The 114077-nt window shown below is 69.5% G+C and carries 116 protein-coding genes (2 of these 116 only partly in view); 71 read left to right on the forward strand and 45 right to left on the reverse strand.

What is annotated here, in order from left to right; all coding sequences use genetic code 11:
- The 3 genes in view from nuoL to nuoN are tightly spaced (each overlapping or abutting the next) and all read left to right on the forward strand, a layout consistent with a single transcriptional unit that may run on beyond the window.
- Positions 1-1091: the 3' portion of an NADH-quinone oxidoreductase subunit L gene (gene nuoL / locus Q5696_RS08380; protein WP_305094723.1), read on the forward strand. 805 nt of this gene lie to the left of the window's left edge; 1091 of the gene's 1896 nt are visible here — the last part of the coding sequence; its start codon lies off the left edge, out of view; the stop codon is at positions 1089-1091.
- The gene (locus Q5696_RS08385; protein WP_305094724.1) at positions 1091-2668 is read left to right on the forward strand and encodes an NADH-quinone oxidoreductase subunit M; all 1578 of its coding nucleotides are present in this window, start codon (positions 1091-1093) and stop codon (positions 2666-2668) included. Before nuoL ends, Q5696_RS08385 begins: the two co-directional genes overlap by 1 nt.
- Positions 2665-4215 carry an NADH-quinone oxidoreductase subunit NuoN gene (nuoN, locus tag Q5696_RS08390; protein ID WP_305094725.1) on the forward strand — a complete coding sequence of 517 codons (1551 nt, stop codon included), beginning with the start codon at positions 2665-2667 and terminating at the stop codon, positions 4213-4215. The genes Q5696_RS08385 and nuoN overlap by 4 nt, the downstream gene beginning before the upstream one ends.
- Before the next feature lie 94 nt (positions 4216-4309).
- Here nuoN and Q5696_RS08395 read toward each other — a convergent pair whose 3' ends face one another.
- From Q5696_RS08395 to Q5696_RS08405, 3 genes are all read right to left on the reverse strand, one after another.
- The gene (locus Q5696_RS08395; RefSeq protein ID WP_305094726.1) at positions 4310-4798 is read right to left on the reverse strand and encodes a nuclear transport factor 2 family protein; all 489 of its coding nucleotides are present in this window, start codon (positions 4796-4798) and stop codon (positions 4310-4312) included.
- Between the two features lie 74 nt (positions 4799-4872).
- Positions 4873-5319: a ferritin-like domain-containing protein gene (locus Q5696_RS08400; RefSeq protein ID WP_305094727.1), complete on the reverse strand. Its 447-nt coding sequence runs from the start codon at positions 5317-5319 to the stop codon at positions 4873-4875.
- Positions 5316-5921, reverse strand: coding sequence for a hypothetical protein (locus tag Q5696_RS08405; RefSeq protein WP_305094728.1), 606 nt, complete (start codon positions 5919-5921; stop codon positions 5316-5318). Before Q5696_RS08405 ends, Q5696_RS08400 begins: the two co-directional genes overlap by 4 nt.
- A 142-nt stretch (positions 5922-6063) precedes the next feature.
- Between Q5696_RS08405 and rimP the strand changes: the two genes are divergently transcribed.
- The 11 genes from rimP (at position 6064) to truB (ending at position 16959) form a co-directional block, all read left to right on the forward strand.
- Positions 6064-6639 (forward strand): ribosome maturation factor RimP, encoded by a 576-nt coding sequence (gene rimP / locus Q5696_RS08410; RefSeq protein WP_305095186.1) that lies wholly within the window; start codon positions 6064-6066, stop codon positions 6637-6639.
- The gene (nusA, locus tag Q5696_RS08415; protein WP_305094729.1) at positions 6636-7637 is read left to right on the forward strand and encodes a transcription termination factor NusA; all 1002 of its coding nucleotides are present in this window, start codon (positions 6636-6638) and stop codon (positions 7635-7637) included. Before rimP ends, nusA begins: the two co-directional genes overlap by 4 nt.
- A gap of 94 nt (positions 7638-7731) precedes the next feature.
- Positions 7732-8088, forward strand: a complete 357-nt coding sequence (locus Q5696_RS08420) for a YlxR family protein (RefSeq protein ID WP_305094730.1) — start codon at positions 7732-7734, stop codon at positions 8086-8088.
- Positions 8089-8182: 94 nt separating this feature from the next.
- On the forward strand, positions 8183-11095 hold the full coding sequence (gene infB, locus Q5696_RS08425) for a translation initiation factor IF-2 (protein ID WP_305094731.1): 2913 nt from the start codon (positions 8183-8185) through the stop codon (positions 11093-11095).
- 103 nt (positions 11096-11198) lie between these two features.
- Positions 11199-11489, forward strand: a complete 291-nt coding sequence (locus Q5696_RS08430; protein WP_305095187.1) for a DUF503 domain-containing protein — start codon at positions 11199-11201, stop codon at positions 11487-11489.
- 77 nt (positions 11490-11566) lie between these two features.
- Positions 11567-12025, forward strand: coding sequence for a 30S ribosome-binding factor RbfA (gene rbfA, locus Q5696_RS08435; RefSeq protein ID WP_305094732.1), 459 nt, complete (start codon positions 11567-11569; stop codon positions 12023-12025).
- Positions 12026-12045: 20 nt separating this feature from the next.
- A complete protein-coding gene (locus Q5696_RS08440) occupies positions 12046-13047 on the forward strand; it encodes a DHH family phosphoesterase (protein ID WP_305094733.1) in 1002 nt (333 codons plus the stop codon).
- Between the two features lies 1 nt (position 13048).
- Complete coding sequence (locus tag Q5696_RS08445; RefSeq protein WP_370654881.1) at positions 13049-14416, forward strand: MATE family efflux transporter; 1368 nt, start codon at positions 13049-13051, stop codon at positions 14414-14416.
- A 4-nt stretch (positions 14417-14420) separates the two neighbouring features.
- Positions 14421-15344 carry a metallophosphoesterase family protein gene (locus Q5696_RS08450; RefSeq protein ID WP_305094734.1) on the forward strand — a complete coding sequence of 308 codons (924 nt, stop codon included), beginning with the start codon at positions 14421-14423 and terminating at the stop codon, positions 15342-15344.
- A 12-nt stretch (positions 15345-15356) separates the two neighbouring features.
- On the forward strand, positions 15357-16019 hold the full coding sequence (npt, locus tag Q5696_RS08455) for a 4'-phosphopantetheinyl transferase Npt (RefSeq protein ID WP_305094735.1): 663 nt from the start codon (positions 15357-15359) through the stop codon (positions 16017-16019).
- 25 nt (positions 16020-16044) lie between these two features.
- Positions 16045-16959, forward strand: coding sequence for a tRNA pseudouridine(55) synthase TruB (gene truB, locus Q5696_RS08460; RefSeq protein ID WP_305094736.1), 915 nt, complete (start codon positions 16045-16047; stop codon positions 16957-16959).
- 6 nt (positions 16960-16965) lie between these two features.
- Here the strand turns inward: truB and Q5696_RS08465 are convergent, their stop codons facing one another.
- Both Q5696_RS08465 and Q5696_RS08470 read right to left on the reverse strand, forming a co-directional pair.
- Entirely contained in the window at positions 16966-17319 is a 354-nt protein-coding gene (locus Q5696_RS08465) for a hypothetical protein (protein ID WP_305095189.1), read from the reverse strand.
- 47 nt (positions 17320-17366) lie between these two features.
- Positions 17367-18122, reverse strand: a complete 756-nt coding sequence (locus tag Q5696_RS08470; RefSeq protein WP_305094737.1) for a metal-dependent transcriptional regulator — start codon at positions 18120-18122, stop codon at positions 17367-17369.
- Positions 18123-18217: 95 nt separating this feature from the next.
- Here Q5696_RS08470 and Q5696_RS08475 point away from each other — a divergent pair, with 95 nt between their 5' ends.
- The 8 genes from Q5696_RS08475 (at position 18218) to Q5696_RS08510 (ending at position 26306) form a co-directional block, all read left to right on the forward strand.
- Positions 18218-19207 carry a bifunctional riboflavin kinase/FAD synthetase gene (locus Q5696_RS08475; RefSeq protein WP_305094738.1) on the forward strand — a complete coding sequence of 330 codons (990 nt, stop codon included), beginning with the start codon at positions 18218-18220 and terminating at the stop codon, positions 19205-19207.
- 130 nt (positions 19208-19337) lie between these two features.
- Complete coding sequence (gene rpsO, locus Q5696_RS08480) at positions 19338-19607, forward strand: 30S ribosomal protein S15 (RefSeq protein ID WP_131580313.1); 270 nt, start codon at positions 19338-19340, stop codon at positions 19605-19607.
- A 280-nt stretch (positions 19608-19887) separates the two neighbouring features.
- A complete protein-coding gene (locus tag Q5696_RS08485; RefSeq protein WP_305094739.1) occupies positions 19888-22164 on the forward strand; it encodes a polyribonucleotide nucleotidyltransferase in 2277 nt (758 codons plus the stop codon).
- 113 nt (positions 22165-22277) lie between these two features.
- The gene (locus Q5696_RS08490; protein ID WP_305094740.1) at positions 22278-23618 is read left to right on the forward strand and encodes a M16 family metallopeptidase; all 1341 of its coding nucleotides are present in this window, start codon (positions 22278-22280) and stop codon (positions 23616-23618) included.
- A gap of 55 nt (positions 23619-23673) precedes the next feature.
- Complete coding sequence (locus tag Q5696_RS08495) at positions 23674-24549, forward strand: SAM-dependent methyltransferase (protein WP_305094741.1); 876 nt, start codon at positions 23674-23676, stop codon at positions 24547-24549.
- 64 nt (positions 24550-24613) lie between these two features.
- Positions 24614-25372 carry a 4-hydroxy-tetrahydrodipicolinate reductase gene (dapB, locus tag Q5696_RS08500; RefSeq protein WP_305094742.1) on the forward strand — a complete coding sequence of 253 codons (759 nt, stop codon included), beginning with the start codon at positions 24614-24616 and terminating at the stop codon, positions 25370-25372.
- Positions 25369-25836: a hypothetical protein gene (locus Q5696_RS08505; RefSeq protein WP_305094743.1), complete on the forward strand. Its 468-nt coding sequence runs from the start codon at positions 25369-25371 to the stop codon at positions 25834-25836. The genes dapB and Q5696_RS08505 overlap by 4 nt, the downstream gene beginning before the upstream one ends.
- 65 nt (positions 25837-25901) lie before the next feature.
- Positions 25902-26306 (forward strand): flavodoxin family protein, encoded by a 405-nt coding sequence (locus Q5696_RS08510; RefSeq protein WP_305095190.1) that lies wholly within the window; start codon positions 25902-25904, stop codon positions 26304-26306.
- 75 nt (positions 26307-26381) lie between these two features.
- Here Q5696_RS08510 and Q5696_RS08515 read toward each other — a convergent pair whose 3' ends face one another.
- The 5 genes from Q5696_RS08515 to Q5696_RS08535 all read right to left on the reverse strand — a co-directional run bounded on the left by Q5696_RS08515 (position 26382) and on the right by Q5696_RS08535 (position 30073).
- Positions 26382-26729 carry an EthD domain-containing protein gene (locus Q5696_RS08515; RefSeq protein ID WP_305094744.1) on the reverse strand — a complete coding sequence of 116 codons (348 nt, stop codon included), beginning with the start codon at positions 26727-26729 and terminating at the stop codon, positions 26382-26384.
- A gap of 37 nt (positions 26730-26766) precedes the next feature.
- Positions 26767-28287 carry an MFS transporter gene (locus Q5696_RS08520; protein ID WP_305094745.1) on the reverse strand — a complete coding sequence of 507 codons (1521 nt, stop codon included), beginning with the start codon at positions 28285-28287 and terminating at the stop codon, positions 26767-26769.
- Positions 28288-28415: 128 nt separating this feature from the next.
- The gene (locus Q5696_RS08525; protein ID WP_370654882.1) at positions 28416-29069 is read right to left on the reverse strand and encodes a thioredoxin-like domain-containing protein; all 654 of its coding nucleotides are present in this window, start codon (positions 29067-29069) and stop codon (positions 28416-28418) included.
- A 7-nt stretch (positions 29070-29076) separates the two neighbouring features.
- Complete coding sequence (locus Q5696_RS08530) at positions 29077-29508, reverse strand: SRPBCC family protein (RefSeq protein WP_305094746.1); 432 nt, start codon at positions 29506-29508, stop codon at positions 29077-29079.
- A 76-nt stretch (positions 29509-29584) separates the two neighbouring features.
- Entirely contained in the window at positions 29585-30073 is a 489-nt protein-coding gene (locus Q5696_RS08535; protein WP_305094747.1) for a toxin-antitoxin system HicB family antitoxin, read from the reverse strand.
- Between the two features lie 118 nt (positions 30074-30191).
- Between Q5696_RS08535 and thyX the strand changes: the two genes are divergently transcribed.
- The 6 genes from thyX to Q5696_RS08565 all read left to right on the forward strand — a co-directional run bounded on the left by thyX (position 30192) and on the right by Q5696_RS08565 (position 38625).
- Positions 30192-30944 (forward strand): FAD-dependent thymidylate synthase, encoded by a 753-nt coding sequence (gene thyX / locus Q5696_RS08540; RefSeq protein ID WP_305094748.1) that lies wholly within the window; start codon positions 30192-30194, stop codon positions 30942-30944.
- Between the two features lie 67 nt (positions 30945-31011).
- Positions 31012-31920: a 4-hydroxy-tetrahydrodipicolinate synthase gene (gene dapA, locus Q5696_RS08545; RefSeq protein WP_305094749.1), complete on the forward strand. Its 909-nt coding sequence runs from the start codon at positions 31012-31014 to the stop codon at positions 31918-31920.
- Positions 31917-33854, forward strand: a complete 1938-nt coding sequence (locus tag Q5696_RS08550; RefSeq protein WP_305094750.1) for a ribonuclease J — start codon at positions 31917-31919, stop codon at positions 33852-33854. The genes dapA and Q5696_RS08550 overlap by 4 nt, the downstream gene beginning before the upstream one ends.
- A gap of 102 nt (positions 33855-33956) precedes the next feature.
- Positions 33957-34580 carry a TIGR03085 family metal-binding protein gene (locus tag Q5696_RS08555; RefSeq protein ID WP_305094751.1) on the forward strand — a complete coding sequence of 208 codons (624 nt, stop codon included), beginning with the start codon at positions 33957-33959 and terminating at the stop codon, positions 34578-34580.
- Positions 34581-34676: 96 nt separating this feature from the next.
- Positions 34677-37421 carry an FtsK/SpoIIIE family DNA translocase gene (locus Q5696_RS08560; RefSeq protein ID WP_305094752.1) on the forward strand — a complete coding sequence of 915 codons (2745 nt, stop codon included), beginning with the start codon at positions 34677-34679 and terminating at the stop codon, positions 37419-37421.
- A gap of 211 nt (positions 37422-37632) precedes the next feature.
- Positions 37633-38625: a TerC family protein gene (locus Q5696_RS08565; protein ID WP_305094753.1), complete on the forward strand. Its 993-nt coding sequence runs from the start codon at positions 37633-37635 to the stop codon at positions 38623-38625.
- 62 nt (positions 38626-38687) lie between these two features.
- Here Q5696_RS08565 and Q5696_RS08570 read toward each other — a convergent pair whose 3' ends face one another.
- Both Q5696_RS08570 and Q5696_RS08575 read right to left on the reverse strand, forming a co-directional pair.
- Entirely contained in the window at positions 38688-38972 is a 285-nt protein-coding gene (locus Q5696_RS08570) for a YciI family protein (RefSeq protein WP_305094754.1), read from the reverse strand.
- Positions 38973-39006: 34 nt separating this feature from the next.
- Positions 39007-39495 (reverse strand): amino-acid N-acetyltransferase, encoded by a 489-nt coding sequence (locus tag Q5696_RS08575; protein ID WP_305095192.1) that lies wholly within the window; start codon positions 39493-39495, stop codon positions 39007-39009.
- Between the two features lie 168 nt (positions 39496-39663).
- On the opposite strand from Q5696_RS08575, the gene pgsA reads away from it, so the two are divergent.
- From pgsA to pspM, 5 genes are all read left to right on the forward strand, one after another.
- Positions 39664-40299: a CDP-diacylglycerol--glycerol-3-phosphate 3-phosphatidyltransferase gene (pgsA, locus tag Q5696_RS08580; protein WP_370654883.1), complete on the forward strand. Its 636-nt coding sequence runs from the start codon at positions 39664-39666 to the stop codon at positions 40297-40299.
- Complete coding sequence (locus Q5696_RS08585) at positions 40296-40784, forward strand: CinA family protein (RefSeq protein ID WP_305094755.1); 489 nt, start codon at positions 40296-40298, stop codon at positions 40782-40784. Before pgsA ends, Q5696_RS08585 begins: the two co-directional genes overlap by 4 nt.
- Positions 40785-40857: 73 nt before the next feature.
- Positions 40858-41226: a helix-turn-helix domain-containing protein gene (locus Q5696_RS08590; protein ID WP_305094756.1), complete on the forward strand. Its 369-nt coding sequence runs from the start codon at positions 40858-40860 to the stop codon at positions 41224-41226.
- 171 nt (positions 41227-41397) lie between these two features.
- On the forward strand, positions 41398-42210 hold the full coding sequence (locus Q5696_RS08595) for a PspA/IM30 family protein (protein ID WP_305094757.1): 813 nt from the start codon (positions 41398-41400) through the stop codon (positions 42208-42210).
- Positions 42211-42230: 20 nt separating this feature from the next.
- Positions 42231-43058: a phage shock envelope stress response protein PspM gene (pspM, locus tag Q5696_RS08600; protein ID WP_305094758.1), complete on the forward strand. Its 828-nt coding sequence runs from the start codon at positions 42231-42233 to the stop codon at positions 43056-43058.
- Positions 43059-43081: 23 nt separating this feature from the next.
- Here pspM and Q5696_RS08605 read toward each other — a convergent pair whose 3' ends face one another.
- The 3 genes from Q5696_RS08605 to Q5696_RS08615 are packed head-to-tail and all read right to left on the reverse strand — an operon-like array spanning position 43082 to position 44987.
- Positions 43082-43687: an energy-coupling factor transporter transmembrane component T family protein gene (locus Q5696_RS08605; RefSeq protein WP_305094759.1), complete on the reverse strand. Its 606-nt coding sequence runs from the start codon at positions 43685-43687 to the stop codon at positions 43082-43084.
- Positions 43684-44364 (reverse strand): energy-coupling factor ABC transporter ATP-binding protein, encoded by a 681-nt coding sequence (locus tag Q5696_RS08610; RefSeq protein WP_305094760.1) that lies wholly within the window; start codon positions 44362-44364, stop codon positions 43684-43686. The genes Q5696_RS08605 and Q5696_RS08610 overlap by 4 nt, the downstream gene beginning before the upstream one ends.
- Before the next feature lie 11 nt (positions 44365-44375).
- On the reverse strand, positions 44376-44987 hold the full coding sequence (locus Q5696_RS08615) for a biotin transporter BioY (RefSeq protein WP_305094761.1): 612 nt from the start codon (positions 44985-44987) through the stop codon (positions 44376-44378).
- A 245-nt stretch (positions 44988-45232) separates the two neighbouring features.
- Here Q5696_RS08615 and Q5696_RS08620 point away from each other — a divergent pair, with 245 nt between their 5' ends.
- Complete coding sequence (locus Q5696_RS08620; RefSeq protein WP_305094762.1) at positions 45233-45409, forward strand: hypothetical protein; 177 nt, start codon at positions 45233-45235, stop codon at positions 45407-45409.
- A gap of 51 nt (positions 45410-45460) precedes the next feature.
- The gene (locus tag Q5696_RS08625) at positions 45461-46174 is read left to right on the forward strand and encodes a PIG-L deacetylase family protein (RefSeq protein ID WP_305094763.1); all 714 of its coding nucleotides are present in this window, start codon (positions 45461-45463) and stop codon (positions 46172-46174) included.
- 15 nt (positions 46175-46189) lie between these two features.
- Here Q5696_RS08625 and Q5696_RS08630 read toward each other — a convergent pair whose 3' ends face one another.
- Together Q5696_RS08630 and Q5696_RS08635 are read right to left on the reverse strand one after the other, a co-directional pair.
- Positions 46190-47077, reverse strand: coding sequence for a diacylglycerol kinase (locus tag Q5696_RS08630; RefSeq protein ID WP_305095194.1), 888 nt, complete (start codon positions 47075-47077; stop codon positions 46190-46192).
- Complete coding sequence (locus Q5696_RS08635; RefSeq protein ID WP_305094764.1) at positions 47077-48705, reverse strand: FAD-binding oxidoreductase; 1629 nt, start codon at positions 48703-48705, stop codon at positions 47077-47079. The genes Q5696_RS08630 and Q5696_RS08635 overlap by 1 nt, the downstream gene beginning before the upstream one ends.
- 20 nt (positions 48706-48725) lie before the next feature.
- On the opposite strand from Q5696_RS08635, the gene Q5696_RS08640 reads away from it, so the two are divergent.
- From Q5696_RS08640 to Q5696_RS08680, 9 genes are all read left to right on the forward strand, one after another.
- Positions 48726-49337 (forward strand): TetR/AcrR family transcriptional regulator, encoded by a 612-nt coding sequence (locus Q5696_RS08640; RefSeq protein ID WP_305094765.1) that lies wholly within the window; start codon positions 48726-48728, stop codon positions 49335-49337.
- A 31-nt stretch (positions 49338-49368) separates the two neighbouring features.
- On the forward strand, positions 49369-50877 hold the full coding sequence (locus Q5696_RS08645; protein WP_305094766.1) for a glycerol-3-phosphate dehydrogenase/oxidase: 1509 nt from the start codon (positions 49369-49371) through the stop codon (positions 50875-50877).
- A 92-nt stretch (positions 50878-50969) separates the two neighbouring features.
- Positions 50970-51953, forward strand: coding sequence for an LLM class F420-dependent oxidoreductase (locus Q5696_RS08650; protein ID WP_305094767.1), 984 nt, complete (start codon positions 50970-50972; stop codon positions 51951-51953).
- Positions 51954-52073: 120 nt separating this feature from the next.
- Positions 52074-53222, forward strand: a complete 1149-nt coding sequence (locus Q5696_RS08655) for a glycosyltransferase (protein WP_305094768.1) — start codon at positions 52074-52076, stop codon at positions 53220-53222.
- Positions 53223-53243: 21 nt separating this feature from the next.
- Entirely contained in the window at positions 53244-53438 is a 195-nt protein-coding gene (locus Q5696_RS08660; protein WP_305094769.1) for a DUF3046 domain-containing protein, read from the forward strand.
- A gap of 11 nt (positions 53439-53449) precedes the next feature.
- Positions 53450-54298: an arylamine N-acetyltransferase family protein gene (locus Q5696_RS08665; protein WP_305094770.1), complete on the forward strand. Its 849-nt coding sequence runs from the start codon at positions 53450-53452 to the stop codon at positions 54296-54298.
- Positions 54299-54433: 135 nt separating this feature from the next.
- A complete protein-coding gene (gene recA, locus Q5696_RS08670) occupies positions 54434-55471 on the forward strand; it encodes a recombinase RecA (protein WP_305094771.1) in 1038 nt (345 codons plus the stop codon).
- Between the two features lie 66 nt (positions 55472-55537).
- On the forward strand, positions 55538-56185 hold the full coding sequence (recX, locus tag Q5696_RS08675) for a recombination regulator RecX (RefSeq protein WP_305094772.1): 648 nt from the start codon (positions 55538-55540) through the stop codon (positions 56183-56185).
- A 56-nt stretch (positions 56186-56241) separates the two neighbouring features.
- Positions 56242-57210 (forward strand): SMI1/KNR4 family protein, encoded by a 969-nt coding sequence (locus Q5696_RS08680; RefSeq protein ID WP_305095195.1) that lies wholly within the window; start codon positions 56242-56244, stop codon positions 57208-57210.
- Between the two features lie 14 nt (positions 57211-57224).
- On the opposite strand, the gene Q5696_RS08685 is transcribed toward Q5696_RS08680, so the two are convergent.
- The 5 genes from Q5696_RS08685 to Q5696_RS08705 all read right to left on the reverse strand — a co-directional run bounded on the left by Q5696_RS08685 (position 57225) and on the right by Q5696_RS08705 (position 61125).
- Positions 57225-57824 carry a hypothetical protein gene (locus tag Q5696_RS08685; protein WP_305094773.1) on the reverse strand — a complete coding sequence of 200 codons (600 nt, stop codon included), beginning with the start codon at positions 57822-57824 and terminating at the stop codon, positions 57225-57227.
- Between the two features lie 99 nt (positions 57825-57923).
- Positions 57924-58850 carry an amino acid ABC transporter permease gene (locus Q5696_RS08690; protein ID WP_305094774.1) on the reverse strand — a complete coding sequence of 309 codons (927 nt, stop codon included), beginning with the start codon at positions 58848-58850 and terminating at the stop codon, positions 57924-57926.
- On the reverse strand, positions 58847-59530 hold the full coding sequence (locus Q5696_RS08695; protein ID WP_305094775.1) for an amino acid ABC transporter permease: 684 nt from the start codon (positions 59528-59530) through the stop codon (positions 58847-58849). The genes Q5696_RS08690 and Q5696_RS08695 overlap by 4 nt, the downstream gene beginning before the upstream one ends.
- Positions 59531-59539: 9 nt before the next feature.
- A complete protein-coding gene (locus Q5696_RS08700) occupies positions 59540-60385 on the reverse strand; it encodes a glutamate ABC transporter substrate-binding protein (protein WP_305094776.1) in 846 nt (281 codons plus the stop codon).
- Positions 60386-60396: 11 nt separating this feature from the next.
- Positions 60397-61125 carry an amino acid ABC transporter ATP-binding protein gene (locus Q5696_RS08705; protein ID WP_305094777.1) on the reverse strand — a complete coding sequence of 243 codons (729 nt, stop codon included), beginning with the start codon at positions 61123-61125 and terminating at the stop codon, positions 60397-60399.
- A 187-nt stretch (positions 61126-61312) separates the two neighbouring features.
- On the opposite strand from Q5696_RS08705, the gene miaB reads away from it, so the two are divergent.
- The gene (gene miaB, locus Q5696_RS08710; protein ID WP_305094778.1) at positions 61313-62830 is read left to right on the forward strand and encodes a tRNA (N6-isopentenyl adenosine(37)-C2)-methylthiotransferase MiaB; all 1518 of its coding nucleotides are present in this window, start codon (positions 61313-61315) and stop codon (positions 62828-62830) included.
- Positions 62827-63414, forward strand: a complete 588-nt coding sequence (locus Q5696_RS08715; protein ID WP_370654884.1) for an Rv2732c family membrane protein — start codon at positions 62827-62829, stop codon at positions 63412-63414. Before miaB ends, Q5696_RS08715 begins: the two co-directional genes overlap by 4 nt.
- 94 nt (positions 63415-63508) lie before the next feature.
- Here the strand turns inward: Q5696_RS08715 and Q5696_RS08720 are convergent, their stop codons facing one another.
- Positions 63509-64828: a DUF349 domain-containing protein gene (locus tag Q5696_RS08720; RefSeq protein ID WP_305094780.1), complete on the reverse strand. Its 1320-nt coding sequence runs from the start codon at positions 64826-64828 to the stop codon at positions 63509-63511.
- Positions 64829-64940: 112 nt separating this feature from the next.
- Here Q5696_RS08720 and Q5696_RS08725 point away from each other — a divergent pair, with 112 nt between their 5' ends.
- The 7 genes from Q5696_RS08725 to Q5696_RS08755 all read left to right on the forward strand — a co-directional run bounded on the left by Q5696_RS08725 (position 64941) and on the right by Q5696_RS08755 (position 72832).
- Positions 64941-65675, forward strand: a complete 735-nt coding sequence (locus tag Q5696_RS08725; RefSeq protein ID WP_305094781.1) for a class III extradiol ring-cleavage dioxygenase family protein — start codon at positions 64941-64943, stop codon at positions 65673-65675.
- Positions 65672-66619 carry a tRNA (adenosine(37)-N6)-dimethylallyltransferase MiaA gene (gene miaA / locus Q5696_RS08730; protein ID WP_305095196.1) on the forward strand — a complete coding sequence of 316 codons (948 nt, stop codon included), beginning with the start codon at positions 65672-65674 and terminating at the stop codon, positions 66617-66619. Before Q5696_RS08725 ends, miaA begins: the two co-directional genes overlap by 4 nt.
- A 50-nt stretch (positions 66620-66669) precedes the next feature.
- A complete protein-coding gene (gene dapF, locus Q5696_RS08735; RefSeq protein ID WP_305094782.1) occupies positions 66670-67539 on the forward strand; it encodes a diaminopimelate epimerase in 870 nt (289 codons plus the stop codon).
- Positions 67540-67594: 55 nt separating this feature from the next.
- Entirely contained in the window at positions 67595-69055 is a 1461-nt protein-coding gene (gene hflX, locus Q5696_RS08740; protein ID WP_305094783.1) for a GTPase HflX, read from the forward strand.
- A gap of 37 nt (positions 69056-69092) precedes the next feature.
- Entirely contained in the window at positions 69093-70178 is a 1086-nt protein-coding gene (locus tag Q5696_RS08745; RefSeq protein ID WP_305095197.1) for a YjiK family protein, read from the forward strand.
- A 51-nt stretch (positions 70179-70229) separates the two neighbouring features.
- Entirely contained in the window at positions 70230-71543 is a 1314-nt protein-coding gene (locus tag Q5696_RS08750; protein WP_305094784.1) for a uracil-xanthine permease family protein, read from the forward strand.
- Between the two features lie 143 nt (positions 71544-71686).
- Positions 71687-72832, forward strand: coding sequence for an acyl-CoA dehydrogenase family protein (locus tag Q5696_RS08755; RefSeq protein ID WP_305094785.1), 1146 nt, complete (start codon positions 71687-71689; stop codon positions 72830-72832).
- A 63-nt stretch (positions 72833-72895) separates the two neighbouring features.
- On the opposite strand, the gene lexA is transcribed toward Q5696_RS08755, so the two are convergent.
- Positions 72896-73639: a transcriptional repressor LexA gene (gene lexA / locus Q5696_RS08760; protein ID WP_305094786.1), complete on the reverse strand. Its 744-nt coding sequence runs from the start codon at positions 73637-73639 to the stop codon at positions 72896-72898.
- 483 nt (positions 73640-74122) lie between these two features.
- On the opposite strand from lexA, the gene Q5696_RS08765 reads away from it, so the two are divergent.
- On the forward strand, positions 74123-74272 hold the full coding sequence (locus tag Q5696_RS08765) for a hypothetical protein (RefSeq protein ID WP_305094787.1): 150 nt from the start codon (positions 74123-74125) through the stop codon (positions 74270-74272).
- Positions 74273-74349: 77 nt separating this feature from the next.
- Entirely contained in the window at positions 74350-74838 is a 489-nt protein-coding gene (gene nrdR, locus Q5696_RS08770; protein ID WP_305094788.1) for a transcriptional regulator NrdR, read from the forward strand.
- Between the two features lie 15 nt (positions 74839-74853).
- Here the strand turns inward: nrdR and hrpA are convergent, their stop codons facing one another.
- Entirely contained in the window at positions 74854-78768 is a 3915-nt protein-coding gene (gene hrpA, locus Q5696_RS08775) for an ATP-dependent RNA helicase HrpA (RefSeq protein WP_305094789.1), read from the reverse strand.
- 109 nt (positions 78769-78877) lie between these two features.
- Here hrpA and Q5696_RS08780 point away from each other — a divergent pair, with 109 nt between their 5' ends.
- Complete coding sequence (locus tag Q5696_RS08780) at positions 78878-80110, forward strand: aminotransferase family protein (protein ID WP_305094790.1); 1233 nt, start codon at positions 78878-78880, stop codon at positions 80108-80110.
- Here Q5696_RS08780 and Q5696_RS08785 read toward each other — a convergent pair.
- Complete coding sequence (locus tag Q5696_RS08785; RefSeq protein ID WP_305094791.1) at positions 80052-80309, reverse strand: hypothetical protein; 258 nt, start codon at positions 80307-80309, stop codon at positions 80052-80054. The two genes, Q5696_RS08780 and Q5696_RS08785, sit on opposite strands and share 59 nt — an antisense overlap.
- Before the next feature lie 17 nt (positions 80310-80326).
- Between Q5696_RS08785 and Q5696_RS08790 the strand changes: the two genes are divergently transcribed.
- Complete coding sequence (locus Q5696_RS08790) at positions 80327-81025, forward strand: hypothetical protein (RefSeq protein ID WP_305094792.1); 699 nt, start codon at positions 80327-80329, stop codon at positions 81023-81025.
- Between the two features lie 367 nt (positions 81026-81392).
- On the forward strand, positions 81393-81971 hold the full coding sequence (locus Q5696_RS08795) for a transglycosylase family protein (protein ID WP_305094793.1): 579 nt from the start codon (positions 81393-81395) through the stop codon (positions 81969-81971).
- Between the two features lie 60 nt (positions 81972-82031).
- Here Q5696_RS08795 and Q5696_RS08800 read toward each other — a convergent pair whose 3' ends face one another.
- From Q5696_RS08800 to Q5696_RS08810, 3 genes are all read right to left on the reverse strand, one after another.
- Positions 82032-82709: a PhzF family protein gene (locus Q5696_RS08800; protein ID WP_305094794.1), complete on the reverse strand. Its 678-nt coding sequence runs from the start codon at positions 82707-82709 to the stop codon at positions 82032-82034.
- 83 nt (positions 82710-82792) lie between these two features.
- Positions 82793-83326: an alkylhydroperoxidase, AhpD family gene (gene ahpD, locus Q5696_RS08805; RefSeq protein WP_305094795.1), complete on the reverse strand. Its 534-nt coding sequence runs from the start codon at positions 83324-83326 to the stop codon at positions 82793-82795.
- 2 nt (positions 83327-83328) lie between these two features.
- The gene (locus tag Q5696_RS08810; RefSeq protein ID WP_305094796.1) at positions 83329-83916 is read right to left on the reverse strand and encodes a peroxiredoxin; all 588 of its coding nucleotides are present in this window, start codon (positions 83914-83916) and stop codon (positions 83329-83331) included.
- Between the two features lie 148 nt (positions 83917-84064).
- On the opposite strand from Q5696_RS08810, the gene Q5696_RS08815 reads away from it, so the two are divergent.
- Positions 84065-84997, forward strand: coding sequence for a hydrogen peroxide-inducible genes activator (locus Q5696_RS08815; RefSeq protein ID WP_305094797.1), 933 nt, complete (start codon positions 84065-84067; stop codon positions 84995-84997).
- Positions 84998-85003: 6 nt separating this feature from the next.
- Here Q5696_RS08815 and Q5696_RS08820 read toward each other — a convergent pair whose 3' ends face one another.
- Positions 85004-85765, reverse strand: coding sequence for a LysR substrate-binding domain-containing protein (locus Q5696_RS08820; RefSeq protein ID WP_305094798.1), 762 nt, complete (start codon positions 85763-85765; stop codon positions 85004-85006).
- A gap of 62 nt (positions 85766-85827) precedes the next feature.
- Here Q5696_RS08820 and Q5696_RS08825 point away from each other — a divergent pair, with 62 nt between their 5' ends.
- Positions 85828-86253 (forward strand): DUF5997 family protein, encoded by a 426-nt coding sequence (locus tag Q5696_RS08825; protein ID WP_305094799.1) that lies wholly within the window; start codon positions 85828-85830, stop codon positions 86251-86253.
- An 87-nt stretch (positions 86254-86340) separates the two neighbouring features.
- On the opposite strand, the gene Q5696_RS08830 is transcribed toward Q5696_RS08825, so the two are convergent.
- From Q5696_RS08830 to Q5696_RS08845, 4 genes are all read right to left on the reverse strand, one after another.
- Entirely contained in the window at positions 86341-86979 is a 639-nt protein-coding gene (locus tag Q5696_RS08830) for a TM7S3/TM198-like domain-containing protein (RefSeq protein ID WP_305094800.1), read from the reverse strand.
- Between the two features lie 19 nt (positions 86980-86998).
- Entirely contained in the window at positions 86999-89518 is a 2520-nt protein-coding gene (locus Q5696_RS08835; RefSeq protein ID WP_305094801.1) for a DEAD/DEAH box helicase, read from the reverse strand.
- Between the two features lie 34 nt (positions 89519-89552).
- A complete protein-coding gene (locus tag Q5696_RS08840; RefSeq protein WP_305094802.1) occupies positions 89553-90590 on the reverse strand; it encodes an alpha/beta fold hydrolase in 1038 nt (345 codons plus the stop codon).
- Between the two features lie 99 nt (positions 90591-90689).
- On the reverse strand, positions 90690-91658 hold the full coding sequence (locus Q5696_RS08845; protein ID WP_305094803.1) for a proteasome assembly chaperone family protein: 969 nt from the start codon (positions 91656-91658) through the stop codon (positions 90690-90692).
- Positions 91659-91793: 135 nt separating this feature from the next.
- Between Q5696_RS08845 and Q5696_RS08850 the strand changes: the two genes are divergently transcribed.
- Both Q5696_RS08850 and Q5696_RS08855 read left to right on the forward strand, forming a co-directional pair.
- Complete coding sequence (locus Q5696_RS08850; protein WP_305094804.1) at positions 91794-92519, forward strand: sensor domain-containing protein; 726 nt, start codon at positions 91794-91796, stop codon at positions 92517-92519.
- A 137-nt stretch (positions 92520-92656) separates the two neighbouring features.
- Positions 92657-93808 carry a DUF4192 domain-containing protein gene (locus Q5696_RS08855; RefSeq protein WP_305094806.1) on the forward strand — a complete coding sequence of 384 codons (1152 nt, stop codon included), beginning with the start codon at positions 92657-92659 and terminating at the stop codon, positions 93806-93808.
- On the opposite strand, the gene galE is transcribed toward Q5696_RS08855, so the two are convergent.
- Positions 93788-94783: a UDP-glucose 4-epimerase GalE gene (galE, locus tag Q5696_RS08860; RefSeq protein WP_305094807.1), complete on the reverse strand. Its 996-nt coding sequence runs from the start codon at positions 94781-94783 to the stop codon at positions 93788-93790. The genes Q5696_RS08855 and galE overlap by 21 nt on opposite strands.
- Before the next feature lie 39 nt (positions 94784-94822).
- On the reverse strand, positions 94823-95509 hold the full coding sequence (locus tag Q5696_RS08865) for an iron-dependent transcriptional repressor DtxR (protein WP_305094808.1): 687 nt from the start codon (positions 95507-95509) through the stop codon (positions 94823-94825).
- A 122-nt stretch (positions 95510-95631) separates the two neighbouring features.
- Here Q5696_RS08865 and Q5696_RS08870 point away from each other — a divergent pair, with 122 nt between their 5' ends.
- Both Q5696_RS08870 and Q5696_RS08875 read left to right on the forward strand, forming a co-directional pair.
- Positions 95632-96906, forward strand: coding sequence for an acetoin utilization protein AcuC (locus tag Q5696_RS08870; RefSeq protein ID WP_305094809.1), 1275 nt, complete (start codon positions 95632-95634; stop codon positions 96904-96906).
- A complete protein-coding gene (locus Q5696_RS08875) occupies positions 96899-99613 on the forward strand; it encodes a bifunctional acetate--CoA ligase family protein/GNAT family N-acetyltransferase (protein ID WP_305094810.1) in 2715 nt (904 codons plus the stop codon). The genes Q5696_RS08870 and Q5696_RS08875 overlap by 8 nt, the downstream gene beginning before the upstream one ends.
- Positions 99614-99713: 100 nt before the next feature.
- On the opposite strand, the gene Q5696_RS08880 is transcribed toward Q5696_RS08875, so the two are convergent.
- The 3 genes from Q5696_RS08880 to Q5696_RS08890 form a co-directional block, all read right to left on the reverse strand.
- The gene (locus Q5696_RS08880; protein ID WP_305094811.1) at positions 99714-100682 is read right to left on the reverse strand and encodes a sigma-70 family RNA polymerase sigma factor; all 969 of its coding nucleotides are present in this window, start codon (positions 100680-100682) and stop codon (positions 99714-99716) included.
- A 175-nt stretch (positions 100683-100857) separates the two neighbouring features.
- A complete protein-coding gene (locus Q5696_RS08885) occupies positions 100858-102339 on the reverse strand; it encodes a DUF7782 domain-containing protein (RefSeq protein ID WP_305094812.1) in 1482 nt (493 codons plus the stop codon).
- Positions 102340-102365: 26 nt separating this feature from the next.
- Complete coding sequence (locus Q5696_RS08890) at positions 102366-102722, reverse strand: DUF3099 domain-containing protein (RefSeq protein WP_305094813.1); 357 nt, start codon at positions 102720-102722, stop codon at positions 102366-102368.
- A 77-nt stretch (positions 102723-102799) separates the two neighbouring features.
- Between Q5696_RS08890 and Q5696_RS08895 the strand changes: the two genes are divergently transcribed.
- Positions 102800-103036 carry a DUF3039 domain-containing protein gene (locus Q5696_RS08895; protein ID WP_005513641.1) on the forward strand — a complete coding sequence of 79 codons (237 nt, stop codon included), beginning with the start codon at positions 102800-102802 and terminating at the stop codon, positions 103034-103036.
- Here the strand turns inward: Q5696_RS08895 and Q5696_RS08900 are convergent.
- The gene (locus tag Q5696_RS08900) at positions 103009-104124 is read right to left on the reverse strand and encodes a YihY/virulence factor BrkB family protein (RefSeq protein ID WP_305094814.1); all 1116 of its coding nucleotides are present in this window, start codon (positions 104122-104124) and stop codon (positions 103009-103011) included. The genes Q5696_RS08895 and Q5696_RS08900 overlap by 28 nt on opposite strands.
- Before the next feature lie 203 nt (positions 104125-104327).
- Here Q5696_RS08900 and Q5696_RS08905 point away from each other — a divergent pair, with 203 nt between their 5' ends.
- The gene (locus Q5696_RS08905) at positions 104328-106067 is read left to right on the forward strand and encodes a DEAD/DEAH box helicase (protein ID WP_305094815.1); all 1740 of its coding nucleotides are present in this window, start codon (positions 104328-104330) and stop codon (positions 106065-106067) included.
- Positions 106068-106175: 108 nt separating this feature from the next.
- On the opposite strand, the gene Q5696_RS08910 is transcribed toward Q5696_RS08905, so the two are convergent.
- A complete protein-coding gene (locus tag Q5696_RS08910; RefSeq protein ID WP_305094816.1) occupies positions 106176-106370 on the reverse strand; it encodes a DUF7455 domain-containing protein in 195 nt (64 codons plus the stop codon).
- Between the two features lie 232 nt (positions 106371-106602).
- Between Q5696_RS08910 and Q5696_RS08915 the strand changes: the two genes are divergently transcribed.
- Both Q5696_RS08915 and Q5696_RS08920 read left to right on the forward strand, forming a co-directional pair.
- Complete coding sequence (locus Q5696_RS08915) at positions 106603-107085, forward strand: cation:proton antiporter regulatory subunit (RefSeq protein WP_305094817.1); 483 nt, start codon at positions 106603-106605, stop codon at positions 107083-107085.
- 25 nt (positions 107086-107110) lie between these two features.
- On the forward strand, positions 107111-108316 hold the full coding sequence (locus tag Q5696_RS08920; RefSeq protein WP_305094818.1) for a cation:proton antiporter: 1206 nt from the start codon (positions 107111-107113) through the stop codon (positions 108314-108316).
- Positions 108317-108331: 15 nt separating this feature from the next.
- On the opposite strand, the gene Q5696_RS08925 is transcribed toward Q5696_RS08920, so the two are convergent.
- A complete protein-coding gene (locus tag Q5696_RS08925) occupies positions 108332-109714 on the reverse strand; it encodes an RNA polymerase sigma factor (RefSeq protein WP_305094819.1) in 1383 nt (460 codons plus the stop codon).
- Positions 109715-109837: 123 nt separating this feature from the next.
- The gene (ppgK, locus tag Q5696_RS08930) at positions 109838-110626 is read right to left on the reverse strand and encodes a polyphosphate--glucose phosphotransferase (RefSeq protein ID WP_370654885.1); all 789 of its coding nucleotides are present in this window, start codon (positions 110624-110626) and stop codon (positions 109838-109840) included.
- An 85-nt stretch (positions 110627-110711) separates the two neighbouring features.
- On the opposite strand from ppgK, the gene Q5696_RS08935 reads away from it, so the two are divergent.
- Positions 110712-111620, forward strand: a complete 909-nt coding sequence (locus tag Q5696_RS08935; protein WP_305094820.1) for an inositol monophosphatase family protein — start codon at positions 110712-110714, stop codon at positions 111618-111620.
- Between the two features lie 30 nt (positions 111621-111650).
- On the opposite strand, the gene cei is transcribed toward Q5696_RS08935, so the two are convergent.
- Positions 111651-112340 (reverse strand): envelope integrity protein Cei, encoded by a 690-nt coding sequence (gene cei, locus Q5696_RS08940; RefSeq protein WP_305094821.1) that lies wholly within the window; start codon positions 112338-112340, stop codon positions 111651-111653.
- A 503-nt stretch (positions 112341-112843) separates the two neighbouring features.
- Between cei and Q5696_RS08945 the strand changes: the two genes are divergently transcribed.
- Entirely contained in the window at positions 112844-113146 is a 303-nt protein-coding gene (locus Q5696_RS08945; protein ID WP_005513624.1) for a DUF4193 domain-containing protein, read from the forward strand.
- Between the two features lie 48 nt (positions 113147-113194).
- Here Q5696_RS08945 and Q5696_RS08950 read toward each other — a convergent pair whose 3' ends face one another.
- Positions 113195-113707 (reverse strand): DUF3093 domain-containing protein, encoded by a 513-nt coding sequence (locus Q5696_RS08950; protein WP_305094822.1) that lies wholly within the window; start codon positions 113705-113707, stop codon positions 113195-113197.
- Between the two features lie 18 nt (positions 113708-113725).
- Here Q5696_RS08950 and dut point away from each other — a divergent pair, with 18 nt between their 5' ends.
- Positions 113726-114077, forward strand: the 5' portion of a protein-coding gene (dut, locus tag Q5696_RS08955) for a dUTP diphosphatase (RefSeq protein WP_370654886.1). The gene runs 143 nt beyond the window's last position; 352 of the gene's 495 nt are visible here — the first part of the coding sequence; it begins with the start codon at positions 113726-113728; its stop codon lies beyond the right edge, outside the window.

The raw sequence follows: 114077 nt of genomic DNA on the forward strand, positions 1-114077 counted from the left end.
GCCCGATCTTCGAGGCCGCGCCGGGCGCGCAGGCCGCGGTCGTGACGGTCGGCGCGGTGACCCTGCTGTTCGGCGCGATCATCGGCTGCGCGAAGGACGACATCAAGAAGGCGCTCGCAGCATCGACGATGAGCCAGATCGGCTACATGGTGCTCGCCGCCGGACTCGGCCCCGCCGGATACACGTTCGCGATCATGCTGCTGCTCGCGCACGGCTTCTTCAAGGCCGGCCTGTTCCTCGGCGCCGGCGCGGTGATGCACGCGACCGGCGAGGAAACCGACATGCGACGCTACGGCGGACTGCGCACCCTCATGCCGATCACGTTCGCCACGTTCGGATTCGGCTATCTCGCGATCATCGGGATCCCCCCGTTCTCGGGGTTCTTCGCGAAGGACAAGGTGATCGAGGCCGCATTCGGCTCCGGTGGTGTCGGCGCCGTGGTGCTCGGCAGCGTCGCACTGCTCGGCGCGGGAATCACCGCGTTCTACATGACACGGGTGATGGTGCTGACGTTCCTCGGCGAGCCCCGCTTCGATCCGGCCACCGAACCGCACGAGGCGCCCCCGGTGATGACGATTCCCATGATCCTGCTCGCCCTCGGTTCGGTCGCCGCCGGTGGCCTGCTCGCCCTCGGCGGCGCACTCGACCGCTGGCTCGCCCCGGTGTGGACCGAATTCGGTTCCGGCACCGAGCATCACGACCTGCCGGTCCCGGCGTGGACGGTCAGCGTCGCCACCCTCGCCGTCGTGATCGTCGGCATCGGTGTCGCGTGGCGGACCTACGGCACCCGGCCCGTCCCGGCCTCGGCGCCGCAGGACGTCTCGGGACTCACCGTCGCCGCCCGCCACGACCTGTACGGTGACGCATTCGACGAGGCCGTGCTCATGCGGCCCGGACAGCAGCTGGTCGCGGGCCTGACGGTGGTCGACGACCGCGGCATCGACGGCGTGGTCCGGGCCGTCCCCGCTCTGATCGGGGCAGCGTCGACGGCACTGCGACGCCTGCAGACCGGATTCGTGCGCTCGTACGCGCTGTACATGTTCGCCGGCGCCGCCTGCGTCGTCGCGGCCCTGCTGGTGGGGAGGATGTGATGACCGGTTTCCCCTGGTTGACGACGCTGTGGCTGCTCCCGGCGGTCGGCGCGGTCCTCGTCATGCTGCTCCCCGCCCACGAACGGCAGGCCGCCCGGATCGTCGCCCTCGTCGCCGCAGCCGGCACGTTCGCGGTGTCCGTGGGGCTCGCGATCGGCTTCGACCCCGGCGGCGAGCACTACCAGTTCGTCGAATCCCGTTCCTGGATAACGGCGTTCGGCACCCGCTACGAACTCGGGCTCGACGGGATCGGTCTCGCCCTGGTTCTGCTCACCACCGTCCTGGTACCGCTGCTGCTGCTGGCCGGTTGGCGGGACGTGGCGTCCGACGATCCTCGCCCCCGCGCCGTCCACATGTACGCCGCCCTGATCCTCGTCGTCGAGTCGCTGGTGCTGATGTCGTTCCTGTCGCTCGACATCCTGCTGTTCTACATCGTCTTCGAAGCCATGCTGATCCCGATGTACTTCCTGCTCGGCGGCTTCGGGGAACCCGGCCCGCAGCGGGCACGGGCCGCCGTGAAGTTCCTGCTGTACAACCTGTTCGGTGGACTGATCATGCTCGCGGCCGTGATCGGCCTGTACGCCGTGACCGCGGGCGCCGACAGCCCCTTCTCGGCGGGAACGTTCGACCTGCGGGCGATCGTGACGGCCGTGTCCTCCGGCGATCTGGTGATGTCCGCGCCGGTCACGAACGCGCTGTTCCTCGGATTCATGTTCGCGTTCGCGGTCAAGGCGCCGCTGTGGCCGCTGCACAGCTGGCTGCCCGACGCCGCCGCCCGCACCACCCCCGTGAGCGCGGTCCTCATGATGGCCGTCGTCGACAAGGTCGGCACGTTCGCGATGCTCCGCTACACCCTGACCCTGTTCCCCGACGCCGCCCGCACATTCGCGCCCCTGCTCGTCACACTCGCGGTGATCAGCGTCGTATACGGCGCACTGCTCGCGATCGGACAGACCGACGTCATGCGGCTCATCGCGTACACGTCGATCTCGCACTTCGGGTTCATCGTGCTGGGCCTGTTCGCGATGACCAGCCAGGGACAGAGCGGTGGGGTGCTCTACATGGTCGCCCACGGAATCTCCACTGCCGCACTGATGCTCGTCGCCGGATTCCTCGTCACCCGGCGCGGCAGCCGGGTCATCGCCGACTACGGCGGTGTCCAGACGGTCGCCCCGCTGCTGGCCGGGACGTTCCTCGTCGCGGGCATGGCCACCCTGTCGCTGCCGGGCCTGGCACCGTTCGTCAGCGAATTCCTCGTCCTCGTCGGCACGTTCACCCGCTACCCGGCCGCCGCGGTGATCGCGACCGTCGCGATCGTCCTCGCCGCCCTCTACATCCTGTGGCTCTACCAGCGGATGATGGGCGGACCCGTCACCGCCGGCACCGAACGCGTCCACGACCTGCGCCGGCGCGAACTACTCGTCGTCGCACCGCTGCTCGCACTGCTGATCGGCATCGGCGTCTACCCCAAACCGCTTCTCGACATCGTCACCCCCGCCGTCACGACGACCCTCACCACGATCGGTGCGGTCGACCCGGCACCCACGACCACCGACGCGGACGGAGGCGCGCGATGACCCCCAGTATCGAATACGGCCGGCTCGCACCGATGCTCATCGTGTTCGCGGTCGCCGTCGCCGGTGTCCTCGTCGAGGCGTTCGCCCCCGCTCGGTCCCGGTACCGGATCCAGGTGGCCCTCGCGTACGGCGGACTCGCCGCCGCCCTCGTCGCCGTCGGCGCCCTGTGGGGTGTTCGGCAGGTCGTCGCCGTCGGATCCGTCGCAATCGACGGCCCCACCCTGTTCCTGCAGGCCACGATCCTGCTGGTCTCCGTCCTGTCGATCGCGCTGTGCGCGGACCGCGGCCTGGACCGGGCGGACGCCGGCGCCGTCACCGTCCCGGCAGACGCATTCGCGGCCCGCGCGTCCACGACCCCCGGTGGCGTCGCCGAAAGAGAGGCCACCGCCACCGGCGTGACCCAGACCGAGGTGTACCCGCTCGTGCTGTTCGCGGTCGGCGGCATGCTGCTGTTCCCGGCCGCGAACGACATGCTCACCATGTTCGTCGCGCTCGAAGTGCTGTCGCTGCCGCTGTACCTGCTGTGCGGGCTGGCCCGCCGACGCCGGCTGCTGTCCCAGGAGGCGGCACTCAAATACTTTCTGCTGGGCGCCTTCTCGTCGGCGTTCTTCCTGTTCGGCATCGCCATGCTGTACGGCTACGCGGGCACCGTCTCGATCCCCGGCATCCGGGCAGCGATCGAGGACGGCAGCGGAGACATCCTGCTCGCCCAACTCGGCCTGGCACTGGTTGCCGTGGGCCTGCTCTTCAAAGTCGGTGCGGTGCCTTTCCATTCGTGGATCCCCGACGTCTACCAGGGCGCCCCCACGCCGATCACCGCGTTCATGGCGTCCGCCACCAAGATCGCCGCATTCGGTGCGGCACTGCGGATCTTCACCGTCGCCGTCCCCGGACTGCGCGACGACTGGCGACCCGTGCTGTGGACGGTCGCGATCCTCACGATGGTTCTCGCATCGGTCCTCGCGATCACCCAGTCCGACGTCAAACGCATGCTCGCCTACTCGTCGGTGGCGCACGCCGGCTTCATCCTCACCGGGGTGATCGCCGGCACCGACGCCGGCGTCGCAGCCACCCTGTTCTATCTGCTCGCCTACGGCATCAGCAGCGTCGGCGCCTTCGCCGTCCTCACCCTCGTCCGCGACGCCGACGGCACCGAAGTCGGCGCCCTCGACCGATGGGCCGGACTCGGCCGCACCTCCCCGTTCGTCGCCACCGTGTTCGGCCTGCTGCTGCTGTCGTTCGCCGGTATCCCGCTCACCAGCGGATTCGTCGGCAAGTTCGCGGTCTTCCAGGCCGCCGCCTCCGGTGGGGCAGTGCCACTCGTGATCGTCGGCGTCGTCGCCAGCGCCATCGCCGCGATCTTCTACATCCGCGTCATCGTGCTCATGTTCTTCGCCGTCCCCCCGACGACGTCCCCGCCCGTCGTCGTCCTCAGCGCCCCCACCGTCGCCGTCGTCGGCATCAGCGCCGTCGTCACCGTCGCCCTCGGTGTCGCCCCGCAACCCGTCCTCGACCTCGCGAACCGGGCCGCCGACTTCCTGCTGTGAACGCCGAACGGGCGGTCGTCCGACGGCGCTCCCGGCCGTTCCTCGGACAACCGCCCGTTCGTGAGGGCTCAGCCCTCGGTGACGATGTGAGGGCTCAGCCCTCGGTGACGACGGTGCCCTCGCCCAGCGGACGCGTCATCGACCACAACGTGTGCGATGCACACGCCGACATCTTCCACTCACCGTTCTCCACCACGTACTCGTCGGCGTACTCGATGGAACGAACGGTCTCGGTGCCCTCGACCAGATTGACCTGACGGAACGCGAGCGTCCACTTACCCGATGCGGACTCGTCACCGTGCAGCGTGATCTCCGGATGGAACGCGTGATGCATGTCCAGGATCACGTGCCGGCCGTCCACCTTCTGCAGCGCGATGCTGCGGAAGATCTCCGCGATCGGGTCGGCGTCGTCGAACTGCCCGAGCGGGCCGTAGTCGATCCGGGCACCCCGATCGACGAAGCACGCCCGGAACGTCTCCGGATCCTTCGCATCACACGCCCGCAGATAGCGGTGCTTCAGATTCTTGATCGCCTCGATCCGCTCGAGATCGGCGATGCGCTGTTCGATGGTGCGTTCCGTCACGAAAGCTCCTCTCCGGGTGCTGTGCACCTTTTTGGTAGTAACCACTACCAGAGAGGTGCACCGGAACGCAGCGTCTACGGCTGACCCGGGAACGCGGTCGTGGCCGGCTGGTCGCCGAGTACTACGTGCCAGTTCGCGGCGCGCACAGCGGATTCGGTGAGTGCCACGATGCCGGTGTCACGGACGGCGTCGGACTGGGCACGTTCGATCACCGACCGCCACGCGGTCGCGGTGTCGGTTTCCACCTGCGCGGCCAGGCGGGCCGCCGAGATCGGATCGGTGACCGGGAACGGTAGTGCGTAACCGGGTTCCGGTTGCGGCACGTCGACGCCGGCGGCGGTCAGGGTGTCGATCGTGGCGTCCCGGCGCGCCCGGTGTGCGGCGGTGTCCGCGGCGACCTGGCCGGTGCGCGCCGGATTGGAGAACGCCGCGACGACGCCGTACGCGAACACGGCGGCGTACTCGGCGGTCAGGGCGTCGACGAGCGCCCGCTGTTCGGGTCCGAGGCTCTGATTGCTCACGGCAGCAACACCGCCTGCTGTACGGCGCACGCCGCACTGATCGATCCGAGCAGACCGGCGCGGTAACCGGACTGGGTGCGGGCGAGGGACGCCGACTCCTTCTGAGACTCGGCCAGATCGGTTCGCAACAGGTCGACGGACGGCGGTACCGGTACCACTGCCGAGGTCGCCGCGGTATCCGAGGTCACCGACGACATCGACCCACCCGCCCGGGCGATCTCGGCGTCGAGCGCGTCCGCATGCGCGGTCCGCTCGGCGGCGATCACGGTGAGTGCGGCAGCCCGGTCCGGGGCGGCGGCGATCGCGGCAGACGCATTCGCCGCGTCCCGGCGTGCCCGCTCGGCCTGGGCCGTCAGCGCTTCCACCTCCGCGGAAGTATCCGAGGATCCGGAATCCGAGCAGCCGGTGGCCGCGACGAGAACCGACGCGCCGAGGACGACGCCACCCGCGGCGCGCAGTGCCGCGCGGCGGGACAGCTGAGGGGAACGGGGGAGCGTGCGCACCCGATCATGGTGCCAGGACCATGATCGTTCTCCGGCACCGAGCAGGTCACCACGGGGTGCCGCCCGGTCGGTGGGCACGGTCACGGGCGCGATGGTCACCCGCACTCCGAAACCGCGATACCCTGATACCTCCACAGTCCACCCCGTGGTGCGTCGAGTGCTGCGCGGATCAGCGTGCTGCGCCGGCGACGTGTCGCCGTTCGGCGGCCGCGACCACACCTTCACGCGAGGAGCGTCCCAGATGCCGGTGCCGTCGAAGGAACGGGTGATCGAGCTTCTCGCCGATCCCGTCGAGCGCGAGGGCTACGACCTCGAGGACGTGGTCGTCACGGCCGCGGGCAAGCACAGCCTCGTCCGCGTCATGCTCGACAGCGACGCCGGGCTCGAACTCGACGAGGTCGCGCGGCTCAGCCACGTGATCGCCGAAATCTTCGATGCGACGAACGACTTCGGTGAGACGCCGTACACGCTCGAGGTGACCTCACCCGGCATCGACCGTCCGCTCACCGCCGAACGGCACTGGCGTCGCGCGCAGGGTCGCAAGGCCCTCGTCGACCTCGACGGCGAATCGGTGACCGCGCGGATCGGTCGGCTCGACGACGGCGTCGTCGACCTGGTGGTCAAGGACGGGCGCGAGTTCGCCGTCCGCCGGGTGGAACTGCAGGATGTCAAGAAAGCTGTTGTACAGGTGGAGTTCTCGCGTCCCGACGCGAGAGAGCTCGATCTCGCCGGGGGCGTCCCGGAGGGTCGGGTCGCGCCTGCCGACGCGGACGCGTCGGACGACGTGAACGAAGAAGTAGAGGGGTTCGACAAGTGAATATCGACATCGCAGCGCTGCGCGCGATCGAGGCGGACAAGGGCATTTCCGCCGGCACGATCATCGAGGCCATCGAAACGGCCCTGCTCACCGCCTACCGACACACCGACGGTCACAGCTCGCACGCCCGGATCGACGTCGACACCAAGACCGGTGTCGTGCGGGTGATGGCGCACGACGTCGACGCCGACGGCAACCGGGTCGGCGAGGAATGGGACGACACCCCCGAGGGATTCGGGCGTATCGCGGCGACCACCGCCCGTCAGGTCATCCTGCAACGACTGCGGGACGCCGAGAACGAGCGCAGCTTCGGTGAATTCGCCACCCACGAGGGTGAGATCGTCGGCGGCGTCATCCAGCGCGACACCCGCGCGAACGCGCGCGGCATGGTCGTCGTGCGGATCGGTAGCGAGGCGCACGGTGCCGAGGGTCTGATCCCGCCGGCCGAGCAGGTGCCCGGCGAAACCTACGAACACGGCGACCGCATCAAGTGCTACGTCGTCGGCGTCTCCCGCGGACCCCGGGGCCCGCAGATCACGCTGTCACGTACGCATCCGAACCTCGTCCGCAAACTGTTCGCACTCGAGGTGCCGGAGATCGCCGACGGCTCCGTCGACATCGTGGCCGTGGCCCGTGAGGCCGGTCACCGTTCGAAGATCGCCGTCGATTCGCGTGTGCAGGGACTCAACGCGAAGGGTGCGTGCATCGGGCCGATGGGGCAGCGGGTCCGCAACGTGATGAGTGAACTCGCCGGAGAGAAGATCGACATCATCGACTTTGACGAGGATCCGGCGAAATTCGTCGGCAATGCACTGTCTCCGTCGAAAGTGGTGTCCGTCACTGTCGTCGATCCCGATGCGCGTGCCGCCCGGGTCGTCGTACCCGATTACCAGCTGTCGCTGGCGATCGGCAAGGAAGGTCAAAACGCGCGTCTGGCTGCACGGTTGACCGGCTGGCGGATCGACATCCGCAGTGACGCTGCCGTCGACGCGGAGTAGTAGCGGGGTGGCTCGGAGTAACGGGTCGGCCGCGAAACGAGGGTGGTTGGGAGCAGAATGCGGAGATCACAGCAATACAGCGGTAGAGTGTTCGATGGTTCAGCGTGAACTGTCGGTAGCGACGCGTGCCCGAGCTGGTGAACCGGTTCGAACATGCGTCGGATGCAGGCAGCGAGGGCTGGCCGCCGACCTCCTCAGGGTGGTGGCACGACAGACCGGATCCGACGGATTCGTGCTCGTGCCCGATCCCGCGCGACGCCTCCCCGGCCGCGGTGCCTGGTTGCACCACGACCTGAAGTGTCTGAACGAGGCAGGCCGGCGCCGAGCATTCGGTAGAGCCCTGCGGGTGTCCGGAAGTCTGGATTCCTCGGAACTCGACCGGTTCATCGAAGCGGCCGAGTCATCGGGAACGACGAGCAATACCTCAGAGAACAGGCACAAGCACTCATGAGCACACCGTGAAGCACCAGCGATGAACGTCCATCGGAGATAACCGAGGTCGTGCGGGCCCAGTCGCTCGCTCGACCTCTCAGTAGAGGAGAGCAGTGGCAGGCAAAGCCCGCGTGCACGAGTTGGCGAAAGAACTCGGTGTCACAAGTAAGGAACTTCTCGCACGGCTCAAGGAGCAGGGCGAGTTCGTCAAGTCGGCGTCGTCGACTGTGGAGGCGCCCGTCGCGCGCCGTGTGAGGGAATCGTTCGGTGCTGCGAAGCCGCAGGCCGCCGGCAAGCCCGAAGGTGCGGCAGGTGCCTCTTCGGACGCGCCGCGTACGACCGCCAAGCCCGGCCCCGCGCCCAAGCCGGGTGCTCCGCGCCCCGGTCCCAAGCCCGCACCGGCAGCTCCCGTGACCCCGGCTGCGGAAGCTCCGGCTGCGGAAGCCCCCGCGACCCCGGCGGCTCAGTCGGCTCCGGCCGCCCCGAGTCGTCCGGCCACTCCCGGCCCGCGTCCGGGCCCGGCCCCCAAGCCGGCCCCGCAGGCCCCGGCGGCGCAGGCTCCGGCCGCACCCGCCGCACCGGCCCCGAAGCCGGGCGGTCCGCGTCCCGGCCCGAAGCCGCCGCGTGTCGGCAACAACCCGTATTCGTCGGCCCCGGCCGAGCATCCCGCGCCGCGTCCGGCGCCGGGTGCACCCCGTCCGGGCGCACCCCGTCCGGGCGCACCCCGTCCGGGTGCCCCGCGTCCGGGTGCCCCGCGTCCGGGCCCGCAGGGTGGCGCTCCGCGTCCGGGTGCTCCCGGCGCACCGCGTCCCGCAGCCGGTCCCGGCGGTCCCCGCCCGGCCCCCGGCCAGGGTGGACCGCGTCCGAGTCCCGGCTCGATGCCCCCGCGCCCGAACCCGGGTGCGATGCCGCAGCGTGCGGCACGTCCGGCACCCGGCGGAGCCCGTCCGGGCCGCCCCGGCGCACCGGGCGGTCGTCCCGGTGGTGGTGGCGGCGGTTACCGCGGTGGCGGTGCCCCCGGCGCCGGCGCTCCCGGAACCGGCGGCGCTCCCGGCGGCTTCCGTGGTCGTCCCGGTGGCGGCGGTGGCGGTGGACGTGGCCGCGGTGGCACCGCGGGCGCGTTCGGTCGTCCCGGTGGTGCACCGCGTCGCGGTCGCAAGTCGAAGCGGCAGAAGCGTCAAGAATACGATTCGATGCAGGCGCCCGCCGTCGGTGGCGTGCGGTTGCCGCGCGGCAACGGTGAGACCATCCGTCTCGCCCGCGGCGCGTCCCTGTCCGACTTCGCGGAGAAGATCGACGCGAACCCGGCAGCACTGGTCCAGGCGCTGTTCAACCTCGGCGAAATGGTCACGGCCACGCAGTCGGTGAACGACGAGACCCTCGAGCTGCTCGGCGGCGAGATGAACTACGTCATCCAGGTCGTCAGCCCGGAGGACGAGGACCGCGAGCTGCTCGAGTCGTTCGACCTCACCTACGGCGAGGACCTCGGCGGCGAAGAGGACCTCGCGTCGCGTCCGCCGGTGGTCACCGTCATGGGTCACGTCGACCACGGCAAGACCCGCCTGCTCGACACGATCCGCAAGGAGAACGTCCGCGAGGCGGAGGCCGGTGGCATCACCCAGCACATCGGCGCCTACCAGGTGCTGACCGAGCTGGACGGTGTCGAGCGTCTCGTCACCTTCATCGACACCCCGGGTCACGAGGCGTTCACCGCCATGCGTGCCCGCGGTGCCAAGGCGACGGACATCGCGATCCTCGTGGTCGCGGCCGACGACGGTGTCATGCCGCAGACGGTCGAGGCGATCAACCACGCCCAGGCGGCCGACGTGCCGATCGTGGTCGCGGTCAACAAGATCGACAAGGAAGCCGCGGACCCGGCGAAGATCCGAGGCCAGCTGACCGAGTACGGACTGGTGGCCGAGGAGTACGGCGGCGACACCATGTTCGTCGACATCTCCGCCAAGCAGGGCACCAACATCGACCAGCTGCTCGAGGCTGTGCTGCTGACGGCGGATGCGTCGCTGGACCTGCGGGCCAACCCGGACATGGACGCCCAGGGTGTCGCGATCGAGGCGCACCTCGACCGCGGCCGCGGCCCCGTGGCGACCGTGCTCATCCAGCGCGGCACGCTGCGGGTCGGCGACTCCATCGTCGCCGGCGACGCCTACGGTCGTGTCCGTCGCATGGTCGACGAGCACGGCGACGACGTCCTCGAGGCGCTGCCGTCGCGTCCGGTCCAGGTGGTCGGCTTCACGTCGGTGCCCGGTGCAGGCGACAACCTGCTCGTCGTCGACGAGGACCGGATCGCCCGGCAGATCGCGGACCGGCGCAACGCCCGCAAGCGCAACGCGCTCGCAGCACGCAGCCGCAAGCGCATCAGCCTGGAAGATCTGGATGCCGCGCTCAAGGAACACAACGAGCTCAACCTCATCCTCAAGGGCGACAACTCCGGCACCGTCGAGGCGCTGGAAGAGGCCCTCATGGGGATCGAGGTCGACGACGAGGTGCAGCTGCGTGTGATCGACCGCGGTGTCGGTGGCATCACCGAGACCAACGTCAACCTGGCGTCCGCGTCCAACGCGATCATCATCGGCTTCAACGTCCGTGCCGAAGGCAAGGCGACGGAGCTGGCGAACCGCGAAGGTGTCGACATTCGCTACTACTCGATCATCTACCAGGCGATCGACGAGGTGGAGAAGGCACTCAAGGGCATGCTCAAGCCTGTCTACGAGGAAGTCACCCTCGGCCAGGCGGAGATCCGTGCGATGTTCCGTTCCTCGAAGGTCGGAAACATCGCAGGTTGCATGGTCACGTCGGGCATCGTCCGCCGCAACGCGAAGGCTCGCCTCATCCGCGACAATGCGGTGATCGCGGAGACCATGACGATCTCCTCGCTCAAGCGCGAGAAGGACGACGCGACCGAGGTCCGCGAGGGCTTCGAGTGTGGTCTGACGGTTACGTACAACGACATCAAGGTCGGTGACGTGATCGAGGCGTACGAGCTTCGCGAGAAGCCGCGCGACTAGTCCGGACACGGCTCGGGTGATCCCTCCCCGGCGACTTCGGTCGCCGGGGAGGGATCACCCGGCTGTACCGGTTTCGGCAGGGTTCGTGTCGGAGGGAGATTCGGTGTACGTCGGCGCACTGGAGATGGACATCTTGTTCGGGGACGTCCGGTCCCTGAAAGAGAAGAGATCACTGGTGCGCCCCGTGTTGGCCGAACTGCGACGATACGGCGTCTCGGCGGCCGAGACCGGCGAACACGACCGCTACCGGCGGACCCTGCTCGGCGTCGCCGTCGCCAGCTCCACGGCCGGCCACGTCCACGAGGTGCTCGATCAGTGCGAGCGGCACGTCGCGGGGCGGCCGGAACTGCAACTACTCGCGGTGCGACGGCGAACCTTCGGTCCCGAGGACTGACCCGGGCCGACATCGGACATATTCATCGGACATATTCTTTTGCTGCACATATTCTTCGGGAGAGGAGACTGATTGCCATGGCAGATCCTGCACGCGCACGCAGACTCGCCAAGCGCATCAGCACGATCGTCGCGACGGCGATCGACCACGAGATCAAGGATCCGCGTCTGGCGCACGTGACGATCACCGACGCCAAGGTGACCGCCGACCTGCACGACGCCACCGTCTACTACACGGTCATGGGCACCGACCTCGATTCGGAGCCGGACCTCGCCGGCGCCGCCGCAGGCCTCGAGAAGGCCAAGGGTGTGCTCCGCACCAAGGTGGGGGCCGGTACCGGTGTCCGCTTCACTCCGACGCTGACGTTCGTCGCGGACACGGTGCCCGACACCGCCCGGCACATGGAGGAACTCCTCGCCCGGGCACGGGCCGCGGACGACGCGGTGGCACGGGCGCGGGAGAACGCCGAGCCGGCCGGTGACGCGGATCCGTACAAGGAACCGCGGTCGGCAGCCGACGACGGCGACGACGCCTGACCGGGACGACCGAGCCGATCATGACCCACTGTCCCGACGTCGCCCCGCCGACGCCTACCTCCCGTGACCTGACCTTGCAGGCCGCGGTGGACGTGCTCGGCAGCGCGACGTCGGTGACGGTGCTGTGCCACGTCCAACCCGACGCCGACACCGTCGGCAGCGGCCTCGCGCTCGGAACTGCACTGCGCCGCAAGGGGATTCCCGTCCAGGTGGCGTTCGCGGCGCCCGCCGAACTGCCGGTGTCGATGCGGGACCTGCCGGGCACCGACCTGCTGGTCGCGGCCACCGAGGTGGCCACCGAGGTGGACCTGCTGGTCGCGGTCGACTGCGGCAGCGCCGGCCGGCTCGGCTCGCTCGCCTCGCGACTCGGCGGCGCCCGCCGGTCCCTGGTCATCGACCATCATCGATCGAACACCCGGTTCGGGACGTTCAATCTCGTCGACGACACCGCCGAATCGACCACCGCGGTTCTGACACAACTGTTCGACGTGTGGGGGGTGCCGATCGACGCCGATCTGGCGCACTGTCTGTACGCGGGGCTCGTCACCGACACCGGATCGTTCCGGTGGGGGCAGGCCGGTACCCACACGCTCGCCGAGCGACTGCTCGCCACCGGCATCGACGGCGGCGCGATCAGCCGCCGGCTCCTCGACACCCACCCGTTCGGCTGGCTGCCGATGCTCGGCTCGGTCCTGAGCACCGCCGTCCTCGTACCGGACGCCGCCGCCGGCCGTGGCCTCGTGCACGCGGTGATCCGTTGCACGGACTCCGCCGGGCTCGGGGCCGAGGAGATCGAGAGCGTCATCGATATCGTGCGGACCACCGCCGAAGCGGAGGTGGCCGCGGTGTTCAAGGAGACGGCACCGCAGTCGTGGTCGGTGTCGTTGCGGTCCAAGAACTCCGTCGACGTCGCCGCCGTCGCCACCACCCTCGGCGGGGGCGGACACCGGTTCGCGGCCGGCTACACCACAGCCGGCCCGGTCGAGGCCGTCGTCGCGCAACTGCGTGAGGCACTCGATTGAGGTGACGGACACCGCCACCCGGGAACCGGTCGGCTCCGACGACACCGCCGGTCCCCGCCGCATCCTCGGTCTCGCGCTGCCCGCGCTCGGCGTCCTCGCCGCCGAACCCCTCTATCTGCTCCTCGACATCGCGATCGTGGGGCATCTCGGTGCCCTCGCGCTCGCCGGTCTCGCGGTCGGCGGCCTGATCCTCGCTCAGGTCAGCACCCAGCTGACGTTCCTGTCGTACGGCACCACGGCGCGGGCGTCCCGCATGTTCGGTGCGGGCCGTGAGCGCGACGCCGTCGGGGAGGGCGTGCAGGCGACGTGGCTGGCGTTCGGGATCGGCGTCGTCCTCGTCGCGGCGGTGCAACTGCTCGCCGGCCCGATCACCACCGTCATCGCCGGCGGCGGGGACATCGCCACCGAGGCCGAGCGGTGGCTGCGGATCGCCGTGTTCGGGGCGCCCCTGATCCTCGTCGCGATGGCCGGCAACGGGTGGATGCGCGGCGTCCAGAACACGATGCGACCGCTGTGGTTCGTGCTCGTCGGCCAGGTCGTGTCCGCGGTGCTGTGCATCCTGCTCGTGCACGGAGTGGCCGGTGCACCGCGCTGGGAACTCGTCGGGTCGGCGGTCGCGAACGTCGCCGGGCAGGCGACGTCGGCGCTGCTGTTCGTCGCGGCCCTGGTGCGCACGGGGGTGCCGTTGCGTCCCCGCCCGGCCGTCGTACGCGCACAACTGGTCCTCGGCCGCGACCTGATCCTGCGCAGCCTCGCGTTCCAGGCGTGTTTCCTGTCGGCGGCCGCTGTCGCATCCCGCTTCGGGGCGGCGTCCGTCGCGGCCCACCAGGTGGTGCTGCAGTTGTGGAACTTCGTGGCGCTCACCCTCGACTCGCTCGCGATCGCCGCTCAGACCCTGGTCGGTGCCGCCCTCGGGCGGGGGCAGGTCCGCGGCGCGAACCGGTTGGCGTGGCGTCTGACGCGCTGGTCGGCGGTGTTCGCGACGGTGCTCGCGCTCGCGTTCGCGGCCGGGCACGCACTGGTGCCGGCCCTGTTCACCGGCGACGCCGTGGTGCTCGACCAGACGTCGATCGCGTGGTGGTTCTTCGTCGGGATCATGCCCGTCGCCGGGATCGTGTTCGCCCTCGACGGTGTCCTGCTCGGAGCGGGTGACGCGGCGTTCCTGCGGACCGCGACCCTGGGCTGTGCGCTGGTCGGATTCCTGCCGCTCGTGTGGTGCTCGCTGGCGTGGGACTGGGGGCTCGCCGGAATCTGGACGGGGCTTACCGTGTTCATGGTGCTGAGGATGGTCGCAGTGCTGTGGCGCACGGCGTCCGGCCGGTGGGCGATCGCCGGCGCGGATCTGCAGACCGGCAACGAGAAGGGGTGAGAGTGTGGCAGCCACGTTGTGGGCGGTCAGTGACACGCACGTCGGGCACCGGGGGAACCGGCCGATCGTCGAGGAGATCTTCCCGGAGTCACCCGACGACTGGCTGATCGTCGCGGGCGACGTCTCGGAGAAGACCGACGACATCCGGTGGGCGCTCACCCTGTTGAAGAGCCGGTTCGCGCAGGTGATCTGGGTACCCGGCAACCACGAACTGTGGACCACCGCGAAGGATCCCGTGCAGATGCACGGCCGGGCCCGCTACGACTATCTCGTCGCGATGTGCCGCGAGATCGGAGTCCTCACCCCGGAGGACCCGTATCCGGTGTGGGACGGTGACGGCGGGCCGGCCACGATCGTGCCGATGTTCCTGCTGTACGACTACTCGTTCCTGCCGGCCGGGGCGACCGGCAAGGAGGACGGCCTGCGGATCGCGCGGGAGCGCAACGTCGTCGCGACCGACGAGTTCCTGCTGTCACCGGAGCCGTACGCGACCCGCGATGCATGGTGCCGGGCCCGGCTCGACTACACCCGTGCCAGGCTCGACGCACTGGACCTGTCGACCCCGACGATCCTGGTCAACCACTTCCCGCTCGTCCGGCAGCCCACCGAGGTGCTGTACTACCCGGAGTTCGCGCTGTGGTGCGGCACCACCGAGACCGCGGACTGGCACACCCGCTACAACGCGGCGTGCTGCGTGTACGGGCACCTGCACATTCCACGCACCACGTGGTACGACGAGGTCCGCTTCGAGGAGGTGTCGCTCGGCTACCCGCGGGAATGGCAGCGTCGCGGGCTGCCGGAGCGGCTGCTGCGGCAGATCCTGCCGACCCCGACGTACCCGCCGGGCACGCTCAACAGGTTCGGCGGGCACTTCACGGTCACCGCCGAGCAGGAAGCCGAATACGAGAAGATGCGCGCCGAGCGCTGACGAGGAAGACGGATGATCGAACGAATCCTTCCGGCCGGGGTCGTGTCCGCGGAACTGTTCGAGGACCCGCCGGGCCTCGAACCGCACCCGCAGGAGGCCGCGCTGATCGCCCGCGCCGTCGAGAAGCGGCGCCGCGAGTTCACCAGCGCCCGGCACTGCGCCCGGCAGGCGATGACACAGCTCGGAGTGGAACCCGGACCGATCCTGCGCGGCGAGAGCGGGTCTCCCGTCTGGCCGAAGGGGATCGTCGGCAGCCTCACCCACTGCGACGGCTACCGCGGCGCAGTTCTCGGCTACGCGATGGCGGTGCGGTCGGTGGGGATCGACGCCGAACCCAACGGCCCGCTGCCCGACGGTGTCCTCGACGCGGTCAGCCTGCCGCAGGAGCGGGAATGGTTGGCGACGGCCGCGTCCGCGCCCGTGCACTGGGACCGGCTGCTGTTCTGCGCCAAGGAGGCCACCTACAAGGCGTGGTTCCCGCTCACCGGGCGGTGGCTCGGGTTCGAGGACGCGCACATCACGTTCACGGCCGATTCCGGGGGCACGACCGGGTCCTTCCGGTCGGACCTGCTCGTACCCGGCGGCACCTCCGACGGTGGCGCCCCGCTCACGGGTTTCGACGGCCGCTGGCTCGTCTCGGACGGGCTGATCGCGACGGCGATCTCGGTGCGCTGACACGGGGCTGGCAGAATCGGACCACGTGTCCAAGTCTCAAAAACCGTCCTCCGGCCTCGTCGGCGCCGGCCTGCTGATCGTCGACAAGGATGCGGGGATGACCAGCCACGACGTCGTCTCCCGGTGTCGGAAGCTGTTGAACACCCGCAAGGTGGGGCATGCCGGCACCCTCGATCCGATGGCGACGGGGGTGCTGATCCTCGGAGTGGAGCGAGCCACCAAACTGTTGGGCCTGCTGGCGCTGACCACCAAGTCGTACAGCGCCACGATCCGGCTCGGGCAGGCCACCACCACCGACGACGCCGAGGGGGAGACCGTGTCCACGGCGGACGCGTCGGGCATCGACGACGCGGCGATCGCCGTCGAGATCGCGCGGCTCACCGGCGACATCGACCAGGTGCCGACGCGGGTCAGTGCCATCAAGGTGGACGGGCAGCGCGCCCACAAGCTGGTCCGCGAGGGTGCCGACTTCGAGTTGGCCGCCCGCCCGGTCACGGTGTCCCGCTTCGACGTGCTGGCCCGCCGCAACGTCGGGACGTTCGTGGACCTCGACGTGGAGGTGGACTGCTCGTCCGGCACCTACATCCGGGCCCTGGCCCGTGACCTCGGCGGCGCGCTCGGCGTCGGCGGGCATCTGACGGTGCTGCGCCGCACCGCCGTCGGCCCGTTCACACTCGAGCACGCCCGCACTCTCGCCCAGCTCGCCGACGAGCCCGCCGTGAGCCTCGACATCGATGCGGCCGCACAGACGGCGTTCCCGCACCGGCAGATCAGTGCCGCAGAGGCCGAATCACTGAGCCAGGGCCGGTGGCTCGACCCGATCGGGGTGCCCGGCGTGTACGCGACGATCGACCCGGACGGCCGCACCATCGCCCTCGTCCAGGAACGAGGCAAGCGGGCGAGTTCGGTGATGGTGGTGCGGCCCGCGACGCTGCAATAGCCGGCGCTACCCGATACCGGGCACGAACCCCGGGTACACGAAGTGGCCGGGACCGCCGCCGGGCAGCCCCGCCCCGAGCGAGCCCGGGAAGTTCAGGGGCAGCTGGACGAGCTTGTGTGGATTGCCGTCCAGGTCGGCCTGCCAGCAGTCCAGCAGCACCCCGTGGAACGCGAAGCACGAGATGCGGGTGCTCGTCCCGTACGGCGACGTCAACCGGTCGCGGCTCACGAACGGATTCCAGTAGTCCGGATCGGCCGGGGTGAGGAAATTGCTGTAGTCGTACGGCCCGGTCGCGCTCGGCTCGGACGGCGGCGTCGGCCACTCGTCGGCGGACGCGACACCGGCTGCGGTGACCGTCATCGTCGCGGCGGCGCAGGCCGCGGCGAGTCCGGCAGCGATGCGTCGGATCACGGCTCCCTCGTTTCGTCGGTGGGGGACTGCGTACCACGAGCCTGCACGAGCCAGATGGCGCGCGCCGCGGGATCGCCGAGATCGACGGCGGTGGAACCGGTTCCGAGACGGACCGACACGGTGCCGGCGTAGTCCCGTCGTTCGACGACCGCGATGTCGGTGTCGAGGGCGATACCGACCGAGTCGAAGTAGCGCAGCATCGCCGGATCGGCGTCGGAGATGCGGGCGACCCGGCCGGCCTCGCCGTCCTCGAAGTCGCTGAGCTGCCGGGCCGGCGGGGTGGGTACCGACCCGTCCGCGGCCGGGATCGGGTCGCCGTGCGGATCCCGTTCGGGATGGCCCAGTTTCGCGGCGATCCGGTCGATCATCAGATCCGAGACGGCATGCTCGAGGATCTCCGCCTCGTCGTGCACCTCGTCCCAGCCGTATCCGAGCTCCTCGACGAGGAACGTCTCGATCAGCCGGTGCCGGCGCACCATCGACACGGCCGCGGCCCGGCCCGCATCGGTGAGGGCGATCGCGCCGTACCGGACATGATCGACCAGCCCCTGATCGGCCAGCTTGCGGATCGCCTCGGAGACGGTGGACGCCGACACCCCGATCCGTTCGGAGAGCAGTTTGGTCGACACCCGCTCCCCGGACCATTCCTGCACCGTCCAGATCACCTTGAGGTAGTCCTGCGCCACCGCGGACAGGGCCTCCGGGTGCGGTGCGGCGCCGGGAGGATTCACGTCTGACTTCTGTGCGGCCACGATGACGAGCTTAGGCAACCGTCACCGGCGACACACATCAACTCCGCCGTCCCCGGAGGTGACCGGTCTCCGGATCGGCCGTTAGGCTGCCACGTGTGCAGAGATGGCGAGGTCTGGACGATGTGCCGGCGGACTGGGGGCGTTGCGTCCTGACGATCGGGGTTTTCGACGGTGTACACCGAGGTCACGCGCAATTGATCACGCGTGCCGTCGATGCGGCACGCGAGCGTGGCATTCCCTGTGTCGTCATGACATTCGATCCGCATCCGGCGGAAGTGGTGCGTCCGGGCACGCATCCGGCCCAGTTGACGACATTGCCGCGCCGGGCCGAGTTGGTCGAGGCGCTCGGCGTCGACGTCTTCTGCGTCATGCCGTTCACGCCCGAGTTCATGAAGCTGTCGCCCGAGCGGTACGTCCACGAGATCCTCGTCGAACGGTTGCACGTCGCCGAGGTGGTGGTGGGGGAGAACTTCACGTTCGGCCGCAAGGCCGCCGGCAACGTCGACCTGCTCCGGGAGACGGGTGCCCGGTTCGGGTTCGCCGTCGACGGCGTCAACCTGCTCGCCGAGCACGCGGTGACGTTCTCGTCCACCTACATCCGATCGTGTGTCGACGCCGGTGACGTCGCCGCGGCCGCAGAGGCGCTGGGCCGTCCGCACCGCGTCGAAGGCGTCGTCGTCCACGGGGACGGCCGTGGCCGCGGTCTCGGGTTCCCGACCGCGAACCTGTCGTCGCCGATGTACTCGGCGATCCCGGCGGACGGCGTGTACGCGGCGTGGTTCACCGTCCTCGGCCCCGACCCGGTCGAGGGCTCGCTCGAGCCGGGACACCGCTACAAGGCTGCGGTCTCGGTCGGCACCAATCCGACGTTCTCCGGTCGCACCCGCACCGTCGAGGCGTTCGTGCTCGACCACGACGCCGACCTGTACGGACAGCACGTCGCCGTCGACTTCGTCGACCGGGTGCGAGGCATGGAGAAGTTCGACTCGGTCGAGGCGCTCATCGAGGAGATGGGCCGCGACGCAGACAAGGCCCGCAAGATCCTGGACGAGGCGTCCGGGGAGTCCGGGACGCCCGCGAACTGACCGGGCCGTCACCTCTGGTAAGGTCGACCGTTGGCGTGTGCTGCGGTCCGCGGTGGCCGCGTCCGTCGGAGGCCGGTGTGAGTCGGCCCCCGATTCCTTTCGCGCGGACATCAGTTACAGGAGTGCACCAGTGGCATTGACCACCGAGCAGAAGAAGCAGATCCTCGGCGAGTACGGACTGCACGAGACCGACACCGGTTCGCCGGAGGCGCAGGTGGCCATGCTCACCAAGCGCATCGTCGATCTCACCGAGCACCTGAAGATGCACAAGCACGACCACCACTCCCGCCGCGGCCTGCTGCTGCTGGTCGGACGTCGTCGTCGTCTGCTCAAGTACATCCAGAAGGTCGACATCGCCCGTTACCGCTCGCTCATCGAGCGTCTCGGCCTGCGCCGATAAGACGGGTACCCGGCGAGTTCGTCGCCGACCTCACCGATAGCCAGCGAGGCCTGCTGAGTTACTGCTTAGACTGAGCCTCGTTGGCTATCGGTGCTTGTGTACCACCCCGCCGACCGCGCCTGTAGGCGTGGCGTCGGTCTTCGGTAGTGGCCCGCCGGACGTGATCCGGCAGGCTTCGATCGACGGCCGCCTCCGCCCTGCGAGGAGCGCAGCCGCGACCAGGAGGGTCGCGGCGCCGATGCGGATTCGGCAAAAGACGAGAGGGAAGAGAAGAGAAGAAATGACGAACAATTCCGCAGTAGAGGTCGAAGAGGGCGTGTTCGAAGCCACCGCCACGATCGACAACGGGTCCTACGGCACCCGCACCATCCGTTTCGAGACCGGTCGCCTCGCGCAGCAGGCCGCCGGCGCCGTCGTCGCCTACCTCGACGACGAGACCATGCTGCTGTCGGCCACCTCGGCCAGCAAGCAGCCCAAGGAGCACTTCGACTTCTTCCCCCTGACGGTGGACGTCGAGGAGCGCATGTACGCGGCGGGCCGCATCCCCGGCTCGTTCTTCCGTCGTGAGGGTCGCCCCTCCACCGACGCGATCCTGACCTGCCGTCTGATCGACCGGCCGCTGCGCCCGTCGTTCGTCGACGGCCTCCGCAACGAGATCCAGGTCGTCGTCACCGTCCTGAGCCTCGATCCCAAGGATCTGTACGACGTCGTCGCGATCAACGCGGCGTCCGCGTCCACCCAGATCGCCGGCCTGCCGTTCTCCGGCCCCGTCGGTGGCGTGCGCGTCGCGCTCATCACCTCCGACGACAACAAGGCCGGCCAGTGGGTCGCGTTCCCGACCGTCGAGCAGCTCGAGGGTGCCGTCTTCGACATGGTCGTCGCCGGCCGCATCGTCGCCGGCTCGGGTGACTCCGCCGACGTCGCGATCATGATGGTCGAGGCCGAGGCCACCGAGAACGTCATCAGCCTGATCGACGGCGGCGCGCAGGCGCCGACCGAGGCGATCGTCGCGCAGGGCCTCGAGGCGGCCAAGCCGTTCATCGCCCGCCTGTGCGAGGCACAGCAGGCCCTGGCCGAGAAGGCTGCCAAGCCGACCGGCGAGTACCCGCTGTTCCCGGCCTACCAGGACGACGTGTACGCCGCCGTGGAGAAGGCAGCGGCTGCTCCGCTCACCGCCGCGCTGTCCATCGCCGGCAAGCAGGAGCGCGACGACAAGACCGACGAGGTCAAGGTCGAGGTTCTCGAGCAGGTCGCCCCGCAGTTCGAGGGCCGCGAGAAGGAGATCGGCGCGGCGTTCCGCTCGCTGACCAAGAAGCTGGTCCGCCAGCGCATCCTGCGCGACCAGTTCCGCATCGACGGCCGCGGCATCACCGACATCCGGTCGCTGTCCGCCGAGGTCGCGGTCATCCCGCGCGCCCACGGCTCGGCGCTGTTCGAGCGTGGCGAGACCCAGATCATGGGCGTCACCACCCTCGACATGGTCAAGATGGCGCAGCAGATCGACTCGCTGGGCCCCGAGACCAGCAAGCGCTACATGCACCACTACAACTTCCCGCCGTACTCGACCGGTGAGACCGGCCGTGTCGGCTCGCCGAAGCGTCGCGAGATCGGCCACGGTGCGCTCGCCGAGCGTGCGCTCGTGCCGGTGCTGCCGAGCCAGGAAGAGTTCCCGTACGCGATCCGTCAGGTCTCGGAGGCGCTCAGCTCCAACGGCTCCACCTCGATGGGTTCGGTCTGCGCCTCGACGCTGTCGCTGCTGAACGCCGGTGTCCCGCTGAAGGCCCCCGTCGCCGGTATCGCGATGGGCCTCGTCTCCGACGAGGTCGACGGCGAGACCCGCTACGTCGCGCTCACCGACATCCTCGGTGCCGAGGACGCCTTCGGCGACATGGACTTCAAGGTCGCCGGCACCAAGGACTTCGTCACGGCCCTGCAGCTCGACACCAAGCTCGACGGCATCCCGTCGCAGGTGCTGGCCGGCGCGCTGAGCCAGGCGCACGACGCCCGCTCGACCATCCTCGAGGTCATGGCCGAGGCCATCGACACCCCGGACGAGATGAGCCCGTACGCCCCGCGGATCACCACCATCAAGGTGCCCGTGGACAAGATCGGTGAGGTCATCGGCCCCAAGGGCAAGATGATCAACTCGATCACCGAAGAGACCGGCGCCAACATCTCCATCGAGGACGACGGCACGGTCTACGTCGGTGCCGCGGACGGCCCGTCCGCGCAGGCTGCGATCGACAAGATCAACGCCATCGCCAACCCGCAGCTGCCCAAGGTGGGCGAGCGTTTCCTGGGCACGGTCGTCAAGACCACCGCCTTCGGTGCGTTCGTCTCGCTGCTCCCGGGCCGCGACGGGCTGGTGCACATCTCGAAGCTGGGCAACGGCAAGCGGATCGCGAAGGTCGAGGACGTCGTGAACGTCGGCTCGAAGATCCGGGTCGAGATCGCCGACATCGACAACCGCGGCAAGATCTCCCTGATCCCCGTGGAAGATTCGGCAGAGAACGACACCGCCTCGGAGTCCGCAGCCTCGGAGTCGGCCGCCGAGTAACACCGGCACAGCAGTACCGCTCCGGCCCCGCACGGCTCGTCCGTGCGGGGCCGGACGTGTGTCGCCGGTGTATCGTGGATCGACGCTCAACGCAAGGAAAAACGAACCGCCACATGGCTTCTTCTCTCCGCGGACGACCCGATCGGGGTTCCGCACTCGACAATCGTCCTCGGACCGGCGTCCGGCGCACCACGCTTCCCGGTGGCCTGCGGGTGGTGACCGAACACGTGCCGGGCGTCCGGTCGGCCTCGGTCGGTATCTGGGTGGGTGTCGGCTCGCGTGACGAGCAGCCCACGGTCGCCGGTGCCGCGCACTTCCTCGAGCACCTGCTGTTCAAATCCACCCCCACCCGGACCGCGCTCGACATCGCACAGGTGATGGACGGGGTCGGCGGCGAGCTCAACGCGTTCACGTCGAAGGAGCACACGTGCTTCTACGCGCACGTCCTCGACGAGGATCTGCCGCTCGCGGTGGATCTGGTGTCGGACGTGGTGCTGCGCGGCCGCTGCCGGTCGTCCGACGTCGACGTCGAACGGCAGGTGGTGCTCGAGGAGATCGCGATGCGCGACGACGACCCCGAGGACCTGCTCGGTGACGCGTTCCTGACCGCACTGTTCGGTGATCATCCGGTGGGTCGGCCGGTGATCGGCAGCATCGACTCCATCGAGACGATGAGCCGCACCCAGCTGCACTCGTTCCACGTGCGGCGGTACACCCCGGACCGGATGGTCGTCGCGGTGGCCGGCAACGTCGAGCACGAGCCCACCGTGGAACTGGTGCGCCGCGCGTTCGACGGGCATCTGGGCCGCGACCTCGATCCGGCACCGCGCCGCGAGGGGGCGATCCGGTTGCGGACCGCGCCGACACTGAGCCTGACGAACCGGGACAGCGAGCAGGCCCACCTGGCGCTGGGGGTGCGGGCGTTCGGCCGGCACGAGGGTCACCGGTGGCCGCTGTCGGTGCTCAACGCCGCCGTCGGCGGGGGACTGAGTTCGCGTCTGTTCCAAGAGATCCGAGAGGAACGCGGGCTCGCCTACTCCGTCTACTCGGGCGTCGACACGTTCGCCGACACCGGCGCGTTCTCGGTGTACGCGGGCTGCCAGCCCGAGAACCTCGGCGAGGTCACGACGCTGATCCGCGAGGTCCTCGCGAACGTCGCGTCCGACGGCATCACCGACGCCGAGTGCGCCCGATCGAAGGGGGCGCTGCGCGGTTCGCTCGTCCTCGGTCTCGAGGACACCGGTTCACGCATGACCCGGATCGGCCGCAGCGAACTGAACTACGGCAACCACCAGTCGGTCACCGAGACCCTCGCCCGGATCGACGAGGTCACCACCGACCAGGTCCGGGACGTCGCCCGACTCCTCCTGCAACGTCCGTTCGCGGCCGCCGTCGTCGGCCCGTACCGGCGGAAACGAGATCTTCCGGCATCGGTCCGGGGCATCGTGAAGTAGTACCGTCGAGGGTGCCGTACGAGTCGCGGGCAAACGCAACCGAGCGGGGTGCGGAATGAACGAACTGGCGGAATGGGACATCGTGACCGGCGTCGGGATCACGGCGCTCGGGGTCGCGGCGGGCCGCGCGATGGAAACCCATCGGGACGGGGCACTGGTCGCCGACCCGTATGCGGAGGCCTTCGTGGAGGCGGCCGCGCCACCGGTACCGTTCCCGACCCGACTCGAGGCGGTCGCCGGCGAAACCGGGATTCCGTGGCGGTCGATGGCCGACTACATGGGGGTGCGGTCGAGATTCTTCGACGACTGGTTCGCGTCCGCGTCGTGCGCGGGCATCGGACAGTCGGTGCTGCTGGCCGCCGGCCTGGACGTGCGCGCCTACCGGCTGGACTGGCCCGACGGATCCGTCGTCTACGAACTCGATGCACCGAAAGTGCTGGCGTTCAAGGACGGTGTGCTCACCGCGCAGGGCGCCCGGGCGCGTGCCGACCGCCGTACCGTCGCGGTCGATCTGCGCGAGGACTGGGCGGCAGCCTTGCGGGACACCGGTTTCGATGCCGGACGCCCGTCCGCGTGGCTGGCCGAGGGGCTGATGCCGTTCCTGCCGAACACCGCCAAGGAGCGGATGCTGGGGACCGTCACCGACCTGTCCGCGCCCGGCAGCATGCTCGCGATCGAACACATCGACGACGTGCGAGCGATGTTGTCCGAGGACAGTTTCCGGGAAACCGGCGAGCGCTTCGGGATCGACATGGCGGCGCTGTGGCCCGACGAGGACGACTTCGCGCCCGCCGCCTGGCTCACGGAACGCGGCTGGGCCGTCGACACGGTCCGCTCGTCGGAGGTTGCGGACCGGCTCGGCCGGACCCTCGACGATCCCGGACACGACCCGATGCGATCCAGCATCTTCGTGACCGCGACCCGGCGCTGACGGCGACGCACCGTAGGCTTACGGCGAGTACGGTCAGGACGAGCATTTCGGGCGGAGCGTGTACGTGAATTCAGCAGCACCCATCAGGGTCGGTGTTCTCGGGGCCAAGGGCAAGGTCGGCCGGGCCATGTGCGAGGCCGTCGAGCAGGCCGCCGACCTGGAACTGGTCGCCGGCGTCGACCAGGGCGACCGGATCGAGCACCTCGTCGACCAGCGCGCGCAGGTCGTCATCGACTTCACCCACCCCGACGTCGTGATGGGCAACCTCGAGTTCCTGATCGCCAACGGGATCCACGCGGTCGTCGGCACCACCGGCTTCGACGACACCCGCCTCGCCCAGGTGCAGTCGTGGCTCGACGACGCCCCCGGTGTCGGCGTGCTCATCGCCCCCAACTTCGCGATCGGTGCGGTGCTGTCGATGCGGTTCGCCGCGGCCGCGGCACGGTTCTTCGACTCCGTCGAGGTCGTCGAACTGCACCACCCGAACAAGGCCGACGCGCCGTCGGGCACCGCGTACCGGACCGCCGCGCTCATCGCCGAGGCCCGGGAGAAGGCCGGTCGCGGCCCCAGCCCCGACGCCACCACCACCGAACTCGAGGGTGCTCGCGGCGCCGACGTGAACGGGGTACGGGTGCACTCGGTGCGCCTGGCCGGGCTCGTCGCACACCAGGAGGTGCTGCTCGGCACCCAGGGCGAAACCCTCACCATCCGCCACGACTCGATCGACCGGAACTCCTTCGCCCCCGGCGTGCTGCTGGGTGTTCGGGAGATCGGGCAGCGCCCCGGCCTCACCATCGGCATCGACCCCCTGCTGGACCTGTGAACAACAAGTCCACGCGCGTCGTCGTCGCGATCTCCGCGATCGTCGTCGCGCTCGCGTTCTACTTCGTGCTCCTCGGTCAGCGCGGGATCGCTCTGATCCAGGACGGTCGCGCCGTTCCGGTCGGTCTCGGTATCGCAGTGCTCGTGCTGCCGTTTCTCGGCGTGTGGATGGTCGTCGCGACCATCCGGTCCGGGCTGGCGCACCAGCATCTCGCGCGCCGCATCCACGAGGAGGGCCTCGAACTCGACGTCGACGACCTGCCGCGACGCCCGTCCGGCCGCATCGAACGCGACGCCGCCGACGCCCTGTTCGCGCAGGTCAAGCAGGAATGGGAGGCTGATCCCGACAACTGGCGCAACTCCTACCGGCTCGCCCGCGCCTACGACTACGCCGGCGACCGCAGCCGCGCCCGCGACACCATGCGCCGCGCCGTTGCGCTCGAGAAACACGACCGGGAGAACTGACGGGGGAGTCGCCTGTGCCGCGCCTACTGATCGTCCACCACACGCCGTCACCGCACTGCCAGGCCATGTTCGAGGCCGTCGTCAGCGGTGCCACCGATCCCGAGATCGAGGGTGTCGAGGTGGTGCGCCGGGCCGCGCTGTCGGTGTCGGCGAGCGACTTCCTGGAGGCCGACGGCTACCTGCTCGGCTCGCCGGTGAACCTCGGCTACATCTCGGGCGGCCTCAAGCACGCCTTCGACTGCAGCTACTACCAGATCCTCGACTCGACGCGGGGCCGCCCGTTCGGTCTCTACCTCCACGGGAACGAGGGCACCGAGGGCGCCGAGAACGCGGTGGATCGGATCACCGCCGGACTCGGATGGGAGAAGGTCGCCGAGTACGTCGTCGCGTCGAACAAGCCGGACAAGGCTGCGCTGGAGGCGTGCTGGGAACTGGGGGCGACCGTCGCCGCGCAACTCATGGACGGCTGAACACCGAACGACCGTGACACCCCGCCAGGAACGGGGCGTCACGGTCGCCGGACGGAATCTCGGAAGACCCCGGGATCAGCTCTCGCGCGTGTCGACGAGATACATCCGGGTCCGGGTGCGGTCGAGGAAGTTCTCCTCGTCGGCCTCGATCGCGGCCTTCACGTCGGGCCGGGCGTGCGTGGCCAGCATGTCGTCGTAGGCGGCGCGATCGTCGAACACGAATTCACTGATCACGTCGAAACCGGGAGCGCCGATACCGTCCGCACCGATCCGGGAGCCGTGGTCGAGATAGTTGCGGCGGTATCCGCGGATCTGCGGCAGCAGGCTCCGGATCAGTTTCGCGTGGTTGTTCTCGTAGTAGTCGACGAACTGTTCGTACGACAGATCCGGTCGGCGGGCGAGCAGTGCAACAGCCGTGATCATGTTTTCCTCCTGATGAATCCGTCCGGGGAATCCGCTGTCAGCCGGCCGCCGGGGCGATGCGGGCGGGCATCGTCGCGGCCGTGGCCGGGGTGTCGTCGAGTTCGAGTTGCTCGATACGCCGCGGCAGGGCCAGTGCGGCCACCACACCCAGCAGAGCGGTGACGGCGGTGATGAGGAACGCGGCGACGAACCCACCGTCGGTGTACATCACGGCGCCGCCGGTCGCCTCCGGGGGAAGCTGCGCGACGAACGAGTTGTTCATCACCGCGAAGGCGATGACCGGCATGACGCCCGAGACGAGGCTCTGGACGACTCCCGCGATGCTCGCCGTCGACGCCTGCAGTTCCGGCGGGGCGGCGACGATGAGGATGTTGGGGATCGCCGCGTAGCCGAGACCCATGCCGAGTCCGACGATGCCGGCGAATACCAGCAGCCACGGCTTGCTGTTGTGTTCGATCGCCGTCGCCACGGCGCCGCTGCCCGAGACGACCATGCTGGCGGCGAGCAGGGTGCGGGTCGGCACGCCGCGTCCGCACAGCATTCCCACGGCGATGCCGCCCACCATCGTCATGACGCCGATGGGCACCTGGAACACCGCGTAGCCCTCCGCGCTGAGACCGTAGCCGTAACCGAGACCGAGAGCCGTCGGTGTCATCGCCATGATCGGCAACATGATCGAGTACAGCGCGCCGACCCCGTAGACGCTGCCCGCCGCGGTCACGGTCAGGAAGATCGGACGCCGCCGGAGCACGTCGAGCCGGATGAGCGGTTCGGCCACCCGCTTCGCGGTCGCGTGCCACGCGGCGACGAGCGCGAGTCCGCCGACGAGGTACAGCAGTGTCGAGGGCTCCGTCCAGCCCCAGGTGGGCCCGAAGCTGATGGAGACCAGCACGCCGGCGAGCCCGGCACCCAGCAGGGCCGCGCCGAGGAAGTCCACCCGGGACCGCAGGCGCACCGTGTTCTCGGGGGTGCTGACGACGAGCATGACGGCGAGGACGACGAGGACCACACCGAAGAACCAGAAGATGCTGCGCCACCCGAACCCGTCGATGAGCCACCCGGCGAGGAACGGGGCGGCCACCGTGATCAGGCCCATGCCGGCGGTGGCGATACTGACCGCGAGCGGGACCGTTTTCGCGGGGAAGACGTCACGGATGAGCGAATAGCTCAGGAACAGGCACGGGACGAGCATCCCGGCCAGGGCCCGGCCCGCGATCATCACGAAGTAGCTGGTCGCCACCGCGGACAGCAGTGAACCGACGATCGACACCGCGATGCAGACCAGCAGCAGTCGGCGCTTGCCGTACATGTCCGCCAGCTTCCCGACGAGCGGTGCCGCGACCGCCCCCAGCAGGAGGAAGGCGGTGAGCAGCCAGGCCCCCTGGCCGGTGCCGAAATCGGCGGTGATGGCGGGTAGTGCCATCGAGACCATCATGTAACTGACACTGAGCAGTTCGAGGACGAGGACGATCGACGCCAGCGAGAAGATCAGGCGCGGTGACCACCCGCCCTCGTCCGGGACGACGGTCCCCTCGGTTGTGCTGCCGAATGTTGCCATCACGGTCTCCCATCGACATCGGCGGCGCCGGGTCCCGGCGCCGATATGAAGTGACAGGAGTCACATTCCACTCGGAATGTGATGTACGACAGGGCGTTCCCGCTCAGAGGGAAACCATTTGTCGTCGATCAGTTCATCGGCACCGTGTCCGGGGACGCCGGATCCGGGGGATCCGTGCGCAGCGGCGGCGGATTCGACGGATCGAACATGCCGGGAATCGTCGAACACGTCGCACCCGGCTCGGGGTACGTGTTCGGGTTCAGCCGCAGCGCGTCGACGAAATCGTCGATGCGCCCGTCGGCGGGGTCGTCGAGTTGCAACCGGTGACCCCACGACTGCACCGACACCGCACTCGGCAGGGTCGGGTACGGCGACAGCAGCATGTACGGTCGCCCCTCGACGCGGGCCACGAGCAGATCGAGATCGGCCCCGGACACCCGGGCCGGGTCGTACGTGATCCACACGGCGCCGTGCTCGAGCGAATGCACCGCGTTCTCGTTGCGGATCGGTGTGCCGTAGACCGTGCCCGTGCACGTCGCCCACACCGCATCGTGCGGGCCACCGAACGGGGGAGTGTGGTCGTAGGCGACCCGCTGATCCGTCCGCACGTGATCGCCCGGTGGATAGTCGACGACGGTGACGCCCTCGATCGAGCGGGACGGATCGGGATTCGACGCCGCCGGGGTGAACCCGTCGGACGTCGCCGAACCGTCGACGGTGGTGGCGCAACCGACGGCGGCGGTCGCGATCGCGACCGCCGCCGTCAGCCGAACGATCCTCACGCCGGCATTACTTCGCGACGAACGCGGACAGGCCCTTGCTGGCCGTGTCCAGTGCCATGTTCCGGGCCTTCTTCAGCAGGAAACCGGGCAGCGGGATCTTCGGGTCGACCGTGAGCTCGAACGTCACGAGCGTGCCGTCACCCTTCGCGGCGAGCTTGTAGGCGCCGTCCTGGCTGTTCTGCTGTGTGCTCTCGACGAGCGTCCACGACATGCTGTCGTCGCCGTTCCACGAGTAGTCGACGACCTGCTCGTCGTTGATGCCGAGAATCGACACCGTCATCCGCACCCGCTGCGGGCGGCCGTCCGGATGCGTGCTCTCGACGATCACCTTCTTGTGTGCCGACGACCACTCCGGCAGGCGCTCGACGGCCACCAGTGCCGCCATCACCTCTGCCGGGGCAGCCCCGACCTCGAATTCCTTTGCGCCGGAAACGGCCATTCCCCACTCCTCGAGACCCGTGAACGATGAGACGTCATTAGACCATTCCGGCAGCGTCGCGGAGGGGAGGTGACCGTCAGTTCTCGTCGGTCTTCTCGTCGGTCTTCTCGCTGGGCCTCTCGCCGGGGCAGGGGCGGCGGAGGTTGTCGCGCAACGCGTCCTGAACCGCTTGGGACACCCACGAATTGAGCGACATGCCGTCCTGGAGGGCGGCCTCCTCGGCGCGGGACTTGATCTGGTCGACCAGACGCAACGTCACCCGGCTGATGTCTCCGGTGACGTCCTCGAACGTGCGATACGGCTCGCGGGAGCCGGTGTCGGGTCGTCGGCGCACGGCCTCGACGGTGACGGCGGTGCCGTCGAACCGCAGGTGCAGGGCGCGGTCGCCGAGTTCGTCGGACGCCTCGCGGGCGAACTCCGACAGCGCCGACACCAGCATGAGCTGTGCCGACCGCTCGACCGCGCCCGCGAGAGCCTGGGCGATGCGCTTCGTCTCGTCGTCGCCGAGGGTGGCGGCGGCGGTGACGTCGTCCCGCAGCCGGGATGTGTATTCGGTGAGATCCATGACATCAGTGTGACGCCACAGTGATGTCATTTCAAGACGTCGTGACGTCATCGTCACCTGTGTGTCCGACTCCGGCGCTATGGTGCGCACACCGGTGCGAACTCGGAAAGGACGTGCGATGCAGAACGCGGTGCCCCTGAAGGTGCAGCTCGTCGCCAGGACCGAGTTCGTGCCGCCCGCGGACGTCCCGTGGGAGACCGACGCGGACGGCGGCGAAGCCCTCGCTGAGTTCGCCGGACGTGCGTGCTACCAGAGTTGGACCAAACCGAACCCGCGCACCGCCACCAACGCCGGCTACCTCCGGCACCTGCTCGAGGTGGGGCACCTGTCGGTGTTCGAACACGGCAGCGTCAGCTTCTACATCAGCGGCATCTCCCGGTCCTGCACCCACGAACTGATCCGGCACCGGCACTTCTCGTATTCGCAACTGTCACAGCGGTTCGTCCGGGAGAACGACGCCAACGTCGTGATCCCGCCCGCGATCGCCGGTGACGCCCACCTCGAGGCACTGTTCGCGAAGGCCACCGACGCGAGCCTCGTCGCGTACGCCGAACTGCTCGCCGCGCTCGAGGACAAGCTCGCCGACGTCCCGAACGGCCCCGTCCGCAACAAGCAGGCCCGTCAGGCCGCCCGGGCGGTGCTGCCCAACGCCACCGAGACCCGGGTCGTCGTCACCGGCAACTATCGGGCGTGGCGGCACTTCGTCGACATGCGGGCCACCGAGCACGCCGACGTCGAGATCCGCCGGGTGGCCGTCGAATGCCTCCGGCAACTCCGATCCGCCGCGCCGAATGTGTTCGGGGACTTCGAGATTTCGACACTGCCGGACGGCTCCGAAGTGGCCCGCAGCATGTTCGACACGGGCGGATGAAGAGGGCGACACGGATGCGGTGCCGTCGTGTGCAGATCTGCAACCGTGACCGGGTAGCCTTCTGACCATGACCTACGGTGATTCAGCTGCTTCCGTCGAGCGTCCGTTCGGCACCGTCCTCACGGCGATGGTGACCCCGTTCACCAAGGACGGAAAGCTGGACGTGGACGCCGGCGTGCGGTTGGCCACCCACCTCGTCGACAACGGTTGCGACGGACTGGTGCTCGCCGGAACCACCGGCGAATCGCCCACCACCACCGAGAACGAGAAGCTCGAACTCCTGCGCGCCGTCGTCGACGCCGTCGGTGACCGGGCCCGGATCGTCGCCGGCGCCGGCAGCAACGACACCGCGCACAGCGTCGAACTCGCTCGCGACGCCGCCCGCGCCGGAGCGCACGGACTGCTCGTCGTCACCCCGTACTACTCGCGGCCCCCGCAGGCCGGCCTGTACGCGCACTTCACCGCCGTCGCCGACGCCACGGACCTGCCGGTGATGCTCTACGACATTCCACCCCGCTCCGTGGTACCCATCGAGACCGAGACGATCCGCCGCCTCGCCGAACACCCCCGGATCCTCGCGGTCAAGGACGCCAAGGGCGACCTCAACGCGGGCGCCGAACTCATCGGCACCACCGACCTCGACTTCTACTCGGGTGACGACCCGCTGAACCTGCCGTGGCTGTCCGTCGGCGCAGTCGGCTTCGTCAGCGTCATCGGGCACATCGTTCCGCAGCGGCTGCGCGCCCTGCACACCGCGTTCGTGGAGGGCGACCTCGCGAAGGCCCGCGAGATCAACCTCAGCCTGGTCCCGGTCAACCGGTCCGTCGCCCGCCTCGGTGGCGTCAGCGCCTCCAAGGCTGCGCTGCGCCTGCAGGGCATCGACGTCGGAGACCCACGACTGCCACAGGTGGCACCCACCACCGAACAACTCGACGTCCTGGCCGCAGAACTTCACGCCGCGGGGGTGCTCGCATGAGCCGCCCGCCCCGTCGCCGCAGCGCCTCCCGTCAGGCCGGCCCGCCGATGACCGACACCGAACGGGCCCAGCGCGCCCCGGAACCCGCCGCAGCACCCGCCCCGGAACCTGCCGTGGCCCCCGCCGCCGCCGAAACCCCGGCCGCACCCAAGAGCGAAGCCGCCAAGGGCGCCGCCTCGAAGTCGAACGGGCGCCGTTCCCGTCGTGGTGGTGGACGCGCGAAGGCCCCGGTCGCCCCCGTCGCCGCCGACCCCACCGACCGGCTCGGCCTGCCGCCGAAGGCCCCGAAGAACGGCCTGCGAGTCGTCGCGCTCGGCGGCATCGGCGAGATCGGCCGCAACATGACGGTTTTCGAGCACCAGGGCAAGCTGCTCATCGTCGACTGCGGCGTCCTGTTCCCCGAGGACCAGCAACCCGGCGTCGACCTCATCCTCCCGGACTTCCGGTACATCGAGGACCGGATGGACGACGTCGAGGCGATCGTCCTCACCCACGGACACGAGGACCACATCGGTGCCGTGCCGTTCCTGCTGCGCCTGCGTCCCGACATCCCTGTCGTCGGCGCCAAGTTCACGCTCGCGCTCGTCGCCGCCAAGTGCCGTGAGCACCGGCAGCGCCCCAACCTCGTCGAGGTCGTCGAGGGCGACAAGACCAGCCACGGACCGTTCGACTGCGAGTACTTCGCCGTCAACCACTCGATCCCCGACGCGATCGCCGTCGCGATCCGCACGTCCGCCGGCATCGTCCTGCACACCGGCGACATCAAGCTCGACCAGCTGCCCCTCGACGGCCGGCTCACCGACCTCGCCGGATTCTCCCGGCTCGGTGACGAGGGTGTCGACCTGTTCCTCGTCGACTCCACCAACGCCGAGGTCCCCGGCTTCGTCACCCCCGAACGCGAGATCGGCGGCGTCCTCGACAACGTCATCGGCAAGGCCACCCAGCGGGTCATCGTCGCGTCGTTCGCGAGCCACGTGCACCGCATCCAGCAGGTCGTCGACGTCGCCGTGCGCTACAACCGCCGGATCGCGTTCGTGGGCCGCTCGATGGTCCGCAACATGCAGATCGCGCAGGACCTCGGCTACCTGTCGGTGCCGGACGGCGTCGTCGTCGATCTCGACACCGCCGCCAACCTGCCCGACGACCGGCTCGTGCTGATCTCCACCGGATCCCAGGGCGAACCGCTGTCGGCGCTGTCCCGGATGGCGCGCGGCGAGCACCGGCAGATCAACGTCCAGGCCAACGACCTCGTCGTGCTCGCGTCGTCGCTGATCCCCGGCAACGAGAACTCGGTGTTCGCGGTCGTCAACGGTCTCGCCAAGCGCGGCGCCACCGTTGTCACACAGCAGAACGCGAAGGTCCACGTGTCGGGTCACGCGTCCGCCGGCGAACTGCTGTACCTGTACAACGCGGTGCGTCCCACCAATGCGATGCCCGTGCACGGCGAATGGCGGCACCTGCGTGCCAACGCGGCGCTGGCCGCGGCGACGGGTGTGCCGGAGGAGCGGATCGTGCTCGCCGAGGACGGCGTCGTCGTCGACATGGTCGACGGGCTCGCCGAGATCGTCGGCCGCGTCCCGGTCGGCATGGTCTACGTCGACGGCAACAGCGTGGGCGATGTCGGCGACTCCACACTGTCCGACCGCCTCATCCTGGGAGAGGGCGGCTTCATCTCGATCTCCGTGGCCATCGACAACGAGACCGGCCGGGCCGTCAGCGAACCCGAGGTCAGTGGCCGCGGCTTCTCCGACGACCCGCAGGCGCTGGCCGAGGCGGCGCGTCTCGTCGACAAGGTTCTCGGCGACCTCGCCTCGGAGGGCATCAACGACACCCACCGCATCGCGCAGGCCGTGCGCCGCATCGTGGGCCGCTGGGTAGCGGAGAAGTACCGCCGCCGCCCGATGATCGTGCCCACCGTCATCGGGGTGCCGTAACCGGCCCCGATCCGAGCTGCCGACGAGGGCGGTTGCTGCGACATCGGCCGAGAGGCCCGCGCAGCAACCGCCCTCGTCGCTGTTTCCGGGTTACCGTGGGGCGTGCCCTACGCCCGTGACGAACGCCACGCCCTGGTCGAGACGATGCGCACCGTCGGACCCGACGCACCGACCCTGTGCGGCGACTGGACGGTCCGCGACCTCGCCGCCCACCTCGTCCTGCGGGAGCGTCGACTCGACGCCACCCCCGGCATCATGATCCCGGCACTGGCCGGGCACACCGCCCGCGTACAACAGTCCCTCGCCGCGCGGGCGTGGGACGACCTGCTCGGCGACGTCGACTCCGGCCCGCCGATCTGGTCGCCGTTCCGACTGCTCGACGAGCAGGCCAACCTCACCGAGATGTTCGTCCACCACGAGGACGTGCGACGCGCCGGCGACGACTGGTCGGTGCGGGACCTCCCACCCGGCATGCAGGACAAACTGTGGCGGCTCGCGTCCGGAATCGGGCGGCGCAGCTACCGCAAGGCGCCGGTGACCGTGATTCTCGAACGGCCGGACGGGAAGAAGGCGACCGTCCACTCGGCGGGCGCACGTGCAGTGATCCTGCGCGGGGAAGCGGCCGAACTGCTGCTGCACGCGTTCGGCCGGGACCGGGTCCGTGTCGAGTTCGACGGCGCCGCCGACGATGTGACGTCGGTCAGGGCACTCGATCGGGGTATCTGACGCGTCCCGGTCCGCGCCCGGCGTCGACGCAGGTGGAACGGTGTTGCGAGTGTTGCAGATGGTCCCGATGGGGTGCCAGGGACTAACCTGACCGGTATGGCAGGAAAGGCGAGCGCCCGCGGATCGGGTTCCACAGCATCCACATCGCGGTCCCGTGCCCGCTCGACCTCCTCGACCCGCGCCTCGGCGTCGGGCACCCGTGCGGGCAGTCGCTCCGGTGGCGCGTCGGCGCCCCGGAAGTCGGCCCCGCGCAAGGCCGCTTCACGCACGACGGGCACGTCACGCAAACCTGCGGCCGGAAAGGGGGGCCGGCGACCGGCCGGTAAGTCCTCCCGCAACGCGGGCACGTTCGCGGCGTCCGTCGGCCGCGGTATCGGCGCCGGCTGGTCGATGGTCGCCAAGGGCGTCGGCGCCACCACCCGCACGGTCGGCAAGGCCGCCGACATCGAACACGGACACCGACGGGACGGCATCGCACTCGGACTCATCGCGGTCGCCGTCGTCATCGCCGGTGGCATGTGGTTCTCGGCGGGCGGCCCGGTCGGCGAGTTCATCGAAACCTGTGTGCGTGCCGTCGTCGGTGCAGTGGCCGCGGTCCTGCCGATCCTCGGTGTCGTGGTCGCCGTCGTCCTCATGCGCACCGAACCGAAACCCGACATCCGGTCCCGGCTCATCCTCGGCTCACTGCTCGTGGGCCTGCCCGCGGTCGGGTTGTGGCACATCGCCGCCGGGGCCCCGTCGACGTCCGCGGGCTGGCCCGACGCCGCCGGCATCGTCGGCTATGTCGTCGCCGGCCCGCTCACCGACGGCCTCACCCCGTGGCTGTCGGTGCCGTTGCTGCTGCTCGCGATGTTCTTCGGTGTCCTGCTGCTCACCGGCACCACCGTCCGGGAGGTGCCGGACCGGCTGCGGTCGTGGTTCGGCACGTCTTACCACGACGACTACGCGTACGACCACGCCGACGATCCCGACTTCGACGAGGACCACGACTACGGCGACACCGCCGACCCGGCCCTGTTCGACGCCGACGGCTACCCCGTCGACGGCGGCCGCGAGCCCGCGCGCCCGGCGCGCCGCAGCCCCCGCCGCCGCACCCCGGCCCAGAACTATCCGACCGACGAGGTTCACGAGGACACCGCCACCGAGGTGCTCGGGCTGTGGGATCCGGGCGACCCGGACGGCCTGCCGACACCACCGGAGCCCGAACCGGAGCCGGTGCCCGAACCCGAACCGGCCCCGCGGCCGAAGCCGCGGGCCCGCGTCACCCCACCGCCGACCCCGGCCCCGACGCCCCCGCCGCCGGCACCGGAGAAGAACGACGATGCGTTCGTCCCGGACCGGGTGGTGGAGGGCGATTACGCGCTGCCGCCGATGTCGCTGCTCGTCGAAGGGGACCCGCCCAAGCTGGGCAGTGCCGCGAACGACGCGATGATCGAGGCGATCACCGAGGTCTTGCAGCAGTTCAAGATCGACGCGGCCGTCACCGGCTACACCCGGGGCCCCACGGTCACCCGCTACGAGGTGGAGCTCGGCCCCGGTGTGAAGGTCGAGAAGATCACCGCGCTGCACCGCAACATCGCGTACGCGGTGGCCACCGACAACGTGCGCCTGCTCGCGCCGATCCCCGGTAAGTCGGCGGTCGGTATCGAGGTGCCCAACTCGGATCGGGAGATGGTGCGCCTGGCGGACGTGCTCGCGGCACCGTCGACCCGCAAGGACCATCACCCACTGGTCATCGGCCTGGGCAAGGACATCGAGGGTGACTTCGTGAGCGCCAACCTCGCGAAGATGCCGCACCTGCTGGTCGCCGGTTCCACCGGGTCCGGTAAGTCGAGCTTCGTCAACTCGATGCTGGTGTCACTGCTGCAGCGGGCCACCCCGGACGAGGTCCGGATGATCCTGATCGACCCGAAGATGGTGGAACTGACCCCGTACGAGGGCATCCCGCACCTGATCACGCCGATCATCACACAGCCGAAGAAGGCGGCGGCGGCGCTGGCGTGGCTCGTCGAGGAGATGGAGCAGCGCTACCAGGACATGCAGGCCAGCCGTGTCCGGCACATCGACGACTTCAACAAGAAGGTCAAGTCCGGGGAGATAACGGCCCCGCTGGGAAGTGAACGCGTCTACAAGCCGTACCCGTACATCCTCGCGATCGTCGACGAGCTCGCCGACCTGATGATGACCGCGCCGCGCGACGTCGAGGAGGCGATCGTCCGGATCACGCAGAAGGCGCGTGCCGCCGGTATCCACCTGGTGCTCGCGACGCAGCGGCCGTCGGTCGACGTCGTCACCGGTCTGATCAAGACGAATGTGCCGTCCCGGTTGGCGTTCGCGACCTCGTCGTTGACCGATTCGCGGGTCATTCTGGACCAGCCTGGCGCCGAGAAGCTCATCGGTATGGGTGACGGCCTGTTCCTGCCGATGGGGGCGGGCAAGCCGGTTCGCATGCAGGGCGCGTTCATCACCGACGAGGAAATCGCCGCGGTCGTCGACTTCACCAAGAATCAGGCCGAACCCGAGTACACCGAGGGTGTGACGGCGGCGAAGGCGGGGGAGAAGAAGGATGTCGACCCCGACATCGGCGACGACATGGACGTGTTGCTGCAGGCGGTGGAGTTGGTCGTGTCCAGCCAGTTCGGTTCCACGTCGATGCTGCAGCGCAAGCTGCGGGTGGGTTTCGCGAAGGCCGGTCGCCTGATGGACCTGATGGAGACCCGTGGTGTCGTCGGCCCGAGTGAGGGATCGAAGGCGCGTGAAGTGTTGATCAAGCCGGACGAACTCGAGGGCCTGCTGTGGTCGATCCGTGGCGGAGACCCTGAAACAGCCGACGACAGCTGACTGTTTTGCCCGATTTAAACGGCTGTCGTGTGCGTGTGGTTCAATAGGAATCACTTAGGAGGGGAGTATCCCCAATCCTGCGACAGACTCGTCAACACGATCGACACCGTTGTCGGTCCGGTTCTGTCGGTAGATGCGCTCGGCCTCTCGGTCGAGCATCTGCGGGAGAGACCTCCGGGGGTTCAACATACCTACCGGAGGTCAATAGCTGATGCACGTCTCCCCCCTCGTCTGGATCGTCACCTGTGTGGTGATCCTCGGACTCTTCGTCTTCGACTTCTTCGCGCACGTGCGCACCCCGCACGCTCCGAGCTTCCGCGAATCAGCGTTCTGGTCCGCCGTCTACATCGGCATCGCGATCATCTTCGGACTCGTCGTGATGTCGATCTGGGGCACGACGTTCGGCGGTGAGTACTTCGCCGGTTACGTCACCGAGAAGGCGTTGTCCGTGGACAACCTGTTCGTCTTCGTGATCATCATGGCGACGTTCTCGGTGCCCCGGCAGTACCAGCAGAAGGTCCTGCTCATCGGCATCGTCATGGCGCTCGTGCTGCGCGGTGTCTTCATCGCCGTCGGAGCGGCCGCGATCAACACCTACAGCTGGGTGTTCTACCTGTTCGGCGCGTTCCTGATCTACACCGCGGTCAAGCTCATCAAGGATGCAGGTCACGAGGCCGAGTCCGAGGAGCAGCGGGAGAGCCGGATCATCACCCTCGCGAAGCGGTTCCTGCCGACCACCGAGGAGTACGACGGTGACAAGCTCGTCACGAAGATCGACGGCAAGCGTGTCGCCACCCCGCTACTGCTCGCGCTGATCGTCATCGGCTTCACCGACGTCCTGTTCGCGCTCGATTCGATCCCGGCGATCTACGGCCTCACCCAGGAGCCCTACCTGGTGTTCACCGCCAACGCGTTCGCGCTCATGGGGCTGCGGCAGCTGTTCTTCCTCATCGGGGGCCTGCTCGAACGCCTGGTGTACCTGTCCTACGGTCTGTCGATCATCCTGGCGTTCATCGGCGTCAAGTTGGTCCTGCACGCGCTGCACGAGAACACGCTGCCGTTCGTCAACGGCGGCGAGCACATCGCGGTCCCCGAGATCTCCACCGTCATGTCGCTGAGCATCATTCTCGGCGTACTGGTGGTGACCGCGGTGGCGAGCCTGATCAAGACGCGCAACAAGTCCGACGACTCGACCGTCCACTAGTCGGAACGCCGGCCGGGGTGACCCGGCCGGCGTGTTCCGGTGGGGCGGACCGCGCGGCGGGCCTACTGCACGAAGACACCGAAGACCGGGATCCATTCCCGGATCGTCCGGTCCTCGACGAGGCCGAGGTGCGCGAACGGATCCTGGTCGAACAGGTCGCGCACCTCGTCCGCCGTCGCGGCCTCGACGGTCATCGAGGCGCCGCTGCCGTCGGCGAACGGACCCGACGACCGGACGACACCGCGACGTACCAGGTCGGCGAGCCACGCTCGGTGGTCGGTGCGGTGGTCGTCGCGCTGCGCGGACTTCTCCGGCGCGTACGTGTACTGGACGATGAACAGCGGCATGATTCCTCGATCCCGGTCGTGGTGGTGAAGGGCGTCAGAGCGTGAGCAGCATCCGCGTGTTGCCCAGCGTGTTCGGTTTGACGTAGCTCAGGTCCAGGAACTCGGCGACACCCGTGTCGTAGGACCGGCACATCTCCGCGTACACCTCGGCGGTGACGGGGGTGCCCTCGATCTCCGCGAAGCCGTGCTTGGCGAAGAAGTTCACCTCGAACGTGAGCACGAACAGTCGCTCGAGTTCGAGTTCACGGGCGACGTCGATGAGCTTGTCGACCACGAGGTGACCTGCGCCGCGCCCCTTGACCTGTGGATCCACGGCGACCGTCCGGACCTCGCCGAGGTCGGACCACAGCACGTGCATGGCCCCGCAGCCGACGACGGTGCCCGCCTGCTCGACCACCCAGAATTCCTGCACCGACTCGTACAGCGTCACGAGGTTCTTCTCGAGCAGGATCTTGCCCGCGTAGATGTCGATGAGACGCTTGATCTCCGGCACATCCGAGGTGCGCGCGCGCCGCACCCGCATCCCTTCAGCGTCGTTCGTGCCTGCCGCCGGAGTTCCAGATGTCATGTGGTGCACAGTAGTCATCACCTCAACCGATATTGTGGGCAGTGTGCCGCCCCGATCCATCACCCCACTCCACGTCCTGTTCGTTCCGGGTGTGCCGGGGCGTTCCGTTCGATCGGTGCGGCCGTGACCGCGCCACGCCGTGACGTGGCGGCTGCTGCCGGCGCGCAACCTGTCGACGGCGTAGCCGGCCACACACCGGTTCCCCTGCTGAACATCGCGAACGTCCTCACCGTGCTGCGGATCGCGTTGGTCCCGGTGTTCCTGGTCGCGTTGTTCGTCGACGACGGACAGTCGACGGGCTGGCGGATCGCGGCGACCGCGATCTTCGCGATCGCCGCCGTCACCGACCGGATCGACGGCCAGCTGGCCCGCAGCCGGGGACTCGTCACCGACTTCGGGAAGATGGCCGACCCGATCGCCGACAAGGCGCTCATCGGTGCGGCCCTCGTCGGACTGTCGCTGCTCGGGGACCTGTCGTGGTGGGTGACCGGCATCATCGCGGCCCGGGAACTGGGCATCACGCTCATGCGGTTCGCAGTCCTGCGGCACGGTGTGATTCCCGCCGGCCGGGGCGGCAAGCTCAAGACCCTCGTGCAGTCGGTGGCGATCGGGTTCTACCTGGCGCCGCTGCCCGACGGGTTCGCCCCGTTCACGGCCGGACTGATGGGGCTCGCGGTCGTCCTCACGGTGGCGACCGGACTGGACTATGTGGTGCAGGCGGTGCGCCTGCGGGCCGGCGTCGGGCGTCCGAGCGCGTGAGCGACCCGCTCACCGCGTCGATTCCGGCGGCCGACGTCGTCGCGGTACTGTGCCGGCGTGGGGAGACGGTCGCGACGGCCGAATCGCTCACCGCGGGACTGCTCGCCGCGACACTCGCCGGGGTGCCCGGAGCAAGTACGGTGCTGCGTGGCGGTCTGATCGTCTACGCCACCGACCTCAAGGGGGCACTCGCGGGTGTCGACGGCGACGTGCTGGCCCACGACGGGCCCGTGTCCCGGCGCACTGCGGCCCAGCTCGCGGAGGGGGCTGCGCGTCGGTGCGGGGCCGACTGGGGCGTCGGACTGACCGGAGTGGCCGGACCGGACCCGCAGGACGGGCACCGTCCGGGCACCGTGTTCGTGGGGATCGCCGGACCCGGCGGAACCGCGGTCACCGAGCTCGATCTGTCGGGGGACCGGTGGACGATCAGAATCGGAAGCGTTCGTGCGGCGGTGTCTGGATTACTCGAACGCGCGGCGCGATAGGGTTTCGGGAACCAATCGCTTGCGCTCGTGCGTTTGAATTCACGAGTGGGGTATCGGATGAAGGAGGAGCGAGATGGCGCTGCTATTGCGTGAGGCAATCGGTGACAGTCTTCGACGCACCCGCGTTTCGCAGAGCCGAACCCTGCGCGAGGTGTCGAACAGCGCGCGCGTGAGCCTCGGCTATCTGTCCGAGATCGAACGCGGCCGCAAGGAGGCGTCGAGCGAATTGCTCGCCGCGATCTGCGATGCACTCGAGGTTCCCTTGTCCGAGGTGCTGGTCGACGTGAGTGAATCCCTCGCGGTCGGCGATTCCCGGATGGTCGGGGCCCGCGGCGCCGCCGAGCGTGGCAGTGTGACCGATGCAGCGGTGAGCGGGCGTATCGCGCAGGACACTCGGGTCGTCATTCCCGCGCCCACCGCGCGGGCGTTGGCTGCCGCCTAGTCGTTTCGCGGACGGCGGGAAACAGATAGATTCGACAGTGATGATCACGGCCGTCCCGACAGTGGTTCGTGATCGGACGAGCAGGGCAGGGCCAATACCGAGTTCGATGCGTGACGGTCGCGCATCGGGTCGCGCGAGTCGCGGCGCAGCAGATGGAGGCAGGATCAAACCATGGCTAATCCTTTCGTCAAGGGATGGAAGTACCTCATGGCGCTCTTCAATTCCAAGATTGATGAGAAGGCCGACCCCAAGGTTCAGATTCAGCAGGCGATCGAGGACGCTCAGCGTCAGCATCAGGCCCTGTCCCAGCAGGCTGCGTCGGTCATCGGCAATCAGCGTCAGCTCGAGATGAAGCTGAGCCGTCAGCTCGACGAGGTCGAGAAGCTCAACGCCAACGCGCGTCAGGCTGTCACCCTCGCCGATCAGGCCGCTACCGCCGGCGACAACGAGAAGGCGATCCAGTACACGAACGCCGCCGAGGCGTTCGCTGCGCAGTTGGTGACGGCCGAGCAGTCGGTCGAGGACCTCAAGGTTCTGCACGACCAGGCGCTGCAGGCCGCCGCCCAGGCCAAGAAGGCCGTCGAGCAGAACGCGATGACTCTGCAGGCGAAGGTCGCCGAGCGCACCAAGCTGCTCAGCCAGCTCGAGCAGGCCAAGATGCAGGAGCGGGTGTCCGATTCGCTGCGGTCGATGGACCAGACGCTGCAGGCGCCGGGCAACACCCCGAGCCTGGACGCGGTCCGCGAGAAGATCGAGCAGCGGTACGCCAACGCTCTCGGTGCCGCGGAACTGGCCCAGAACTCGGTGCAGGGCCGCATGATGGAAGTGCAGCAGGCGAGCGTGCAGATGGCCGGCCACAGCCGTCTCGAGCAGATCCGGGCCTCGATGAAGGGCGATGCGCTGCCGTCCGGTGGCACCACCGCGAGCACGCCGACCCCGGCCGCCGCACCGCAGCAGCCGAACGGCGAAACCACCGCGCAGTAGCCGGTGGGCACACTGGTTCGATGAGCGCCACGAGAGACGGCCGGCCCGGGAAACGTTCCCGGTCGGCCGTTTTCGCGTCGGTGGACGCACAGAGCGTGCTGCGTGACGTCCGCGGCACCGTCGCCGAGACGGTGCGGCGCTGGTCGGATCCCCGGGAGCGGGCGCTCCGCAAGCGTCGCCGGGCCCGCCGACGAGCCACTCGGTTCGGGGTGGCGTCCGGGGCGGGAGCCGTGGGTACCGTCACGCTCGCGGTGGCGTCGGCTCCCGACTGGGCGGTGGTCGCGACGGGCGGCACGGCGGCCTTGTTCGCGGTTCCGGCGGTACTGGCCGTCGGAACCTACCGTCGGTTGACCGCGGCCCCGCTGCCCGCGTCGGCCGCGGCACGTCCCCCGTTGCCGCCGGCCGGTTCGGTGGCTCGCGCGCCGATGGAACGGCTCGCGCAGGCCGAGCACAGTCTGGACCGGTTGTCCGCGGTGCTGGGCAGGTCCGCTCTGGTCGACGTGGCCGAACTGGATCACACGGGGGAGACGGCCCGTACTGCGGCGGCCGCGTTACGGGCGGTGGCGACGGACGTCGTGGCGTTGGAGGACGCGGCCCGCAGCACCCATGCCGCGGCTCCGCATCTGGACCGGTCGATTCGGGCGGCGGTCGCGCGTCTCGACGACGGGGTGGCTCAGTTCGAGGGGCTGGTGACGGTGGCCGCGAAAATGACCGCGCCGGCGCAGTCGCCGTCGTACACGCTGCTGGATCGGCAGCGGGAGGAGTTGCTGTCGGCGTCCGAGCGGCTCGAGGGCTGGGCGGACGCGCTCGGTGAGGTCGGCGAGATCGACCGACGGTTCGGCCGGTAGGGCAGTTCGCACTGTCCTGCAGGTCAGTCGTCGACGCCGCGGGCAGCGAGGGCGTCGCCCATGGCTTCCGCGGTCATCAGTGCCGACACCACGACGGGGACGGCGAACGCGCGCAGCGAGAAGCCCAGGCCGCGGGCCTTGCGGGCGTCGGACACCTGCGCGACGATCCCGGTCAGCAGGGGAATGCAGCGCAGGGTCATCGCCAGGACCAGCCCGGCACGGTCCGGGTTCACCCCGATCCGGCGCAGGGGTTGCAGGGCCCGGCTGATGGTGTCGAGCATGTCGGAAACGCGGGTGGTGAGGGTGACGAGGGCGGCGAGCGCGACCGCGACCACGATCGTGCCGCACACGACGGCGGCCCGTGCCCATCCGGTGAACACCACCTGGAAGGCGCCGATGAACAGCAGCAGCCACAGCAGGGGGCGCAGTTGCGCGAACGCCACCCGGGCCGGGATGCGGGAGAGTGCGTAGAGGCCGGTGACCACTGCGAGGACGGGCAGCAGCTGCCACGGGTGGCGCACCAGGATCGTCACCGCCGCGATCGCCACGATCATCGTGACCAGTTTCGGTCCGGGGGGCAGCCGGTGCAGCAGCGATCGTCCCGGTGTGTACAGGCCGAGTGTCGTCACCCGATCAGGTCCCGGTAGAACGCGATGGACTCGCGGGGCGGCCCGTCGGCGGCGACGGTTCCGGAGTCGATCACGACGACCCGGTCGAAGTCGTCGAGCAGATCCAGGTGGTGGGTGACGACGACGAGTTGCTGGCGCAGCCCGGCGAGGGTGCGGCGCATCAGTCGGGCGTTGCGCAGGTCGAGCAGTGTGGTGGGTTCGTCGGCGACGATGACGTCCGGTTCGGTGACCATGACCGCGGCGAGGGCCAGCAGTTGCTTCTGGCCTCCCGACAGCAGGTGGGTGGGGTGGTCGGCGTGCCCGGACAGGCCGAAGTCGGCGAGCACCCCGGCGACCCGGTCGGCGCGTTCGGCCTTGCTCAGGCCGCTGCGGCGCAGCGAGAACGCGATGTCCTCCGACACGGTCGGCATGACGATCTGGTGGTCGGGGTCGGTGAACACGAAGCCGACGGTGCGGCGCACCTGGCGGCCCTTGCGGGCGGTGTCGAGACCGTCGACGGTGACGGTGCCGGACGTGGGGGTGACCAGACCGTTGATCATCCGGGACAGGGTGGATTTCCCGCTGCCGTTCGCGCCGATGATGCCGATGCGCTGTTCGGTGAGGGTGAGGTCGATTCCGGTGAGCACGCTGCGCTCACCGTAGGCGTGGCGGACGGCGTCGAATCGGATCTCGCTCATGAGGGGAGCGGTCAGGCGGCGTCGGCGGCCGCGGCGGCCGGGATCCGCCGGGACGCGGCGAGCGCGGGGTAGGCGCGATGCACCTGGGCGGCGACGACGGCGGCGACGACGGCCTTGGCGGCGTCGCCGGGCAGGAACGTGACGTTGGCGGCGAACGCGGCGGTGAGGGTCATGTCGGTGCGCAGCAGCATGCCGGCGATCCCGAATGCGTAGAGGACGGCGACGCCGCCGAGCAGGTTGATCGCGACACCGGCGAACACGTTGTACTTCGGCAGCATCCGGTAGCTGAGCCAGCCGATGACCGCGACGGCGGGCAGCCAGCCGACGAGGAATCCGGCGGTGGGGCTGGACAGGGACACGAGCGTGGTGCGGCCGCCGGCGAGGACGGGCAGGGCGAGGCCGAGGACGATGACGGTGAGGACCGACAGGGTGCCCTTGCGGGGGCCGAGGAGGGCTCCGGCGAGCATGACGCCGAGGCTCTGCAGTGTGATGGGGACGGCGGAGCCGCCGATGGCGATCGTGCCGGGCAGGCCCAGGGCGACGATGAGGGCGGCGAAGACGGCGATCTGCGCGAGATCACGGGCGGTGTTGCGGGGGGTGCCCGGCTGGGATGTCGGCGACACGGCTATCGACTGCTCCTCGGGTGTTCACGAACGGGACCGATCCGGTCCAACCTCGCGAGCTTATGCCAGGGAGTGGCCCGCAGCGGAAGGCCAGCCCCACCGGATGGCCGGTCGAGGTCCTCAGGGTGAACCCCCATCTTTCCCTGATCTTGCCGCTGAGCTGGTGCTTTCCTGGTTCTCGCGTGCCACGATCGAGGGGTCGCCGCCGGTAGGATCGGCGACGAGAACTAATCAGGAGGATTGTCGTGTTCTGGAAGATTGTCGGTGTCGTGGCGCTGGTGTGGATCGCGTTCGCGCTGATCGGGGCACTCGTGAAGGGCCTGTTCTGGATTCTCGCGGTCAGTGCGGTCGTCTTCGGTCTCTACATGCTGTTCAAGGCGATGTCGGGGAGCAACAGCAGCGCCGACCGTTCCAGGTTCTGACGGGGTCGGTAAGCACTGCGCCCGGCGGCCGGCCGGGGCATGATGACGATCATGGAGCCGATTCCCGAGGACTGGCAGCGCGGGCTGGTGATCGTCGCGCATCCCGACGACATCGAGTACGGGGCCGCAGCGGCCGTGGCGCACTGGACCGAGCAGGGCAAGGACGTGCGGTATGCGCTGGTGACCAGCGGCGAGGCGGGGATCGCCGGACTGCATCCGCGCGAGTGCGCAGCACTGCGGGAGGCGGAGCAGCGCCGCTCGGCCGTGGTGGTCGGGGTGACGCAGGTCGAGTTTCTCGGCTACCCGGACGGCCGGATCGAATACGGTCCGCAGCTACGGATGGATCTGGCCCGCGTCATCCGCCGGCACCGCCCGGAGATGGTGGTGACGATGAACCACCGCGAGACGTGGGGGCCGGGCTTCCTCAACAGCGCCGACCATCGAGCGGTCGGGTCGGCGGCCCTCGACGCCGTCGCCGACGCCGCGAACGAGTGGATCTTCCCGGAGCTCACCGAACCGCCGTGGACGGGGGTGCGGTGGGCTGCGGTCAACGCGATGGTCGGGATCACGCACGCCGTCGACGTCACCGCGACCGTGGAACGGGCCGTGCAGTCGCTGTGCGAACACCGCGCCTACCTCGAGGCGCTGAGCCCCGATTCGGTCCGGGAACAGGCGGTCCGTCAGGTCGAGATGGCGACCGGGCCGAAGCCGGGATTCGACGCCGAACGGGCCGTCGGCTTCGAGCTGTACGTGTTCGGCGGTTGAGTCCGGTCGCGCCGGTCAGGTCACCGGCGCCCCGACGACGACCCGTCCGGCTCCCGGTACGGCCTCGACGTCGATCGGCAACTGTCCGACGAACTCGCCGTCGGCGTACGAGGTGACGGGACTGCCGGTCTCGAGCCGCAGGGTGCGGGTCCGGAAGGTCTGCACCTCGTCGAGGTGGATGTGGGTGCCCTTGTAGACGGTGGGGAACAGGCGCACCAGTTTCAGCCGGTTGCCTGCGGCGACGATGGTGACGTCGAGGAGCCCGTCGTCGAGTTTCGCGTTCGGGGTGATGAGCATGCCGCCGCCGTACGAGGTGCCGTTGCCGACCGACACCATGGTGGCGTCGAGGTCGATCGTGCGGTCGTCGAGAACGAGCCGGTAGGGGATCGGTTTCAGCTGGGCCAGTTCGACGAGCATCGCGAGGTTGTAGCGCATCGGCCCGCGCGGCCACCGCATCCGGTTGGCGCGGTCGGTGACGAGGGCGTCGAATCCGCTGGACAGGACGGTGCCGAACCACTGGTCTCCGGCGCGGGCCAGGTCGACGGTCGCGATCTGCCCGTCGGCGACGATGTCGGCGGCGGCGACCGGATCGTCGACGGGAATGCCGAACAGGCGGGCGTGGTCGTTGCCGGTGCCGCCGGGCACGATCCCGAGCGGGGTACCGGTCTGGGTCAACGCCTGCCACGCGATGTGGACGAGTCCGTCACCGCCGGCGGCGACGAGGACGTCGGTACCGGCGGTGACGGCCCGCCGGGCGAGAGCGAGGGCGTCGTCGGCGTCGACGCCGGCGATCTCGGTGACCGTGACGCCGCGCTCCCGTAACCGTGCCACCGCCGCGGCGGCCGCGGCCGGTGCGTGTCCGCTGCCGGCGGCCGGGTTGGTGAGGACGGTGACCGAGCGGATCATGGGATCAGCTTGCCGGGGTTGAGGATTCCGGCGGGGTCGAGTTCGTTCTTCACGGCGCGCAGCACCCGGCTGCCGAGGTCGCCGATCTCGGCGCCCATCCACGGCCGGTGGTCGCGTCCGACGGCGTGATGGTGGGTGATGGTGCCGCCCGCCGCCACGATCGCGTCACCCGCAGCCTTCTTCGCCGTCGCCCACTGGGTGAGCGGGTCGGCGGCCTGCGCGCACACGACGGTGAAGTACAGCGACGCCCCCGTCCGGTAGGTGTGCGAGATGTGGCACATCACCAGCGCCGGGGTGCCCTGCTCGCCCAAGGACTCCGTGAGCGCTGCCGTGACCGCGGCGCGCAGGTTCGCCAGGTTGGACCAGCGGGTCGCGGTTTCGAGGGTCTCGGCGATCGCGCCCGCGTTCAGCAGTGCGTCCCGCAGGTAGGGGGCGTCGAAGCGGCCGTGCTCCCACTGGCGGGCCGGTTCCTCACCGAGGGACGTGCCACCGGCCGCGGCGAGGATCGCGTTCACCTCCGCGGAACGGGCCTCGACGTGGGCGTCGGTGCCCTCGAACGTCGTGATCGCGAGACAACCGGCGGTGGGGCTGTCGCCGCCGATGTCACCGGCCAGCGCCAGGTTGATGCCGGTCTCGGCCTCGTCGGACAGCCGCATCACGGTGGGCGCCGACCCGGACTGGACGACGGCGCGCAGGGCGTCGGCGCCGGTCGCGAAGTCGGGGAACGACCACGCCCGGTAGCCGGTGCGCTCCGGAACCGGATGCACCCGCACCGTCACCTCGGTGACGATGCCGAGCGTGCCCTCCGAACCCACGAACAGCTCCCGCAGGTCCGGGCCCGCCGCCGACGCCGGACCACGGCCCAGGTCGAGGCTGCCGGACGGGGTCGCGACCCGCAGCGACTCGACCATGTCGTCGAAGCGCCCGTAGCCGGCCGAGGCCTGACCCGACGAGCGGGTCGCCGCGAATCCGCCGATCGTGGCGAACTGGAAACTCTGCGGGAAGTGTCCGAGGGAGAACCCGTGGGCGCCGAGGAGCTGCTCGGCCTGCGGGCCGGTCACCCCGGCCTGCAGCGTCGCGACACCCGACACCGCGTCGACGTCGACGAGCGCGTTCAGGCGACGCAGATCGAGGGACACGACGGCACCGAATCGGCCGCGTTCCGGGTCCACCCCGCCGACGACGGACGTGCCGCCACCGAACGGGACGACCGCGATCTGCTCTGCGGCGCAGAACCGCAGCAGCGCCAGCACCTCGTCGTGGCTGCCGGGCAGCAGCACCGCGTCGGGGGCGTCCTGCGCGTCGGGGGCCTTGCGGCGCAGCAGGTCCGGGGTGCTCTTGCCGCCGGCGTGGCGCAACCGGATCGCGTCGTCGGTGCGGACGTGGTCGCTGCCGAGCAGTCCGGTGAGGGCGTCGGCGAGAGCAGGTGCGAGAGCGCTCGGACGCAGTACGGTGTCGGTCTCGGACGGCGGCGGCGACTGCTCGGCCGACACCCCGAGTGCTTGCTGCAGCAGCGTGGTGACCTGCTCGGACAGGGTGCGCCGGGACTCGGCGACACCCCAGGCGTCCCACTCCATTGTGGGGGCGGCGGTGGTGGGGAACTCGGGGACGAAGGCATCCGACATGCATTACAGTGTTACATGAAATGTCTAGTTGTAACGAAGTTTCCGACTCACCGGTGTCGTCCGGGCCCGTCACGTCGTCGGTCGACGACCTGATCCTCGACGCGGCCCGGACGTGCATCCTCGACTTCGGTCTGCGGCGCACGACACTCGCCGAGATCGCCCGCCGCGCCGGGGTCAGCCGGCCGACCGTCTACCGGCGCTGGCCCGACACCCGTGCCGTCGTCGCCGATCTGCTCACCCGGGAGATCGCAACGGTCGTGCCGCAGATGGGTGGCGACGATCCGGTCCGCACCCGCCTGGTCCGCGGTGTCGTCGAAGTGGCCGCCGGAGTGCGGGAGCATCCGCTGTTCGCGAAGATCCTGCGGTCCGATCCGGATCTGCTCATGACGTACATCGTCGAACGCATCGGCACCAGCCAGCGCGCGATCGTCGCCCTGCTGTCCCAGACCGTCGCCGCCGGACAGCAGGACGGGTCGATCCGCGCCGGGGAACCCGCCCACCTGGCGGCGATGGTGCTGCTCATCGCGCAGTCGGCCGTCCAGTCCGCCGGAATGATCGCCGACGTGCTGCCCGCCGACCCCCTCACCACCGAACTCGCTCTCGCCGTCGACGCGTATCTCGCGCCGCGCTGAGCTGCGCCGGATCGAACCAGGAGGACCTCTCGTGCCGGACCATTCGCTCTCCGCGCTGAACGCCGACCGACGCAGCCGTGAACTGGCGGACCTCGGGGACCGCGGCGACGTCGACGTCCTCGTGATCGGCGGCGGCATCACCGGCGTCGGTACCGCCCTCGACGCCGCGTCGCGAGGCCTGCGGACCGTCCTCGTCGACAAGCACGACCTGGCGTTCGGCACCAGCCGGTGGAGTTCCAAACTCGCACACGGCGGCCTGCGCTACCTGGCGTCCGGCAACGTCGGGATCGCGCGGGAGAGCGCCGTCGAACGCGGCATCCTCATGACCCGCACCGCACCGCACCTGGTGCGGGCGCTGCCGCAGCTGGTGCCGCTGCTGCCGTCGGTGGGAACGTTCGAGAAGGCACTGGTCCGAACCGGTTTCCTGGCCGGCGACGCGCTGCGGGCCACGGCGCGGACCCCGTCGTCGGTGCTGCCGCGGTCCCGCCGGATCGATGCCGCGCACGCGATCCGGCTCGCCCCGACCGTCCGCCGCGACGGTCTGCGCGGCGGCCTGCTCGCGTACGACGGTCAGCTCGTCGACGACGCCCGCCTGGTGGTGGCCCTCGCGCGCACCGCCGCGTCGTACGGCGCGTCGATCCTCACCCGCGTCGGCGCGTACGACGTGACCGGTGACGCGGTGCGGTTGCGCGACGAACTCACCGGCGAGGAGACGACGATCCGGCCCCGCGCCGTGGTGAACGCGGCCGGAGTGTGGGCCGGCCACGTCGACCCGGACATCCGTCTCAAGCCGAGCCGCGGCACCCATCTGGTGCTGCCGGCTGCGCTGCTCGGGAATCCGACGGCCGCACTGACGGTGCCGATCCCGGGGGAGACGAACCGGTTCGTGTTCGCGCTGCCCGCGCAGCTCGGACGCGTCTACCTGGGGCTCACCGACGAGGCCGTCGACGGGCCGCTCCCGGACGTGCCGACCCCGTCGGAGTCGGAGATCGCGTTCCTCCTCGACACCGTGAACACCGCGTTGGCCACGCCGATCGGACGCACCGACATTCTCGGTGCGTTCGCCGGGCTGCGCCCACTGCTCGATTCGGGGGACGGCGCGACCGCCGACCTGTCCCGCAACCATGCGGTGCTGCGCTCGTCGACCGGGGTGATCAGTGTCGTCGGCGGCAAGCTCACCACCTACCGGAAGATGGCGCAGGACGCCGTGGACGCCGCAGTCGCCGCGTCCGGGTTGCCTGCCGGCCCGTGTGTGACTCGTGCGCTGCCTGCGGTCGGCGCCGATGCGGTGGTACCGCGGAACCTGCCGGCGTCCCTCGTCGCCCGCTACGGCAGCGAGGCGGAACTCGTTGCGGCAGCAGGGGACCCGACGCCGATCGCCGACGGTATCGACGTCACCCACGCCGAACTCGCGTTCGCCGTCAGCCACGAGGGCGCCCTCGACGTCGACGACCTCCTCGACCGCCGCACCCGCATCGGCCTCGTCGCCGACGACCGGGACCGCGCCGTGGCGGCAGCGGAGCGAGCGCTGGGCGGCTGACCGGCGCCGCGGGCGGTTACTGCACGGAACGTCGAGAAGGATTCGCAGCAACCGCCCGCGTCCGGCGGTCGGCGCGAGTACCGTTGACGGACATGAGTATTCGCCTGGGATACCAGATGCCGAACTTCAGCTATCAGACACCGGTCCGTGACCTGTTCCCCACCGTGGTCCGCCAGGCCCGGGAGGCCGAGGCCGCCGGATTCGACGCCGTGTTCGTGATGGACCACTTCTATCAACTGCCCGGGATCGGGGAGCCGGACGAGCCGATGCTCGAGGCGTACACGGCGCTCGCCGGGATCGCGGCGGCCACCGAGTCCGTCCAGTTGTCGGCGCTCGTCACCGGCAACACGTACCGCAATCCGACGCTCCTCGCCAAGACGGTGTCGACGCTCGATGTGGTCAGCGGCGGGCGGGCGGTCCTGGGCATCGGGGCCGGCTGGTTCGAACTCGAACACCGGCAGCTCGGTTTCGAGTTCGGGACGTTCACCGACCGGTTCGAGCGACTCGACGAGGCCCTGCAGATCATCGCCCCCATGCTCCGCGGGGAGCGCCCCACGTTCGACGGCACGTGGTACCGCACGGAGACCGCGATCAACGAACCCCGTATCCGGGACGATCTGCCGATCCTGCTCGGCGGTGGCGGCGAGAAGAAGACGTTCGGCCTCGCCGCCCGGTACGCGAACCACCTCAACATCATCGCGAACGCCGCCGAGCTGCCCCGCAAGCTCGACGCCCTGGCACGGCGGTGCGAGGAGGCCGGCCGCGACCGGTCGACACTCGAGACGAGTTTCCTCGCGTTCGTGATGATCGACGAGGACGGCGACAAGGCCCGCGAGATGCAGCGCACCTTCCTGCTTTCGCGCGGCGTCGACCTGGAAGCACTGTCCGAGGAGGAGCGGGCCGCCGCCACCGACCGGCAGTTCGTCGGCAATCCCGACGAGGTGGCCGAACAGGTGCAGGCCCGGGTACTCGACGTCGGCGTCGACGGAATCATCGTCAACCTCGTCACCAACGGGCACCAGCCGGGAATCGTCGAACTCGCCGGCCGCACCCTGGGGCCGCTCGTGCGCGGGTGATCCGCCGTGGGCGGTTGCTGCACCGACCGTCGAGAAGGAATCGCAGCAACAGCCCGCGTTGCAGGTGTCCCGCACGACCACTCGCGCGGGTGACACTGTGACGTGTGGCACGCTGGGCGGATGCGCGTAGCCGTTGTCGCCGGGCCCGAGGCCGGGCATGCCGTTCCCGCTCTGGCGTTGTGCCGGAAACTTGTTGCGGCGGGTGACGATCCGGTGTTCTTCTCGGCGGGACGCTGGCTGGACGTCGCCCGGGATCAGGGGATCGAGGCTCGCAAGCTCGGGGGGCTCGCGCCGCGGGAGTTCGACGACGACGCCGATTCGGGCGCGAAACTGCACGCCCGGGCGGCGCACGTGTCGACGGCCCTGCTGCCGGACATGCGTGCGGTGGCGCCGGATCTGGTGGTGTCCGACGTCATCACGGTCGGCGGCGGCATGGCGGCGGAGCGGCTCGGGATCCCGTGGGTGGAGTTGTCCCCGCACCCGCTGTACCTGCCGTCGAAGGGGCTGCCGCCCATCGGGTCCGGGCTCGCTGCCGGGACCGGTGTGCGGGGTCGGGTCCGGGACGCGATCCTGCGGGCGATGACGGCGCCGGCGTTGCGGAAGGGGACGACCCAGCGCGGTGAGGCCCGCGCGAGCGTCGGCCTGCCGTTCGACGATCCGGGTCCGGCGGCACGGATGATCGCGACGCTGCCGGCGCTCGAGGTGCCGCGCCCGGACTGGCCGTCCGACGCGCACCTCGTCGGCCCGCTCGTATGGGAACCCGCCGACAACGTTCTCGAACCGCCGCCCGGTGACGGACCGCTGCTCGTGCTCGCGCCGTCCACTGCGTCCACCGGCGCCGACGGCATGCTCGACACCGCGATCCGCGCCCTCGACGGGCTGGGGGTGCGACTGCTGGTGACGCTGTTCGAGACGCCCGACATCGACCTGCCCGACTGGGTGCGGGCCGGGTTCGGCCGCCAGGACGCGATGCTGTCCGGGGCGTCCGCACTGATCTGCGGTGCCGGGCACGGCGTCCTCGCCAAGGGGCTGCTCGCCGGGGTGCCGCTCGTGACCGTCCCTGGTGGCGGCGACCAGTGGGAGGTCGCCAACCGGGTGGCCAGGCAGGGCAGCGGTGTCCTGCTCCGGCCGCTCACCGTCGACGCCCTCAGGGACGGGGTGCGACGGGTGTTGGACGATCCGGCGTTCACGGCCGCCGCCCGCCGTGCCGCCGCGGGGGCCGCCGACGTCGCGGACCCGGTCACGATCTGCCACGCCGCCGCGACCTGACCGCTCCGCTACCGTGGCAGTGTGCGATTGACCGAATTCCACGAGCTCGTCCGCGACGAGTTCGGACACCTCCGCGGTGACGCCCTCCTCGTCGATCATGTCGTCGGCAGCCTCGACGGCCGGACCGCGGCCGGTGCCATCGAGGACGGCGTCGACCCGCGTGTGGTGTGGCGGGCGTTGTGCGAGGAGTTCGACGTCCCGGCCCAACGGCGCTAGGAGCGCGGCCGATGCCCGACGAACCCCTGATCGGCGCGTCCTGGCGGACCGACCTGTTCGACGTTCCCGCCTACCTCGATGCGGTCGGTGTCGCATCCGGCGAACCCACCCTCGACCTGCTCGGGGATCTGCACGTCGCGCACGTACGCACGTTCCCGTTCGCGAACGTCGACGTCCTGCTCGGCACCCATCCCGGGGTGACGCCGGACGCGGTCCAGGATCAGCTCGTGCGGCGCCGCCGCGGCGGCTACTGCTTCGAACACGCCCAGATCTTCGCCGCAGCCCTCGAACATCTCGGGTTCACGATCCGCCGCAATCTCGGCCGCGTCCACGAACTCACCAATACCCGCACCCACATGACCGTCACAGTGGAGATCGACGGCCGGCGGTGGCTGTGCGATCCGGGTTTCGGGTTCAGCATCACCGGACCGATCGCGCTCGAGCACGGCGCCGTGCACGTCGACGGCGACCGCGAGTTCGTCCTGGAGGAGACGACGGACGACGCCACCACGGTGTGGGCATTGACCCGTGGCGGGAAGGCCGAACACTACGTCGATACGGCGCCTGTGCATCCGTCGGACGTGCGGACCGGGCACTTCGTCACGTCCCGGGAACCGCACTCGCCGTTTCGGCAGCACCTCATGGTGATGCGGCACCTGCCGCACGCGCACGTCACGGTCACCGAGGGCGCCCGGACGGTGCGGGCACCGGGATGCGAGACCGAGCACGTGACGTTGTCCGTCGCCGAGGCGGTCGACGCCGTGCAGGAACTGGGCGTCGAACTCGGGCCGGGGGAGGACGCGGTTCTCGCGAAGGTGCTGGCCGGGTTGCGGGACCGCGCGAGCCGCCGAAACGATTGACTCGAAAATCTGTTCGATTAAGCTGGTGGGTGCCGGCCGGCGTCCGGGTCGGCGAACTTGTCGGTACCGGGCTCTACCCTGAACCACAGATCGCTGGACGAGACTTCGACCGAGACTTCAACTAAGGGGACCACGATGGCACCACAGGCACACGACCGCGACAAGGCGCTCGAGCTCGCTCTTGCCCAGATCGACAAGAGCTTCGGCAAGGGTTCGGTGATGCGTCTCGGTGAGGAGGCCCGCCAGCCCATCGCCGTGATTCCCACCGGCTCCATCGCCCTGGACGTCGCCCTGGGCATCGGCGGCCTGCCCCGGGGCCGCGTCGTCGAGATCTACGGCCCGGAATCCTCGGGTAAGACGACCGTTGCACTGCATGCGGTCGCCAACGCGCAGGCCAACGGGGGTGTCGCGGCGTTCATCGACGCCGAGCACGCCCTCGATCCGGAATATGCCCGCAAGCTCGGTGTCGACACCGACGCCCTGCTGGTGTCGCAGCCGGACACCGGTGAGCAGGCGCTCGAGATCGCGGACATGCTGATCCGTTCCGGCGCGCTCGACATCATCGTCGTCGACTCGGTGGCCGCACTCGTGCCGCGCGCCGAGATCGAGGGCGAGATGGGCGACAGCCACGTCGGCCTGCAGGCCCGGCTGATGAGCCAGGCCCTGCGCAAGATGACCGGTGCGCTCAACAACTCGGGCACCACCGCGATCTTCATCAACCAGCTGCGCGAGAAGATCGGCGTCATGTTCGGCTCGCCGGAGACCACGACCGGTGGTAAGGCGCTCAAGTTCTACTCGTCGGTGCGCCTCGACGTGCGCCGTATCGAGACCCTCAAGGACGGCTCCGACGCGGTCGGCAACCGCACCCGCGTCAAGGTCGTCAAGAACAAGGTGTCGCCGCCGTTCAAGCAGGCCGAGTTCGACATCCTGTACGGCCAGGGCATCTCCAAGGAGGGCTCGCTGATCGACATGGGTGTCGAGCACGGGTTCATCCGCAAGTCCGGCTCCTGGTACACGTACGAGGGCGACCAGCTGGGCCAGGGCAAGGAGAACGCCCGCAAGTTCCTTCTCGAGAACACCGACATCCGTGACGAGATCGAGAAGAAGATCAAGGAGAAGCTCGGTATCGGCGCGGTCCTCACCGACGAGGCCCCCGAGCAGGCCGACTTCTAGGTCCGACCACGCACGCGGCCGGCCCGGCACCCGTCCCGGGGCCGGGCCGGACGCGCAGGCACAGTCATGAACCACGACGACAACGATCGCGACGACAACGATCATTACGACCGGTACGGCAGCGACGACGTCACCACCGGCCGGCGTCGCTCCACTCCCCGGCGCCGGGACAGCTCGGGCCGTCCACTCGGGGAGGACGGGCAGCCGTTCGAGCTGAAGGGCTCCCCGGAAACCCTCGCCGCCCGGGCGAAGGACGTGTGCCTGCGCCTGCTCACCGACCGGGCCCGCAGCCGCGCCGAACTCGAGCAGAAACTCGTACAGAAGGGCTACCCGCAGGCGGTGATCGACACCGTCCTGGGCCGGCTCACCGAGGTCGGGCTCGTCGACGACACCGCGTTCGCGGAGCAGTGGGTGCATTCGCGGCACACCTATTCGGGGCGCGGCCGCCGCGCCCTGGCCACCGAGTTGCGGCGCAAGGGCATCGACGACGCCACCTCGCAGGAGGCGCTGTCGGCGATCAGCACCGACGACGAACGCGAGCGTGCCGCCGAGTTGGTGCGCCGCAAACTGGTTCGCACCACTGCCGACGACATCGCCGACCGCAACGATCGGGAACGGTTGATGCGCCGCCTCGTCGGTATGCTCGCCCGCCGCGGCTATCCGGCTGGCATGTCGTTCGCCGTCGTCAAGGACGAACTCGGGAACCTCGGCTGAGCCTCGGGCAAGAATAATGCTGCGGCACAAGCACATACGACCATGATGGGGGAGTGATGGTGTACTGGGCGGTCGCCCGAACCGAGGCAGGTTCGGGCGAGATCCGAGTCGAGGACGGCTACCTCGACGGGGACGATGCCGCGGTGGCACGGATCGTCGAGGTAGGACGTCGGGTCAGTGCCGAATCGGGCACCGCCTCGGTGTGGGTGCACCTGGGGTCCGTGACCGCGCATGTCCCCGCGTTCGGTGCACCCGATGTCGACGACGCGGCACTCGCGACAGAGGTGTGCGGGGCCCTCGCAGATGCGGAGCGGAATCAGCGTGCGGTCTCCAACGCGGCGGCAGCAGCCCGAATGACCGATCCGCGTCCGATCCACCCCACACCGTCGGGATCGGTGCGCGAGCAGTGGGCACGCATCACCGGCTGGGCACAGGAACACTTGGCGGGCGCCGAGTTCCGTGGAGCCGACCCCGACCGCATCGTGGAGGCGGCGGCCGCTACGGGACAGACGTGGCCCGATGAGCTGGTCGCGTTGTTCTCACTCGCGAACGGCGAGCCCGAAGGACGCCGGATCAGAGTGATTCCCGGATACGAACTGTTCACCCTCGACCGGGTGGTCGAAGACAGGGAACGGTCCATTCGGATCTGGGACGAAACCGCTCGCGCGTACGGCTTCGAACTCAGGGACCCACCGGGTGCGGCCGGTTTCGAAGCCGGAACCTATATCCCCGCCTTCGTGCCGTTCGCGGGCCGGGACTCGAACTACCTGTGTGTCGACACCCGGCCCGGTCCCCTGCACGGCACAGTCTTCGAGTTCGACGAGACCGGCGCTGACTCGGCAGGCCCGGCCTGGCAATCGATCAGTGCTCTGCTCGCCGACATCGCCGACGCACTGACCTCGGGCAGGATGTTCGTCGACGGCCAACGGCCGAGCGTCCAGGACGGTACCGATCTGGAATGGGACTGGACCGACCGAGCATCGGACGTCGAGTTCGCAGTCCGGAACGCAACTCTCGGCACCTGACGGACCGCTGGCCGCTACGGCCGGAGGCGGCCGGCCGCCTTGTGGCGTCGGCTGGTCAGCCACACGCCGCGAACGAGCATCAGCAGGCCCAGGCCGATGCCCCATCCCACTATGGAGAACCCCACCCCGATTCCCTCCTGACTGGTGACCACACAACTGGCATCGACGGCGAACGCGGTCGTGAACCCCGCCGCCGTGCCGGCCGCGGCAGCCAAGCCGCCCGCGACCACCCACCGCGACAGGTGAGCGGCGGCGAAACAGGCCAGCACCACCGTCACGCCACAGGCGACCACCTGCCAGGTCGGAAACTTCGTCGGTGCGGGCAGCGCGGGTCCACGGAACTGCCCGGTGGAGTCGGCAGACCAGCTGAGCCAGCCCGCGCAGGACAGAAACCCCAGAGCGTAGGCAACCAGGCCGGTGGCCCACAGGCCCAGCCGGCCGGTGCCCGTCGCTGGGACGACCGCGGCCGCGGTGTCTTCGAGGGACGTACCGCCAACCTTCTCGGCCCGCCATGCGGACCGGATGACGACCGCACCGATCGCGACGGGCACCCCGATGAAGATGAGCGTCATCGAGAGGAACCGGGCCCAGGAGAAGTCGACAGCGACTGACATGACAGGAGTATGCACCGGCGCGTGGTCTGTCGACGGTGGCGACGCGAAGGGCTCGTGACGGATGCGATTCCGTCACGAGCCCGCCGGCGGGTCACTGTGTCAGCTGCGGGGCTGTGACCGGGCCCGATCGCCGTCGAAGTCGTCGACGCCGGGGGCGCCGTCGAGGATGTCGGCGTCGGTGGACAGCACGGTCCGCTTGATGCCCTTCCTGCCGCCGGTGCGCAGGCGCTTCTCGAGCCACGTCGCGAACGAGGTGAGCGCGAAGTTGATGATCACCATGATCGCACCGACCACGACGAGTGCGGCGAAGAAGTTGCGGTAGTACGACGCCGCCTGCTGGCCGCTGCGGATCAGTTCGATGTAGCCGATCTGGTAGCCGAGCGCCGAGTCCTTGAGTGCCACCACCATCTGCGACACCAGCGCCGGCAGCATCGTGGTGATCGCCTGCGGCAGCAGGATCAGCCGCATCATCTGGCTCTTGCGCATACCGAGCGCGGACGCCGCCTCCGTCTGTCCCTTGGGGAGCGACAGGATGCCGGCCCGCAGGATCTCCGCGATCACCGAACCGTTGTACAGCGTCAGACCGACCACGACTGCGGCCAGCGCCAACTGCCCGGACGGGAACACGCCGTACTGGGCGAATGCCTGGTACGCGAAGATCATCAGGATCAGCACCGGGATGGCGCGGAAGAACTCGACGATCGCGCCGCTGACCCAGCGCACCCACCGGTGGTCCGACAGTCGTCCGATGCCGAGGATCGCGCCGAGGATCAGCGCGAACACGATCGACAGGGCCGCCGCCAGCAGGGTGCCCTTGAGTCCCGGCAGCAGGTACGTCGTCCACGTGAAGTGATCGAGGAACGGCGACCATTTGTCGGCCTCGAGCTGACCGTTGTCGGCCAGCACGTTCAGCACGTACAGGGCGAGCCCGATCAGGACGACGCCGAACACGATCGCGATCAGCCGGTTGCGGACCCGGGCGCGGGGCCCGGGCATGTCGAAGAGAACACTCGCCTGCTGGGTCATCGCTTCACCGCCAAACGCTTGCCGAGGTAACCGAACAGGAATCCGACCGGCATGGTCAGGATCATGAAGCCGAGCGCGAAGATGCCGAACACCAGGAACAGTTTGTCGGCCTCGTTCTCGATCATGGTCTTCATCAGCAGTGACGCCTCGGCCACGCCGATCGCCGACGCGATGGTCGTGTTCTTCGTCAATGCGATGAGCACACTGCCGAGCGGGGCGATGACCGCACGGAACGCCTGCGGCAGCACGATCATCCGGATGGACTGTGTGAACGTCAGTCCGAGCGAGCGGGCGGCCTCGGCCTGACCGAGCGGCACGGTGTTGATGCCCGACCGCAGCGACTCGCACACGAACGCGGCCGTGTAGACGACGAAACCGAGGACTGCGAGCCGGAAGTTGTTCTGGTCGATGAAGTGCGGGGAATCCTCGGGTGCGAAGTACACGCCGAGGTTCTGGTAGAGGCCCACCGAGCAGAACACGATGATGAGTGTCAACGGCGTGTTCCGGAAGATGTTGACGTACCAGGTCGCGAAGATCCGCAGGATCGGTACGGGGGAGACCCGCATGGCCGCCAGGATCGTGCCCCAGATCAGGGCGCCGAGTGCCGACCACAACGTCAGCTGGATCGTCGTCCAGAACGCGCTGACGAGTTGGTCTCCGTAAGTGTCGATCAGTCCCATGCCACCCCCTCAGTACCGGTCGACCGCAGGCGGGGCGGGCAGCGTGAACCCGGATTCGCCCATGGCCTTCTCGAGTTCGCGTTCCCACGCGCCGGTCGCGATCATGTCCTCGATCGCGTCGTTGATCTTGTCGCGGGCCGCGGTGTCGCCCTTGGGGAGGCCCACGCCGTACGGCTCGACCGTGAACGGCTGCCCGGCGAGCTTGAACTCGCCGGGGTACTGCGACGCGTAGCCGGCCAGGATGATGTCGTCGGTGGTCAGGGCGTCGACCTTGCCGCGGTGCAGGGCCTCGACGCACGACGAGTAGCTGTCGAACTGCTGCAACTGCACGTTCGGATACGACTGCTTGATCTTCTGCGCGGGCGTCGAACCGGACACCGAGCACAGCTTCTTGCCGTTCTCGAGTGATTCCGGTCCGGTGATCGAGTCGTCGTCCGCGCGCACCAGCAGCGACTGTCCCGCAATGTAGTACGGGCCGGCGAAGTCGACGACCTTCTTGCGGTTGTCGGTGATCGAATACGTGCCGACCACGTAGTCGACCTCACCGTTCTTGATGAGCGTCTCACGCTGCGCCGACGGTGCCTCGCGCCACGTGATACCGCTCTCGGGCACACCCAGGTAGTTCGCGATGTACTTCGCGACCGCGACGTCGAAACCGGTCATCGTCTTGTCGGGTTCGCGCAGCGCCAGACCGGGCTGGTCGAACTTGGTGCCGATCGTCAGGTGCCCGTCGGCGGCGTCGGCGAGCACGTCCCGCGGTTCGCTGCTGCCGCAACCGGATGCGGTCAGGACGACGACGGTCAGCGCCGCCACGGCCCCGATCAACCGGGACGGGGAGAATCGAATGCGTTTCATCAGGTCCTCGCTCAGTGCCCGAGGATCTTGCCGAGGAAGTCCTTGGCACGATCGGACTTCGGGGCGGTGAAGAAAGTGTCCGGGTCGGTGTCCTCGAGGATCTGGCCGTCGGCCATGAAGATGATGCGGTCCGCGGCCTTGCGGGCGAATCCCATCTCGTGGGTGACGACGATCATCGTCATGCCCTCCTTGGCGAGGCCGACCATGACGTCGAGGACCTCGTTGACCATCTCGGGGTCGAGGGCCGATGTCGGCTCGTCGAACAGCATCACCTTCGGTTCCATCGCGAGCGAGCGGGCGATCGCGACACGCTGCTGCTGCCCGCCGGACAGCTGGGCCGGATACTTGTCGGCCTGCGACGCGATACCGACCCGCTCGAGCAGGGCGTGAGCGTTCTTCTTCGCGGTGGCCTTGTCGAGGCCGCGCACCTTGATCGGGGCGAGCATCACGTTCTCGAGCACCGTCTTGTGCGCGAACAGGTTGAAGCTCTGGAACACCATGCCGACGTTCGAGCGCAGCCGGGCCAGCGCCCGCCCCTCGGCCGGGACGGCGGTTCCGTCGATCGTGATGATGCCCTGATCGATCGGTTCGAGCCGGTTGATCGTGCGGCACAGCGTCGACTTGCCGGACCCCGAGGGACCGAGCATGACGACGACCTGCCCGGCGGGGATCTCGAGGTCGATGTTCTTCAGAACGTGCAGATCACCGTAGTGCTTGTTCACCCCTGTCATCGAGATCATCGACCGGGCTTCGGCAGCCGCTGGGGCTGTCTCGGGCTGTGTCATAACGGGTAACTTTATCGGTACCGGACACATACTCGCCGGTCTGCGACGCTTTGGTCTGTAACGATCAAGATCAGGGCCTTTCCGGCGAACCGGTAATACGGCCCCGACGAGCGGTTTCGGGGGAGGCCGTACCCTTGGAGCCGTGGAGACGATCGACCAGAATGCGGCACGCAGCTACGAGGTCCGCACGTACGGCTGCCAGATGAACGTGCACGACTCGGAACGGCTGTCCGGCCTCCTCGAGGACGCGGGCTACACGAAGGCGGCCCCGGGGGAGCAGGCGGATCTGGTGGTCTTCAACACCTGCGCCGTCCGCGAGAACGCCGACAACAAGCTGTACGGCAACCTCAGCCACCTGGCGCCGGTGAAGGCGGAGCGGCCCGGCATGCAGATCGCGGTCGGCGGCTGCCTCGCGCAGAAGGACCGCGACACCGTCGTGAAGAAGGCACCGTGGGTCGACGTCGTGTTCGGCACCCACAACATCGGATCGCTGCCCGCCCTGCTCGACCGCGCCCGGCACAACGAGAAGGCCGAGGTCGAGATCCTCGAATCGCTCGAGGCGTTCCCCTCGACGCTGCCCGCGAAGCGGGAGTCCGCGTACGCCGGCTGGGTGTCGATCTCGGTGGGCTGCAACAACACCTGCACGTTCTGCATCGTGCCGTCGCTGCGCGGCAAGGAGGTGGACCGGCGTCCCGGCGACATTCTCGCCGAGGTGCAGGCTCTCGTGAACGAGGGAGTCCTGGAGGTGACGCTGCTCGGGCAGAACGTCAACTCGTACGGTGTCTCCTTCGCCGATCCCGGCATCGAACGCGACCGGGGTGCCTTCGCGAAGCTGCTCAGTGCGTGCGGACAGATCGAGGGGCTCGAGCGGGTCCGGTTCACGTCCCCGCATCCGGCCGAGTTCACCGACGACGTCATCGAGGCGATGGCGTCGACCCCGAACGTGTGCCCGCAGCTGCACATGCCGCTGCAGTCCGGCTCCGACCGGGTCCTCAAGGCGATGCGCCGGTCGTACCGCAGCGCCAAGTTCCTCGGCATCATCGAGAAGGTGCGGGCCGCGATGCCGCACGCCGCGATCACCACCGACATCATCGTCGGCTTCCCCGGTGAGACCGAGGAAGACTTCCAGGCCACCCTCGACGTGGTCCGGCAGGCCCGGTTCACCAGTGCGTTCACGTTCCAGTACTCGAAGCGTCCCGGCACCCCGGCCGCCGAGATGGAGGGCCAGCTGCCGAAGGCTGTCGTGCAGGAACGCTACGACCGTCTCATCGCGCTCCAGGAGGAGATCACCCTCGACGAGAACCGCAAGCTCGTCGGCACCGAGGTGGAGCTGCTGGTGACCAGTGGTGACGGACGCAAGAACGCCGAGACCGCGCGGATGAGCGGACGCGCCCGCGACGGCCGTCTCGTCCACTTCCGGCCCGAGGGCAACCTCGACGGGGGCCTGCGGGCGGGGGACGTCGTCACTGTGACGATCACAGCGGCGGCCCCGCACCACCTGGTGGCCGACGACCCGGTCCTCACGCACCGGCGCACCCGCGCCGGAGATTCGTTCGAACGAGGGGTCACTCCGAAGACCCCGCCGATCGGCGTCGGCCTCGGGCTGCCTCAGGTGGGTGTCCCGGCGCCGCTGCCCGCACAGATGGGATGCAATGCATGAGTTCCGGTGATCCGCAGCGACCGGACGGGTCGACGCCCGATCCGATCGAGGAGTACCAGAAGGACTTCGAGGCTGCGGAGAAGAAGATTGCCGGTGAGATCGACCCCGGTATGCGGGCCGTCGTCGTCGCGGTGTGCGTGCTGGTGCTGCTGTTGTCGTTCGCGCTGCCGCACGCCGGGGCGGCCAACGGCTGGGACGTGTTGATCTTCTCGCCGGACGCGGTCGACGAGTACATCAAGCTGCCGTCGCGGCTCTTCGTGTGGTTCGCCCTCGTCTTCGGTGGCATCGCGTCGATCCTGGCTCTCGTCACCCGGCGCTGGGTGCTGTCGTGGATCGCGTTGGCGGGTACCGCGGTCTCCGTCGTGTTCGGCATGCTGGCGATCTGGTCGCGGCAGACGATGCCGGTGGGGCAGACCGGAGCCGGACCGGGTATCGGTCTGATCCTCGGCTGGCTCGCGGTCATCGTGCTGACGTTCCACTGGCTCAAGGTCGTGTGGACGCGGACGTCGATGCAACTCGCCGCGGAGGAGGAGCGCCGACGGGCCGCGGGCAACGATCCCGACCAGGGCGACTGGATCGTCTGACTCCTACCGACAGCACTGCGGGGCGGCACCGAAAGGTGCCGCCCCGCAGTCGTTTCGATTGCCGCTGCCGTCGGAATTCGCGACGGCGGTGCCGTCAGAGTTCTCCGACGGCACCCTCGGCCGCGTCCGCCCACTCGCGCCACTGCTGGGCCTGCGCGAGCGCCTTCTCCGCATCCTTGGACTTGCCGGCGGCGGTCGCCTTCGCGGCCTGCTCCTCGAACTGGGCGACTCGCTCGCGGAACTGGGCGGCCCGGGCCAGCGCCTCGGGATCGGTGCGCCGCCATTCCGAGTCGGCCGCGTCCCGCACCCGCTTCTCGATCGACCGGAGCTTGCCTTCGAGATCGTGGATCCGGTCCCGCGGCACCTTGCCGATCTCGTCCCACTTCTCCTGCAGTGTGCGCAGCGCGGCGCGGGCGTTGTCGAGCCCCTTCGACGGGTCGATGTCGTCGGCGCTCTTCAACAGTTCTTCCTTCGCGAGCGCGTTCTGTGCGAACTCGGCGTCACGCTCGGCCGCGGCCGCGTTGCGGGCCGTGAAGAACACGTCCTGCGCTTCCTTGAACTGCCGCCACAGCGTGTCGTCCGCGTCGCGGGGTGCACGTCCGGCGGCCTTCCACTCGTCGAGCAGATCCTTGAAGCGGCCCGCCGTCGGACCCCACTCGGTGGATGTCGACAGTGCCTGCGCCTGCGCGACCAGTTCCTCCTTGCGAACCTTGGCGTTCGCGCGGTCCCGGTCGAGGTCTGCGAAGTGTGTGCCCCGGCGCCGGTTGAACGCCTCCCGGGCCTTCGAGTGCCGGCGCCACAGGATCTCGTCGGTCTTGCGGTCGACGCCGTAGATCGTCTTCCACTCGTCGAGGATCTCCTGCAACCGGTCCCCGGCGGCCTTCCACTGCGTGGACTCGTATCCGAGCTGTTCGGCCTCGGCGACCAGCTTCTCCTTGCGGGCGATGTGGGTGCGGCGGGTCTGCTCCTTGCGGTGCCTGGCCTTCTCGGCGGCCTGCTCGGAACCGGTCACGACCGCGGTCAGCCGGGCCGAGAGCGCGTCGAGGTCTCCGATCGCGGCGGCCGTCGGCAGCGATTCGATGAGCGATTCCGCGGCCGCCCGCGTCTTCTTCAGGTCCCCGGTCCCCGAGGAGAGCCGGGACTCGAGGAGAGTGACCTCGGTGGCGAGATCGTCGTAGCGGCGACCGAAATGCGCAAGCCCCTCCGCGGCGTCCCCGGCCTGCCACGAACCGATCTGCCGTTCCCCGTCTGCGGTTTTCACCCACGCGGTGCCGTCTTCGTCGACTCGGCCGAACAGGCTCGGGTCGCTCGGGGCGACGACCGGTACCGCCGGTCCCGTATGGGTGGGAGCGGGACCGGGCTTGGGGACCCCCGGCTTCGGGGTTCCCGGCTGGGGTGCATTGCTCTCGGTCATGGATCCTCGTCTCCGCCGCGCGACACGGCTGCCTCATCGCAGTGTTCGACCCCTATTGAAACAGGTACGACGCCGCAGACGCGTCACGTCGGGTCGACTACCGTTGTCCACTGTGTTGACCGCTGTCGCTTTCGTCCCCTCACCACCGCTGCTGGTCCCCGTGCTGGCCGGCGCCGCCGTCGCCGAGACCGCGGAGTTGCGGACGGCGGCACTCGACGCGGCGACCAGGCTCGGGGCCTCGGCGTCGCAGTGGACGGTCGTCGGTGTCGGCGACCTCGTCGGAACCGCCGGCACCGCCGAGATCGGCCCCGGCGCGTGCGGCACGTTCGCCGGATTCGGGGTCGACGAGCGGGTCCGGCTGTCCCCGGACGCACACGACCCGATCGACCCGGAGATGCCGCTGGCGGCCCTCGTCGCAGGCTGGTTGCGCGGGCAGGCGGCGCCGGAGGCGTCGATCCGTGTCCGGTCGATGCCCGTACGCCTTCCGGTGGACGAGTGCGTCCGGGCCGGGGCCCGGCTGCGGGCGAACCTGGACGCGGACCCGGAGCCGCACGGTGTACTCGTCGTCGCGGACGGGGCCACCACGCTCACCGACAAGGCGCCGGGCGCGTTCGATCCGCGGTCCACACAGGTGCAGAAGACGCTCGACGACGCGCTCACGGCCGGTGATCCGCACGCCCTGCGCGTCCTCGACGCCGACGTGTGTGCCGGGATCGGGCTCACCGGGCGGGCCGCGTGGCAGGTGCTGGCCGGAATGTTCGGCGACACCGGGCCGGGCGCCGCCGAATCGCTGTACACGGACGCCCCGTACGGGGTCGGCTACCACGTCGGGATGTGGCTGCCGTGAACCCCGCCACCCTCGACACCCCTGACACCACCGGCCCGACCCCGATCGCCGTCGTCGGGCCGACCGCCACCGGAAAGTCGGATCTCGGACTCGATCTCGCGGAGCGGCTCGGCGGCGAGATCGTCAACATCGACGCGATGCAGCTGTACCGCGGCATGGACGTCGGTACCGCGAAACTGTCCCTCGACGAGCGTCGCGGCATCCCTCACCACCAGCTCGACGTCCTCGACGTCACCGAGACCGCGACCGTCGCCCGGTATCAGGAGTCGGCCCGCCGGGACGTCGAGGCGATCCGCGCCCGGGGGGCGGTCCCGGTCATCGTCGGCGGCTCGATGATGTACGTCCAGTCCCTGCTCGACGAATGGTCGTTCCCGGCCACCGATCCCGCGGTGCGGGCGCACTGGGAGGCGGTCCTCGCGGACCGGGGGGTCGCGGCCCTGCACGTCGAACTGGGCCGGGTCGATCCGGAGGCGGCGGCGTCGATCCTGCCGACCGACGGTCGCCGTATCGTCCGGGCGCTCGAGGTCGTCCAGATCACCGGACGTCCGTTCGCGGCGTCCGCGCCGACGATCGGCGAACCCCGCTGGGGCACGGTCGTTCTCGGTGTCGACCGGGACACCGAGGCGCTCGACGCCCGGATCCGGTTGCGCACCGAGCAGATGTTCGAGCGCGGGCTCGTCGACGAGGTCCGCACGCTGGTCGAGGTGGGGCTGCGGGAAGGGGTGACCGCGCAGCGCGCGATCGGCTACGCGCAGGTGCTCGCGATGTTCGACGGCGACTACGACCTCGCCGAGGCGATCGAGCGCACGTTCATCGGCACTCGCCGGTACGTGCGCCGGCAGCGGTCGTGGTTCCGCCGCGATCCGCGGGTGCACTGGATCGACGGTGCGGACCCGCACCTGGTCGACAGCGCACTACGGCTGGTCGCATCTGCTCCGGACTAGCCCGAACCGGGCCGGTCCGGTCCGAACCGGCCCGGACTAGAGTGGCCGGCATGGAATTCAGCAAGGGCCACGGCACCGAGAACGACTTCGTGATCCTCCCGGATCCGGACGCCGACCTTGCTCTTCCCGAGCACCGCATCGCCGCCCTGTGCGACCGTCGCCGGGGCCTCGGCGGCGACGGGCTGCTCCGCGTCGCCCGCGCCGGAGCTCTCGTCGACACCGGAGTGTTGCGCGAGCTGCCGGCCGGGGTCGCCACCGACGACTGGTTCATGGACTACCGCAACGCGGACGGGTCCATCGCCGAGATGTGCGGCAACGGGGTTCGCGTGTTCGCCCACTATCTGCGCGCGACCGGACTGGACCTGCGCGACGAGTTCGTCGTCGGCAGCCGTGCGGGTGCCCGCCCGGTCGTCGTGCACGCCGCCGACCACGTCCACGGCGACGTCACCGTCGACATGGGGCCGGTCCGCGAACTCGGTGCGTCCACCGCGACCGTCGACGGACGGGAGCTGACCGGTCTCGGTATCGACGTCGGCAACCCGCACCTCGCGTGCGTCGTCGCGGATCTGACGCCGGACACGCTGGCCGCCCTCGACCTCACCGTCGCCCCCGGTTTCGATCCGGTGTTCTTCCCCGAGGGCGTCAACATCGAGATCCTCACCCCGCTCACCGGCGGCGCCGTGCACATGCGTGTCCACGAACGCGGTGTCGGCGAGACCCGCTCGTGCGGCACCGGTACCGTCGCCACCGCCGTCGCCGCCCTTCGTGCGAGCGACCGCGCCGACGGCACCGTCGAGGTGCGGGTCCCCGGTGGCCGTGTCCAGGTCACCGTCGACGCCGGACGGGCCGCGCTGCGCGGGCCGTCGGTGCTCGTCGCGTCCGGTCGCATCGACGACCGCTGGTGGACCGAACTCGGCTGAGCCCTGCGCATAATCGGGTGCACGCCCGTCCGGGTCCGTGGGACCATGGACCTGTATGACGAAAACGACGAAATCACAGCACAGCGCATCGCACGAGAGTGACGACACGGTCGACCACTTCGACGATCACGCACCCTCGGTCGGCGAGATGCAGCTCGACGAGCGCAGCGCACTGCGCCGCGTGCAGGGCCTGTCCACCGAGCTCACCGATGTCACCGAGGTCGAATACCGGCAGCTGCGCCTCGAACGGGTCGTGCTGGTCGGGGTGTGGACATCGGGGACGGCCGCGCAGGCCGACGCGAGCATGGCCGAACTCGCGGCTCTCGCCGAGACCGCCGGCTCCGAGGTCCTCGAGGGCCTGGTCCAGCGGCGCGACAAACCCGACGCCGCCACCTACATCGGCTCCGGCAAGGCCGACGAGCTCCGGCAGATCGTCCTGGCGACCGGCGCCGACACCGTCATCTGCGACGGCGAACTGACGCCCGCGCAGCTGACGGCACTGGAGAAGGTCGTCAAGGTCAAGGTGATCGACCGGACCGCGCTGATCCTCGACATCTTCGCCCAGCACGCCACGTCCCGTGAGGGCAAGGCGCAGGTCGCGCTCGCTCAGATGGAGTACATGCTGCCGCGGCTGCGCGGCTGGGGCGAATCGATGTCCCGGCAGGCCGGTGGCCGGGCGGGCAGCAACGGCGGCGTGGGTCTGCGTGGTCCCGGTGAGACGAAGATCGAGACCGACCGCCGACGGATCCGGGAGCGGATGGCGAAGCTGCGCCGCGAGATCAGGGGCATGAAGGCGGCCCGCGACACCAAACGCAGCCACCGGTTGCGCAGCGAGATTCCGGCCGTCGCGATCGTCGGCTACACCAACGCCGGTAAGTCGAGCCTGCTCAACGCGCTCACCGGGTCCGGGGTGCTGGTGCAGAATGCGCTGTTCGCGACCCTCGATCCGACCACCCGGCAGGCGGCGTTCGAGGACGGCCGCGAGTACGTGCTCACCGATACCGTCGGCTTCGTGCGGCACCTGCCGACCCAGTTGGTCGAGGCGTTCCGATCCACCCTCGAGGAGGTCGTCGACGCCGACCTGCTGCTGCACGTCGTCGACGGCTCCGATCCGCTGCCGACCGATCAGATCAAGGCGGTCCGCGAGGTGATCACCGAGGTCGTCCGTGAGAACGATACGACCGCTCCGCCCGAGTTGATCGTGGTAAACAAGATCGACGCTGCGGACCCGGTGGTATTGACCCAGCTGCGCGGGCTCCTGCCCGGTGCAGTGTTCGTGTCCGCCCGCACCGGGGAGGGCATCGATGAGCTACGCGAGACGCTCGGCGAGATCGTGCGACGCCCCGAGGTGGAGGTGGACGTGCTCGTCCCGTACACACGCGGCGACCTCGTCGCCCGCATCCACGCGGACGGGCAGATCCTGGATTCGGAGCACGAGGAGCGGGGCACCCGCATGCGGGTGCGGGTGCCCGAACAGCTCGCCGCTGCCCTCGCCGACTACACGGGCCGTGGGTAGCGTCCGGGCGTTCACCGGGTCGGCGCTCGCGGGCGGGATGCTGCTCGTGAGCGTCGTTGCGGGTGTCCCGGCCGCCGCGCAGAGCACCGGTTCGGGTGTTCTCGCCGACGGCGTCGGATTCGAGACCCTGTGCACCCCTACGGATCCCGCGCTCGAGGAACTGTCCGGGCTCGCGGCCGTCAGTGACACGACGCACGGGGACGTGATGTACGGGATCGGGGACAGCGGCACCGACGACACCGTCACCGTTCTCGACGACACCTGCCGGGTCACCGGATCGCTGCCGGTCCCGGTCGACCCGTACGACATCGAGGACATGGGGATCGGACCGGACGGGCGGCTGTGGCTGTCCGACACCGGCGACAACCTGAAAACCCGGTCCACGGTCGCGCTGATCGACCTCGATCCCGCCACCGGTGCCGGCGGCCTGCACCGCCTCACCTACCCGGACGGCCCGCACGACGCCGAAACCCTGCTGATCGGGCGGGACGGCGTGCCGTTGATCGTGACGAAGGACGTGCTGGTCGCGAGCGGTATCTACCGGCCGGTCGGGGGCGCCGGCGTCGACGGGCTCGCCTCGCCCGGGCCGACGCCGCTCGAACGTGTCGGACAGGTGCGCCTCGGGCCGACGGCCACGCCCGGTGGTCCGGTCCCGATCGGTGGGTCGACGCTGATCACCGGGGGCGCCGTCAGCGCGGACGGGACGGTTGCCGCGCTGCGCACCTACACCGACGTCTATCTGTATTCGGCACCGGACGGCGACCTGGTCCGCGCTCTCACGACCACGACACCGGTCCGGGTGCCGATTCCCGATGAACCGCAGGGCGAGGCGCTCGCATTCACCCCCGACGACGCCCTGATCGCCGGATCGGAGGCCGCCGGTGGTCCACTGCCGCCGCTGCGCGTCCTGCCGGGCGCCGTCGAGATCGCCCGCGGCGCGGCCCCGGCACCGTCGTCGACGGGTTCGGTGGTCCTGTCGGCGAGTACGGACGATGCCCCTGCCGCGCCCGACGACGCGCCCGGATCGCCGTGGGCGCTGCCCGTCCTCGCGATCGGCGGGGCGGTGGCCGCCACCGCGACATACTGGTCCGTTCGGCGACGCTCCGGCCGCGGACGGCACTAGCAGGAGGTTCGCGTGTCACGGGCCCGGCCGCGGCCTCTACGATGTCGTGTCGTGACGCAGCAGGAAACAGTGCAGACGCCGGCGGGCCGGCTCACCCGGGTGTTCTCGTGGACCGTGCACGGCGACGGTCGACGGATCGCGGACGGGGCGGTCGTGGCCCCGCACGAGCGGCTGACGTGGCCGCGGACCGTCGGCATCGGCATGCAGCACGTCATCGCGATGTTCGGATCCACGCTGCTGGTGCCGACGATCACCGGTTTCCCGGTGACCACCACCCTGCTGTTCTCCGGCATCGGCACCATCCTGTTCCTGCTCCTCACCCGCGGGCGCATCCCCAGTTACCTGGGTTCGTCGTTCGCGTTCATCGCCCCGCTCACCGCGTCGGCGGGATCCGGTCCGGCTGCCCAGCTCGGCGGGGTGGTCGCGGCGGGTGTCGCACTCATGCTCGTCGGCGTCGTCGTGCGGGCCCTCGGATCCCGTGTCCTCGACGCGGTGATGCCGCCCGTCGTCACCGGCGCCGTGGTGGCGCTGATCGGCCTCAACCTCGCTCCGGCCGCGGCCGGCTCGTTCCAGGCACAACCGTTGATCGCGGCCGTCACCCTGCTCGGCATCCTGCTCGCGACCGTCCTCGGCCCGGGCATCGTCGGACGCCTCGGCATCCTCATCGGTGTCGTCATCGGCTGGGTGTTCGCGGCGTTCACCGGTGGGCTCGCCGACGACCGTGTCGACGCGCTGCGCGAGGCCGCATGGTTCGGCGTTCCGCATCTGCGGTCACCGACGTTCGACCTGTCGGTGATCCTGCTCGCCCTGCCCGTCGTCATCGTGCTGGTCGCCGAGAACGTCGGCCACGTCAAGGCCGTGTCGACCATGACCGGCAAGCCGCTCGACGACCTGGCCGGCAACGCGCTCTTCGCGGACGGTCTCGCCACCACCCTCGCCGGGGCGGGCGGCGGCTCCGGCACCACCACGTACGCCGAGAACATCGGCGTCATGGCCGCGACCCGGGTGTATTCGACCGCGGCGTACTGGGTCGCCGCCGCCACCGCTGTCGTCCTGTCGTTCTCCCCGAAGTTCGGGGCCCTCGTGTTCACGGTGCCCGACGGTGTCATCGGTGGTGCGACGCTCGTGCTGTACGGCCTGATCGGTGTCCTCGGTGTCCGGATCTGGCTCGAAGCGAAGGTCGACTTCACCGATCCGGTCAACCTCACCGTCGTCGCGGCCGCCCTCGTCGCCGGTATCGGCGACCTCACCCTCACGATCGGATCGGTCGAACTCGGGGGCATCGCGTGGGGGTCGGTCGGCATCCTCGTCGCGTATCCCGTGATGCGGCGCCTCGACATGTTGCGGCGGCGCTACAGCAGCTGACTGCATCGGTCTGCGTGACGTGGCACACGGCGGTCACGAATCATGATCGTCTCGGTCATGGATCGTCGCCGCGTGCCGTCCTAGCGTCGGGGGCAAGGAAGCGCCCGCCGTCCGCGGGCGCATGTCGACGTGAGGAGACGCACGTGGAGCGCACCCTGTTCGAACCCGAACACGAACTCTTCCGGGAGTCCTACCGCAAGTTCCTCGACCAGCACGTCGCACCGTTCCACGACCAGTGGGAAGAGCAGAACATCGTCGACCGGTCGGTGTGGGTGGAGGCCGGCAAGCAGGGGTTCCTCGGCATGGCCGTCCCCGAGGAGTACGGCGGCGGGGGAGTCGACGACTTCCGCTACAACGCGGTCATCACCGAGGAGACCACCCGCGGCGGCTACAGCGGAGTCGGCTTCATGCTGCACAACGACGTCGTCGCGCCGTACCTGATCAAGCTGGCGAACGAGGAGCAGAAGCAGCGCTGGCTGCCGGGATTCTGCTCGGGTGAGCTAGTCACCGCGATCGCGATGACCGAGCCCGGCACCGGCAGCGACCTGCAGAACATCAAGACCCGAGCCGTCCGCGACGGCGACCACTGGATCCTCAACGGCGCCAAGACGTTCATCACCAACGGTATCAACGCCGACCTGGTGATCGTCGTGGCCTGCACCGACCCGGACAAGGGTGCCCAGGGCTTCTCGCTGCTGGTCGTCGAACGCGGGATGGAGGGCTTCGAGCGGGGCCGCAATCTCGACAAGATCGGCCTCAAGGCGCAGGACACCGCGGAGTTGAGCTTCACCGATGTCCGGGTGCCGGTCGAGAACCTCCTCGGTGAGGAGGGCATGGGCTTCATCTACCTGATGCAGAACCTGCCGCAGGAACGCCTGTCGATCGCCGTCGTCGCGGCCGCCGCGATGGAGTCCTGCCTCGACATGACGATCCAGTACTGCCGCGACCGCAAGGCGTTCGGCAAGTCGATCGGCAGCTTCCAGAACACCCGCTTCGTCCTCGCTGAACTCGCTACCGAGACCACCGCCGTGCGCGTACTCGTCGACAAGTTCATCGAACAGCTCAACGACGGGAAGCTGACGGTGCAGGAGGCCGCGATGGCCAAGTGGTGGACGACAGAGGCCCAGGTCAAGCTCATCGACCGGTGTCTGCAGTTGCACGGCGGCTACGGCTACATGCGCGAGTACCCGATCGCCAAGGCGTACATGGACTCGCGGGTCCAGACGATCTACGGCGGGACCACCGAGATCATGAAGGAGATCATCGGGCGTGGCCTGAATCTGGGCTGACCGGACCGAGAACGAGTACGACGAAGGGCCACGGTATTCCGTGGCCCTTCGTCGTACTCGTTCTCAGAGCTTGCGCATCACGGTGACGACCTTGCCGAGAATCGCGGCGTCGTTGCCGGGGATCGGCTCGAACAGCGGATTGTGGGGCATGAGCCACACGTCCTTGCCGGTTCGCTTGAACGTCTTCACCGTCGCCTCGCCGTCGATCATCGCGGCCACGATGTCGCCGTTCTCGGCGACGTTCTGCTGCCGGACCACGACCCAGTCGCCGTTGCAGATGGCCGCATCGACCATGGACTCGCCGACGACCTTGAGCAGGAACAGTGATCCCTGGCCGACCAGTTCGCGCGGCAGCGGGAACACGTCCTCGACCGCCTCCTCGGCGAGGATCGGCCCACCGGCGGCGATCCGGCCCAGCACGGGGACGAACGTGGGGTCGGGCAGTTCGCCGTTCGTGGCGGCGGAGCCGTCGACCTGCCCGTCACCGCTGAACGCGCCGTCCAGCCCCCGCACGTCCACCGCGCGCGGACGGTTCGGATCCCGCCGCAGGAAACCCTTGCGCTCGAGTGTGCGCAACTGGTGGGCGACGGACGACGTCGACGTCAGTCCCACCGCGTCACCGATCTCGCGGATGCTCGGCGGGTAGCCGCGTTCGGCGACCGAGGCGCGGATCACCTCGAGGACCCGTCGTTGCCGGTCGGTGAGCTGGGTGGCGTCGGGGACCGATTCGCGGCCTGCCGCGTCGACCACGTTGTCGACCGCGCCGTCGGCCGTGTTCCCGGCCGAACCCGAGGTCTCGTCCTTCATCTCGTCCGCCTCCCTGCTGTGCCCGCATGCGTTGCACAGAATCTATCCCGACCACCCCTGCCAATTCAAACATCTGTTCGACATCCGGGCGCGGAAATCGGTGACATCGACGACCTCGCGTGGTAGAAATCGAATATGTGTTCTATCGAACACGTGATCGAACAGGTTGGTGTGAACGGATGATGTTCGGACGACACGTACCGGGTCCGACGAGCGACGACGACTCACTGGGAGGTTCGGATGGGGATCGCACTTTCGAGAAATGGATCGACTGCGCGCTGCTCGGGCACCGTCGGCCGGGCCGCGGACCGGGCTGTGGACCGGTCTCGAGCCCGCGAACGGCGGGCGACGACGCGGCCGCACGCCGGTGTCGTGCACTACGGTGAGCGTCCGCGCCGGGGCGCGCCGGGGTCGAGGGTTGCCCGCTCGGCCGGGCCCTCGCGTGGTGAATCGTCCCCCGGGGTGGGAGGTTTCAGGTCCGTCGTGGCGACGGTCGTGATCACCGCGGGCGTGGTGGTGGGCCTGAACGCGTTGGCGAACCTCGCCGCCGGTCCGGAGGTGGCCCCCACGGTCACATCGGTGGTTCCCGCGGCTGTGCCGGGGGTCTCCGTGGGCGGAGCGGTCGGGCGTTGACGGCGGTCGTGCGGTGGGGGAGTTGCGGGCGGGTATCCTCGGATCCTGTCAGTCACACCACACCGCGAGGACCCACCATGCACTGCCCGTTCTGCCGGCACCCCGATTCGCGCGTGGTCGATTCCCGTGAAGCCGACGAGGGGGCCGCGATCCGGCGGCGCCGGTCGTGCCCCGAGTGCGGGCGCCGATTCACGACGGTCGAGACCGCGGTGCTCGCGGTCGTCAAACGTAGTGGTGTCACCGAGCCGTTCAGCCGCGAGAAGGTCGTCCGCGGTGTGCAGCGGGCCTGCCAGGGGCGGCACGTCGACAACGACGCGCTGAACCTGCTGGCACAGAAGGTGGAGGACGCCGTGCGGGCGTCCGGCCCCGAGATTCCCAGCCACGACGTGGGGTTGGCGATCCTCGGGCCGCTGCGTGATCTCGACGAGGTCGCCTACCTGCGGTTCGCGTCGGTGTATCGGTCGTTCAGTTCGGCCGAGGACTTCGAGCGGGAGATCAAGGACCTGCGGGCCCACCGCGACTCCCGGGCCGAGGAACCCGGCGTCGAGGTGCCCGCCGAGTCGTAGCTTCGGTCGGCGGGGTCAGCGGCGGATCTTGTCGATCGCCTTGAGGATTCGCTTCTCCGACACCGGCCCCGCGGTTCCCAGGGATTGGGCGAACAGGCTCACCCGCAGTTCCTCGACCGTCCACAGGATGTCGGTGACGTCGCGGTCACCGCGTCGTTCCTCCGGCAGCGCCGACAGCATGCGGTCGTAGGCGGCGTACACGCGGTCGAGAGTGTCCATCCCGGCCCGGTCCCGCTGCAGGCTCGCCGGCAAGGCCTCGAGCCGTGCGGTGGCCGCGGCCAGGTAGCGGGGCAGATCCTTCAGCCGGCGGGTGCCGAGTTCGGTGACGAATCCGGGGAACAGCAACGATTCCCGCTGCTCGCGCACGTCGTCGGCGGCTTCCCCGGACGCACGTTCGAGGGCGATCGCGAGCCGGTGCGCCTGCGCCAGTGCCGGCAGCAGCATCCGCAGCAGGCGAGCCACCCGGGTGGACAGCTGTGCACGGACCGTGGCGGTCAACGCCTCGAACGCGGCCGGATCCTGGACCGGCCCGCCGTTCTCGGCGATCAGTTCGTCCACCGCGCAGGCCCGGCAGTCCTCGAGGAGGGCGTCGAAGCTGCCGTCCGGATTCTGGCCCAACGCCAGCCGGTCGGCGTTGCTCATCCCGTTCGTCACCGATTTGGCCTGTGTCGGAACAGCATTGAGGAGAAGTGTGCGGGTGCCGGCGCGCATCGCGGCCCGCTGCGCCGCAGGTGTCGTGAGCACCCGCACCGCCACCCCGGACTCCTCGGGGACCAGCGCCGGATAGCCGGTGACCTTCTGCCCACCGAGGGTGCGGGTCACCGTCTCCGGGAGGGTGCCGAGCGTCTGCGCGGTCCACACGAGCGACGGAGTCCGTTCGGTGGTCGCGGTGGCCTTCGCGACCGCCACCTCCACCCGGGGGGCGAGGGTGCGGCGCAGCGCGGCCAGCGACTTGTCCTTGCCCAGCACCGTGCCCTTGTCGTCGACGGCCGCGAACGTCATCCGCAGGTGCGGCGGCAGCGACGCGACGTCGAAGTCGGTCGGATCGATCCGGCAGTTCCCCAACCGGGACAGCTCGCGAGCGAGGGCGTGCACCAGCGACTCCGAGCGCGGCGTGACAGATGCGAGTGCGGCGGCAGCGAAGTCGGGTGCCGGAACCACCTGGCGGCGCAGCTGTTTCGGCAGCGACTTGATCAACGCCGTCACCAGTTCGGTGCGCATGCCCGGCACCAGCCAGTCGAAGCCGACCGGGCGGACCCCGGCGAGTAGTGCGACGGGAATGCGGGCGGTGACGCCGTCGTCGTCCGTGCCCGGCTCGAACTGGTAGGTGAGCGGGAACTGGATCTCGCCCTGCCGCCACGCGTCCGGGTAGTCGCCCTCGAGGACGGCCGCCGAGTCGGCGTTGACGACCGTCGACGCCGTGAACGTCAGCAGGTCGGGATGTTCGCGGCGCGTCTTCTTCCACCACGTGTCGAAGTGCCGCGCCGACACCGCTTCCGGGCCGACGCGGTCGTCGTAGAACTCGAACAGCGTCTCGTCGTCGACGAGGATGTCCCGGCGTCGGGCCCGCTGCTCGAGTTCCTCGACGTCGTCGAGGAGGGCACGGTTGGCGTGGAAGAACCGGTGCCGAGTCTTCCACTCGCCCTGTACGAGCGCGTGCCGGATGAACAGTTCGCGGGAGACCTCGGGGTCGATCGACGCGTAGGGGACGAGGCGTCCGGTGACGAGCGGGACGCCGTAGAGCGTCACCCGCTCGTACGCCATCGCCGCTTCCCGCTTGCTCGACCAGTGCGGCTCCGAATACGTCCGCTTGACCAGGTGCGGGGCGAGCTTCTCGGCCCATTCGGGTTCGATGCGGGCCGCCATCCGCGCCCACAGCCGGGACGTCTCGACGAGTTCGGACGCCATCACCCAGCGGGGCGGCTTCTTGAACAGGCCCGAGCCGGGGAAGATCGCGAACCGGCTGCCGCGGGCACCGAGGAAGTCGCGCTTCTCGCCCTCGCGGACACCGATGTGGGACAGCAGCCCCGCCAGCAGCGACTGGTGGATCAGGGACTCGGAGGCCCCGGCCGCCCCGGAACCGGAGGTCTCCCAGCCGAGCCCCCGGGTGATCTGCCGCAGCTGCCCGTGCAGGTCCTGCCATTCGCGGATCCGCAACCAGTGCAGGAATTCGGTGCGGCACATCTTCCGGAACTGGCTCGAACTCAGCTCCGTCCGCTGCTCGCGCAGGTACTCCCACAGCTTCAGGTAGGCCAGGAAGTCGGAGTTCTCCACGTTGAAGCGGGCGTGCTTCTCGTCGGCGGCCTGCTGGTGCTCGGCGGGACGCTCCCGCACGTCCTGGATGGACAGCGCGGAGACGATCACGAGCATCTCTCGCAGGCAGCCGTTGCGATGCGCCTCGACGAGCATGCGGGCCATCCGCGGATCCACCGGAAGCTGGGCGAGTTCGCGTCCGACGGACGTCAGTTCGGGACTGTCGGTCCGGCCGGAACCCAGGGCCCCCAGTTCCTCGAGCAGTGCGATGCCGTCACGGATCGCCCGCGGATCGGGGGCCTCGACGAACGGGAACGCCTCGATGTCGCCGAGACCGAGGGCCGTCATCTGCAGCACGACGGACGCCAGGTTGGTGCGCAGGATCTCCGGCTCGGTGAACGCCGGACGCGACTCGAAGTCGTCCTCCGAGTACAGCCGGATGCAGATGCCGTCGGCGACACGGCCGCAGCGTCCGGCACGTTGCCGGGCCGACGCCTGCGAAATGTCCTCGATCGGCAGTCGCTGCACCTTGGTGCGCACCGAGTAGCGGGAGATGCGGGCGGTGCCCGGGTCGACGACGTACCGGATACCGGGCACGGTCAGCGACGTCTCGGCGACGTTGGTGGCCAGCACGACCCGGCGTCCGGTGTGCGGGGTGAACACCTTGTGCTGTTCGGCCGCCGACAGGCGGGCGTACAGCGGCACGATCTCGGTGTTCCGGTAGCGGCGGTCGCGCAGCGCGTCGGCGGTGTCACGGATCTCGCGCTCACCGGACAGGAACACCAGGATGTCGCCGTCCCCCTCGGCGGCGAGTTCCTCGACGGCCTCGCACACCGCGTCCACCGGGTCGCGGTCGATCAGCTGGTCGCCGGCTTCGACGGTCAGTGGCCGGTAGCGCATCTCGACGGGGAACGTGCGCCCGGACACCTCGACGATCGGGGCCGGCACCCCGTCGACCGCGAAGTGCTCGGCGAACCGCTCCGGATCGATCGTCGCCGACGTGATGATCACCTTGAGGTCGGGCCGGCGCGGCAGCAGCTGCTTGAGGTAACCGAGGATGAAATCGATGTTGAGGCTGCGCTCGTGGGCCTCGTCGATGATGAGGGTGTCGTAGCGGCGCAGCATCCGGTCGCGCTGGATCTCGGCGAGCAGGATGCCGTCGGTCATCAGTTTCACGAGCGTCGAATCCGACACCTGGTCGGTGAACCGGACGGTATAGCCGACCGTGTCACCCAGGTCGCGGCCGATCTCCTCGGCGATGCGTTCGGCGACCGTGCGGGCGGCGAGCCGTCGCGGCTGCGTGTGGCCGATCAGTCCACGGACACCGCGCCCGAGTTCGAGGCAGATCTTCGGGATCTGGGTGGTCTTGCCGGACCCGGTCTCGCCGGCCACGATCACCACCTGGTGCGACGCGATCGCGGCCGCGATGTCCTCGCGGCGCGCACTGACCGGCAGCGCCTCCGGGAACGTGACGGCCGGCACCTGGGCGCGGCGTCCGTCGATCCGCAGCTCCGCCGCGGTGATCTCGTCGGTGAGGGCCGCCAGCGCCGCCGGCGACTTGGCCCGGTCGAGGCGTCGGCGCAACCGGTGCTCGTCCCGGATCGTGAGCGCGCCGAGGCGCTTGCGGGCCTCGCGGCGATCGAACGTGGAATCGGCGGCGGGAGATGATGTCGACATGCTGCGGACAGCCTATCGAAGCCGCGCAACCGCGATTTCGTCCGGAACCTCCGCGTCCACCGTGGCATAGTCGCGGCAGAGGTGATTCGACCGGAGAAGGAGAGCTCGGATGGGCGGAGCACTGTGGCACGGGTTCGCGGACATGGGTGCGGTGCACCGTGACGGCGCATTCGTCGTGAGTCGTGGTGAGGGCGCCTACATCTGGGACACCGACGGCACCCGATACCTCGATGCCACCGCGGGACTGTGGTTCACCAACGTCGGGCACGGGCGCACCGAGATCGCCGACGCCGTCGCCGCCCAGCTGTCGAAGGTGGCGCACTTCTCCACCTTCGGGGACTTCACCCCGGATGTGACCGCGGCCCTCGCCGACCGGCTCGCGCAGATCGCGCCGGTGCCGGGCTCGAAGGTGTTCTTCACCTCCGGTGGTTCCGATTCGGTGGATTCGGCCGCGAAGCTCGCCCGCCGCTACTGGGCCGAGACGGGCCGGCCGTCGAAGCGGCTGATCGTCGGCCGGGAGAAGGCGTACCACGGCATGCACGTCGCCGGGACCGCGCTGGCCGGTATCCCCGGCAACCGGGAGGGCTACGGTGACGGCGAGTTCATGCCCGACGCCCGCACCGTCGAATGGGACGAGGCGAAGAGCCTGCTCGAGCTGATCGAACGCGAGGGCGCCGACCGGATCGCCGCGTTCTTCTGCGAACCGATCATCGGCGCCGGCGGCATCTACCCACCGCCCGCGGGGTACCTCACCGAGGTGCGCGACATCTGCCGTGAGCACGACATCCTGTTCGTCGTCGACGAGGTCGTCACCGGCTTCGGCCGTATCGGTGGCGAGTGGTTCGCCTCCACCCGTTTCGACCTGGACCCCGACATGGTCACCACGGCGAAGGGACTCACGTCCGGCTATCTCCCGATGGGCGCGCTGTTCGTGGCGCCGCGGGTCGCCGAACCGTTCTTCGGTGGGGGAGTGTGGTGGCGGCACGGCTACACGTACGGCGGCCATGCCGGCGCGGCCGCCGCCGCGATGGCGAACCTCGACATCCTCGAACGCGAGGACCTGCTCGCCGAATCGAAGCGACTCGAAACGTCACTGCACGAACACCTGTCGCCGCTGGCCGACCATCCCCGCGTCGCGGAGGTGCGCAGCGGGCTCGGCGCCGTCGCCGCCGTCCAACTGGCGGACCCGGCAGAAGCCGCGCCCTTCGTGAAGACCTTGCGCGAGCACGGCATCTCCGGCCGCGCCGCCGGTCAGGGTGCCATGCAGTTCTCCCCGTCGTTCGTCATGACCGACGACCAGGTCGCCGCCATGGCAGCCGGCGTCCGCGCCGCGCTCGGGTAGGCGTCTCGAGCGGGATGGTGGGGCGGTCGGCTGCGGCGGACGCCTGCGCGTACCGGGTGTGCAGGCGATCACGAACCTCGTCGGGGGTGTAGGCGCGGCGGGCGCGTTCGGCGCGCACCGCCACCGCGCCGGTCGCGGCGACGCCGACGGCACCGGCGAGTCCGAGCAGCTTCCACAGCGTCCTGGAATCGAAGGCCATCGCTCTAACCTAAGGGTATGAACCGGTCCGAGCACGCATCCCGGATGAGCCTCGACGAGGCCGTCGAGTCCACCCGTACCGGCGACATCTGGATCTTCCGTGGCAGCTCGGGGGCGGATCGCGCCATCCGGACGCTCACGAACAGTCCCGTCAACCATGTCGGGACGGCGGTGGTGCTGGACGATCTGCCGCCGTTGATGTGGCATGCCGAGCTGGGGAAATCGCTGCCCGACATGTGGACCGGGCGATTTCAGCGCGGCGTCCAGTTGCACGATCTGCGGGCCGCGGTGCAGGTGTGGGGTGGACGGTACGGCCAGCGGGCGTGGCTGCGACAGCTCGCGCAGCCGGTCACCCGGGAGCAGGAGGACGCGCTGATGCGGACGATCGCCCGCCTCGACGGCACGCCGTTCCCGTCGACCGCCCGGCTGGCGTCCCGCTGGTTCGGGGGTCGGCTGCCCCGGGCGACGTCCTTGTTGCGGAGGCGCACGAGAGTGTCCGGGGCCGGCCTGGAGAGCGCCTACTGCGCGGAGGTGGTGGCGTCCACGTACGAGGCGATGGGTCTGCTCACGTCCGAGCGGCGCACCAATTGGTACGACCCGGGCAGGTTCTGGAGTGGTGACCGGCTGCCGCTCGCGCCCGGTGTCGTGCTGGGCGACGAGATCGAGGTCGTCCTGAGCCGCGCCGATCTGGCGGCCGGGGCTGCCCGACGCCCGTGATCCGGTGGCCCGGGCCACACCTGAGATGTGTCTATTGTCACGTAACGGATGAATAACGGGCGGTCTGTCGACTTGCGGACACGCCGAGTGACGCTGCGTAAACGGCGTCATTCGGGGAGGGGATCGGTACGGTCGTGCCGAAAATACGCGTCGTGACCTTTCCGTGACCGTCACCTACGGTCGGGACAGCCCGAAACCACCGGGCACCGCCGACCCGCTACCGCCACATCCTGTTCCGCAGGTCGGACGCAACCAACTTCCCCGGAACAGGAGTGCGACGGACCACGCTCGTCCCCGCGTCCACGCTCGACTGGAGTGCGATACGAGACGAGCCCGTCTGCCGGCGGCAAGGAGAGGATTCATCCGAATGACCCGCTTCACCCCCAAGCGCGCCCTCGGCGCCGTCGCCGCCACCGCCGCCCTCGCCGCCGTTCCGATGGCCCTGAGCACGGGCGCGGCGAACGCTGCCGGCCACAACTGGGACGGCGTCGCACAGTGCGAGAGCGGCGGCAACTGGGCGATCAACACCGGCAACGGCTACTACGGTGGCCTGCAGTTCTCGCAGAGCACCTGGGAGGCCTACGGCGGCTCGGGCAGCGCCCACAACGCCAGCAAGGCCGAGCAGATCCGCGTCGCCGAGAACGTTCTCGCCGGCCAGGGCGTCGGCGCGTGGCCCGTGTGCGGCCAGTACCTCACCTCGGGCGTCTCCGACGTGTCCGAGCCCATCGCCGCGCCCGCCCCCGTCGCGCAGACGCCGATCCAGCAGGCTGCCGGCCAGATCGCCGAGTCGGCGCCCGTCCAGGCGCTCGGCGGCTCCTCCTACGTCGTCCAGCTCGGCGACACCCTGTCGCAGATCGCCGCGAACCACGGTGTGTCGCTGGCGAACCTGGCCGCCCAGGTCCAGAACGCCGACCTGATCTTCCCGGGACAGACCCTGTCCCTCTGATCCGAGGTCGATGCTCGACGGCCCCGCAGGGATGCATTCCCGGCGGGGCCGTCGGCCGCGTCAGACGCGGATCGTCCGTTCGGGTCGCACCAGCCCGCCCACCTCGACCCAGCCGTCGTCACCGAAGACGGTGCGGATGTGCGACCCGTGACCCTGTCGGATCAGCAACGACCGGCGCAGGTGGGCGGTGATCCGGACGGCGGCGGCCCCGGTCGCCTCGTCCTCCGTGATGCCGAGATCGGGCGCGAACATGCGGGACCGGATACGGCCCTCGAACTCGTCCTCCCACGCCCACAGATAGTTGGGCCCGGACGGGTAGTCGCGGGGATGGGCGTGGACGACGTCGTCGACGTGCAGCATGGGATGCAACGCGAACTCCGGTGCCCACTCCGGTCGGGCGCGGACCCACGTCGCCCCGTGCCGGACGCGGGTGTCCACCCGGCCGGCGGGCGTGTCGAGGGCCGCGATGTCGTGTCCCTGCTCGCGCAGCCACCACGCGGCACCGACGGTCGGGTGCCCGGCGAACGGCAGTTCGGTGGCCGGCGTGAAGATGCGGACGGCCGCAGTGCCGTCGGCGGGGTCGGTGACGAACACCGTCTCGCTGAACCCCAGATGCTTCGCGAGTGCCTGCCGGTCGGCGTCGTCCGGCACCGCATCGGCAGGCGCGATGCCGAGCGGGTTGCCGTGCTCTCCGTCGTCGTCGGTGAACACGCGCACCACGGAGACCTCGATCGTCATGGTGCCCAGGCTATCCCGCGAGACGAAAAGGGAAGGGCCCCCGACACCGTGTGTCGGGGGCCCTTCCGTGACGATCCGAGGATCTAGGCGTTCGCGAGAACCTCGTTCGCGACGATCGCCTGGGCGACACCGGAGAGGGTGGCGGCGACCTTGACGGCCTCCCACACCTGCTCCTTGGTGAGCCCCTCCTTGCGGACGACGGCGTCGTGCGCGGCGGTGCAGTCGTGGCAGCCGTTGATCGTGGACACGGCCATCGACCACAGCTCGAAGTCGACCTTCTCCACGCCCGGGTTGCCGATGATGTTCATCCGCAGCCCCATCCGCACCTGAGCGAACTCGTCACCGAGGAAGCTCTTGGCACGGTAGGAGACGTTGTTCATGCCCATGATCGACGCGGCACCGAGCGCGGCGTTGTAGGCCTCCGCCGACAGTACGTCGGCGGCTTCCTCCGCGATCTCCTTCAGCACGGTCGCCGACTTCGTGGCGGCGGCCGACGCGAGGAACGTGCCCCACAGCTGCTGCTCGGTCAGTTCGGTCGAACGGGCCAGCGAGCTGAGGTTGAGCTTGAGATCCTTCGCGTACTCGGGCAGCGAGTTCTTCAGGTTCTCGATGCTCACTGTCAGACTCCCTCGGACATCAGGGCGCCGGCGTCGATGGTCGGGTCACCCTTCTTCCAGTTGCAGGCGCACAGCTCGTCGGACTGCAGGGCGTCGAGGACACGCAGGACCTCGTCGACGTTGCGGCCCACGGAACCGGCGGTGACCGACACGAACTGGATCTCGTTGTTCGGGTCGACGATGAAGGTGGCGCGGTCCGCGACACCGTCGGCGTTCAGGACGCCGGTGGCCTCGGCCAGCTCACGCTTGAGGTCCGACAGCATCGGGAAGGGGAGGGTCTTGAGATCCTCGTGCTGGGCACGCCACTGGAAGTGCACGAACTCGTTGTCGACCGAGGCGCCGAGCACCTGGGCGTCGCGGTCCGCGAACTCGTCGTTCAGCTTGCCGAACGCGGCGATCTCCGTCGGGCACACGAACGTGAAGTCCTTGGGCCAGAAGAAGACGACGCGCCACTTGCCGGCGTAGTCGTCGCTGGTGACCTGGGTGAAGTAGTCGTCGGGCTGCTGGGCGTCGACCTTGGACAGGTCGCCACCGATCACGGCGGTCAGGTTGTAAGCCGGGAACTGGTCGCCGATGGTCAGCAGAGCCATGTGTCGTCCTCCTACGTGAAAGTGAACATCTCGAGTACCGCGAGCGGGTCCAGTCGTGCCGGACGACCTGCGTTCTTGCGGTATGCACTCCATAGTGCCCCAAACCCTTCAAAAGGTAAAGGTGATAGGTGGCACTACACTGATAGGCATGGCTGATGGGACTTATCAACCGACACTGTCACAGCTGCGTGCCTTTGTCGCGGTGGCCGAATATCGCCACTTCGGAACCGCCGCAGCACGTTTGAATGTGAGCCAGCCCACACTCTCGCAGGCGCTCGCGTCCCTCGAGAACGGTCTCGGTGTGCAGCTCATCGAACGCAGCACCCGCCGCGTCCTCGTCACCGCCGACGGTGAACACCTCCTCGCCCGGGCGAAACTCGTCCTCGACGCCGCCGACGGCTTCGTCTCCGCCGCGGCCGGGGTGGGCGACGGCCTCGCCGGGCCCCTGCGGATCGGGCTCATCCCCACCGTCGCGCCGTACGTGCTCCCCGGCCTGCTGCCCGCGCTGCGCCGCGACATGCCCGCACTCGTGCCGCAGGTCGTCGAGGACCAGACGGCCCGACTTCTCGACGCACTGCGTGTCGGCACACTCGACGTCGCCGTGATGGCGCTGCCGTCCGAGGTGCAAGGGCTCGTCGAAATTCCCCTGTACACCGAGGAATTCGTGATCGTCCTCCCCGGCGGGCATCCGATGGCGGGGCGTGACGACCTGCCGCTGCGGGTCCTCGACGAACTGCCCCTGCTGCTGCTCGACGAGGGCCACTGCCTCCGTGATCAAACGTTGGACCTGTGCCGGTCCGTCGACGCCTACCCGCAGTCCCGGGACACCCGCGCGACATCGCTCGCCACCGTCGTGCAGTGCGTCGCAGGCGGATTGGGCGCCACCCTGGTCCCGGCGTCGGCCGTCGACGTCGAAACCCGCCGCGGCGACCTCGCCACCGCGCACTTCGCCTCACCCGCCCCCGGACGCACCATCGGACTCGTCTTCCGCGGCTCGAGCGGACGCGCCGACGGCTACCGGCACCTCGCACAGATCCTGCGGGACGTCGCGCCGGTGGAGGTGGTGCACGCCGAGTCGTGACGGCCGTCAGCGCCGTCTGCGTCCGCCCGGCTTGCTCTTGGCTCCCGGCCTACCGGGCTTCCCGGACGGTGTGCCGCCGCGTCGCGGGGCCGGGGCCTTGGTGGTCTTGGCTTCCCGGGACACCTTGGCGCCCTTGGTCTTCGGGGTTTCGTGCGGGTTTCGGCCGCGGGAACTGTTGGCGGTGCGGCCACGCACGATCCCGATGAACTCCTCGACGAGATCGGTGGTGCGGTCCTCGGGCCACGACAGCGCGATCCGGGACTCGGGGGCCCCGGCGACGGGCCGGTAGGTCAGATCCTTGCGGTGGTACAGCCGTGCCAGCGACATCGGGACGACGAGCACCCCGACCCCGGCGGCAACCAGTTCGATCGCGTCGGCGGTGGTGGCGGGGCGATCGTTCGCGGCCCGGCCGGGCAATGCGTCCCACACCAGGGGTGTGTCGAGCGGATCGAGCACGAGCTCGTCCGCGAGATCGCTGAGCGCAATCTCGTCGGCGGCCGTGAACACGTGATCCTTCGGGACGACGACGACCGGCACCTCGTCGTACAGGGGAATCGCGCTCAGCCCGTCGCGGTCGACCGGCAACCGCAGCAGGGCGACGTCGGCGCGGCCGTCGCGCAGGGCGACCGTGGCGTCGACGGCGTCGACGGCCACCAGCTCGAGCGGGGTGTCGGCCAGGCGTTCACCCCAGATGCGGACCCACTTCGCGGGGGTGACACCGGGGACGTACGCGAGCCGGAACGGTGGGGGATCGGTCGCCTCGGTCACCCGGTCAGGCTACCCGCAGCGGCGAGTGCAGCCGCGCCGCGCATGCTCGTTACCCTTGACGTATGACGTCGCAGAAGACTCCCCAGACGATGAAGCCCGCCACCGCGGCCAAGAAGCTGGGTGTGTACCTCCAGGCCACCCCCGCCGAGTTCCAGGCCGGCGTGGTCTCGCGCGACGAGCTGAACGAGTGGCAGGCCACCCCGCCCGAGTGGCTCGTCGCACTCCGCAAGGACGGTCCGCACCCCAAGGACGTGGTCGCCGCGAAGCTCGGTGTCTCCATTGCCGGGCTGGCCCGCGGCGGGGTCACCGAGGCCCTCACCACCGAACAGATCGACGCCCTGCTCGCCGACCAGCCGGACTGGCTCGCCGCCGAACGCGCCAATCTCGTCGAGGTGCGCAAGGAGGACAAGCGGATCCGCGAGCAGCAGGCCGCGAAGCGGGAGGCGTCCAACCGCCGCGAACGCAACTCCGGGCCGTTCAAGGGGTAGAAGCGGCCGATACGACGCACTGCGGGCGGTTGCTGCGCGTTCCTCTCGGGGAACGGCACAGCAACCGCCCGCAGTGCTGTGGTGGGGCTATGCAGCAGGAACCGGCTGCCACTGGTCGCGCAGCGTGCGCTCCCGCCCGAGCATGCCGATCTGGGCGAGCAGTCCGGCGACGACCAGGACGATGTAGAGGGTGTACCACCACCAGTCGTGGGAGATCGTCTCGGTGAGGGTGCCGCGGTCGAAGTCGGCGGTGTCGATCGTGCCGACCAGCAACATGACGCCCGCGGTCACGGCAGTCGCCCCACCGAACGAGCTGACCACCACCAGCAGGAGCGCCGGCAGATTCGCCGCCAACGCCAGGACCGCCAGGGCGATACCCACGAGCACTCCGACGAGGACGACGACCCAGTTCCAGGTGACACCGAGCGCCGCCATCGCCGCCGAACCGAGAACGAAGCCGACCGACGCCATCGCCAACGTCACCGCAACCGCGTAGTACAGGTACGCCAGCAGCGAGAACAGCACCGCGACGAGGACGCCGACGATCCAGCCGAGCGCCGTGGCGAACACCCCGTCCCCGGTCACCGCCGACACCAGCCCGGCACCGAGAGCCAGGCCGACGAACGCTCCCCACAGCGCGATGACGAACCGCATCGCCACCACACCCCGGAAACAGAACACGGCGCCGATCACGACGGCGAGAATCCCGATCACTATGTCCGACATGGGGGAACAATACCGCCGCTCAGCCCTCGGCGACCTCGAACTCGTCGAAGACCACCTCGCCGGCGGCGTCGGATTCGGCGAGGTTGACCTCGCCGAGCAGTGCCCAGCCGTGGTCGCCGTTCGGATCCTCGAGCACCTGACGGACCCGCCACAGCGTCGGCTCGACGGTCACCTGGAACAGCAGCGGGCCGCGCGCGGACGGGCCGGTGCCGATCTCGTCGTGCTCGTCGAAGTACAGCTCGAGCAGATCGGACCAGTCGTCGGCGTCGAGACCGTCACCGAGCTCGGCGAGCTCGTCCCACCGCTGCCGCGACGCCAGTTCGACACGCCGGAACATCGCATTGCGCACCATCACCTTGAAGGCACGCGGATTCGCGGTGACCGGGCGCGGCGTGTCCGCACCGAACGCGACCTGCTGGTCGTCGGATTCGACGCCCGGATCGGTGAGCTGCTCCCACTCGTCGAGCAGGCTCGAATCGACCTGGCGGATCAGCTCACCCAGCCACTCGATGAGGTCCTCGATCTCCTCGGTGCGCGCGTCGGCCGGAACCGTCTGCCGCAGAGCGCGGTACGCGTCCGCGAGGTACCGCAGCACCAGTCCCTCGGAGCGGGCCAGCCCGTAGTGGCTCACGAGTTCGGAGAACGTCATCGACCGCTCGATCATGTCGCGGACCACCGACTTCGGCGACAGCGTGAACTCGTTCATCCACGGATGCCCCTCGCGGTACAGCTCGAACGCGGGGAACAGGATGTCGGACAGCGGCTTCGGCCACGTGATCTCCTCGAGAAGTTCCATCCGCTCCTCGTACTCGATCCCGTCGGCCTTCATCTCCGCGACCGCCTCGCCGCGCGCCGCGTGCTGCTGCGCCATGAGGATCTGCCGCGGATCGTCGAGCGTCGACTCGATCACCGACACCACGTCGAGTGCGTACGACGGAGATTCGGGGTCGAGCAGTTCCAGCGAGGCCAGCGCGAACGGCGACAGCGGCTGGTTGAGCGCGAAGTCCCGCTGCAGATCCACGGTCAGCCGGGCGAACCGGCCGTCCTCGTCGGGTTCGTCGAGCTGTTCGACGATCCCCGCCTGCAACAGGCCCCGGTACAGGCGGATCGCCTTGAGAATGTGCTTGCGCTGCGCGGGCCGCGGCTCGTGGTTGTCCTCGAGCAGGTGCCGCATCGCCTCGAACCCGTTACCGGGGCGGGCGATCACGTTGAGCAGCATCGAGTTGCTCACCGAGAACCGGGACACCAGGGGCTCCGGTTCGGCGGCGACGATCTTCTCGAACGTGCCCTCACCCCACGACACGAACCCCTCGGGGGCTTTCTTGCGCTGCACCTTCCGGCGCTTCTTCGGATCGTCCCCGGCCTTCGCGAGAGCCCGGACGTTCTCGATCTCGTGCTCGGGCGCCTGCACGACGACGTTGCCGAACGTGTCGTAGCCGGCGCGGCCGGCGCGCCCGGCGATCTGATGGAACTCGCGGGCCTTGAGCTGCCGGGTGCGGGTGCCGTCGAACTTCGTCAACCCGGTCAGCAGCACCGTGCGGATCGGCACGTTGATACCGACCCCCAGCGTGTCGGTGCCGCAGATGACCTTGAGCAGGCCGTCCTGCGCGAGCCGTTCGACGAGCCGCCGGTACTTCGGCAACATGCCGGCGTGGTGGACGCCGATCCCGTGCCGCACCAGCCGCGACAGGGTCTTGCCGAACCCGGTGGTGAACCGGAACGCGCCGATGGCCTCGGCGATCGCGGCCTTCTCCTCCTTGGAACACATGTTGACGCTCGTCAGCGCCTGCGCCCGCTCGAGGGCCGCCGCCTGCGTGAAGTGCACGACGTACACCGGCGCCTGATGCGTGGTGACGAGTTCCTCGATCTCCTCGCCGATCGGGGTCTGCGAATACGAGAAGTGCAGCGGCACCGGACGTTCCGTTCCCGACACCTCCGTCGTCGGGCGTCCGGTGCGACGGGTGAGATCCTTGCAGAGGTGGCTGACGTCTCCGAGGGTCGCCGACATCAGCAGGAACTGCGCGTTCGGCAGCTCGATGAGCGGCACCTGCCACGCCCAGCCCCGATCGGGTTCGGAGTAGAAGTGGAACTCGTCCATCACGACCTGGCCGATGTCCGATCCCGGCCCCTCCCGCAGCGCCAGATTCGCGACGATCTCCGCGGTCGCGCAGATGATCGGTGCCGACGAGTTCACCGACGCGTCCCCGGTCATCATGCCGACGTTGTCGGCGCCGAACACCTCGCACAGGGCGAAGAACTTCTCACTCACCAGGGCCTTGATCGGTGCCGTGTAGAACGTCCGCCGGCCTTCGGCGAGCGCGAAGAAGTGCGCGCCCAGGGCGACCATCGACTTCCCCGACCCGGTCGGGGTGGCCAGGATGACGTTCGCCCCCGACACCAGCTCCATGAGCGCTTCCTCCTGCGCCGGATACAGCTGCAGGCCGCGGTCGCTCGTCCACGACGTGAAGGCGTCGAACAGGGCGTCGGGGTCGACGTCGCCGGAGTCGGTGGACGGGGGGAGGAGTTCGGGTAGCAGCACTGTTACAGGCTAGAGGCTCGCGCCGACAGCTCTGTCACGTGGCGCTGCGCTCGTCGGATCCCATCGCGCCCAGCACCGCCATCCGGGTCTCGGGGCTGCCGGTGATGTCGGCCTCGCCGACGCCGTCGATCAGCAGGGTGCGCCAGCGGTCCGCATCGAACTCGAGCGGTGTCGTCGACGCCAGGAAGTCCTCGAGAACGCTCAGGAACCGGATCGGCTCGTCCCGGAACGGGAAATGCCCGGCGTCCGCGAAGATCTCGAGCCGCGAACCAGGCATCGCCGAATGCGCCAGATGCGCGTGCGCGACAGGGATCACCGAATCCTGGGCGCCCCAGATCACCTGCACCGGAAGGTTCTCCGTCAGATAACTGCGGTCCAGCATCGTGACGACCTGGCCGCGCCAGTCGACGACCGAACGCAGCGTCCGCAGATATGCCTCGTACGCCGTCGGATCGGGCAGGTCCCCGAGCACCCGCACGAGATCCGGGGTGTCGTGCAGCATCGCCCCCGGGCGCAGCGGCGACCCGTGGATGCGGGCGACGACCGCGCCGGCCGCCCGGACCGCGGTCATCGCCCCCGGCACCCGCAGCAGCTTGAGCATCTCGTTGACCACCGGCACCGACACCAGGCGCAGCAGCGGATGCACGTCCTTCGTGACGCCGCCGGTCGACACCAGCACCAGCCGTTCCACCATCTGCGGGAACTGGTACGCGAACTGCATCGCGACCCCGCCGCCGAGCGAATGCCCGACGACGGTCACCGTGTCGATGCCCAGCACCGACAGCAGATCCCGCACCCCGTTCGCGTACGCGGCGACCGAGTAGTCCGCGCGCGGCTTGTCGGAACGCCCGTGTCCCAGCAGATCGGGTGCGATGACGGTGTGGTTCTCCGCGAGGTGCGGAATGATCTCGCTCCACGTCGACGAGTTGTCGCCGATCCCGTGCAGCAGCAGGACCGCAGGACCGCTGCCGGCGATGCGGAACGCACGCCGGTAACCGTGGATCGTCCGGAACACCAACTGGGGTTCGGTGTCGGGAACCGGGCGGAGCGCACGCGTACGGGGGTCGCTCATGTCGCCTCCAGATGCTGCCGGAACAGCCGTTCGATAACGGACAGGTCTCGCTTTTCGACGATACCTGGACGCCCGACCTGCCGCCGGGGATCGGGTCGGTCAGTTCCCGGGTTCGCCGGAACCCGTGTCGCCGGTGCCGGTATCGGTGTCGCCCAGCCGGGACTGCTCGGCCAGGAACCGTTCGAACTCGGCGCCCAGCTCGTCGCCGCTGGGCAGATCGGCGTCGGTGGCCAGCAGCGTCGACTGCTGTTCCTGTGCGGCCACGTACGAGTCGTACTGGTTCTCGAGGGCCCGCACCACCTGCTGCACCTCCTCGTTCGACGCGATGTGCTCGTCGATCTGTTCCCGCACCCGCGCCGCCGCCTCACCGAGCGCGGCGAGCGGCAGCTCGAGATCCGCGATCTCCATCACGTTCTCGAGCAGCGTCTCGGCGGCCGCCGGATAGTCGGTCTGCGCGAGGTAGTGGGGGACGTGGACCGAGAACCCGACCGCCTCGTGGCCGTGCTCGCTCATCCGCAACTCCAGCAGCGACGACGCGCTGCCCGGCACCTGCAGTTCACCCGACCAGCGATGGTGATCCTCGATCAACTCCCGGTTCGTCGAGTGCGCGGTCACACTCGACGGGCGAGTGTGGGGGATCGCCATCGGGATCGCGTTGATGCCGATGGTCCGACGCACCCCCAGCTGCTCGGCGAGCAGCCGCACCGCCGTGGTGAACCGCTCCCAGCGCAGATCCGGTTCCAGACCGGCCAGCAGCAGGAACGGGGTGCCCGCGGTGTCGCGCAGCGCGTATAACTCCAGCTTCGGGGCATCGAAATCGGAGAAGTGGTCGGCCTTGAACGTCATGGTCGGCCGCCGCGACCGGTAGTCGATCAGTTCGTCCACCGCGAACGACGCCACGAGCTCCGTCTCGAGGCTCTCCCGCAGATGCTTCGTGGCCAGCTTCACGGCGTGACCGGCGTCGGAGAACCCCTCGAGACCGTGCACCAGAACAGGTCCCAGGCCGTCGGCGGAGGACAGATGCGGCGCCGGGAACTCCAGCTCGTACATCTTCGACTGCTCGTCCATGACGGCTCCCTTCCTTACGAACGTCAGCTTCCAGTGTCCACCACCGGCGTCCGCGCACGGAAACCGGCGGTGTGCGATGCGGGTGTGCCACGCTGTCGGGGAACGGGTCGACGGCCGCACGGGAAGGGGACGGTGATGGCCCTGCACCGCAGAACGTCGACAGTGCGCGGCCGGGCGCTGCCCGTGCTCGCCACGGTGGCGGTGCTGCTCGCCACCGGATCCGCGGCAGCGTGCTCGTCCGGCGTCGTCGGCACGCCCCGGCCCGTCGACCACCCCGCAGCCGGGCCGCTCGGCGATCTGCTGGTCGACGCGTCGGCGTTCCCGGAGCCGTACCGGGCGATCGTCCTGCCGCCGTCGGCCGTCGCGCAGGCCGCCCCCGATCTGACGGGTGTCCCACCGGGTGCACGGGTCGACCCGGCCGGCTGTAAACCACCCGCCCAGGACTACGGGCCCGACGGCACCGCCATGGTGGTCGGCACCGACGCCGCGAGCCGCGCCACCGTCACCGTCGAACTCGTGCGCACCCGGACGCCCCTCGCGGAGCTGGCCGCACAGCTCACCGAGTGCCCGACGGTGACCACGTCCCACAACGGGGTGGACGCCACCGTCACCACCGTGCTGACGCCGCCGCCCCCGGCCGACGCCGACGCCACCCTCGCATTGCGCCGGACCGTGACCTCCGGAAACGTGGACCGGGCCGTCACCCAGTCGATGCTCACGCTGCTCGGGCAGATCGGGGACGTGCGGGTACAGGCGACGGCGATGTCGTTCGGCAGTGATCAGGGGGCCGCCAACCTCGATACGACGGCCGTCGACGAACTGTTCACGGCCGCACTCGCCCGGGTGAGCGCGGCACGCTAGCAGCCGGCCCCGACAGGTCCGGCGCCGCCACGGCCGTGGACGGCGGGTTGTCCACAGCCGGAGCGTTCCTCCACAGGTTTTCCGAAAGCCCAGGTCACGGCCGTGGGATCGGCAGAGGTGCGGGGAACGCTCGGGGCATGACGACCTCACCGTTCTCGCAACCACCCACGCCGGGATCGTTCGACCCGGACCACCCGGAGCGCACCGTGGTGCGGATCTCGGACCCCGGCACCCTGATCAGTGCGGTACCCGCCCTGCTCGGTTTCCACCCGCACCGCTCGCTCGTGGCGGTGTGCTTCACCGGTACCGGGGTCGGTGCGGTGATGCGGCACGACCTCGAACTCGGGGACGGCGACCGGATCGCCCCTCCGATGGACCTCGTGCTCGCCCAGTTCGCGGGAGTCGCCGACCGGGAGGGCGCCGACCGGGTCCTCGTCCTCATGATCGACGACCGGCTGCCCGCCCGCCCGCACCCCACAGATCTGGCCCGACACCGCCTGCTCGTCGACGAATTCTCGAACCTGCTGTGGCGCAGCGATATCGAACTCGGACAGGTGCTGGTGTGCCCCAGGATCGTGGCCGGTGCGCCGTGGTGGGACCTCGGCGGCGGACACGGGGGCACCCTGCCCGACCCGGGGTCGTCGGAGGTCGCCGTCGCGCAGGTGGTGGGCGGTCGGGCGATCCGCGCCTCTCGCAACGAGATCGAAGCACTGGTCGCGCCCGCCGCGCCGGCGGTACGGGACCGGATCGCCGACCGCATCGACGACGCCCGGGAACGCCGGGTCCAGGCCACGGCCCTCAACCGTGCCGCAGCGGACCGGACCACGGTCGAGCGGGCCGGACTCGACACCGTGCTGGCCCGGATCGCCCAACTCGAGGCGGGCGACGAACCGGACGGACCCGCGACCGCGGAACTGGCTCTCGCACTCGAGATCACCGCCGTCCGGGACGCCGTCCTGGCCCTCGCTCTGGGGGAGCAGGCCGACGCCGCCGAACAACTGTGGATCCACCTGGCACGGGTCCTACCCGACCCGGAACGGGCCGAACCGCTCGCACTGCTCGGGTACAGCGCGTACGCCCGCGGCGACGGCCCGCTGGCCGGGGTCGCGCTCGGTGCCGCACTGGCCGCCGACCCGTGCCACGGACTCGCGGCCCTCCTCGACCGGGCACTGCAGGCCGGTATCCGACCCACGTCGCTGCGCGAACTCGCCGAACTCGGTCACGACATCGCCGGTGACCTCGGTATCGCCCTGCCGCCGATGACCCCGCTACCGTCGGGCGGCGTGTGACCGGTCGCCGAGTGCCTGCAGGTACGTCCACGCGTCCGCGACGATCTCGTCGAGGTCGGTGTGCGCGGGACGCCAGCCCAACTCGGCGATCGCCCGGTCGCTCGACGCGATGAGTACCGCCGGATCACCCGCGCGGCGCGGCGCGTCCTCCGCCGCGATCGGCAGTCCCGTCACCCGCCGGCACGCCGAAATGACCTCGCGGACAGTGAACCCGGCGCCGCTGCCCAGGTTGTAGATGCGGTGGCTGCCCGGCTGTGACGACTCCAACGCCAGCAGATGCGCCTCCGCCAGGTCGAGGACGTGGATGTAGTCGCGGACCGCGGTGCCGTCCGAGGTGGGCCAATCGGTGCCGAACACCGAGATCTTCTCGCGCTGGCCGAGAGCGACCTGCAGCACGAGAGGAATGAGATGCGTCTCCACGACCCGGTTCTCGCCGGCACCCCGGTACGCGCCGGCAACGTTGAAATACCGCAGGCTCGTCGCACCGAGACCGTACGCGTGCGCGTACGACGTGATCGCGTGATCGATCGCGAGCTTGGTGGCGCCGTACGGATTGGTGGGACGGGTGGGATCGTCCTCGGTGATCGGGGTGCGCTCGGGTTCCCCGTACGTCGCGGCGGTCGACGAGAACACCAGACGCGACGTCCCGGACTCGCGCATCGCGTCGAGCAGCGCGAGGGTCGTCACGACGTTGCCCTGCCAGTACTGCTGCGGCTTCTCGACGGACTCGCCGACCAGCGACTGCGCCGCGAAATGCAGGACGCCGTCGAAACGCGGTGCGCCGCCGCCGGATCCGAGAACGGATCCGGCGACGGCGGCCACGTCACCCTCGACGAACTCGGCACCCGCAGGCACCGCGTCGGCATTACCGGTGGACAGGTCGTCGACCACGACGACCTCGTGACCGCGTTCGAGTAGAACCGTGCTGCACACGCTACCCACGTAGCCGGCACCGCCGGTCACCAGAAGTCTCACCGCTTGTCTCCTCGCTCGCCGCAACCGGCGAGCGAGGCGTCAGACCTGCTTCACCTGAACGGCGTGGGCCATTTCCTCGGGAAGGTCGAATTCGTCGTGGCCGGACGCGGTGATCGTCACCGAACCGGGCCTGGTCTCGACTGTAACCCGAGCATCGGGCACCACGCCCGCCGCACGGAGCTGACCGATCAGTTCCGGATCGGACTGCACATGCTCGGCCAGGCGCCGGACCACGACGGCCGTCGGCTTGCCGGCCGGCACCTCCGTGAGCCGGATCAGGGTCTCCGCCTCGCCGGCGGGCCGATCCAGACCCAGCTCCGCGAGCCCCGGAATCGGGTTCCCGTAGGGGGAGGTGGTCGGGTTCTTGAGCACCTCCACCAGACGTCGTTCGACGTCCTCGCTCATCACGTGCTCCCAGCGGCACGCCTCGGCGTGCACCTGGTCCCAGTCGAGACCGATGATGTCGACGAGCAGACGCTCGGCGAGCCGATGCTTGCGCATCACGGCGACCGCGAGGCCGCGGCCCTTCTCGGTCAACCGCAGGTGCCGGTCCCCGGCCACCTGCACCAGGCCGTCCCGCTCCATGCGGGCCACGGTCTGGCTCACCGTCGGGCCACTCTGCTCGAGCCGTTCGGCGATCCGTGCTCGAAGAGGGATGATCCCCTCTTCTTCCAAGTCGTAGATCGTCCGGAGATACATCTCCGTGGTGTCGACCAGATCCTTCACTCTCACACCCCTTCGTCGCGAGCGATTCTACCGGGAGAACAGGGACGAAGGTCCCGCTCGGTGAGAAGGCGCGTCGGTACGGCACATCGCCTCGTGTACGCCGCGCCCAGTAGCGTGAGCGCATGACCGCGCCGACAGATCTCGCACCCGGGAACGCCGCGTCCGGAACCGACCGTGTCGTGGTGTGGAGTCCGGAGTACCTCGGTTACCGCTGGAGCCCACAACACCCGATGAATCCGACCCGGCTGGAGCTGACGATGGATCTGGCCACCGGCCTCGGTCTCGTCGAGGGAGCCGAGATCGTGCGGCCGGACGCGGCGTCCGACACCGACCTGCTGCGCATCCACACCCCCGCCTACATCGCCGCCGTCAAACGCGCCGGCTCGGAGACCGCCGACGAACTGCCCCCGGAGATCGCGGCCCGGCACGGACTCGGCAACGACGACAACCCGATCTTCGAGCACATGCACGAGGCCAGCGCCGTCCTCGCCGGCGGCACCCTGGCCGCGGCGCGCGAGATCGCGTCCGGCCGAGCCCGCCGCGCGGTGAGCATCGGCGGCGGCATGCATCACGCGATGCCCGACTGGGCGTCGGGATTCTGCGTGTACAACGACGCCGCGATCGCGATCTCCTGGCTTCTCGACCACGGCTTCGACCGCATCGCCTACATCGACATCGACGCCCACCACGGCGACGGCGTCCAGCACGCGTTCCTCGGAGACCCCCGCGTGCTGACCGTGTCCGTGCACCAGCATCCGGCCACCCTGTGGCCCAACACCGGCTGGTCGAGCGAGATCGGTTCCGGGGCCGCGGAGGGCACCGCCGTCAACCTGCCGGTGCTGCCCGGCACCGGGGACGCACTGTGGCTCCGCGCCTTCCACGCCGTCGTCCCGGCCGCGGTCGCGGCGTTCCGGCCACAGATCGTGATCAGCCAGTGCGGCGCCGACAACCACCGCGAGGACCCACTCGCCGACCTCGCACTCACCGTCGACGGGCAACGCGCCGCCTACCTGGCGATGCGCGACCTCGCCGACCGGTACGCCGAGGGCCGCTGGCTCGCCGTCGGCGGCGGCGGCTACGGACTCGTCCGGGTGGTGCCACGCTCGTGGACCCATCTGATCGCCACCGCCCTCGACCGGGAGATCGACCCCGCGACCGCGACACCGGAGCAGTGGCGGGCCAAGGCCCGCGCCATCGCCCCGAGCATCGCACTGCCCACCACGATGGGGGAGGGCGGAGACGTCGGCTACCTGCACTGGGAGGGGCCGGGCACTACCCCGGAAACCGGTGTGGCGTCACTGGATCGGGCACTCACCCGCATCGACGCCTCGATCGCCGCGACCCGCCGCGCCACCTTCCCGCTACTCGGACTCGACCCGGAGGACCCTCGTGACTGACGACACCGCCCCCGACAGCGCCAGGAACCCCGCCGCTCCGGTCGAGGACCGGGCCCGCGACTTCCCACGGCACTGGCTCGCGGACGTCCTGGCCTCCGACGGCGGTGTCGTCCACCTGCGGCCGATCGTCCCCGAGGACGCCGAGAAGCTCGTCGCCTTCCACGGGAAGCTGTCCGAGCGCACCCGCTACCTGCGCTACTTCGGCCCCTACCCGACGATGTCGAAACGCGACATCGTGAACTTCACGACCGTCGACCACCACGACCGGGTCGCGTTCGTCGCCGTCCTCGGCGACGAGATCATCGCCGTCGGACGCTACGAGAGGCTCCGCAACATCGGCGACGGCCGGTCCGCGGAGGTGGCGTTCGTCGTCGCCGACTCGCATCAGGGCCGCGGACTCGGCCCGATCCTGCTCGAGCACCTCGCCGGCGCCGCCGCCGAGAACGGCCTGACCATGTTCGTCGCCGAGGTCCTCGCCGAGAACCGCAACATGGTGTCGGTGTTCCGGGAGGCCGGATACCAGGTCAGCCGCAGCTTCGACGGCGGTGTCCTGCGACTCGAATTCGCGATCGACCCCACCGAAGCGCTGCTGTCGGTGCGCAATTCCCGGGAACGGGCCGCCGAGGCCCGCAGCGTCCGCAACGTTCTCAGCCCCCGCTCCGTCGCGGTGATCGGCGCCTCCACCGACAGCTCCAAGGTCGGCAACGCAGTCCTGGTGAACCTGCTGCGGGGCAACTTCACCGGTCCGGTGTACCCGGTCAACGCCGAGCACCGCTCGGTCCGCGGCGTCCGCGCCTACCCCACGGTCCGCGACATCCCGGACCCCGTCGACCTCGCGGTGGTCGCGGTCCCCGCCGAATCGATCGACGCCGTCCTCGACGACTGCCTCGCCAAAGGCGTCAAGGCGCTCGTCGTGGTGTCCGCCGGTTTCAGTGAAACCGGTGCGCCCGGACGCGATTCCGAACGCCGGCTCGTGCACGCGGCCCGGGCCCACGGTATGCGGCTGATCGGCCCGAACGCGCTCGGCGTCGCCAACAACGACGTCACGGTCTCCCTCAACGCGACCCTGGCGCCGGTACTGCCCGAGCCCGGCAAGGTGGGCTTCTTCTGCCAGTCCGGCGCCCTCGGCATCGCCATCCTCGATCAGGCCGCGAAACGGCAACTGGGCCTGTCGACGTTCGTCTCCGCCGGCAACCGCGCCGACGTCTCCGGCAACGACCTGCTGCAGTACTGGGACACCGACCCCGAGACCGAGGTCGTCCTGCTGTACCTCGAGAGCTTCGGCAACCCCCGCAAGTTCTCCCGCATCGCCCGCCGGGTGGCCCGCAACAAGCCGATCGTGGCGGTCAAGAGCGGTCGGCACGCCGTACCTCCGGCCCTCGCCGCGACCGGTGTCGGACCCGAGATGGACGACTCGATCGTGCGGGCCCTGTTCGAACAGGCCGGTGTCGTGCAGGTGGGGTCGATCTCGCAGCTGTTCGACTGCGCGATGCTGTTCGGCTACCAGCCGCTGCCGACGGGCCCCCGGGTCGCCGTCGTCGGCAACTCGTCGGCCCTCGGACTCCTCGCCGCCGACGCGGCCCGCCGCGAGGGCCTGCACGTGGGCGACCCCGTCGACCTCGGTGCGCAGGCCACCCCGGACGTGTTCGCGGACGCGGTGTCCACCGCGCTCGCCTCCGCCGACGTCGACGCCGTCATCGCGGTGTTCGCGCCCCCCGTCGCGGTCACCGTCGAGCCGTACGCGCAGGCGCTGCGGGAAGCCGTCACCGGTACCGACAAGCCGGTCCTGACCACCTTCCTGGCCACCGAGGGCATCCCGGACGTGCTGGCGGTCCGCGACGCCAACGGATACCCGGCGCGCGGGTCGGTCCCGTCGTTCCCCGGCCCGGAACGGGCGGCCCTCGCCCTCGCCCGGGCCTGGCGGTACGCGGCATGGCGCAGCCGGCCGGTGTCGAAGGTGGTGCGCCCCGGCGGCATCGACCCGGACCGGGCCCGGAACCTGGTCCGCGGGTGGCTCGCCGCATCCGACGGGCGCTGGCTGTCCGACGTCGAGGCCGCGCAACTGCTCGCGTGCTACGGCGTCCACGTCGTCGAGTTCTCGTCCGCCACCACCGAGAACGAGGCGGTCGAAGCGGCCGACGCGCTCGGCTACCCGGTCGCGGTCAAGGCGACCGGGGAGCAGTGGCGGCACCGACCCGACCTCAGCGGCGTCCGACTCGACCTGGGCGGCCCGGACGCCGTCCGGGCGGCCTACCGCAGCCTGGCCGCCATGTCGGGGGAGCCGCTGCTGCACGTGCAGAAGATGGCCACCAAGGGCATCGGGTGCGTCGTCGGCGTGCAGGACGACCCGTCGTTCGGTTCACTGATCTCGTTCGGTCTGGCCGGAGTCATCTCCGACCTGCTCGGCGACCGCGCCTATCGGGTGCTGCCGCTCACCGAGGACGAGGCGGCGGAACTGATCGACGCCCCCAAGGCGGCGCCGCTGCTGTCCGGCTACCGCAGTGCGGCCCCCGTGAACAAGAAGGCGCTCGTCGACCTCGTGCAGCGGGTGTCGGCGCTCGCCGACGACATTCCTGAGGTGCGTTCGCTCGCGTGCGAGCCGGTGCTGGCGTCGGCGGAGGGTGCTCAGGTCACCGACGCCCGCGTCCGTATCGGACCCGAACCGAGCACCGTCGACCTGGGGCCGCGCCGACTGCGGGAGTGGTGATTCCCACACCACACCCGGGAGAGACGGAACCGGCCGGGTACGGCACCCGAGGGGGAGGGTGCCGTACCCGGCCGGAGGACAGTGCCGGTGACGGGGCAGCTCAGCTGGCGTAGGCGCGCAGGCGGTCGGCCCGTTCACCCTGACGCAGCTTGCCCATCACCTCGCGCTCGATCTGCCGGACCCGCTCGCGGGAGAGACCGAACAGCTTGCCGATCTGGTCGAGCGTGCGGGGCTGGCCGTCGTCGAGGCCGTAGCGCAGCCGGATGACCTGCTGCTCACGCTCGTCGAGGGTGGCGAGGACACTGCGCACATCACTGTGCAGCAGACCCGCGATGACGGCGTTCTCCGCCGACGTCGCCTCCGAGTCCTCGATGAAGTCGCCCAGCGGGGCCTCCTCGTCGCTGCCGACCGGCATGTCCAAGCTCACCGGATCACGGCTGTGATCGAGCAGGTCCGCGATCTTGTGCTCCGGGATACCGGACTCGGCGGCCAGTTCCTCGTCGGTGGCCTCGCGGCCCAACTGCTGGTGCAGTTCCCGCTTGATCCGGGCCAACTTGTTGACCTGCTCGACGAGATGGACGGGGAGCCGGATCGTGCGGGACTGGTCCGCCATGCCGCGGGTGATGGCCTGCCGGATCCACCACGTCGCGTACGTCGAGAACTTGAAGCCCTTCGCGTAGTCGAACTTCTCCATCGCCCGGATCAGGCCCAGGTTGCCCTCCTGGATCAGATCCAGCAGCGGCATCCCACGGCCCGTGTAGCGCTTCGCGAGCGACACCACCAGGCGCAGGTTGGCCTCCAGCAGGTGGCGTCGCGCCGCCTCACCGTCACGCACGATCGTGGCGAGATCCCGCTTCTTCACCGCGGTGAGCCGCTTCTTCGTCGCGAGTACGTGAGCGGCGTACAGACCTGCCTCGATGCGCCGCGCCAGATCGACCTCGTCCGCTGCGGTCAGCAGGGCGGTGCGGCCGATCCCGTTCAGGTAGACGCGAACGAGATCCGCGGCCGGGCTCTGGCTGTCCAGATCGGACGGGGCGATACGGGTGCGAGTGGTGGTGGGGCTTGTCATGACGGGCCTCCTCGTCGGCGTGTCTCATAAGGCTCAACGCTTCGACGGCCCCGGAAAGTTCCCCGGCGCTACCCGTGTCGACCGCCTGTGACCAGCGGTTTCGTTCTCGTTCCCCTGAGAAGTTCCTGAGAAGCCTGCGTCGGGGAACCGACCGGGAACACGCCCCGCAGGTGGCCTATCGGACCGGTTCGATCAGCCCGTGCCGCACCAGCGCGTGCACGAGCGGCACCGCCGCCGCGGCGAGCTCGTCCTCGTCCTCACCGTTCGCGAACGCGAGCAACGTGAGCAGTTCCTCCAACGGCAGCCCGTCCGCCCGCATTCCCGCGAGCAGCGACGCCGCCAGATCGTCGACGTCGTGCTGCCACTGCGGCCCGCCGCCACGGTGCACGCGCGCCACCACCTGGCTCCAACCGTCCTCGCCCGGCAGATACACCCGCTCGAGTGCGGTGTCGGGGCGCACCGTGAACCGGGCGGTCAGCACATCGTGGTCGCGCAGCCAGGTGAGTCGCTCGAAGTAGGCGAGGGCCTCGTCGCCGAGCGGATCCTCGAACCCGTGCCGCAGGTCCTCGCACAGGATGTCCGACGGCGCATCCGTCCGCCGCAGGTACACGAACCCGAACCCGATGCCGTCGACACCGGCCTCCTCGAGATGGTCGAGCCATGCGTTCGCCCGTGCCTCCGTCGCCGGATCGCGTGGATCCGCGCCACCGTCGCGCAGCCACGTCCCCACGTACAGCGCCGGGTCGGCGACGTCCCGCTGGACGATCCACGCGTCCACCCCGTGCGCCGGCAGCCACGAGGCCACCCGATGGCGCCAGTCCTCGCCGTCGACGTGCAGCCACGACGCCAGCATCGCCGCGGTACCACCCGGCACCAGGTGGTCCACCGCGTTCGAGATCATCAGCTCACTGGCGCCGTCGAGATCCAGGCCGGAGTCCCGGTACGAGTGCGTGACCTTCGCTTCACCCACCACGAACGGCGGATTCGCCACGATCCGTTCGAATCGGCGTCCCGCGACCGGCTCGAACCACGATCCCTCGAGGATCTCGAAATCCAGCCCGTTCAGTGCCGCTGTCGCCGCGGTCAACGTCAGAGCCCGCGGGTTGATGTCGGTGACCGTCACCGTTCCCGCGTAGTCGGCGGCCCGCAGTGCCTGGATGCCGCAGCCGGTACCGACGTCCAGGACCGTGCCGGCCGGAGCGGTCGGAGTGCCGCGCAGCAGCGTCATCGACGCTTCACCGACACCGATCACGTGATCGTCCGCGGTGGCGCGGGGCCGCAGCGACCCGTCCAGATCCGACAACGCCCACCGGTTCCCGGTCCCCAGATCGAGCGGCCGCAGATCCAGTTCGGCCCGCACCGTGTCACCGTCCCGCGACACCAGCCCGGCCGCGACGGCGGTGTCCAGGTCCAATGGGTGCAGCGCGGCGGCGACCCCGTCGGCGGGGCAGTCGTCGTCGAGCAGGAACAGACGGATCAGCTGCCCGAGATCGCCACCGGAGCGGCTCGCGCGCCGCGCGGGCACCGGCTCGTGGCGGCTCAGCGCGGCATGCGCGTCGGCCCCGATGAGGTCGACGATCGAATCGATGTCGTAGCGGGCGCGCGTCAGCGCCTCCCGTAGCGGGCCACACGCGGACAGCAGAAGATCACGGTTCACGACTGCATTGTTGCAGCCGGGAACCGTCAACCCTCGATGGTGCGGTGGTTACGGGCCTCGAGGGCGCGCGCCTCGTCACGCCTGTCGTACCTGCTCGGTTCGTCCTTCGACCGTGGGGGTCGATCGTTCGCGATGAGGACCGCGATCCACGGCAGCGGAACCGACGCCGCGATGATGCCGACGGAGATCCACGCGTTGCCGAACGCGCCGTACGCGATCGCCGCGAGAACCAGGGCCGGAACGCGGAACGACATGATCGTCAGATACTTCTTGACCCGGGCCCGATGCTGCTCGTCGATGGACTGTGCGGCCTCGGTGATCAGTGCCGGGTGGCGGGGTGTACCGCTCTCGACGTCGTCGCCGAACCCCGATGTTCTTCCCATGGTCTCCACTGTTGCACTCTCGGTCGTCGAATGCACACGCGGTACCACGGTCTGTGCGGTACGGCATTATTGGTGGGGTGAGCACCTTGACGAAGGAACGTCCCGACACCACCACGGACGAGACCACCGACGACGACACCCCCAAGTTCTTCCACTACGTGAAGAAGAACAAGATCGCCGAGAGCGCCGTGATGGGCACGCACGTCGTCGCGTTGTGCGGCGAGGTCTTCCCGGTCACCAAGTCGGCGAAGCCCGGCTCGCCGGTGTGCCCGGAATGCAAGAAGATCTACGACGGATTGCGCAAGGGCGACTGATCCTCGCAGGACGTCTCCGGTGTGTCGGTGTCGCCGTCGGGGGAAGCTTCGTCCGACGGCGACTCGGACGAGGTCTTCTCCGTGCCGAATCGGATCGGCCCGGTGGCCAGCCGCCGGGTCAGGTTCGTCACACGACCGGCGTCCTCGGACGCGTCGAGGGCGGTCTGTGCGGCGATCCAGTCGCGGACCTGCTCCATCCGGGTCGCGCGGGCCGGCCAGAATTCCTGGACGGTCGCGTTGAATTCGGCGCCCAGCACCACCGCGAACCCGAGGAAGAACGTGAACAGCAGGAACGCGATCGGTGTGGCGAGCGCCCCGTACGTGTAGCCGGTCTCGGCCACCCAGGTCAGATACCAGCGCAGGATCGTGCTGGCCGCCATGAAGAACACGCCGGCGAGCAGCGCCCCACCGAGCAGCCGATGCCACGGCAGCGATCGGGGCAACGCCACCTTGTACAGCGTCGTGAGCCCCACCAGCAGCAGCAACCCCACCGCCGGGTAGTAGAAGGCGTCCACCAGATCGGTGCCCACCTCCCGCCACGGCTCCGGTAGCACCCGCCCGATCATCGTGGGCCCCAGCGCCACGAGCGGAAGCGTGAACACCGACATCACCAGGAACCCGACGTACAGCAGCAACGCGAACACGCGCTGCCACACCGGATGCCGGGCGTCCTGCTGCCCGTGCGCCTCCACGATCGAGTCGACGAACGTCGAGATCGCCGACGACCCCGCCCACAACGACAGCAGGAAACTCAACGAGATCAGCTCCGGCCGCCCCCGCATCAGCACGTCGGTGACCGTCGGCGCGATGATCTGGTCCACCACGTTCTCGCTGAACACGGTGCGGCTGAACGTGACGATCTTCGACTGGATGATCTCGATGGTGTTCGGGCCGAACCATCCGCCGACGTATCCGATACTGCCGAGCAGGCCGAGCAGCAGCGGCGGCAGCGACAGTGTCTGCCAGAACGCGGCGGTCGCCGCCTTCCCGAAGATCGAGTCGTCCCACGCCTTCGACGCGGTACGGCCGACGACCTGCCCGCACCGCCGCAGCGGATGGCAGGGAGTGGGCGTCGGCGTCTCGCTCATGGTGCTCCCAGGATTCCTGACGGCACACCGGGACGCTCGCAGTGGGGCCGCCGTGTCGCCATGAATTCTGCCACCCGGCACGCGGCTGGTGCGGTGTCGCGGCGCCGTGGGCGTTAGGCTCCACGGTGGCCGTCGGACGTGTCCGTGACGTCAGCGAAAGCAAGGAGTGGGGCAACTGTGCGAAGCCTGTGGCGAGGTGCGAAGTGAGCGCTGAACCCGGAAGTGTCGAACGCGCACCCGCTCCCACCGGTTCGCTGCGTGCGTGGCAGCGGCGTGCTCTCACCAAATATCTGGCGACCAAGCCGCGGGACTTCCTCGCCGTCGCCACCCCGGGTGCCGGCAAGACCACGTTCGCGCTGCGGGTCGCGTCGGAGCTGCTGCAGGACCGCACCGTCGACCAGATCACCGTCGTCGCTCCCACCGAGCACCTCAAGCACCAGTGGTCCGAGGCGGCCGCCCGCATCGGCATCGCACTGGACTCCAACTTCTCCAACTCGACCGGGCAGACGTCGTCCGACTACCACGGTGTCGTCGTCACGTACGCGCAGGTGGCGTCGCATCCGTTCAAACATCGCGCGCGCACCGAGGCGCGACGCACCCTGGTGATCCTCGACGAGATCCACCACGGCGGCGACGCCAAGAGCTGGGGCGACGCGATCCGGGAGGCCTACGACGGGGCGACACGCCGGCTCGCGCTCACCGGAACACCGTTCCGCAGCGACGACAGCCCCATCCCGTTCGTCACCTACGAGCCCGACAACGAGGGGCACCAGCGGTCCAAGGCGGACCACACGTACGGCTACTCCGACGCGCTCGCCGACAGCGTCGTCCGGCCGGTCGTGTTCCTGGCGTACTCGGGGGAGGCGCGCTGGCGCAACAGTGCCGGCGAGGAGTTCTCCGCGCGGCTCGGTGAACCACTCAGCGCGGAACAGACGGCTCGCGCCTGGCGCACCGCACTGGATCCGGCCGGTGACTGGATTCCGTCGGTGCTCACGGCCGCGAACACCCGTCTCGGGCAGTTGCGGGCCCACGGCATGCCCGACGCCGGTGGGCTCGTCATCGCCACCGATCAGACGGTTGCCCGCGCCTACGCCAAGCAGCTCGAGACGATCACCGGCGAGATGCCCGCGGTGATCCTGTCCGACGATCCGACGGCGTCGAAGCGGATCGCCGAGTTCGCTGCGGGCACCCAGCCGTGGATGGTCGCGGTCCGGATGGTGTCCGAGGGCGTCGACGTGCCGCGGCTCGCGGTCGGCGTGTACGCCACCAGCGCGTCGACCCCGTTGTTCTTCGCGCAGGCCATCGGACGTTTCGTGCGCCTGCGCACGAAGGGGGAGACGGCGAGCGTGTTCCTCCCGTCCGTCCCGGTCCTACTCGACCTTGCCGCGCAGCTCGAGGCGCAGCGCGACCACGTCCTCGGCAAGCCGCACCGGGAGAAGGACGGCTTCGACGACGACCTGCTCGCCGACGCCAACCGGCAGAAGGACGAGCCGGGGGAGGAGGAGAAGGCGTTCACCTCCCTGGGCGCCGACGCCGAACTCGACCAGGTGATCTACGACGGGTCGTCCTTCGGCACCGCCACGTTCTCCGGGTCCGACGAGGAAGCCGACTACCTCGGGCTGCCCGGGCTGCTCGACGCCGAGCAGATGCGGGCCCTGCTGCGGCAACGCCAGCAGAAGCAGATCGACAAGCCCGACAGCGCGGTCGCGACGGCTCCACCACCGCCGGCCCCGCAGGCGGTGAGCGACCGTGTCGCGTCGGCCGGACAGCTGGCGAACCTGCGCCGCGAACTGAACTCGCTCGTCGCGATGCACCATCACCGGACCGGGAAGCCGCACGGGGTGATCCACGGCGAGCTGCGCCGCACGTGCGGCGGCCCGCCGACCGCGATCGCGACCGTCGACCAGCTCACCGACCGGATCGCGACGCTGCGCCAGTGGTAGAGCCGGCGGCGCAGCGCGGTGCCGGAAACGCCGAAGCGGGTGACCACCGATGGTGGTCACCCGCTTCGGGACGAGGGGACGGTTGCAGCCCGCCCGGTCACTGACCTGCTAGACGGTCGCTTCCGAATCGCTGACGATCGTCGCGTTCATCTCACGGAGACGATCGGCATGCGCGTTGGCGTGGTGCTGGCAGAAGAGAAGCTCTCCTCCGCTCGCGAGCACTGCGCGCACACGGGCTGCTGCACTGCACCGGTCGCACCGGTCGGCAGCGGTCAACGGGGGGCTGGTCAGGGTTCCGGGCATGACTCCTCCGAACTGGCCGCGGGCTCGCCCGCCGCCTGGGGTCTTCCGCCGCGTCGGGGATGACGCGGTAGGTCCACTCTGTCAGACGTTCGGCGGGTTCCGGTTGTTCCCGCTACGTCCACGGTGTGTCCGGTCTGACATTCCCGCCGATTCACCCCGCTGATCTCGCACGATGTGCTCACGGCTGCCGCCGGTGTTCGCTGACAGCAGAGCGAGGAATACCGTTGACCGCATGAACGTGGAAGTGACGCCGCTACCCGGCATCGGGGTCCGCAAGGATTTCGCACTCGCGACGGGCCGCCGAATCGGTGTCGTGGCCCACCGCGACGGCCGCACCGAGCTGATCCTGTCCCGCCTCGACGACCCCGACTCGTGCCTGGCGTCGATTCCTCTCGAAACCGAGGAGGCGTCGGTACTCGCGAACCTGCTCGGGGCGCCGCAACTCGTCGCACAGCTGCAGGAGGAACACCGGGACCTGCCGGGCATCAGCACACGGCAGCTTCCCATCGCCGAGAACTCCCCGTGGGACGGCCGCAGCCTCGGCGACACCGGGATGCGCACCCGCACCGGCGTGTCGGTCGTCGCGGTGATGCGGGCGGGCCAGGTCACACCGTCCCCGGCCCCCGACTTCCTGCTGACCGAAGGCGACCTGCTGGTCGCGGTCGGCACCCAGGAGGGCCTCGAGCAGGCCGCGAAGATCCTCACACTCGGCTGAGACCGACGGGGCGGATCTCGTGGCGTTGACCGGAACCTCACTGGCGCTCGTCGAACTCGGCGCCGTCTTCTTCGCGCTCGGCGTCCTCGGACGCCTGGCCGGGCGGATCGGCATGTCCCCGATCCCGCTGTACCTGATCGGCGGCCTGTGCTTCGGGCAGGGCGGGTTCCTCTCGCTCGGTGACATCGGCGAGTTCACCCGTCTCGCGAGCGAGATCGGCGTCGTCCTGCTCCTGCTGCTCCTCGGCCTCGAATACACGGCCCCGGAACTGGTCACCGGGCTGAAGCGGTCCTGGAGCGCCGGAGTCGTCGACCTGGTTCTCAACGCCGCACCGGGTGCGATCCTGGCGTCGATGCTCGGCTGGGGGCCGGTCGGCGCCCTCGTCCTCGGCGGCGTCACCTACATCTCGTCGTCGGGCATCGTCGCGAAAGTGCTCGGTGACCTCGGGCGGCTCGGCAACCGGGAAACCCCCGTCGTGCTGTCGATTCTCGTGTTCGAGGATCTCGCGATGGCGTTCTACCTGCCGGTCCTCACCGCGGTCCTCGCCGGGGTGAGCCTGCTGGGCGGCCTGAAAGCGGTCGGTATCTCGTTCCTCGTCATCACCGTCGTGCTGGTGGTGGCGTTGCGCTACGGCGCCGTGGTGTCCCGCTTCCTCGACAGCACCGACCGCGAGGTGTTCCTGCTCCGGCTGCTCGGTGCGGCGCTGCTCGTCGCCGGTCTCGCGTCGTCGCTGCAGGTGTCCGCGGCGGTCGGCGCGTTCCTGCTCGGCATCGCGATCTCCGGATCCACGGCCCGCGACGCGACGCAGCTGCTCGAGCCGTTACGCGACCTGTTCGCGGCGATGTTCTTCGTCGTCTTCGGCCTCAACACCGATCCGACGACCATCCCCCCGGTCCTGTTGCCGGCGATCGGGCTGGCGGTCGTGACGACCGGCACCAAACTGCTGACCGGATGGTGGGCGGCGGGGCGGCAGGGGATCGGTGTCATGGGCCGGGCCCGCGCCGGTGCCGCGCTGGTCGCCCGCGGCGAGTTCTCGATCGTCATCGCCGGACTCGCGGTGTCGGCGGGCGCGGTAGAGGGCGAACTTGCGGCACTCGCGACGGCCTACGTGCTGCTGATGGCCGTTCTGGGGCCGGTCGGTGCCCGGGTCGCCGAGCCGATCGTCCGGCTGTTCCAGCGCCCCCGACCGAACGAGGAAGGGGCCCCGAAGGACCCCTTCCTCACCAACTGACGTGCCGTCCGGCCTCTAGTCGAGGTAGTCGCGCAGCACCTGCGACCGCGACGGGTGCCGCAGCTTCGACATCGTCTTCGATTCGATCTGGCGGATCCGCTCGCGGGTGACGCCGTAGACCTGGCCGATTTCGTCTAAAGTCCGCGGCTGTCCGTCGGTGAGACCGAAGCGCAGGCGCACGACACCGGCCTCACGCTCGGACAGCGTCTCGAGCACCGACTGCAGCTGATCCTGCAGCAGTGTGAACGACACGGCGTCGACCGCGACGACGGCCTCGGAGTCCTCGATGAAGTCACCGAGCTGGCTGTCGCCCTCGTCGCCGATGGTCTGGTCCAGCGAGATGGGTTCACGCGCGTACTGCTGGATCTCCAGCACCTTCTCCGGCGTGATGTCCATTTCCTTCGCGAGCTCCTCCGGAGTGGGCTCACGGCCCAGGTCCTGCAGCAGCTCACGCTGGATCCGGCCCAGCTTGTTGATGACCTCGACCATGTGGACGGGGATACGGATGGTGCGGGCCTGGTCGGCCATCGCACGGGTGATCGCCTGCCGGATCCACCACGTGGCGTACGTGGAGAACTTGTAGCCCTTGGTGTAGTCGAACTTCTCGACGGCGCGGATCAGACCCAGGTTGCCTTCCTGGATCAGGTCCAGGAACGCCATGCCGCGGCCGGTGTACCGCTTCGCGAGCGACACGACGAGACGCAGGTTGGCCTCGAGCAGATGGTTCTTGGCCCGGTTGCCGTCGCGGGTGATCCAGTTCAGGTTGCGGCGGTCCGCAGGCGACGGCTTCTCGCCCTTCTCGGCCATCTCGCCCATCTTGAAGGTCGCGAACAGGCCGGCCTCGATGCGCTTGGCGAGTTCGACCTCCTCCTCGGCGTTGAGGAGCGCGACCTTGCCGATCTGCTTGAGATACGCGCGCACCGAGTCCGCGGACGCGGTGAGCTCGGCGTCCTTGCGGGCCTGCCGCAGCGCCTCGGATTCCTCCTCGTCCCACACGAAGTCGCCCGACGCCTTGTCCTTCTCGGACGGCTCGGCGGGCGTCTCGTCGTCGTCCTCGACGACGACGTCCTCGACCTCTTCCTCGACGAGGTCGCCGTCGGCGACGTCGAGGTCGGCCATGTCGATGTCCTCGTCCTCGACGGCGTCGTCGCCGACCTTGGCCTTCTTGGTGGTGGCCTTCTTCGTGGTCTTCTTGGCCGTGGTCTTCTTCGCCGCGGCCTTCTTCGCCGGCGCCTTCTTGGCCGCGGCCTTCTTCGCGGGGGCCTTCTTGGCGGCGGCCTTCTTCGCGGGGGCCTTCTTGGCGGCGGGCGCGCTACCGGTAGTGGCCTCGGCAGTGGAAGCAGTGGTCGCCGAATCGGTAGTGGAATCGGCGGTCTGACGCGTATCGGTGGCTGCCACGTACGCCCTTTCGTGACGGTGTCGTGCGGCGTCACGCCAGAGTGGATTTCCGGCGGAGAGGTCTGTCGGGTTTCGCCGACTCACAGTCGGCCACGATCCATTGTAACGACAGCTCCGAAATCGTTACGGGGCTATGCCCTTTTCCTGCGGATTCGCGGACACCATCGCGGCGCCGACGATGCCGGCGGTATTGAGCAGGGCGGCCGGGACCACCGGGGTACGGTTCTCGAGCCGCGGAATCCACTTGTCGTGCTTGCGGCTGATCCCGCCGCCGACGACGAACAGATCCGGCCACAACAGGTCCTCGTACCGGCGCAGCACCCGGGTGACCTCGACCGCCCAGTCCTTGTAGGACAGGTCTTTCGCATCCTTCACCGACGACGCAGCCCGATGCTCGGCCTCCTTGCCGTCGACCTCCATGTGGCCGAGCTCGGTGTTGGGCAGGAGCACGCCGTCGTGGATGATCGCCGACCCGATGCCGGTGCCGAACGTGAGCAGGACGACGACACCGTCGACGTTCTTCCCGGCGCCGTACCGGTCCTCCGCGAGGCCTGCGGCATCGGCGTCGTTGAGGACCGTCACGGACCGGCCGCCGAGTGCGGCCGAGAACAGGGCGCGCGCGTCGGTGCCGATCCACGCCGGATCGATGTTGGCGGCGGTGCGCGCCACACCGGTGGTGACGACACTCGGCAGCGTGACGCCGACCGGTCCGTCCCATCCGGCGCGGGCGACGATCTCCGCGACGGTCGCGGCGACCGCGTCGGGCGTCGCGGGATGCGGAGTTTCGATCTTGATCCGGTCGACGACGAGAGCGCCGGTGTCCAGATCGACCACCGAACCCTTGATGCCGCTGCCACCGACGTCCACACCGAAGCCGCGCACGCCCACAACCGTCCCCTTCCGCGAAAGCATCGTCTGCGCCGAAACAGTAGTGCGTCAGGGGACGTTCGGGGTCGTGTCGCCGGTGGGTGTCGCCGTGGTGTGGTGCGATACCCGTATGCGTGCATCCGAGAATCCCGTCACCGATCCGACGGTCCCCGACCGGACCACCACCACCGACCCCGCGGTCCTGCGGGACATCGCCGTCACCGTCGCGGAGGCGGCCGCAGCTCTGGCCCGGCGCCGGCGCCCCGAGGTGTTCGGGGTGCTCGGCGCTGCGGTCGCAGCGACCGGTGACGCCGTACAGGCCAAGAGCACCCCGACGGATCCGGTGACCGTCGTCGACACCGAGACCGAGCAGTCGATCCGGGCGAACCTGGCACGGCTGCGGCCACACGACGGCATTCTCGGCGAGGAGGGCGGCGGCGCGGCCGCCACGGCCGGTGTCAGGTGGGTCGTCGACCCCATCGACGGAACCGTCAACTTCCTCTACGGCATCCCGGCGTACGCGGTGTCGGTCGCGGTGCAGATCGACGGGGTGTCCGTCGCGGGTGCGGTCGTCGACATCGCTGCGGGCGTGACGTATTCGGCGGCCCGGGGACAGGGTGCGTCGGTCACCGACACCGCCGGCGGGTCGGGTGTGTTGTCGTGTACGACGGTGACCGACGCGTCACATGCGCTGGTGGCCACCGGGTTCGGCTATCGCGCCGACCGGCGGGCGGCGCAGGGGCGGCTCGTCTCGGCGCTGCTGCCGCGGGTGCGCGACATCCGTCGGATCGGATCGGCGGCCCTGGACCTGTGCATGGTGGCGTCGGGCCGGGTCGACGCGCACTTCGAACACGGGCTGAGCCCGTGGGACTGGGCTGCCGGCGCGCTCGTCGCGGAGGAGGCGGGCGCCCGTGTCCGGGTGCCGTCTCCCGACACGCCCGGCGAGGCCGGTGAGATCGTGGTCGCGACGGCGCCCGGCATCGCGGACGAACTCGAGGCCGTCCTGCGGGAGATCGGGGCGTTCGACCCGGTGCCGTGAGCCCGGGTGCCCGGATGCTCTCCAGGGCGGTCAGCAGCGGGCGGTGCGGGCCGCCTTCAGCAGGTCCGGGTCGAGCGGTGCGGGCGAGCTGCCGGGCATCGGATCACGCAGTGTGCTGAGGACTTCCTCGGCATCCGTGCTGGGCGAGATGCTCTTGGCGAAGTACGTGCCCAGCGCCAGATCGACGGTGTCGTCGGGGCGGCCGTCCTCGACGAGTTCGGCGCACGGCGCCACCAGCCACAGGGCGCTCGCCGCGGCTCGGCCGTTCGCCCCGAACCGGATCTGTCCGTGGCACTGCAGGTTCTGGGCCACGTACACGGGATCGTTGCCGACCTGGACGTCGGGTGCGCTCGCGAAACCGTAGTCGCGGAGCTGGGTGGCCACGTCGGCGGCCTGGCCGCGTTCGCCGTTCGCGTTGAACACGCGCACGTGAGTGGCCGACAGGGGTGCCGGCTGGACGTCGAGGAGGGTGCCGCGGCCCACGACCTCGCCGAGGGGCTGGGGTTCCGGGGCGTCGGCGGGCTGGGACGCCGGGATCACCGGTGCGTTGCAGTCGACGGTCGTCGCGGCAGTCTCGGTGTGGGTGAGGATCCGTACCCACACCGTGACCCCGAGGAGGGCGAGCACCGAGATCAGCGCCACCACGGGGAGGGTGCGTCGTCGTCGGTAGGGGCGGCCCTGATCGTCGGTTGCACTCCCGTCGGTGATCAGTGAAACCACGTTGTGTCGACCTCTCCGTCGGGCACGCGGACCGGGGTCCGCTGAAAATCAGGCTCTGGAAATCTGGCTGCGGAGCGGATGTGGTTCCGGCCACCGATGCCGGGCCGGCTCCGTTCCGGTGCCCACTGTAGATCCCCGGCCGGGAGCCGTTCGGGACGTGGCGTATTCAGGAATGTCTCGATGTGCTGTGCGGTTGGTGACGATTGACGGACAGTTTTCGACGGCGTCCGGTTCGGTTGCCACTTTTCTCGACTCGTCGGCTATTGTCTGGCGGCCCCAGTCGTGAGATCACACGATTTCGAAAGGGTCCGGAGGAGACGGAAGTGAGGTGTAGATCATGTTTTCCGGCGACGATTCCGGGCACTTTCGAGTGTTCCGAGTCGTTATGACAGCCACGGGAACAGATCTGCCGTCACAACGGTTTCCGAGGACCGTCGTCACCGTCACGGTGTCGGCGGAACCGGGCACCGGGGATACATGCACGAGGACGAGGGGAAGAGGAAATGGCAACCGACTACGACGCACCCAGGCGATCGGAGACCGACGAGGTCTCCGAGGATTCGCTCGAAGAACTGAAGGCACGACGCAACGAGGCGCAGTCGGCGGTCGTCGACGTCGACGAGTCCGACACCGCGGAGTCGTTCGAACTCCCCGGCGCGGACCTGTCCGGTGAGGAACTGTCGGTACGGGTGGTACCCAAGCAGGCCGACGAGTTCACCTGCGCCAGCTGCTTCCTGGTGCACCATCGCAGCCGCCTCGCGAGCGAGGAGAACGGCGTGATGATCTGCATGGACTGCGCCGCCTGACATGCACGGAGCAGGTCGGCGTCCTGTCGGGGGACGCCGACGACGGGGTCAGCCGCGTGCGGCGGCCCCACGGCCGATGGCGGCCAGCAGCTCGGCTGGCCGCCTCGTGCTGACCAACCAGTAGGGGGTGGGGTCCTCGGGATCGTCGAGGACCACCAGGACGGTCGTCTTGATCCACGACCGGTTCTGGACGAATGCGGCGGGATCGAGCTGACGGCCCATGGCCGCGCTCTTCGCCGACGGCGGAATCTCCGCGGTCCGCGACACCACGGACAACGGCAGGTGGGCGCGCCCCACCCGGAGTTCGGCATCGGGTCCGTCGAACACCTCGACACGATGCCGGGACGTCCACAACAACGCCCAGACGGGGAACGGGAACAACAGGACGTACGGAAGCCAGGCGCGGATACCGGGGGATCCCATGTGGATCTCGGCGGCCAGTAGGCCGGCGATCAGTAATCCGGCCGGCCACCACCACAACGGAACCCACAGTCGTTCCGAGTAGATCGGGGTGCGGGCATGATCCGGCGTGGCCGGTGCGGGCTGAGACGATTCGGGCACGGTTCCAGAGTAGTCTCGGTGCACGTGAGCGCTCTTCCTGCCGTCGCGCTGAAGCGACTGGACCCCGACCTCCCGCTGCCCCGGCGGGCACACGACGGTGATGCCGGCGTCGACCTGTGCACCACGGTCGATGTGACGATCGCCCCCGGTTCCCGGGTGCTCGTGGGTACCGGTATCGCGATCGCGCTGCCCATCGGCACGGTCGGGTTGATCCACCCGCGGTCCGGTCTGGCGGCCAAGACGGGTCTGTCCATCGTGAACACGCCCGGCACGATCGATGCCGGATACCGTGGCGAGATCAAGGTGTGCCTGATCAACCACGATCGCGAGACGCCGATCGAACTGCGCCGCGGTGACCGCATCGCGCAGC

The sequence above is a fragment of the Prescottella sp. R16 genome (assembly GCF_030656875.1).
Classification (GTDB): Bacteria; Actinomycetota; Actinomycetes; order Mycobacteriales; family Mycobacteriaceae; genus Prescottella.

What these genes read in the sequence shown, in the direction of transcription:
- Q5696_RS08385 (WP_305094724.1), top strand. Translation starts at nt 1,091, where the DNA reads ATGACCGGTTTCCCCTGGTTGACGACGCTGTGGCTGCTCCCGGCGGTC.
- nuoN (WP_305094725.1), top strand. Translation starts at nt 2,665, where the DNA reads ATGACCCCCAGTATCGAATACGGCCGGCTCGCACCGATGCTCATCGTG.
- rimP (WP_305095186.1), top strand. Translation starts at nt 6,064, where the DNA reads ATGCCGGTGCCGTCGAAGGAACGGGTGATCGAGCTTCTCGCCGATCCC.
- Q5696_RS08420 (WP_305094730.1), top strand. Translation starts at nt 7,732, where the DNA reads ATGGTTCAGCGTGAACTGTCGGTAGCGACGCGTGCCCGAGCTGGTGAA.
- rbfA (WP_305094732.1), top strand. Translation starts at nt 11,567, where the DNA reads ATGGCAGATCCTGCACGCGCACGCAGACTCGCCAAGCGCATCAGCACG.
- Q5696_RS08440 (WP_305094733.1), top strand. Translation starts at nt 12,046, where the DNA reads ATGACCCACTGTCCCGACGTCGCCCCGCCGACGCCTACCTCCCGTGAC.
- npt (WP_305094735.1), top strand. Translation starts at nt 15,357, where the DNA reads ATGATCGAACGAATCCTTCCGGCCGGGGTCGTGTCCGCGGAACTGTTC.
- Q5696_RS08465 (WP_305095189.1), bottom strand. Translation starts at nt 17,319, where the DNA reads ATGACGGTCACCGCAGCCGGTGTCGCGTCCGCCGACGAGTGGCCGACG.
- Q5696_RS08485 (WP_305094739.1), top strand. Translation starts at nt 19,888, where the DNA reads ATGACGAACAATTCCGCAGTAGAGGTCGAAGAGGGCGTGTTCGAAGCC.
- Q5696_RS08490 (WP_305094740.1), top strand. Translation starts at nt 22,278, where the DNA reads ATGGCTTCTTCTCTCCGCGGACGACCCGATCGGGGTTCCGCACTCGAC.
- Q5696_RS08495 (WP_305094741.1), top strand. Translation starts at nt 23,674, where the DNA reads ATGAACGAACTGGCGGAATGGGACATCGTGACCGGCGTCGGGATCACG.
- Q5696_RS08510 (WP_305095190.1), top strand. Translation starts at nt 25,902, where the DNA reads ATGTTCGAGGCCGTCGTCAGCGGTGCCACCGATCCCGAGATCGAGGGT.
- Q5696_RS08515 (WP_305094744.1), bottom strand. Translation starts at nt 26,729, where the DNA reads ATGATCACGGCTGTTGCACTGCTCGCCCGCCGACCGGATCTGTCGTAC.
- Q5696_RS08520 (WP_305094745.1), bottom strand. Translation starts at nt 28,287, where the DNA reads ATGGCAACATTCGGCAGCACAACCGAGGGGACCGTCGTCCCGGACGAG.
- Q5696_RS08530 (WP_305094746.1), bottom strand. Translation starts at nt 29,508, where the DNA reads ATGGCCGTTTCCGGCGCAAAGGAATTCGAGGTCGGGGCTGCCCCGGCA.
- Q5696_RS08535 (WP_305094747.1), bottom strand. Translation starts at nt 30,073, where the DNA reads ATGGATCTCACCGAATACACATCCCGGCTGCGGGACGACGTCACCGCC.
- thyX (WP_305094748.1), top strand. Translation starts at nt 30,192, where the DNA reads ATGCAGAACGCGGTGCCCCTGAAGGTGCAGCTCGTCGCCAGGACCGAG.
- dapA (WP_305094749.1), top strand. Translation starts at nt 31,012, where the DNA reads ATGACCTACGGTGATTCAGCTGCTTCCGTCGAGCGTCCGTTCGGCACC.
- Q5696_RS08550 (WP_305094750.1), top strand. Translation starts at nt 31,917, where the DNA reads ATGAGCCGCCCGCCCCGTCGCCGCAGCGCCTCCCGTCAGGCCGGCCCG.
- Q5696_RS08560 (WP_305094752.1), top strand. Translation starts at nt 34,677, where the DNA reads ATGGCAGGAAAGGCGAGCGCCCGCGGATCGGGTTCCACAGCATCCACA.
- Q5696_RS08565 (WP_305094753.1), top strand. Translation starts at nt 37,633, where the DNA reads ATGCACGTCTCCCCCCTCGTCTGGATCGTCACCTGTGTGGTGATCCTC.
- Q5696_RS08570 (WP_305094754.1), bottom strand. Translation starts at nt 38,972, where the DNA reads ATGCCGCTGTTCATCGTCCAGTACACGTACGCGCCGGAGAAGTCCGCG.
- Q5696_RS08575 (WP_305095192.1), bottom strand. Translation starts at nt 39,495, where the DNA reads ATGCGGGTGCGGCGCGCGCGCACCTCGGATGTGCCGGAGATCAAGCGT.
- Q5696_RS08590 (WP_305094756.1), top strand. Translation starts at nt 40,858, where the DNA reads ATGGCGCTGCTATTGCGTGAGGCAATCGGTGACAGTCTTCGACGCACC.
- Q5696_RS08595 (WP_305094757.1), top strand. Translation starts at nt 41,398, where the DNA reads ATGGCTAATCCTTTCGTCAAGGGATGGAAGTACCTCATGGCGCTCTTC.
- pspM (WP_305094758.1), top strand. Translation starts at nt 42,231, where the DNA reads ATGAGCGCCACGAGAGACGGCCGGCCCGGGAAACGTTCCCGGTCGGCC.
- Q5696_RS08610 (WP_305094760.1), bottom strand. Translation starts at nt 44,364, where the DNA reads ATGAGCGAGATCCGATTCGACGCCGTCCGCCACGCCTACGGTGAGCGC.
- Q5696_RS08625 (WP_305094763.1), top strand. Translation starts at nt 45,461, where the DNA reads ATGGAGCCGATTCCCGAGGACTGGCAGCGCGGGCTGGTGATCGTCGCG.
- Q5696_RS08635 (WP_305094764.1), bottom strand. Translation starts at nt 48,705, where the DNA reads ATGTCGGATGCCTTCGTCCCCGAGTTCCCCACCACCGCCGCCCCCACA.
- Q5696_RS08640 (WP_305094765.1), top strand. Translation starts at nt 48,726, where the DNA reads ATGTCTAGTTGTAACGAAGTTTCCGACTCACCGGTGTCGTCCGGGCCC.
- Q5696_RS08650 (WP_305094767.1), top strand. Translation starts at nt 50,970, where the DNA reads ATGAGTATTCGCCTGGGATACCAGATGCCGAACTTCAGCTATCAGACA.
- Q5696_RS08655 (WP_305094768.1), top strand. Translation starts at nt 52,074, where the DNA reads ATGCGCGTAGCCGTTGTCGCCGGGCCCGAGGCCGGGCATGCCGTTCCC.
- Q5696_RS08665 (WP_305094770.1), top strand. Translation starts at nt 53,450, where the DNA reads ATGCCCGACGAACCCCTGATCGGCGCGTCCTGGCGGACCGACCTGTTC.
- recA (WP_305094771.1), top strand. Translation starts at nt 54,434, where the DNA reads ATGGCACCACAGGCACACGACCGCGACAAGGCGCTCGAGCTCGCTCTT.
- recX (WP_305094772.1), top strand. Translation starts at nt 55,538, where the DNA reads ATGAACCACGACGACAACGATCGCGACGACAACGATCATTACGACCGG.
- Q5696_RS08680 (WP_305095195.1), top strand. Translation starts at nt 56,242, where the DNA reads ATGGTGTACTGGGCGGTCGCCCGAACCGAGGCAGGTTCGGGCGAGATC.
- Q5696_RS08685 (WP_305094773.1), bottom strand. Translation starts at nt 57,824, where the DNA reads ATGTCAGTCGCTGTCGACTTCTCCTGGGCCCGGTTCCTCTCGATGACG.
- Q5696_RS08690 (WP_305094774.1), bottom strand. Translation starts at nt 58,850, where the DNA reads ATGACCCAGCAGGCGAGTGTTCTCTTCGACATGCCCGGGCCCCGCGCC.
- Q5696_RS08695 (WP_305094775.1), bottom strand. Translation starts at nt 59,530, where the DNA reads ATGGGACTGATCGACACTTACGGAGACCAACTCGTCAGCGCGTTCTGG.
- Q5696_RS08700 (WP_305094776.1), bottom strand. Translation starts at nt 60,385, where the DNA reads ATGAAACGCATTCGATTCTCCCCGTCCCGGTTGATCGGGGCCGTGGCG.
- Q5696_RS08705 (WP_305094777.1), bottom strand. Translation starts at nt 61,125, where the DNA reads ATGATCTCGATGACAGGGGTGAACAAGCACTACGGTGATCTGCACGTT.
- Q5696_RS08715 (WP_370654884.1), top strand. Translation starts at nt 62,827, where the DNA reads ATGAGTTCCGGTGATCCGCAGCGACCGGACGGGTCGACGCCCGATCCG.
- Q5696_RS08720 (WP_305094780.1), bottom strand. Translation starts at nt 64,828, where the DNA reads ATGACCGAGAGCAATGCACCCCAGCCGGGAACCCCGAAGCCGGGGGTC.
- dapF (WP_305094782.1), top strand. Translation starts at nt 66,670, where the DNA reads ATGGAATTCAGCAAGGGCCACGGCACCGAGAACGACTTCGTGATCCTC.
- hflX (WP_305094783.1), top strand. Translation starts at nt 67,595, where the DNA reads ATGACGAAAACGACGAAATCACAGCACAGCGCATCGCACGAGAGTGAC.
- Q5696_RS08745 (WP_305095197.1), top strand. Translation starts at nt 69,093, where the DNA reads ATGCTGCTCGTGAGCGTCGTTGCGGGTGTCCCGGCCGCCGCGCAGAGC.
- lexA (WP_305094786.1), bottom strand. Translation starts at nt 73,639, where the DNA reads ATGAAGGACGAGACCTCGGGTTCGGCCGGGAACACGGCCGACGGCGCG.
- nrdR (WP_305094788.1), top strand. Translation starts at nt 74,350, where the DNA reads ATGCACTGCCCGTTCTGCCGGCACCCCGATTCGCGCGTGGTCGATTCC.
- hrpA (WP_305094789.1), bottom strand. Translation starts at nt 78,768, where the DNA reads ATGTCGACATCATCTCCCGCCGCCGATTCCACGTTCGATCGCCGCGAG.
- Q5696_RS08780 (WP_305094790.1), top strand. Translation starts at nt 78,878, where the DNA reads ATGGGCGGAGCACTGTGGCACGGGTTCGCGGACATGGGTGCGGTGCAC.
- Q5696_RS08785 (WP_305094791.1), bottom strand. Translation starts at nt 80,309, where the DNA reads ATGGCCTTCGATTCCAGGACGCTGTGGAAGCTGCTCGGACTCGCCGGT.
- Q5696_RS08790 (WP_305094792.1), top strand. Translation starts at nt 80,327, where the DNA reads ATGAACCGGTCCGAGCACGCATCCCGGATGAGCCTCGACGAGGCCGTC.
- Q5696_RS08795 (WP_305094793.1), top strand. Translation starts at nt 81,393, where the DNA reads ATGACCCGCTTCACCCCCAAGCGCGCCCTCGGCGCCGTCGCCGCCACC.
- Q5696_RS08800 (WP_305094794.1), bottom strand. Translation starts at nt 82,709, where the DNA reads ATGACGATCGAGGTCTCCGTGGTGCGCGTGTTCACCGACGACGACGGA.
- Q5696_RS08810 (WP_305094796.1), bottom strand. Translation starts at nt 83,916, where the DNA reads ATGGCTCTGCTGACCATCGGCGACCAGTTCCCGGCTTACAACCTGACC.
- Q5696_RS08815 (WP_305094797.1), top strand. Translation starts at nt 84,065, where the DNA reads ATGGCTGATGGGACTTATCAACCGACACTGTCACAGCTGCGTGCCTTT.
- Q5696_RS08825 (WP_305094799.1), top strand. Translation starts at nt 85,828, where the DNA reads ATGACGTCGCAGAAGACTCCCCAGACGATGAAGCCCGCCACCGCGGCC.
- Q5696_RS08830 (WP_305094800.1), bottom strand. Translation starts at nt 86,979, where the DNA reads ATGTCGGACATAGTGATCGGGATTCTCGCCGTCGTGATCGGCGCCGTG.
- Q5696_RS08840 (WP_305094802.1), bottom strand. Translation starts at nt 90,590, where the DNA reads ATGAGCGACCCCCGTACGCGTGCGCTCCGCCCGGTTCCCGACACCGAA.
- Q5696_RS08845 (WP_305094803.1), bottom strand. Translation starts at nt 91,658, where the DNA reads ATGGACGAGCAGTCGAAGATGTACGAGCTGGAGTTCCCGGCGCCGCAT.
- Q5696_RS08850 (WP_305094804.1), top strand. Translation starts at nt 91,794, where the DNA reads ATGGCCCTGCACCGCAGAACGTCGACAGTGCGCGGCCGGGCGCTGCCC.
- Q5696_RS08855 (WP_305094806.1), top strand. Translation starts at nt 92,657, where the DNA reads ATGACGACCTCACCGTTCTCGCAACCACCCACGCCGGGATCGTTCGAC.
- Q5696_RS08870 (WP_305094809.1), top strand. Translation starts at nt 95,632, where the DNA reads ATGACCGCGCCGACAGATCTCGCACCCGGGAACGCCGCGTCCGGAACC.
- Q5696_RS08880 (WP_305094811.1), bottom strand. Translation starts at nt 100,682, where the DNA reads ATGACAAGCCCCACCACCACTCGCACCCGTATCGCCCCGTCCGATCTG.
- Q5696_RS08890 (WP_305094813.1), bottom strand. Translation starts at nt 102,722, where the DNA reads ATGGGAAGAACATCGGGGTTCGGCGACGACGTCGAGAGCGGTACACCC.
- Q5696_RS08900 (WP_305094814.1), bottom strand. Translation starts at nt 104,124, where the DNA reads ATGAGCGAGACGCCGACGCCCACTCCCTGCCATCCGCTGCGGCGGTGC.
- Q5696_RS08910 (WP_305094816.1), bottom strand. Translation starts at nt 106,370, where the DNA reads ATGCCCGGAACCCTGACCAGCCCCCCGTTGACCGCTGCCGACCGGTGC.
- Q5696_RS08915 (WP_305094817.1), top strand. Translation starts at nt 106,603, where the DNA reads ATGAACGTGGAAGTGACGCCGCTACCCGGCATCGGGGTCCGCAAGGAT.
- ppgK (WP_370654885.1), bottom strand. Translation starts at nt 110,626, where the DNA reads ATGCTTTCGCGGAAGGGGACGGTTGTGGGCGTGCGCGGCTTCGGTGTG.
- Q5696_RS08935 (WP_305094820.1), top strand. Translation starts at nt 110,712, where the DNA reads ATGCGTGCATCCGAGAATCCCGTCACCGATCCGACGGTCCCCGACCGG.
- Q5696_RS08945 (WP_005513624.1), top strand. Translation starts at nt 112,844, where the DNA reads ATGGCAACCGACTACGACGCACCCAGGCGATCGGAGACCGACGAGGTC.